We start from the raw sequence: 102,457 nt of genomic DNA, 5'->3' as shown, positions 1-102,457 counted from the left end.
AAAGATACTGACTTCGCGAAAGAAACGACTCAAATGACCAAGTCACAAATTCTATCGCAAGCGTCAAGCTCAATCCTTGCGCAAGCGAAACAAGCGCCAAACTCAGCGCTAAGTCTGCTAGGTTAATTTCAAACCTAAGACGAGAACCTCATTGGCTCGTGGTGAGAGATGAGCGAGTAAACCCAGCTTCGGCTGGGTTTTTTTCTATCTTTTGGAGACTCAGAATTTCTGCGAATCACGACATTAGAGCTTCATCACATTTCATTAAGCCAAAGAAAATAATCGCAAAAAATTGAAAATTTCTTCTAAAGGATATTCATCGGTCGCCGTTAAAGGGACTGAGAGAAATGAGATGTACCTAAGTGAGGTGAGAGACACGACGGTACATTCACTAAAGCCTTAAGGAGATCAATTATGGCGATTAACGTTAATACTAACGTTTCTGCGATGACTGCACAGCGTTACCTAAACCAGGCAGCTGACGGTCAACAAAAATCAATGGAGCGTTTGTCTTCGGGTTATAAAATCAATAGCGCGAAAGACGATGCTGCAGGTCTACAGATTTCAAACCGCTTGAATGCACAAAGCCGTGGCCTAGACATGGCGGTGAAAAACGCAAACGACGGTATTTCTATTGCACAGGTTGCTGAAGGTGCAATGAATGAATCTACCAACATCCTACAACGTATGCGTGACCTATCGCTTCAATCTGCGAACGGTTCTAACTCAAAAGCAGAACGTGTTGCGATCCAAGAAGAAGTAACAGCGCTAAATGACGAGCTAAACCGTATTGCTGAAACTACCTCTTTCGGTGGTAACAAGTTGCTGAACGGTACATACGGTACGCAATCTTTCCAAATTGGTGCAGACTCAGGTGAAGCAGTTATGCTTTCTATGGGTAGCTTGCGCTCAGACACTTCTGCAATGGGTGGCAAGAGCTACGCAGCAGAAGAGGGTAAAGATGCATCTTGGACTGTTGGTGAGAAAACTGAGTTCAAAATGAGCTACACCAACAAACAAGGTGAAGAGAAAGAGCTATCGATTAGCGCAAAACAAGGCGACGACATTGAGCAGCTAGCAACGTACATCAACGGTCAAAACGATGATGTAAAAGCGTCTGTTGGTGAAGATGGTAAACTACAAGTATTTGCTTCTTCTCAAAAAGTTCAAGGTGATGTTGAGTTCTCTGGCAACCTAGCGGACGAGATCGGCTTTGGCGGCCCGAAAGACGTAACAGTGAAAGACATCGACGTAACAACAGTAGCAGGCTCTCAAGAAGCCGTGGCTGTTATCGACGGTGCGCTTAAGTCAGTAGACAGCCAACGTGCGTCACTTGGTGCTTTCCAAAACCGCTTCAACCACGCAATCAGCAACCTAGACAACATTAACGAGAACGTTAATGCGTCTAACAGCCGTATTAAAGATACTGATTACGCGAAAGAAACCACTGCGATGACTAAGTCGCAAATTCTTCAGCAAGCAAGTACTTCAATCCTGGCTCAAGCGAAGCAGTCTCCATCTGCAGCGCTAAGCTTGTTGGGCTAAGTGGTTGACCCAGCCTGAGGTAAACACCTTAGTGCTGGGGCACCAAAGCGATAGATTCTATCGTTAGCCCATAAGGTGGAAGGGAGATTGTAATGGATATATCCTCCTACGCATCGAACATCCAGCCTTACGGCACGCCAAGTGGCACAAAGTTTGCAAGTAAAAATGGCAATGATATAGGCACGTCTAGCCCAGCAAATTCAAATGGTGAGGTTTCGCCGCAAAAAGCGAAAGACACCGAATACGACTTCTCTGTTCAAGCAGCGATCGAGATGGCAGAAAGCCGTCAAGAGCTGAACAAAGAAGAACGTGAAAAATTGGTCGCACAAATGAATGAGTTTGTGACGTCCATAAACAAAGGAGTCGCGTTTCGAGTGGATGAGGAATCCGGGAGAGATGTGGTGACGATTTACGAAGCCAAAACGGGCGACGTGATTCGTCAAATTCCTGATGAAGAAATGCTAGTGGTATTGCGTCGCCTAGCTGAGCACACAGCCAACAGCGGGTTGTTGACTGAAAAAGTGTAAGTCGTTTTTAGAGGTGATTTGATGAGTTTAGGCCCTTTGGGGATGTCTGGCGGCATGGATATCAATTCCATGGTCAGCAAAATTGTGGATGCCGAACGCGTACCAAAGCAGCAACGCATTGACAACGAGCGCACGACAATTAATGCCAGTATCAGTGCCTATGGGCGACTCAGAGAATCACTGGATACGATGAAAAATCTTATGGCGAACTTTCGTCAAGAGAAAGCGTTTGCCGTTCGTACTGTTGAAACGACAGACGACAATATCGTATCTGCTACGGCAACCACAGATGCTATCGCTGGCAAATATGCTATCGATGTGTTGCAGCTTGCCCAGAGCCACAAAGTCGCTTCTGACGTACTGCCAGAAGACGCAAAGTTTGGCCCTGGTAAGCTGCAGATTTCGCTTGGTGATGACACCTTCAACGTGAACGTTCGTTCGAGCTCCAAGCTCGCAGATGTCGTACGCGGCATCAACGGCTCAAAAGACAACCCCGGTGTTCGAGCATCTCTCATTAACGACGTTGAAGGACCACGCCTTATCCTTGCCTCAAATCTCTCTGGTAAGGATCATCAAATCAGAGTCAGTGTGGAGGCCGACAAAGGCAACCCTCTAAAATATTTCGAATATCAAACACTTGAAGACCGTGTTAACGCGCTTGAAGAAGCTCGTTCAGCGGCGGAAGAAGTGTTAGGTCCTCTTCAATTCCCCGAGCAACCAGTGGAACTGGATGCAAACGGCAATCCTCTACCTCCAGAAGAGCAAAAAGCGGCAGAAAATGGACAAGATGATGGCTCCCAAGAGCCAATCTCTGCTGCGGGTGCAGAAGCTGCTAAAGCTGGGCAGGAAGCGATTGATGAAGCCAACCGACGTGCGAGTTTGCGCCCTGAAGACCGAATTCCAGGGTGGACAGAAACTGCGTCAGGCACTTTGCTGGATTCTTATGAAGAGCCAGAGCTCGAACTCGACGAGAAAGCAATAGAGAAGGCACCAGATGTACCGGGTTGGAGTAATGCGGCATCAGGCACATTAACCGACTCTTACGTTACGACGAAAGAGGCCAAGCAGCTTCTTGAGCAAGAAAAAGCAGAAATTGAGCAAAAAATTGCGAGTGAAAAACAAGCGCTAGACGCAAAAGTTGAACGTGGTGAATTGACCGAAGAGCAAGCGAAACAAATTCATCGCGCTAAGCTGGATCCTCAAGAGCGTGAACGTTTAGAAAAAATTGATGAAGCAGAAGCGAAAATCGCAAAAGCGCAATCTGCTTTTGAAGAATACCTTGGTATGACAGAGGTACAAGCAGGGCAAGATTCAGAAGTTCTGCTTGATGGAGTAGCAAAGCTTTCTAGTCACAACAATGTGATTGAAGATGCCATAGAAGGTGTTGATTTAACACTTAAAGGCAAATCAGAACCGAACAAGCCACCTGCTGAAATTGGCGTCGAATACGACCGTCAGAGTGTGCGTAACGACATCGAAAACTTTGTTGCGGCGTACAACTCGTTTTATCAAACGTCTCAAGCGTTGGCGAGTGTGGATCCGGTCACTGGTCAAAAAGGACCGTTGTCGGGTGACAGTACCGTACGCAGCGCAGACTCACGATTAAAATCGGTATTTTCCACTCAAATTGATAAAGCGCCTGAAAACCTAAAGTCATTAACTGAATTTGGCATTACTACCACGCGTCAAGGTACCTTAGAAATCAACTATGACATGTTAGATCGTCAGTTGAACAACAACTTCAACGAGCTAGAAAAGTTCTTCGGTGGCAACACAGGTTTTGCTAAACGAGTCGAAGATGCGATTCATGGTATTACAGGCATTACAGGCAGCATTCGTACTCGAGAAAAAAGTCTCACAGAACAAAATTATCGTTTGAGTGATGATCAAGCGGCATTAGATCGCCGCATGGAAAGCCTAGAAAAACGCACTCACGCGAAGTTTACCGCCATGCAAGATGCGACTGGCAAAATGCAAGGTCAGTTAGGTGCCTTAATGAGTGCGTTGGGTTAATAAATGCAAAAAGAACTCATAGATATTAGTGATATAGATCAACTAATTACGCAAGAATTGGAAAAAGTCGACTTTAGTACTGAAGAAATTCTTCGCTTGGTCGATATCAGGGAACGGTTATTGCAAAACCTGTTACCAATTATTCATCAAAATCCTTTGGTTAAGCAGGATGCAGAGTGGCAAGCGTTGCTTACTCGTACCAAAAGAATTGTCGAGCTGATGCAATCGGAAACGTCAAAGGTCGGAAAAGAACTTCATAAGTTTCGTTATGGCCAGCGTTCGCTTCAGCAGTACAAAAAATTTATTTAAAAGAGGATTACTATGCGCGGTTCTTTGCAAGCATACAAAAAGGTATCAGTCGACAGCCAGCTAAGCGCGGCTTCTCCGCACAAAGTCATTCAAATGCTTATGGCTGGTGCGATTGAGCGCCTTATTCAAGGTAAAGCGGCCATGCAAGCAGGCAACATTCCAGCAAAAGGTGAGCGTTTAGGTAAAGCGCTAGACATCATCATTGCGCTACGTAGCTGTCTATCGATGGATGACGGTGGTGATATTGCTTCAAACTTAGATTCACTCTATGAGTTTATGATCACGCAAATTTCAGCTGCTAACCATCAAAATGATCCTCAACTGATCGACGACGTTATCGACATTATCCGTGAGATCAAATCCGCTTGGGACCAAATCCCTACAGAGTTTCATAATCTTACAGCAGCTGAAGTCGGTATTTAATAACCAAAACAACGCGTTAAGATATTAGAGGAATATATTTGTCAATTGCGCAACGAGTTGTGTAGCAAAGTTTCTATCAAGCTCACACCTCTTTATTGCTTGGTTGCCTTATTTTTATATTCAAATAAAATAGAAGCCATTAGTAGCCCTAATGGCTTTTTTTGTTGCTGATTTTCCTATTTTGTCTATCGTAAATTGAGTGTGGTGGTTCTGCCTTCTTTTAGCACCCAATTGCGCAAATCAAGGTTTGGCCGCAACGCACCTAAAATAAAGGCAATCATTCTTACTTATGCAAGGTTTGGCAAAGCTGCTTGTAATTGATGATGACGCATCAAGTCGTTTAAATTTAAGCAATATATTGGAATTTGTTGGAGAAAATTGCGAAGCGGTCAGTTCTGATCAGCTCAGCGATGTTGATTGGTCTAGCGTATGGTCGTGCTGTATTGTTGGTAACATTCCAGCAGGTCAAGCGGCGAATACGGTTATCTCTCATTTAAACAGCGCCTACCACATCCCACTTTTAGTCATGGGCCGATTTCCGTTGCCCGTGGATGATCTTCCAAATTTTGTAGGTGAGCTAGAACTACCTCTTAATTACCCACAGCTTAGTGAGGCGTTACGCCACTGCAAAGATTTTCTGGGTCGAAAAGGGGTCAATGTCGTTGCCAGTGCACGAAAAAACACACTTTTTCGCAGCTTAGTTGGTCAAAGTAGAGGTATTCAAGAAGTTCGTCACCTGATCGAGCAAGTCTCAGACACTGAGGCAAACGTGTTGATCTTGGGTGAATCTGGTACCGGTAAAGAAGTCGTTGCGCGTAACATTCACTATCATTCGTCGTACAGCAGTGGTGCCTTTGTGCCCATTAACTGTGGTGCCATTCCACCGGAGCTTCTAGAAAGTGAATTGTTTGGCCACGAAAAAGGCGCGTTTACTGGTGCGTTAACGGCACGTAAAGGTCGATTTGAGCTCGCAGACGGTGGCACGATCTTTCTTGATGAGATTGGCGATATGCCGATGTCGATGCAAGTGAAGTTACTTCGCGTATTGCAAGAGCGCTGCTTCGAACGCGTAGGTGGCAATAGCACCATCAAGGTCAATGTTCGAGTTGTCGCGGCCACACACCGTAATCTAGAAAGTATGATTGAAGAAGGCACGTTCCGAGAAGACTTGTTCTATCGTTTGAACGTGTTTCCAATCGAGATGCCTGCGCTGAAAGAGCGCAAACAAGATATTCCATTGCTGCTGCAAGAGTTGATGACGCGTCTGGAAGCGGAGGGTGGCCAGCCTATCTGTTTTACCCCTCGTGCGATCAATTCACTGATGGAGCACAACTGGCCGGGTAACGTGCGTGAGTTAGCCAACCTTGTTGAGCGAATGATCATTCTGTACCCAAATAGCTTGGTCGATGTAAACCACTTACCAACCAAATATCGCTACAGTGATATCCCGGAGTTCCAACCAGAAAGTAATCCGTTTATTTCGGTTGAAGAACAAGAGCGTGATGTGTTCCAAGACATCTTCTCAGAAGACTTTAGCTTTGATGATCAAGACGATCTTGACCACAGCATGAACGCTCCGCAAGCGCTGCCGCCTGAAGGTGTAAATCTGAAAGAGCTGTTGGCTGATTTAGAAGTTAATATGATCAGCCAAGCGTTAGAAGCACAAGGTGGAGTCGTGGCACGAGCCGCTGATATGCTGGGTATGCGACGCACAACGTTGGTGGAAAAAATGCGTAAGTACAACTTACAACGCTAGGCAACGTTGAGATTTAAGACGATATCTAAATCATTTGGGCTATTTAGCATCGTTTTTCTGACACCAAAAACCGTTATCTGAGGGTGTCAACTTATTGTCGATGACTTAACGTCATGATAAATATAAAAAATAGCTTGGTACGCTAATTGCTTACCAAGCTATTTTAGTTTTAGCGGCGATATTTCGACAGGCAGTAATGGATAACAACACCAACCAATCCCATTTAGATTCCGTAGAAAATCAGGTTGAGCGCTATAAGCAGGTGCTTGATGTGATGCCTGCCGGAGTGATTCTGCTCGACACGTTCGGCATAGTGCGTGAAGCAAACCCAGAGGCGCACCGAATTCTTGAGATTCCACTGGTTAATGAAAAATGGTTCAACATTATTCAGGCGGTGTTTGATCCTCGTGAGGATGATGGTCACGAAGTTTCCCTGCGGAATGGTCGTAAAGTTCGATTAGCCATTTCGGCTTCTACGACAGGTCAATTGATCCTGATTACCGATTTAACCGAAACTCGCTTACTTCAAGCTCGTGTGAGTGATTTACAACGCTTGTCGTCGTTAGGGCGTATGGTAGCGTCACTTGCTCATCAGGTAAGAACGCCGCTATCGAGCGCCATGCTATATGCATCCAATTTGGGAGCGCCAAACCTTCCACCAGCGACAAGGGATCGCTTTCAAACCAAATTAATGGATCGACTGCACGATTTGGAAAAGCAGGTTAATGATATGCTGCTTTTTGCTAAAGGTGGTGATAATAAAGTCATTAAGCCATTTACGATTGCTCAGTTGGTGGCGGAATATCAGCCGATGGTCGAAACCGCGCTAAAAAATAACGGTATTGATTACTGCCTAGAAGTGGAAGAAGAACAAACTGAGTTGCTAGGCAATGCGAATGCGATTGCATCCGCGTTGAGCAACCTTGTCATGAATGCGATTCAGATGTCTGGTAAAGAGTCGCAAGTCGATATATTTTTCCGCCCGGTAAATGGCGAGTTGCGCATTTCAGTGCAAGACAGCGGACCGGGTGTACCTGAAGAACTACAAGCCAAAATTATGGAGCCATTTTTTACCACGCGTTCTCAAGGAACCGGGTTAGGGCTGGCTGTTGTTCAAATGGTTTGCCGTGCCCATGACGGTCGATTGGAACTTATTTCAGAGCAGGGTGATGGAGCCTGCTTTACCATGTGCATTCCGCTAGAGCGAGTGCAACCAGAAGCGCAGTAAGCAGCTTCTGGTAATAACAATTACTGGAGAATCAGAATGGCGCAAAGCAAAGTGCTGATCGTAGAAGACGATGAAGGTCTTCGTGAAGCCCTAGTGGATACTCTGGCTCTGGCAGGGTATGAGTGGTTAGAAGCTGACTGTGCGGAAGACGCACTACTAAAACTCAAATCGAATACTGTCGATATCGTCGTTTCTGACGTGCAAATGGCAGGTATGGGCGGGTTGGCTCTGCTCAAAAACATCAAGCAGAATTGGCCTAACTTACCAGTACTGTTAATGACGGCGTACGCCAACATTGAGGATGCCGTGTCGGCAATGAAAGACGGCGCGATTGACTACATGGCGAAACCATTTGCACCAGAAGTATTGCTGAACATGGTCAGTCGATATGCACCGATCAAAAGCGATGACAATGGTGACGCGGTCGTGGCTGATGAAAAAAGTCTGCGACTACTTGCTTTGGCCGATAAAGTGGCACGTACAGATGCGAATGTTATGGTGCTAGGTCCGAGTGGCTCAGGTAAAGAAGTGATGTCGCGTTATATTCACAACGCATCAAACCGTAAAGATGGTCCATTCGTTGCGATCAACTGTGCGGCGATTCCAGACAACATGCTGGAAGCGACACTGTTTGGTTATGAGAAAGGCGCGTTCACTGGCGCGGTTCAAGCGTGTCCGGGTAAGTTTGAACAAGCGCAAGGCGGCACAATCTTGCTGGATGAAATCAGCGAAATGGACTTAAACCTGCAAGCGAAACTATTACGTGTTTTGCAAGAGCGTGAAGTGGAGCGCCTTGGCAGTCGTAAGAGCATCAAGCTGGATGTACGCGTGCTTGCGACCAGTAACCGTGATCTCAAGCAGTACGTCTCAGAAGGCAACTTCCGTGAAGATTTATACTACCGCCTGAATGTGTTCCCAATTGCGTGGCCAGCACTGAACGAACGCAAAGGCGATATTGCGCCACTTGCCAAGCATCTTGCTGAGCGTCATTGCAGCAAGATGGGGATGCCAGTGCCTCAATTTTCAGCCGTTGCGGTAGAAAAACTGCTGCAATACCCTTGGCCAGGTAACGTTCGTGAGCTGGATAACGTGGTGCAACGAGCTCTTATCTTAAGTGAGAATGGTGATATCGACGCTGAGCACATCTTACTAGAAGGGGTGGATTGGCAAGATGCCAACAGCTTGCAGCATGTGGTTCAAAATGCAGAGATGGTTGTACCTAATGTTAAGCCAGTCGCTCAACCTGAGAGTGTGAACCGTCCGGTATCTGGCGGGGAGGGCTTGGGCAGCGAGCTGCGTGACCAAGAATACGCCATTATTTTGGAAACCTTGGTGGAGTGTAACGGCCGACGCAAAGAAATGGCGGAGAAACTGGGCATAAGCCCACGAACCTTGCGCTACAAACTTGCCAAAATGCGTGATGCTGGTATAGATATCCCAAATTAACATGTGCAATCGCCATAAGACAAAAAGTGTAAGCAAACCGCTAACTAATGTCTTATGGCACGTTAATTGCTGTGTTAATAATCAGTTTTGTTAATAGTCAATCTTTTGGCTTAGAGGTGCTAATGAAAGTTGATGGTATTCAGGCAGAAATGCGCGCCATGATGGTAGAAGCAACCAATACTGCTCCTACTGCAAGTGGGGCGAAAGTTGGAGCAGATTTTAATGATCTCCTAACTAAAGCCATCAATAACGTGAACACACTTCAAAAAGCATCCGGTGATTTACAAACCCGTTTTGATCGTGGTGATGCCGATGTTTCCCTTTCTGACGTTATGATTGCTCGTAACAAGTCTAGTGTCGCTTTTGATGCGACGGTTCAAATTCGCAATAAACTCGTTGAGGCGTATAAAGACCTCATGAACATGCCAGTGTAATTTAGGTAATAAGTGTGGCAGACAAGTCTACAGATTTAACCGTCACTGAAGGCGGCTCAGATGGTGCACTGGTAGCAAGTTCCGACGTAGATGTGGAGAGTCAAAATCCAGATCTAGAGGAGCGCAGTGCGTCAAAATTTGATATGGCAGTGGGTGACCTTGATTTACTTCGTCAAGTTGTACTTGTGCTGTCAATCTCCATCTGTGTTGCATTGATCGTGATGCTGTTCTTTTGGGTCAAAGAGCCGGAGATGCGCCCGCTTGGAGCGTATGAGACCGAAGAGTTGATCCCCGTTTTGGATTATCTGGACCAGCAAAAAATCAATTACAAGCTTGATGGTAATACCATTTCTGTTGAATCGAGCGAATACAACTCGATCAAACTTGGCATGGTTCGCTCGGGCGTAAACCAAGCCACAGAGGCGGGCGATGATATTTTGCTGCAAGATATGGGCTTTGGCGTATCACAACGTTTAGAGCAAGAGCGCCTTAAACTCAGTCGAGAACGTCAATTGGCTCAAGCGATTGAGGAAATGAAGCAAGTTCGTAAAGCACGAGTCTTATTGGCGCTGCCAAAGCACAGTGTGTTTGTACGTCACAATCAAGAAGCATCTGCGTCCGTATTTTTGACACTGTCGACTGGCACGAACCTCAAACAGCAAGAAGTTGATTCTATCGTTGACATGGTGGCGAGTGCCGTTCCGGGAATGAAAACCTCCCGAATTACCGTCACAGATCAGCATGGCCGTTTGCTCAGTTCAGGCTCTCAAGACCCTGCTTCTGCAGCGCGACGCAAAGAGCAAGAATTAGAGCGTAGTCAGGAACAGGCGCTGCGTGAAAAAATTGATTCAGTGCTATTACCTATTTTAGGTTATGGCAACTACACGGCGCAGGTCGATATCCAAATGGATTTCAGCGCGGTTGAACAAACTCGCAAACGCTTTGATCCCAATACCCCTGCAACCCGCAGTGAGTACGCATTAGAAGATTACAATAACGGCAATATGGTAGCGGGTATTCCGGGGGCGTTAAGTAATCAGCCTCCAGCGGATGCCTCTATTCCGCAAGATGTGGCTCAGATGAAAGACGGTTCTGTCATGGGGCAGGGTTCGGTGCGTAAAGAATCCACGCGTAACTTTGAGCTTGATACCACCATCAGCCATGAGCGTAAGCAGACGGGGACGGTTGCTCGTCAGACAGTTTCTGTTGCGATTAAGGACCGTCGTCAGGTCAACCCAGATACGGGAGAAGTGACCTATACCCCGATGTCCGAATCTGAAATCAATGCTATTCGCCAAGTCTTAATTGGTACGGTCGGTTTTGACCAAGGCCGTGGTGATTTGTTGAATGTACTGAGTGTGAAGTTTGCAGAGCCTGAGGCTGAACAGCTGGAAGAACCACCAATTTGGGAGCACCCTAACTTCAGTGACTGGGTTCGTTGGTTCGCAAGTGCATTAGTGATCATCGTTGTTGTGTTGGTTCTGGTTCGCCCAGCAATGAAGAAATTGCTTAACCCTACCAGTGATGACGAAGACGAAATGTACGGACCAGACGGCTTGCCGATTGGCGCGGATGGTGAAACTAGCCTGATTGGCAGCGACATTGAAAGCAGCGAACTGTTTGAGTTTGGTTCAAGTATTGATTTGCCAAACCTTCATAAAGATGAAGATGTATTGAAAGCGGTTCGCGCTCTGGTTGCGAATGAACCTGAACTTGCTGCTCAAGTAGTGAAAAACTGGATGAATGACAATGGCTAACGATATCGTACCTCAAGATGACAACGCCGCGGGAATGCCAGTTGAGCTGGATGTCTCAACCATTACTGGCGAAGAAAAAGCAGCAATTTTGCTACTGAGCCTCAATGAACAAGATGCCGCTGGCATTATTCGTCACCTAGAGCCAAAACAGGTCCAGCGTGTGGGTAGTGCGATGGCTAAGGCGAAAGATCTCAGCCAAGACAAGGTGTCAGCCGTTCACCGTGCGTTTTTGGAGGACATCCAGAAATACACCAACATCGGCATGGGCAGCGAAGACTTCATGCGTAATGCGCTGGTGGCGGCTCTTGGTGAAGACAAAGCCAACAACTTGGTTGACCAGATCCTACTTGGTACGGGTTCAAAAGGCTTGGATTCGCTGAAATGGATGGACCCACGACAAGTGGCGAGCATCATTGTCAACGAACACCCGCAGATCCAAACCATCGTCTTGTCTTATTTAGAAGCAGACCAATCCGCAGAGATTTTGTCTCAGTTCCCTGAGCGCGTGCGTTTGGATCTGATGATGCGTATTGCCAACCTTGAAGAAGTTCAGCCATCGGCACTGGCAGAGCTGAACGAAATCATGGAGAAACAGTTCGCGGGTCAAGCTGGCGCTCAAGCAGCCAAGATTGGTGGCCTGAAAGCGGCAGCGGAGATCATGAACTATCTAGACAACAACGTCGAAGGTTTGTTGATGGAACAGATTCGCGATCAAGACGAAGACATGGCGACGCAAATTCAAGACTTGATGTTTGTCTTCGAAAACTTAGTCGAAGTGGACGATCAAGGTATTCAGAAATTGCTGCGTGATGTACCACAAGACGTGTTGCAAAAAGCACTTAAAGGTGCCGACGATTCTCTGCGTGAGAAGGTATTTAAGAACATGTCGAAACGAGCAGCTGAGATGATGCGTGATGACATCGAAGCGATGCCGCCAGTTCGCGTGGCGGATGTCGAAGCGGCACAGAAAGAAATCCTGGCGATCGCTCGTCGCATGGCCGATGCAGGCGAACTCATGTTGTCTGGCGGTGCGGACGAGTTCTTATAATCTCTATTGCTCCGCGATTATCCTATTGCGGAGCACCCTCACTTCTTAATCGAATACATAATAGGTAACCCATGGCTGGCGAAAGAAAACGTGGATTTATCCGTCCTGATGAAGATGATTCGATGATCGAACCACAACGTTGGGGGTTGCCTGATTACGGTGAGCCCAAAGCCAAGCAAGCAAAACAAACCGCGTTTAACTATGACCCGGGTTGGGTACCGAATCTTGAAGAACCAGAAGAAGAGCAAGCACTTGAGCTAACCGAAGAGCAGATAGAGCTGATCAAGCAAGGCGCTTATCAGGAAGGTTTGTATCAAGGTCAAGAAGCAGGCTTTAAGCAAGGTTACGACAAAGGCAAAGAAGAAGGCCTGCAAGCGGGCCATGCTGAAGGGCTGGAGCTTGGAAAAGCCGAAGGCGTGACCGCAGGTCAAGAATATATTCAGCAGCAAGTTGAAACCTTTATGAACTTAGCGAACCAGTTTGCTCAGCCGTTAGAGCTAATGAATGCTCAGGTTGAAAAGCAGCTGGTGGACATGGTGCTCTGTTTAGTTAAAGAAGTCGTGCATGTCGAAGTACAAACCAACCCTCAAATTATTTTAGACACGGTTAAGCAGTCGGTTGAAGCGCTGCCAATATCAGGTCACCCCATTACATTGCACCTGAATCCAGAAGACGTTGCGATTATTCGTTCAGCCTACGGCGAAGAAGACCTTGATTGCCGCAACTGGACGTTGGTTGCTGAGCCATCACTTAATCGGGGCGACGTCCAGATTGAAGCGGGTGAATCAAGCATTAACTACCGTATGGAAGAGCGCGTCAAAAGCGTGTTGCACAGTTTTTGTGGTGCAAACCGTCATCAAGAGGGTGAGTAATCCATGCAAGCATTGGCTGACCGTTTAAGAAACTACAAAGTTGAAGGCTTAACGACGCGCCCAGTTGCCTCTGGCAAACTGGTTCGAGTGGTTGGGTTAACGTTGGAAGCGACAGGCTGTCGCGCGCCAATTGGCAGTTTATGCTTAGTGGAAACCATGTCCGGTCAGATGGAAGCCGAGGTCGTCGGTTTTTCAGGTGATAACCTATTTTTGATGCCAAGCGAGCAAATTACGGGCATTTTGCCTGGCGCTAGAGTGACGCCATTAACCAGTGACGCTGGCTTGCCTGTTGGCATGGAGTTGCTTGGTCGAGTGATTGACGGGGTTGGTAATCCGCTTGATGGACTTGGCCCGTTGTATACCGATCATCGCGCCTCTTTTAATGCTGAGCCAATCAACCCGCTGGCTCGAAAGCCAATTTCAGAGCCACTTGATGTGGGCTTGAAAGCGATTAACGGATTATTGACGGTAGGTAAAGGTCAGCGTATCGGTCTGTTTGCCGGCTCTGGTGTGGGTAAATCGGTCACGCTTGGCATGATGACGCGAGGTACAACCGCACAAGTTGTTGTGGTCGGTCTGATAGGTGAGCGTGGACGCGAAGTTAAAGAGTTTATCGAAGAGATTTTAGGTGAGGATGGACGACGTCGCTCTGTCGTGGTGGCTGCGCCTGCCGATGCTTCACCATTGATGCGTTTGAAAGGCTGTCAAACCGCCTTAACCATTGCCGAGTACTTTCGCGATCAAGGTTTGGACGTTCTGTTATTGATGGATTCCTTGACGCGTTTTGCGCAAGCGCAGCGTGAAATCGCCCTTTCTGTTGGTGAGCCGCCAGCGACAAAAGGCTATCCGCCATCTGTGTTCGCTAAGCTACCTGCTTTGGTTGAGCGTGCGGGTAACGGAAGCGCCGAACAAGGCTCAATTACGGCGTTCTTTACCGTGTTGACCGAGGGCGATGATTTACAAGACCCGATTGCGGATGCATCGCGGGCAATTCTTGATGGTCACATTGTGCTGTCCCGTGAAATGGCGGATGCAGGTCATTATCCTGCGATTGACGTCGAAAAGTCGGTGAGCCGTGTTATGCCGCAAATCACCACTGAAGAACATGTTCTGATGTCGAAAGCCGTACGTCAGGTCTTGTCGATTTGCCGCAAGAACCAAGATTTGGTCTCGATTGGGGCGTACAAACCGGGCACCGATCCTGCTATCGATGGCGCGTTTACATTGAAGCCAAAGTTAGACGAATACTTACAGCAGAGCATGAAAGAATCGGTGCCATACGATATGTGCGTCAACATGCTTAGAAACATTTTGGGCGGGTGATAGCGCATGAACAATGCGATGGAGTTCCTACTTGAGCAGACTAAAGAGCGTGAAGATCAAGCCGTACTTGCGCTGAACAAAGCGCGCTCTGAATTTGAAGATTATTACCGTCAGGTTGAGCAAATCGAAAAGTATCGCCTTGATTATTGCCAACAGCTTATCGACCGTGGGCAGGCGGGCTTAACGGCAAGCGAATATGGGCATTTAAATCGCTTTCTCACCCAGCTAGACGAAACGTTATCTAAGCAGAAACAAGCGGAAAGTCATTTCAAAGAACAGGTAGAAAACTGTCAAGAATACTGGTTAACAGTACGCAAAGAACGCAAATCCTATGAGTGGATGATCGAAAAGCGAGAGAAAGAGAAGCAGCTTGCGGAAGCCAAACGGGAACAAAAGCAAATGGATGAGTTTTCAACGTTGCTTTACAGCCGTCGAGCGAAGCCTTTTTAATGTTTAAAAGTTGATGTTGCTTCCACTTATAGCGCTCGATTTGTCACTGCGGCAATGAGCTTGTTATTGGCGTAATTTTTGCAGATAACTTTGTAGATGATCATCCCAATAACCTAAATTTGCCACCGTGTGCAATTTAGCAGCGGCCTAGCGCTCGAAGCTGCTGATAATGAGAATTTCTATATGAATGTGAATTTGTCCAATGTTTCTGCGACGAGCAAGACGTCAGTTTCTGACTCTGCCGCACAAGCACCTACAGAAAACGCGGAGAACAAGGGATTTTTGGAAACCTTGACGGATGCATTTTCAGGTTCACAAAAGTCAGAAAAAGTAGCAACGAAATCACAAAACGGTGAAGAACAAAACAGTGCCGAGGTTAACAAGCTTTCGTCTGGCGACGCTGATAGCCAAGATACGGTCACAGACGTGGCTCAAGAGAGCAGTAACGACGCCGAAGAGTTTCTGGCGCAAGAAAGCCATCAAGAGCAAAACCGCTCTGGCGACATGCTGACAGAGCATGCGAACACCATTCAAAGTGATGAAGCAAGCCTACTGGAAGCCAAACTAGGCGAGCACTCGCAAAATGATGCTGATGTCACTGAGAAAGTCGGTTCACTCTCGAACGCCCCTTCAGCTGCTAATGGCGCAAAAAGCGCGATGGGTGAAGGACAACAGCTGCTTGGTCGTATTGAACAAGCGAATCAAACCTTGAAAGCGAATAATGCATCCATCGATAGTGGCAAAGTTTTGCCTCAACGAGCGGGTTTAGAACACTCGTTCAACGGGCAAACAACAGACATTGATGAACTTGCTTTGAATGACATGCCATTAGCTCAATCGCTTGAACAAGTGCAGGCAATGGCTGGGCAAGGCTTAGAGCCAATTTTAGATAAGAATGGTCAACCTATCGATGTCGATAAGCTCTCGTCTGAGTTTGCTACTTGGCAAGGTATGGCTAAACAAGTCAGTCACCCAACCGAGAAGGGCATGGTCAGTGGTGACGTTGCCAATGAACTATCGCCACTGGAGGTGGGTTTGGATGGCTCTAAAATTGATGCGCTTCAGCGTGTTTCCTTGGATGAACTCGAACTCATAGATACCAAACTGGCGCAGGGAAAACCACTGACTCAGCAAGAAACTGAGATCATAGAAGGGTTGAAAAAAGGGACGGTCATTGCCGATATTCCTGAGCAAGATCTTGCCCAGTTTGTTGCGCTTCCTACTGACGTTAAACAGGTTCTCGCCGAACAGCAAGGACAACAGCATTTGGCTCGCCAGGCTACACCTATGGGGATGTCTCAGCAAGCCCTTAATTTTGCGCCTCAATCAGCTCAGCCACAAGCTGTTCAGAGTACAGATAAAGTCGCATTGTCTCCGATGACAGATGCGTTGGCCGCAGCTCATTTTCCGACGGCGCTTCAAGGCGTAAAGGACGGAGAGGTTAACCAGAAAGTTGTGAATGCCGCATTGACTGCTGGTGCACTTAAAGCGACAGCGGATAAGCAAGATAAACCAGAACTTCAACATGGTTTAGCAGGGCAGCTTCAGGTGATGGCGGGTCAACAAGGAACAAACGTGCAGCAACAAGCGCGTATTGATGCCGCGCAGCAAGCTCAGCTTCCGTTGCAACTGACCAAAGAGTTGGCCAATGAGCAAGTGGCGGAAAAAGTGCAAATGATGATGTCGAAGAACCTAAAAAACCTCGATATTCGTCTTGATCCACCAGAATTAGGTCGTATGCAAATTCGTATGACGATGAACAACGATGTAGCTAATGTGCATTTTACGGTGAACAACCCGCAAGCGCGTGACATCATTGAACAGACGCTTCCTCGCTTGAGAGAGATGTTGGCGCAGCAGGGCATGCAATTGGCTGATTCTTCTGTTCAGCAACAAAACAGCGGGCAGCAGCAAGGTAGGTATACTGCTGAGCAACATGGTCAAAGCGCTCAAGGCAGCGGTTTTTCTGGACAATCAGAAGAGAGCTTTGATGCTGACGTCAATCTGGATTTGAATGTGGCTTCAAAGCGTGATGGAATTAGCTTTTACGCATAACAGGCCGTTTAAAGGCAATAATACAAGGTTACCAAACGACTTCCTTAAGCATCTCGGTAACCTAAAAGAACAATAAGAGACAACAATGGCAGAAGAACAGTTACAAGGGGCCGATGCGCCGAAAGGAAAAGGTAAGTTACTTATCATCATAATCGCTGTTGTGGTATTGCTACTTGGCGGTGGTGCAGCAGCATTCTTTCTCATGGGCTCTGATGAACCAGCTCAGGCTGAAGCGTCTCAACAGGTTCAAGCGAAGGCATCTGATGCCTCGCCCATTGCCTACGTGAATCTTCCTCAGGCATTTGTATTTAACGTTACTGGGGACCGTCGCGACAGACTGGTACAAATTAAAGCGCAGTTAATGGTTCGCGGCGCAGAGAATGAAGAGTTGGCGCGGTACCATTCGCCACTGATTGAGAGCTCTTTGTTATCAACGTTTGCTTCGGCGACGGTTGATCAGTTGCGTTCTCCAACGGGACGAGTGGAATTGCGCGATCGTGCTTCCGAAGATATCAAAGCAGCGCTAAACGCTGCGGTCGGTAAGCCAGTGATTGAAAAAGTACTGTTTACAGATTTTGTTATTCAATAGGTAAAACGTGACCGATCTATTAAGCCAAGACGAAATTGATGCGCTATTACACGGGGTTGACGATGTTGATGACGTCGATGAACCGATAGAAAACGACAACGAAGGTGCCGTCAATTTTGATTTCTCGTCGCAAGACAGGATTGTACGTGGTCGAATGCCGACGCTCGAACTTATCAACGAGCGCTTTGCACGACACATGCGTATTAGTCTGTTTAATATGCTGCGTAAAACGGCAGAAGTGTCGATCAATGGCGTGCAGATGATGAAGTTTGGCGAATACCAAAACACATTGTACGTGCCAACCAGTTTGAACATGGTGCGTTTTCGTCCGTTAAAAGGTACAGCGTTGATCACCATGGAGGCTCGCTTAGTCTTTATTCTAGTAGAAAACTTCTTTGGTGGGGATGGTCGATTCCATGCCAAAATCGAAGGACGCGAATTTACCCCAACGGAACGCCGCATTATTCAGCTGCTGCTGAAGATTGTATTTGAAGACTACAAAGAAGCGTGGTCGCCAGTGATGGGGGTGGAGTTCGAATATCTCGACTCTGAAGTAAACCCAAGTATGGCTAACATTGTCAGCCCGACAGAAGTGATTGTCGTGAGTTCTTTCCACATTGAGGTCGATGGTGGCGGCGGCGATTTTCATGTCGTTATGCCTTACTCCATGGTTGAGCCGATTCGTGAACTGTTGGATGCAGGTGTTCAGTCCGACAAGATGGAGACAGACGTCCGTTGGAGCTCAGCATTACGTGAAGAGATTATGGATTGTCCGGTTAACTTCCGCGTTAACTTGCTTGAAAAAGACATCTCTTTGCGTGACCTCATGGAATTGCAACCGGGTGACATCATCCCGATTGAAATGCCAGAACATGCGACAATGTTTGTGGAAGACCTGCCGACCTATCGCGTAAAAATGGGCCGTTCGGAAGACAAATTAGCGGTGCAAATTTCTGAGGAAATTGAGCGCCCACATGTAGTCAAAACAGATTTAGCTTTCTTGGGCAAAGACATCATGTCTGAGCTTGAGAATGAAGACGATATAGACGATTAAGATACCTTATTGAACATACATGCTTTGGCATTAAATAAGGCTTAACACAGGATAGAAAAAATGGAACCAAGTGACGATCAAAAGCTAGCAGATGAATGGGCAGCCGCTCTTGGCGAAGACCCGTCTGCACCTTCTGTTGACGTAGATGAAGTATTGGCCGCGCCACTGGAAGAGCTAAAAGACACTTCAAGCCCAATTACCGAAGATGAGCGCCGTAAACTCGACACCATCATGGATATTCCGGTGACGATTTCGATGGAAGTCGGTCGTTCACAAATCAGCATTCGGAACTTGTTGCAATTGAACCAAGGATCGGTTGTTGAGTTGGATCGTCTAGCGGGCGAGTCATTGGACGTATTAGTCAACGGTACACTGATTGCGCATGGCGAAGTCGTGGTCGTGAACGATAAGTTTGGTATCCGTTTGACGGATGTGATCAGCCAAACTGAACGAATTAAGAAGCTACGTTAAGATGAGCCGCTCAATCAAAACGCGATTGACGCAAATCACTGGAGCACTGAGCTTAATGCTGAGTGCTCCTTATGCATTTGCTGCCGCACCAAATAATCTGGATCTTGCGACGACACTGGGCTCGCTTGTGCTTGTGATCGGCGTGATTCTTTTGTTGGCTTGGCTACTTAAACGTATGCAAGTGCCTGCGATGGGACAACAAAAAGGCTTGCGTATTGTGAGTCAGTTGCCAGTGGGCACCAAAGAAAGAATCGCCGTAGTTCAAGTGGGTGAAGAGCAGTTTTTGGTTGGAATTACCAGCCAATCAATCCAAACGTTAGCCAAGTTAGATAAGCCACTGAAAGAGGAAGAGTTGGCGACCAATGCTTTTGCGACTCAATTTAGCCAACTGATCAAAAAACATGACAAAGGGTAACCCGATTCGTTTGCTCCTGAGCACGTTGTTGCTTTTCGTCGGCGTGCTGTTTTCTTCATTTTCGTTTGCTGAGGCAGAGGAGTCTGCTCTGCCTGACAACTTGGCTGATGGAAGTAGAGTCACTGTTCAGGCGATGCAAAGTGATACTGGCGCCAGTCGTGCTATGTCCGTTTCTAGTGGTGGTGGCATCCCTGCGTTTACCATGACCACAAACCCAGATGGCAGTGAAGATTACTCGGTTACACTGCAAATTTTAGCGTTAATGACCATGCTTGGCTTCTTGCCTGCTATGGTGATTCTAATGACGTCGTTTACTCGAATTGTTGTGGTGATGTCGATATTGCGTCAGGCAATGGGTTTGCAACAAACGCCGTCTAATCAGGTCATCATTGGTATAGCGCTGTTTTTGACCTTCTTTGTTATGTCTCCCGTCCTGAACGAAATCAACGATAAAGCCGTTCAGCCTTATTTGAATGAGCAAGTCACTGCGAGAGAAGCGTTTGATGCTGCACAAGCACCAATGAAAGCGTTCATGCTTAAACAAACCCGAATCAAAGATTTGGAGACGTTCGTAACCATGTCAGGAGAGCAAGTTGAGAATCCAGAAGATGTGTCGATGGCGGTGTTGATTCCGGCTTTCATCACCTCGGAGTTAAAAACTGCATTCCAAATTGGTTTTATGCTCTTCTTGCCGTTTTTGATTATTGACCTCGTGGTAGCGTCGGTACTGATGGCAATGGGTATGATGATGTTGTCACCAATGATTGTTTCGTTGCCGTTCAAGTTGATGCTGTTCGTATTGGTCGATGGTTGGAACTTGATACTTTCGACACTCGCGGGCAGTTTTGCCCTTTAGATAAGTGCAGATAGAGGATAAGACATGACACCAGAAATGTTTGTCGAGCTTTTCCGTGAAGCACTTTGGATGGTGCTTATCATGGTCTGCGCCATTATCATCCCAAGTTTGCTTATCGGCCTTATTGTTGCGATTTTCCAAGCTGCGACTTCCATCAACGAACAAACATTGAGCTTCTTGCCGCGTTTGATTGTCACGCTTTTGGCTCTAATGCTATTTGGTCACTGGATGACGCAAATGTTGATGGAATATTTCTATGGCTTGATTGAGCGCTTACCTCAGGTGCTTTATTAGAGGCGCCTATGGAGTACCCCACTAGCGTTGTCTTAGATTGGATCGCAAACTATTTCTGGCCCTACGTTCGTATCTCTTCCATGCTGATGGTGATGACGGTAACTGGGGCTCGATTTGTCTCACCACGAATCCGCCTTTACCTCGGGTTAGCCATCACTTTTGCAGTCATGCCAGCGATCCCTGCAGTGCCTCAAGAAATTGAGTTGCTCTCGTTTCGGGGTTTTATGACCATTGCCGAGCAAATGATCATCGGTATTGCGATGGGCATGGTCACTCAATTTATGATTCAAACCTTTGTCTTGTTGGGACAAATATTGGGTATGCAATCAAGTTTGGGTTTCGCTTCTATGGTTGATCCCGCAAATGGTCAGAACACGCCATTGCTTGGTCAGCTATTCATGTTTTTGACGACAATGTTTTTCCTTGCCACCGATGGGCACTTGAAAATGCTGCAACTGGTCGTGTTCAGCTTTAAAACACTGCCGATTGGCTCCGGCTCGCTCAACGCGGTTGATTTCCGTGAAATGGCAGGCTGGCTTGGTATTATGTTCCAAACGGCACTGAGTATGTCGCTATCTGGAATTATTGCACTACTTACCATTAACTTGTCGTTTGGTGTAATGACCCGTGCTGCACCACAGCTGAATATCTTTTCGCTTGGTTTTGCGTTTGCGTTGATGGTGGGTCTATTACTGTGTTGGTACATACTGGCTGGTCTATACAGTCATTATGAAATGTTCTGGACAGTGGGTGAGGCGCAGATTTGTCGGCTTATTCGCTTGGAGTGCTAAGATTTGGCAGAATCAGACGGTCAGGAACGCACCGAAGAAGCCACGCCCCGACGGTTACAACAAGCCAGAGAAAAGGGGCAGGTCGCTCGATCTAAAGAGCTTGCATCAGCATCTGTACTGATCGTTGGCGCCATTTCACTGATGTGGTTTGGCGAGGCGTTAGCACGCTCACTGTTTTCCATCATGAGCCGTTTATTTGATCTTCAACGAGAAGAGATTTTTGATACGGCAAAGCTATTTGACATTGCTTTAGGGGCGATGACCGATTTGTTGTTCCCTCTATTTTTGGTGCTAGCTACGTTGTTTACTGCCGCCATGATTGGTGCTGCGGGTGTGGGAGGAATCAGTTTTTCTGCTCAAGCGGCTATGCCAAAGCTGTCAAAAATGAATCCGCTTAGCGGTTTAAAGCGGATGGTCGGAATGCAAAGCTGGGTAGAGTTGATCAAATCAATTCTTAAAGTGGTTTTGGTTACTGGTGTCGCGATCTATTTGATCCAAGCATCACAGGCGGATCTGATTCAATTAAGTATGGATGTGTATCCGCAAAACATCTTCCATGCTTTAGATATTCTGCTGAACTTTATCTTGTTGATCAGCTGTTCGCTATTGATCGTGGTTGCTATCGATATTCCATTTCAAATCTGGCAGCACGCTGATCAGTTAAAAATGACCAAGCAAGAAGTCAAAGACGAATATAAAGAAACCGAGGGTAAGCCAGAGGTCAAAGGACGCATTCGTATGTTGCAAAGGGAAGCGGCTCAACGTCGAATGATGGCGGATGTTCCTCAAGCTGATGTTATTGTTACTAACCCAGAGCACTTCTCGGTAGCGCTTCGTTATAAACAGAAGACAGACCGTGCGCCGGTAGTGATCGCTAAAGGTACTGATCACATGGCAATGAAGATTCGAGAAGTCGCCCGAGAGCATGACATCACAATTGTACCAGCTCCGCCACTTGCTCGTGCGCTGTACCATACTACTGAGCTAGAACAAGAGATCCCCGATGGATTATTTACTGCGGTGGCTCAGGTTTTGGCATTTGTATTCCAGTTGAAGCAATACCGAAAACGAGGTGGACAGCGCCCCAAAATTCAGGATTACGATTTGCCAATCCCGCCAGAACACCGGCACTAATGCTAAAAGAAGCCTAATTCTAAAAAGATTAATTGAATCAGATATTAAACTCTACTTGAGTGTTTAGTCATTATTTTGGCGTTAATTATGGTACATAGCTTGCTTAAAACGCCTTAATTATCAACCATACCTAAACTTTTAGGCCAAAGCGGTCGCGTATTAATAGTAAGAGCTAACGTGACGCTTCAATCGATTGAGATCTCTCGTAGTATGAAGTTAAGCCTGCCATTTGCAGATAAATTGCCACGAATCCCTCAGCGTGAAATGCCAGCTATTGGCGCACCGGTGATGGTTTTGGCCACCTTAGCGATGGTGGTGCTGCCTATTCCAGCCTTTTTGCTGGATATGTTCTTCACCTTTAACATCGCGTTGTCGATGGTGGTGTTGTTAGTGACCGTTTACACACGTCGTCCGTTGGACTTCGCCGCTTTTCCGACGGTACTGCTGATCGCAACCTTGTTGCGCTTGGCTTTGAACGTTGCTTCGACACGTGTCGTCTTACTGCATGGTCATGAAGGCGGCAACGCGGCAGGTAACGTAATTGAAGCGTTTGGTAATGTCGTTATTGGTGGTAACTACGCGGTCGGCTTAGTGGTTTTCCTCATCTTAATGATCATCAACTTTATGGTGGTGACCAAAGGTGCAGGTCGTATCTCTGAGGTAAGTGCTCGCTTCACCCTTGATGCGTTGCCAGGTAAGCAGATGGCGATTGATGCGGACTTAAATGCCGGATTGATAGACCAAGAACAAGCAAGAGTTCGTCGTTTTGAAGTGACAAAAGAAGCGGATTTCTACGGTTCAATGGATGGTGCCTCGAAGTTCGTAAAAGGTGACGCGATTGCCGGTATTTTGATTCTGTTTATCAACATCATTGGCGGTCTGTCGATCGGTATGGCGCAGTATGGATTGGGTTTCGGTGAGGCAATTGAAATCTATACTTTGCTGACGATTGGTGACGGCCTAGTTGCACAGATTCCATCGCTATTGCTGTCGATTGCAGCGGCGATGATGGTGACACGTCAAAACACCGATGAAGACATGGGGGAACAGCTGGTCTTCCAGATGTTCGATAACCCAAAAGCACTGATGATTACCGCAGCTATTCTCGGTGTGATGGGCATCGTACCGGGCATGCCACACTTTGCGTTTTTGAGTCTGGCGGTAGCGGCTGGCGCGGCGGCGTATTTCATCGATAAACGCCAAAAGCAGAAAGCGAAAGAACCGGCTTTACCAGCGAAAGCCGACGAAGGTACAGAGCCTTCATCACAACGCGAGCTTTCTTGGGACGACGTCCAGCCAGTCGATATTATTGGCCTAGAAGTGGGTTACCGCTTGATTCCGCTAGTGGACCGAGACCAAGGTGGAGAACTGTTAGAGCGCGTAAAAGGTGTGCGTAAAAAGCTATCGCAAGATTTTGGGTTTTTAATCCCTGCGGTTCACATACGTGACAACCTTGAACTGACGCCAAACAGCTATCGAATCACATTAATGGGGGTTGCGGTCGGCGAAGCTGAGATTCGTCCGGATCAAGAGCTAGCGATTAACCCAGGTCAGGTGTATGGCATGATTGATGGCGAGCCAACCATTGACCCTGCATTTGGACTGGAAGCTGTATGGATTCGCGAAGATCAGCGTGAGCATGCTCAGGCGTTAGGTTATACGGTTGTTGACTCATCGACAGTATTAGCGACGCACCTGAGCCAGTTATTGACTAATAACGCATCGCAGTTGATTGGTCATGAAGAAGTAGAGAATTTATTAGAAATGTTAGGACGCAGCGCGCCTAAGTTGGTTGAGAACTTTGTTCCTGATCAGTTGCCTTTAGGTGTGGTGGTGAAAGTCCTACAAAACTTGTTAAACGAGGCCATTCCAATCCGCGATATTCGCACGATTGTTCAAACTTTGGCTGAGTACTCAAGTAAGAGTCAAGAAGCTGACATATTGACGGCAGCAGTTCGAATTAGTCTGAAACGTCTAATTGTTCAAGAAATCAATGGTATAGAGCCTGAGCTGCCAGTGATTACTTTGATACCTGAACTGGAACAAATATTGCATCAAACTATGCAAGCATCAGGAGGCGAATCTGCGGGGATTGAACCGGGGCTCGCTGAACGATTGCAGTCTTCACTAAGCCAAGCGACACAGGAACAAGAATTGAAAGGCGAACCTGCCGTTCTGCTTACTTCCGGTGTATTACGCTCGACGTTGGCGAAATTTGTGAAGAACACAATACCTAATCTCCGGGTACTGTCTTACCAAGAAATCCCGGATGAAAAACAGATCAGAATTGTGCAAGCCGTGGGTAACTGATCTCACGCATCATTAATGGATTCATAGTTTGAAAATAAAGCGATTTTTTGCCAAAGACATGAGAACGGCGCTGCTCCAAGTGAAAGAGGAGTTAGGCGCGGAAGCGGTGATCATGTCAAACAAGAAAGTGGCTGGTGGGGTGGCGATTGTTGCGGCGATAGATAGTGAATCTAACCCGTCTCAAGCAAGCGCAGCGTCACAACAAAATCGCGGTGCTTCTCAATCGAATCGCTATAACGAACATCGTCAAATGTCATCGTCTTCTGCTGATCGTTATCAAGATCGTCATTTAGATGAAGATAAAATTAGCCTGAACAGTAATAACAGTAACAACGAAAAAACAGGCTCGATGACGCAGCGATTCGCTAACATGCTTAAGCAATATAGTGGTGGTGCAGCAGATGCTGACGATCATGTAGCGGAAAATGAAGATTCGCTCTCTGCTTTATTGCAACGCCAGAATAAGCATCGCGACGGCTACAACCAAGAAAAGCCAGCGCCATATCAACCAGATTCACCTTTGGCGAAGTTAATCGCACAAGATAATCGATTTGAGCGTCCAACGCCGAAGTTGGATCCGACACGCTATGATCGCCGCCGTCCAAGTGATGAGCGAGAAGAGTCTGCTGATGAGCTGGAGAGTATGCGCGAAGAGATGACGTCAATTCGTCGTCTTCTAGAGCATCAAGTCTCTGGCCTAATGTGGCAGGAAGTGGAACGTCGTGAGCCGCTCAGAGCAATGCTGATTAAGCGCTTAGAGCGTATGGGCGTTTCTCCGGAGTTAGCAGACCAAATGGCTTGCTATATCCCGGAAGATACAAAACCAGCGCGAGCGTGGAAAGCGCTGTTGTCGCTGGTGGCGGATCAAATCAATATTCCTAAACAGGACATTTTAAAACGTGGTGGTGTGGTCGCACTGTTAGGTCCGACGGGGGTGGGAAAAACAACCACCGTTGCGAAGCTCGCAGCACGTGCCGCCATGGAATACGGTGCCGACAATGTGGCCCTTGTGACAACAGATACATATCGCATAGGTGCACATGAGCAGCTCTCAATTTACGGAAGAATCATGGGTTGTCCCGTGAGAGTTGCTAAAGATTCTAACGAGTTAGCCGATGTTATATATCAGCTAAGAAACAGAAGACTGATTTTGGTCGATACGGCAGGGATGGGGCAACGAGATGTCAGGCTTTCTGAGCAGCTCGATACTCTAATGCAAGAGAGCGGAGAAGTGATTCACAGCTACCTTGTTTTGCCAGCTACCGCACAACGTCGCGTTCTACAAGAAACGCTGGATCACTTCCGACGCATACCACTTTCGGGTTGTATTATGACGAAGCTTGATGAGTCATTAAGTCTAGGCGAATTCATCAGTGTAGTGATTCAAAACGCAATGCCAGTGGCTTACATCGCTAATGGTCAGCGCGTGCCAGAAGACATTGTGATAGCGCAACCAAAATATATGCTTGCGAAAGCAAATGAACTGTTAGAGAAGTCGACAGAGAACGAACCTCACTTTTGGAACAGTGACAGTGAAGGACTCTAAGGCGGCGGACTACTATGACTGAGAATATGATACACGATCAAGCAAGCGGCCTCCGTCGCTTAACACAACCATCGTTGACCAAAGTGATTGCTGTTACTGGCGGCAAAGGTGGTGTGGGGAAATCAAACGTAACACTGGGTCTGGCGATTTGTATGGCTCGCCAAGGCAAGAAGGTGATGGTTCTCGACGCTGATTTAGGTCTGGCCAATGTGGACGTGATGCTCGGAATTCGTGCAAAACGTAATCTAGGACATGTCTTAGCGGGTGAATGTGAGCTAAAAGATGCGATTGTCGAAGGGCCTTATGGTATAAAGATAATCCCTGCAACTTCTGGCACACAGAGCATGACTGAGCTTTCTCACGCTCAACATGCTGGACTCATTCGAGCATTTGGTAGTCTTGAAGACGAAATGGACGTCCTGCTGATAGATACCGCCGCAGGCATTTCTGACATGGTAATCAGTTTTTCGCGAGCAGCTCAAGATGTCGTTGTGGTTGTGTGTGATGAACCAACTTCAATCACAGATGCATATGCGTTAATTAAGCTGTTAAGTAAAGAACACCAGGTCCAACGCTTTAAAGTTGTAGCAAATATGGTCAGAAGCTACCGTGAAGGGCGAGAATTGTTTGCAAAGTTGACGCTAGTCACAGAGCGATTCTTGAATGTCAGCCTTGAACTCGTAGCATGTATTCCATTAGATGATAAAGTACGACAGGCTGTAAAAAGACAAAAAATTGTCGTTGATGCGTTCCCTCGCTCACCTGCCGCTTTAGCTATCAGCTCACTAGCAAACAAAGCGTTAACGTGGCCACTACCGAAAACACCAAGTGGACACTTGGAATTTTTTGTGGAAAGGTTGCTAAATCGTACCGAATTCGCAGAGGACCCTTTTGGTGAATAAAGCGATAACCTATGACCAACATGGCAAGTTTAATAGCCAGCAAGCGTTTATAGAGCGCTACTCAGTGTTGGTTAAGCGCATTGCTCACCACCTATTAGGCCGTTTACCGCCGAGTGTTCAGGTAGAGGATTTAATTCAGGCCGGCATGATCGGTCTTATCGAAGCTCAGCAGAATTATGATGGTTCTAAAGGTGCGAGCTTTGAAACTTATGCAGGTATCCGTATTCGCGGTGCAATGTTAGATGACATGCGCAAAGGCGATTGGGTACCGCGTTCTGTTCATAAAAATAATCGAGAGATTAACCAAGCGATTGCGGAACTGGAAGGCGAATTAAATAGAGATCCTACTGATTCTGAAGTAGCCACGCATCTCGGTATGACACTGGATCAATATCATAGTGCTCTGACCGATATCAACTGCTCAAAATTAGTCGGTATTGAAGATTTAGGCGTTTCTGATGATGTGATTTCGCCTGCAGATGAAACTGATGACAGTAACCCATTCAAAGGGGTTGCCGACGAATCATTTCGAAAAGCACTGGTTGAATCAATAAAACAGCTTCCAGAGCGTGAAGCTTTGGTACTTTCGCTTTATTATGATGAAGAACTCAATTTGAAAGAAATTGGCGATGTGTTAGGCGTAAGCGAATCTCGCGTAAGTCAAATACTGAGTCAAGCGATGCAACGTTTGCGCACCAAGCTCAGTGCGTGGACACAAAATGACTAAAAACACTGATTTTACGATTCAGTGGAGGCAATTTTGAATAAAAACATGAAGATCCTTATTGTTGATGATTTCTCAACAATGCGCCGTATTGTTAAAAACCTGCTTCGTGACTTGGGTTTCAATAACACTCAAGAAGCGGACGATGGTTTAACCGCATTACCAATGCTGAAAAAAGGTGACTTCGATTTTGTTGTAACTGACTGGAACATGCCAGGTATGCAAGGCATCGATTTGCTTAAACACATCCGCGCGGATGCAGAACTTAAGCATTTGCCAGTTCTAATGATCACGGCTGAAGCGAAGCGTGAGCAGATCATTGAAGCTGCTCAAGCAGGCGTAAACGGCTACATTGTTAAGCCATTTACTGCTGCAACATTAAAAGAAAAATTAGATAAAATTTTCGAGCGTTTATAACTCTCTCTTTTTCTCTTTGTTATTCGAGTCATTCATACCAATTATTAAATACCTATTAAATGACTCGTTTAGCGTTTTTAAAGTGATAAGAAGAACTAAACGTAAAAGGGTCTATTCAGAATGATCTCACTAGAGCAGGCGAAGTCACTCGTTCAAATGCTAGAAAACGGGGAACAAGACCAAGCCAATATGCTTGTTGCCTCGATCTACGAAGGTGCCGAGAATCCAATGCTGCAAGAAATTGGAGCCTTAACTCGAGACCTTCACGAATCACTCAAGCAGTTCAGTCTCGATCAGCGCATGACCGAAATTGCGAAAGACGAAATCCCTAACGCAAGGGATCGTCTTAATTATGTGATCGAGAAGACAGAGCTAGCAGCCAACAAAACGATGGATGCAGTCGACTGCTGCCTTCCTATCGCTGACAACCTGCATGATTGCCTTCAGAAAGTTCGTCCTCAATGGAATGAACTCATGCACGGGCGCATCGAATTAAGCGAATTCAAAGCACTTTGTCACCGAATCGACGAGCTATTAGTTCAAGTCGAAGGTGACAGCACTGAGTTGCGTGGTCAATTGACCGAAATTCTCATGGCGCAAGACTTCCAAGACCTAACTGGCCAAATTATTCGCCGCGTAATTACGTTGGTAAATGAAGTAGAAGGCCGCTTAGTGGAAATCCTAACCGTATTCTCTGGAAATAAACCTGAAGAACACATTCAAGTTTTGTCAGAACCGGCAGATAAAAAGAATACACAAACAAGCGAAGCCGAAGGCCCGATTCTTCATCCAGAACTGAGAGAAGATGCGGTTTCATCGCAGGACGAAGTCGATGACTTGTTGTCCAGTCTTGGATTTTAAAGGTAACGTATGAGCTACGATTTAGACGAAGATATTCTTCAGGACTTTCTCATTGAGGCTGGGGAAATTCTCGAACTGCTTTCTGAGCAGTTGGTTGAATTGGAAAATAACCCAGAAGACAAAGACTTACTTAATGCAATTTTCCGTGGGTTTCACACCGTAAAAGGCGGTGCTGGCTTCCTGTCTTTGGCAGAGCTAGTCGATACTTGTCATGGTGCGGAGAACGTGTTCGACGTTTTACGAAACGGCCAACGCACGGTCACGCAAAACTTAATGGATACGATGCTAAAAGCGTTGGATACGGTCAATACCCAGTTCCAAGCTGTTCAAGATCGTGAGCCATTGGAAGCTGCGGATCCTGCCCTTCTTGAAGAACTTCATCGTCTATGTAAACCTGAATCAGAAGATGAAGTCGCTGCAACCGTGGTTGAAGAACCAGTGGTTACTCCTGAACCTGTCATTCCTGAGCCTGTTATTGAAGAACCTGCCGCTCCAGCGTCAAGTGTCGGCTCTGTTGATGAAATTACCCAAGACGAATTCGAAAAGCTGCTGGATGAGCTTCATGGTAAAGGCTCAGCTCCAGGCGCTTCAGAACCTGCGACACCAACAACGCCATCAGAGCCCCCTCAATCAAGTGCGCCATCAGTTGAAAGTGGCGATATCACTGACGATGAATTTGAGCGTCTACTTGACGAACTTCACGGCGTTGGCAAAAGTCCATCAGCGGCAGAGGCTGCAGCATCTGCACCAGCAGAACCTCCTAAAGCGGCAGAACCAGCTGCGCCAGTTGCATCGTCAGCAAATCAAGATAGTGACTTAATGACGGACGAAGAGTTCGAAAAGTTACTCGATGAGCTACATGGTGCGGGCAAAGGTCCCACTCTGGAAGAACTGGATATGGCAACGAAGCCGGCATCAGCAAACGTAGAGGAAAGCCCTGCGAAACCTGAGCCTGCGGTTAAGCCAGCACCAGCAGCTCCAACTCCGGCTCCAGCACCAAAGCCAGAATCTAAACCTGTCGCGGTGAAAGAAGAGGCGAAAGCGCCAGCGGTTAAAAAGCCTCAGGCAGAGGCAACCGTTCGTGTCGATACCTCAACGCTTGATACCATCATGAACATGGTAGGTGAGCTTGTATTGGTCCGAAACCGTCTATTAAGCCTTGGTTTGAACAGCGACAATGAAGAAATGTCCAAAGCGGTCGCCAACCTTGATGTCGTAACGGCGGATCTGCAAGGCGCGGTAATGAAAACGCGTATGCAGCCAATCAAGAAAGTATTTGGCCGTTTCCCACGCGTTGTCCGTGACTTGGCGCGCAACCTAAATAAAGACATCGTGTTGGAAATGCGCGGTGAAGAAACCGATCTCGATAAAAACCTTGTAGAAGCATTGGCTGATCCATTGATTCACTTGGTTCGTAACTCGGTTGACCACGGTATTGAAATGCCAGACGACCGCGCGAAAGCAGGTAAATCACGCACAGGTAAAGTGATTTTGTCTGCATCACAAGAAGGGGATCACATTGAGCTATCCATCGTAGATGATGGCGGCGGTATGGACCCGAACAAACTGCGTGGTATCGCGGTTAAGCGCGGCATGATGGACGAAGATGCAGCGGCCCGTTTAACAGACAAAGAGTGCTTCAACCTTATCTTTGCGCCAGGTTTCTCAAGTAAAGATAAAATTTCTGACATCTCTGGCCGTGGCGTTGGCATGGATGTGGTTAAGACGGCTATCAACACCTTAAATGGTTCAATCGATATCGATTCTGAGCTAGGTAAAGGCACTAAGATCACCATCAAAGTACCACTGACGCTTGCGATCCTACCAACACTGATGGTTGGTGTTGGCGGTCATCCGTTTGCGCTGCCACTGGCATCGGTGAGCGAAATTTTCCACTTGGATCTGAGTCGCACAAACGTGGTAGATGGTCAGTTGACGATCATTGTGCGTGAAAAATCTATCCCGCTATTTTACTTACAGAACTGGTTAGCATCCAAATCACAAAACGTCGAAGAGCGTACTGGTCACGGTCATGTGGTTATTGTACAGATCGGTAACCAGCGCGTTGGTTTTGTTGTGGATACGCTTATTGGTCAAGAAGAAGTGGTTATTAAGCCACTCGATAATCTATTGCAAGGCACTCCGGGCATGGCTGGTGCAACAATCACTAGCGATGGCCATATTGCATTAATTCTAGATGTGCCTGATTTACTTAAGCGATATGCTGCGGCTTCACGCCTTTAAGCAAAGCTGACGTTATTAAAAGGAATAAGATGGCGATTAAAGTACTAGTCGTTGATGATTCGAGTTTTTTTCGACGTCGCGTGAGCGAAATCATCAACTCAGAATCGCGCCTAGAAGTGATTGACGTTGCGGTAAATGGCAGAGAGGCGGTTGAGAAAGCCAAATCTCTTAAACCGGACGTCATCACGATGGATATTGAAATGCCAGTGATGGATGGCATTACCGCTGTGCGTGAAATCATGGCAGCGGCTCCAACGCCAATCCTAATGTTTTCGTCCCTGACTCATGACGGGGCGAAAGCCACGCTTGATGCGCTAGATGCGGGCGCATTGGATTTCTTGCCGAAAAAGTTTGAAGACATCGCACGTAACCGCGAAGAAGCGGTGTCACTGCTTCAGCAACGTGTTATTCAGATTGCTTCGAAGCGCGCTTTTATGCGTCGACCAATCACTCGCGCTGCTGCGAGTACCAGTGCGGCAGCTCGTCCACTAGGTTCAAGAACGGCTTCGCCAGCGACTCCAGCTCCTGCTCGACCGGCTGCGGCAAAGTTCCGAGCCTCTGGTAAGAAGTATCAACTGACCGCAATTGGCACGTCGACTGGTGGTCCGGTTGCTTTGCAAAAAATTCTGACGCGTTTACCGATGAACTACCCGCATCCGATCGTATTGATCCAACATATGCCAGCAACCTTTACTGCTGCATTTGCCAGCCGTTTGAATACCTTGTGTAAGATTCAAGTGAAAGAAGCACAAGATGGCGACGTCTTGCAGCCAGGTGTGGCATACCTTGCTCCAGGTGGTAAGCAAATGATGGTGGATGGTCGAGCGGGGGCTGCTCGTCTTCGCATCATTGATGGCGGCGACCGCATGAACTACAAACCATGTGTGGATGTGACTTTTGGTTCTGCAGCCAAAGTATACGGTGACAAAGTACTCTCTTTAGTGCTGACTGGCATGGGTGCAGACGGTCGTGAAGGCGCTCGTATGTTGAAGTCTTCAGGCTCAACTATTTGGGCTCAAGATGAAGAAAGTTGTGTTGTTTATGGTATGCCCCAAGCTGTTGCTAAAGCAGGCATTTCTTCAGAAGATTTACCGCTTGACCGCATTGCAGAACGCATGTTGGTGGAAGTTGGCCTAGCGTAGGATTCATCATGATTGTTTGGAGTGTAGCTAACCAGAAAGGTGGCGTGGGTAAAACCACCTCAACAGTAACATTAGCGGGTTTGCTGAGTCAAAAAGGTCATCGCGTACTGATGGTCGATACTGACCCTCACGCATCACTGACTACCTATCTTGGTTATGATCCTGACGCAGTAACTTCGAGCCTATTTGATTTATTCCAGTTGAAGACATTCTCTCGTGAAACGGTGAGGCCGTTAATCCTAGAGACAAAACTGGAAGGGATGGATATCATTCCCGCGCATATGTCCCTTGCGACGCTTGATCGTGTCATGGGGAATCGCAGTGGGATGGGATTGATCTTAAAACGAGCTCTACAAGCGGTCTCACAAGACTATGATTATGTGTTGATTGACTGCCCGCCAATTCTTGGTGTGATGATGGTCAACGCACTGGCCGCCAGTGACCGAATTTTGATTCCCGTTCAAACCGAGTTTTTGGCGATGAAAGGCTTGGAACGCATGATGCGCACGTTAACCATTATGCAAAAGTCTCGTCCGGGTGGTTTCAAAGTGACTATCGTTCCAACGATGTATGACAAGCGCACCAAAGCGTCTTTGCAGACATTGATGCAACTGAAGAAAGATTACCCAAATCAAGTATGGACCTCTGCGGTGCCGATTGATACCAAGTTCCGTGATGCTAGTTTAAAGCATTTGCCAGCATCGCATTTTGCATCTGGTAGTCGCGGTGTGTTTGCGTATAAACAGTTATTGATTTACCTGGAGAGGTTAGCGTTCGATGAGCAGTAACGACGTGCTTTCCAGTGAACAAGCGCTTGATGACTACTTTAATGCGCTATTGGGTGATGAGGCTGAAGCAACGACTCTTGAGGAAGAGCTTGACTTGCTGGCTCAAGAAATATCATCTGCAGAGCCAGAGCCAGAGCCAGAGCCAGAGCCAGAGCCAGAGCCAGAGCCAGAGCCAGAGCCAGAGCCAGAGCCAGAGCCAGAATTGCAGTTTCAATACTCGGAGCCGGAAACTTACCAGTTTCAAGAAGCGTACCCGCCAGAATTGGAAGCCCCAAATCTGGAAGATGTGCAAAGGTTATTAAGTCAGCTTGAAGCAAGCAACCCTGTAGCCGAGTTAGATATTGATAGTATTCTTGAACAAAATACGATTGATATTGCAGCAGAAATAAAAGCGGCTGAGCCAGAAGTGCAAACCGTTAGTGAGGCGTCCGAGTTACAAACAGTTGAAGAGATACAAGACTGGGTGATTGATGCGCCAGTTTTTGAGGGAACTCAGCCAGAACTGGTTGAACCTCAATCGGTGATTGAGCATGATGTCAATATAGAATCGAACGTTGATACCGAGCTCGAGACACAAACAGGTTCCGAAATACCAACTGACTGGGAAAGCACGAAGCGAAGTGAAGATTTTCAAGTGCTTTACTTTGATGTGAATGATGTCACGTTTGCCGTACCGCTTGATGAGTTAGGTGGTATTCATCGCATCAGCGAACTTAACCATTTGATAGGAAAGCCCGCCTGGTATTTGGGGCTACAAACAAATCGTGAGCAACAGTTTGATGTCGTCGATACCGCGAAATGGGTGATGGCAGATAAGCTTCGCGATGACAGTTACAAAGATAATTACCAATACGTTGTCATGCTTGGAGAGAGCATGTGGGGGCTGGCCAGTAACCAACTAATGGGGACGGAAATGCTCAATATCGACAAGGTTCGCTGGCGTGAACAGGCGGGTAAACGCCCTTGGCTAGCGGGCATGGTAAAAGAAAAAATGTGCGCCTTAATTCATGTCCAGGCGCTCATTGACATGCTAAACGCCGGTTTAGATGTCAAATCACTGAATTAGATTTAAGTCGGGAACGACATTAACGAGGATTAACTATGTCTCAAGCTTTTGAAGTAGAAGTGAAGAAAGATGCATCGAATGACGAAGTTCTTCAGTGGGTGACGTTCCAGCTAGAAGAAGAAACGTACGGCATCAACGTAATGCAAGTTCGTGAAGTACTTCGTTATACTGAAATTGCACCCGTTCCAGGTGCGCCAGATTATGTTCTGGGTATCATCAACCTGCGTGGTAACGTGGTTACTGTTATCGACACGCGTTCACGTTTCGGCCTGATGGAAGGCGAAGTTACAGATAATACTCGTATTATTGTGATAGAGTCAGAGCGTCAAGTGATTGGTATTTTGGTAGATAGTGTGGCAGAAGTGGTTTACCTACGTTCTTCTGAAATTGACACGACGCCTTCTGTTGGTACTGATGAAAGCGCGAAGTTCATCCAAGGTGTGAGCAACCGTGACGGCAAGCTTCTTATCCTTGTGGATTTGAACAAGCTCCTAACGGATGACGAATGGGACGAGATGGCTCACCTATAATGGGCTGAATAATGATGGCTGAAGAGACTCTTTTATCTGTTCCATTCCTTGCGGGTGGCGTCGCTTTTATCGTGTTGGTGTTGGTTGTTTTGCAACTGCGCATTCGCTCGGGGTTGCAAAAGCAAGTAGACCAGCAACGAGCACAGTCTCGACATGTAGATAAAGAAGTACAAAAGTTGAGTAAGCAGTTACTCGAAGTGCGTTCGGTTGTCGTTGGTCTTGGACAAAAAGTAACGGAACAACAAGACATTATTCAGCACCTAAACGAGAGAATTCGTGAACTCGAACACGCTGATACTGATGGTCGCTTGTACAGTCGAGCTTCTAAAATGGTACAGCTTGGTGCAGATATCAATGAGCTCATTGAAGAGTGTGAACTGCCAAAAGCTGAAGCGGAATTGATGCTTTCACTACAGAAAAAACTGGCGGGAAAAGAGAAAATTCCACCACTAAGCGGTCAGCCATCAGATGATGCAGAATACCCGGCGCGTGGACGTCGTCGACGCTAAAGGTTTTAAAGCGATAAAAAGAGGCGATAAGCCTCTTTTTTTGTGTTCGGTTACTAATTATCTTTTTGCAATACAGCCCTAGATTACCTTAAGCTCTTTTCATTCTTAGCACTCGCTCCCCAAGTTACAATGAGAGCTTATAACTACTTATAGTTAATTTTATTAAAGTGTGACGATTAATTAACAAAAATACATGAACTTACATACATCCCAGCCCTCTTATCCTGTTTTGTCATAACTAAGCTGTGCTAATATAGCACTTCGTTCATTTTTTAGTTGAAGCTCTATGTTAGAAGTATCTAACCTGACAGCGATCCGTGATGAGAGGGTCCTGTTTGAAAACCTGCAGTTTGAAATTAAGCCTGGTGAATTGGTCCAGATAGAAGGGCGCAATGGTACTGGCAAAACTACGTTACTACGTATTGTGACAGGTTTAGGTGATAGAGAAGAAGGCATCATTAAGTGGAAAGGAGAAGAGGTTGAAAAATCTCGTGATGTTTTCCATCAAGATCTGCTGTTCTTAGGGCATCAAACTGGAGTGAAACGAGAGCTTACCGCACTAGAAAACTTACGTTTTTACCAATCTATTCAAAATAACCGCTCTTCTGACGAAGAAATCTTCACTGCTTTAACTCAAGTTGGTTTAGCCGGTCGAGAAGATGTGCCTGTAGCACAGCTTTCCGCAGGTCAGCAACGACGAGTGGCACTAGCAAGGTTATGGCTCAGTAAGCAAATTTTATGGATTTTAGATGAACCGTTGACCGCCATCGATAAGCAAGGCGTCAAAGTGCTTGAATCTTTGTTCGCAAGTCACGCTGATAATGGCGGTATTGTCGTGTTGACGACGCATCAAGATATGTTTTCGGACAGCCCGAAACTTAGAAAAATAAAGTTGGGTGATTGATATGATTCCATCTATGACCACCATCATTCGCCGCGAGCTACTGATAGCATTTCGCCGTCAGGCAGACATTCTGAACCCGCTTTGGTTCTTTATTATTGTTATTACTCTGTTTCCTCTTAGTATCGGCCCTGAACCAAATTTGTTAGCACGTATTGCAGCGGGCATTGTTTGGGTTGCCGCATTGCTATCCGCCTTATTATCATTAGAGCGTCTATTTCGTGATGATTTTCAAGACGGTGCATTGGAACAAATGATGCTAATGCCGATTCCATTGCAACTTGTAGTGGTTTCAAAGGTCATAGCTCATTGGTTGTTAACAGGGTTACCTCTGATCCTAATTAGCCCATTATTGGCGGTTTTACTTTCGCTTGATTTCAATACTTGGCTATCTGTTGTACTAACCTTGATGATCGGTACACCGACACTAAGTTTTATTGGAGCTATTGGTGTGGCTTTGACGGTTGGGTTGCAAAAGGGGGGCGTTCTTTTGAGTTTGCTTATTCTTCCGCTCTACATCCCAATTTTGATTTTCGCAACATCAGCAATTGATGCCGCCGCGCTTGGTATGGCGTATAACGGTCAACTAGCAATTTTAGGTGCGATGCTAATGGGAGCGATGACGTTAACGCCTTTTGCCATTAGTGCCGCATTGAGAGTTAGTGTTAACTAACTCAATAAAGTGCCAATGAAGCGGCGCTTGATCAAAGAATTATTATTAAAGCACTGCTACGGTCTCAGCCCTTTAGACAGTGTCCCTGAAGTAAGAGTGAGAACAAAACATGTGGAAATGGCTACATCCTTATGCCAAGCCAGAAACCGCTTACCGTTTGAGTGGTAAGTTTCTGCCTTGGTTTTCTGTATTGGCCCTCGTATGCTTATCGGTTGGTACGGTTTGGGGGCTTGCATTTGCGCCTTCAGATTACCAACAAGGTGACAGTTTCCGAATCATCTATATTCACGTCCCATCAGCTATTTGGTCTATGGGCGTTTATATGTCGATGGCGATTGCGGCATTTATTGGCTTAGTATGGCAAGTACGTCTATCTGATATGGCGGCGCTTGCGATGGCGCCGATTGGTGCGGTATTTACCTTCATTGCTCTACTTACTGGTGCCGTTTGGGGTAAGCCAATGTGGGGCACTTGGTGGGTATGGGACGCCCGTCTTACTTCAGAATTGATTCTTCTATTTCTCTACCTTGGTGTTATTGCGCTTTATCACGCGTTTGACGATCAGAAAACAGCTGCAAAAGCGGCGGGTATTTTAGCGATCGTAGGCGTCGTGAACCTACCTATCATTCACTTTTCCGTAGAATGGTGGAACACGCTTCACCAAGGCGCGACGATCACGAAATTTGAACAACCTTCTATTTCATCCGACATGCTTTGGCCGTTATTGCTAAACATCTTTGGCTTTGCGTTCTTCTTTGGTGCAGTGACGATGGTACGTTTTCGTAACGAAATCATCAGTAAAGAAAGTCACCGCCCTTGGGTGCGCAAACTCGCAACAGAACAAACTCAGTGAGGTAATTGATTATGCATTTTGAATCTCTGAGCGACTTTTTTGCCATGGGTGGCTACGCATCATACGTATGGAGTGCGTTTGGTATTACTTTCTTATCCATGCTGATTCTTCTGATCACTAGCCTTCGCCGCGGTGATGCATTATTGAAAGAAGTGAAAGCAAAAATTGACCGTCAAGCTCGTATCGACGCAGCGAAGAACATGGAGAACACCTTATGAACCCGAGACGTAAAAAGAGGCTAGGTATCGTACTAGCGATCTTTATCGGTATTAGTGCCACCATTGGTTTGATACTTTATGCGCTTAACCAAAATATGGACCTTTTCTACACTCCAACGGAATTGGTTAATGGTAAGCCAGATGGCACCAAGCCAGAAGTAGGCCAGCGTCTGCGTATTGGTGGTATGGTGGTTGTGGGCTCGGTTCGTCGAGATCCTAATTCTTTGAAAGTGAGTTTTGACCTGCACGATGTCGGTCCTAAAGTGACGATTACTTATGACGGTATTCTTCCTGACTTGTTCCGTGAAGGGCAGGGTATTGTGGCTCAAGGTGTACTGAAAGATGCCACGACAGTTGAGGCATTTGAGGTCCTAGCGAAGCACGATGAAGAATACATGCCACCAGAAATTGCGGAAGCGATGAAGAAAACGCATGAACCGCTTCAATACAGCACAGAACAGAAACAAGGAAGCGGCCAATGATTGCTGAAATCGGTCACTTTGCTCTCATTCTTTCGCTTGCAATGGCTGTGCTGCTGAGCGTATTGCCATTGTGGGGAGCATCGAATAATAACACCATGCTCATGAACACAGCGCGACCGCTATCTTGGTCTATGTTCCTAATGCTGTTGTTCTCTTTCGCCATTTTATGTTGGGGATTTTATACCAACGACTTCACGTTACAGTATGTAGCGAGCAACTCGAATAGTCAGCTTCCTTGGTACTACCGTTTAACCGCAGTATGGGGTGCACACGAAGGTTCACTGTTGCTATGGGTTTTAATCCAGGCTGCTTGGACTGTCGCTGTAGCGACATTCAGTCGTGGTATGCCGCAAGAGTCGGTTGCACGTGTACTTGCCGTAATGGGCATGATCTCAGTGGGTTTCCTACTGTTTATCATCTTAACGTCAAACCCATTCCTACGTACGTTACCTTTCTTCCCGGTTGACGGGCGTGACTTGAACCCTCTGCTTCAAGACCCTGGTTTGATTGTTCACCCGCCAATGCTTTACATGGGCTACGTTGGTTTCTCGGTTGCCTTCTCTTTTGCGATCGCATCCCTAATGACCGGACGCCTTGATACGGCTTGGGCCCGTTGGTCTCGTCCTTGGACTACCGCTGCATGGGTATTTTTAACACTCGGTATCGCACTAGGCTCTTGGTGGGCTTACTACGAACTTGGCTGGGGTGGTTGGTGGTTCTGGGATCCAGTAGAAAACGCATCATTCATGCCTTGGTTAGCGGGTACCGCATTAATGCACTCTCTTGCCGTGACAGAAAAACGCGGAACATTTAAAGCGTGGACGGTACTATTGGCAATCTCTGCATTTTCGTTGAGTTTGTTGGGCACATTCTTAGTCCGTTCCGGTATTTTAGTATCGGTGCACGCGTTCGCGTCTGACCCGTCGCGCGGTATGTTTATTCTAGGCTTCCTCGTTTTCGTTATCGGCGGCTCTTTATTGCTGTTTGCCGTGAAAGGGGCGGCAGTGCGTGTGCGAGGTAACTTCGACTTAGTCTCTCGTGAAAATGCGCTCTTAGCCAACAACGTATTACTTATCGCAGCACTTGTTGTGGTGTTAGTGGGGACATTATTGCCGCTCGTACATAAGCAGCTTGGTTTGGGGTCGGTTTCTATCGGTGCTCCATTCTTCGACATGCTGTTTGCGTGGTTGATGATGCCATTTGCTTTCCTACTTGGTATTGGTCCACTTATCCGTTGGAAGCGAGACAATTTATCTAAACTTGTGAAACCAATGCTCGTTTCAGGTGTGCTTGCTTTTGCTTTGGCCGCGGTATGCGTATACCTGTTTGCCGACTTCTTCTCAACTATGGCTTACATTGGCTGGGTAATGGCGATTTGGATTATTGCAATGCATGGCTTTGAACTATATGAGCGTGCAACGCACCGTCATAGCTTTAGTGAAGGTGTTCGTAAGCTGCAGCGTAGCCATTGGGCGATGATGTTGGGTCATGTTGGTCTGGCGGTATCTGTTATCGGTATTGCGATGGTACAGAACTACAGCATCGAGCGTGATGTACGTTTAGCACCTGGCGAACACTTCCAAATTCAAGGTTATGATTTCTACTTCTCAGGCCTGCGTGATAAAGATGGTCCAAACTACGATGGCTACATCGCGGATTTTGAGATCACACATGATGGCAAATACGTGAATACGCTTCACGCTGAGAAGCGCTTCTACCGTACGGCTAAGTCTATGATGACCGAAGCTGCCATTGACCGTGGAATTAGTCGTGACTTATACATTGCAATGGGTGAACGTTTAGACGACAACCGATCTTGGGCTGTTCGTATTTACTATAAACCGTTCGTTCGTTGGATTTGGGCTGGCTCTTTGATTATGGCGTTAGGCGGTGCATTAGCGATTTCAGATAAGCGTTATCGCTTCCGTAAATCTTCAAAGAAAAACGCGAAGTCAAAAGAGCAGGAGGCATAACATGAATAAGAAAATCTTATTTATTCCGCTCGTCGCTTTCATGATTTTGGCGGGCATTTTCGCAACCCAGTTAATGCGCAACCAAGAGGGCGATGATCCAACGAAATTGGAGTCGGTTTTGGTTGGTAAGCCAGTTCCTGAGTTTCACTTAGAAGACTTAGCTGAACCTGGAAAACAATACGACCAGTCAATTTTTAAAGGTGAGCCGTTGCTCTTGAACGTTTGGGCTACGTGGTGTCCAACGTGTTATGCAGAGCATAAATACCTAAACGAATTGGCGGGTAAGGGCGTTAAGATTATCGGTATGAATTACAAAGATGATCGTAACAAAGCGGTAGGCTGGTTGAATGATCTCGGCAACCCTTACTTAATTAGCCTATTTGATGGTAGCGGTATGCTTGGTCTTGACCTTGGCGTTTATGGTGCACCAGAAACATTCATTATTGATGCAAATGGTGTGATTCGCTATCGCCATGTGGGGGATGTTAACCCACGTAATTGGTCAGAAACACTGGAGCCGCTTTACAACAAATTGGTTGAGGAGGCGAAGCAATGAGAAAGCTGATCCTTGCAGTTTTTGCTGCCATGACATTATCTCTTGCTGCTCACGCTGCCATTGAAGTATACGAGTTCGATAACTTGGAACAAGAACAGCAGTTCAAAGAGCTAAGCCATACGCTCCGTTGCCCTAAATGTCAGAACAACACGATCTCGGATTCTAACGCTGAACTTGCTCAAGACTTACGCCATAAGGTGTACGAAATGACCAAAGAAGGTAAGTCCAAAGATGAGATTGTTGATTACATGATCGCTCGTTACGGTAACTTCGTGACTTACAACCCACCATTTACGGTTGCGACTGCGATTTTGTGGCTAGGGCCACTCGCTGTAGTACTGGGTGGTTTTGGTTTGATTGTACTGCGTAGCCGTAAATCTAAAGTTAAGGCAAAAGCGAGCAGTGACGAGCAATGGGATGAGCAAAAAGAGGCTCGTTTAAAAGCATTGCTTGAAGAAGAGAACAACGGAGATAAGAAGTAATGACACTATTTTGGATTTCCACCGTTGCTCTTACGCTTATTGCTTGTGCGCTGGTGGCTTTGCCGCTGCTTAAACAAAAAGCGAACAATGATGATGTGTTACGCGATGAGCTCAACAAGGCATTTTATAAAGACCGTCTATCTGAGCTTGCAGAAGAAACCGACGAAGGGCTGGTTGAAAGCGAAGACGAACTGATTTCTGATCTAAAGCAGTCTCTCCTTGACGATATTCCTGGTGATAAAGCGCAAAAAGAAACCAAGGTTTCACCAATCGCGGTTTTAGTCCCATCGGTAATTCTGACGGTGGCGTTGAGCTATGGCTTGTATTACAAATTTGGCGCGTCAGAAGATATTGTTCAGTGGCAAGAAGTGTCTGCAAATCTACCTGAGTTATCGAAAAAGCTGATGTCGGCTTCTTCTGAGCCGTTGAGTGACGATGAAATGGCGGATTTGACCCTTGCCCTTCGAACTCGCTTACATTACCAGCCGGAAGACTCGACAGGTTGGTTACTGCTAGGTCGTATTGCGTTAGCAAATCGTGATGTCACGACTGCTATCGATGCGATGGAAAAGTCATATCGCCTAGAGCCCCAAGATCCTGATGTGATGTTGGGTTATGCACAAGCTCTGATGCTGTCTCAAGAGGAAATGGATCAAGCGACGGCTCGCTCATTACTCGGCAAGCTGATGCAGCAAGACTATGTCGATCTGCGTGTGTTTTCTTTGTTAGCGTTCGATGCGTTTGAGCGTCAAGACTTCCCGGCAGCCATCAAGTACTGGGGAATCATGCAGCAAATGATTGGTCCAGAAGATAGCCGCTACGAGATGTTGTCACGCAGTATTGAGAGTGCTCGTAAGCAAATGGGCGAAGCGGTTTCACCGGATAAGAGTGTCGCTGTGACAATTAATGTGGCACCAAATGCTCAGTTGGATCCAAACGCAGTTCTGATTGTGTCGGTACATCGTGCAGATGGCTCACCAATGCCTGTTGCGGCAGCTCGCTATCCGCTGGGTACTTTCCCTCGTACAGTCGTATTAGATGATGGTAATGCCATGATGCAGGGTCAAAAACTATCTTCACTCGACAAGTTAATCGTCCGTGTGCGTGTGGACTCTGACGGTAACGTAGCAACGCGTGATCAAGATTGGCACGGAGAAAGTGACGTCGTTGAATTTGGCGCACCAGTAGAAGTGACCATTGATCAGCAGTATTAATTGTTAACATCTGTCTCTGAAACATGACAACGAGGTAGAGTCAGTTGCCTTTAGTGGTATGACTCTAAACGATCGAGTAGAATACCGAAGGCCAGCGACTGCTGGCCTTTATTTATTCCCATATCTGAGTCATCTTTACTACGTATACTGCTCAACATACGTACAACGGTTCATTGGGTGACTTAGGTAGATTAATAGTCGTTATGGAAAATAAAATGTATAACAAGGGTAAATCTACCTTCTTGTTACTGCTTGCAGTTGGACTGGTTGGCTGTTCAAGTGCGCCTGATGAAGCAGTAAAAGGACAAGAAACAAATCAAACGACTTCTGATGTGTATGACCCGTTGGAAGGCTTTAACCGAACCATGTGGGAAATCAACTACGAATATTTAGATCCGTATTTGGTTCGTCCTGTATCACTTGCGTATGTGGAATACACGCCAGTTCCTATTCGTTCCGGTATCGCTAACTTCTTATCGAACTTAGATGAGCCAGCCAGCATGGTTAATAACTTAGTCATGGGTAACGGCACGAAAGCCGTGGACCACTTTAACCGTTTTTGGATTAACTCGACGTTTGGTATTTTCGGTTTATTCGATATTGCAAGTGCCGCGGGTATTACGAAGTACGACGAGAAAGCGTTCAGTGATGCAGTAGGCCACTATGGTGTTGGAAATGGCCCTTACTTCATGATTCCAGGTTATGGCCCGTATACCTTACGTGAAGTGACAGATACCGTAGATAGTACGTATTTACCCCTCTCTTACCTCAACTTCTGGGCGAGTTTGGGTAAGTGGGCGTTTGAAGGCATGGAGAAGCGTGCTTTATTAGTACCGCAAGAAGCACAGTTAGACTCGTCGCCGGATCCATACATTCTTACTCGCGATGTTTATATTCAGCGTCAAAACTTTAAAGCAGAAGTTGAAACGGTGGAAGAAGTTAACATCGAAGAAGAAGAGTATTTAGACGAATACCTAGAAGACTTTTAAGCGCTGTTCTTTACAATATACAAATGAAAAAAGGCTTAGCTGATGCTAAGCCTTTTTTGTATTTTGCAGCTCGGTTAGAAGCGGTAGTTTGCTTGAACACCGATTAGCCAAACATTACCCGTAGTTTCGCCTACGAATTGGCCGCCGACTTGTTCTGCAGTGTCGTCTGACTTGTAACCACGAGACTCAACGATTGGTGCGTCTTTCGCAAAAATATAGGTGAAGCCAGCGTCTAGGCTGAAGTCTTTCGTCCAATCGTACGTTGCGCCAATACTTAGCCAAGTACGGTCAGTTTCTGGAATAGTGATCGTACGGTTTTTATCGCTTACCGCTGAAGTATCGTACGCAATACCAGTACGTAACGCTAGCTTAGGATCAAGCTGGTAAGTAGCACCAACAGCAAAGCGGTAGTTATCTTCCCAGTTTTCTACTTTAACCATATGCGTGCCAGCGGTATCTAGACGTGCTTCCAATTTCTCGAAAGAGCTCCAATCCGTCCAGTTAAAGCTTGCGTGTAACGCAAGTTGGTCTGTTACTTGGTGGAAGCTTGCCAACTCAGCCGTTGCAGGCAGGTTTAGGTACATGTAGCCGTTGTCACGTAGTTGTGAAAGCTTAGTACCGAAGCCAAAACCTAGACCTTCAGCATGGCCTTCAAGCTTCAGTTCAACTTCAGATTTGTACGCGAAGCCGATACGGTTATTTTCATTGATCTGCCATGCAGTACCAACTTGCCAGCCCCAAGCGGTATCGTCACCTTCCATGTATTTTAGAGCGGTACCTTGAGGAACACTGATAGGATCGCCAGTGACAGGGTGCTGTCCTACAACGTTATTCTTAGGTGCTGCTGCGCCAAAGCTGCCTTCGCCGATGATGTAACGGATACCACCACCAACGCTGATTGATTCATTGACTTTGTAAGCTGCGTTTAAGTTCGCTTCCATTGTCGTTACGCTTGCTTCGTTACCGAAGTGTGATGCACCAAAGCCTTTACCTAAATCGGTTTCCATGCCGTAGTTGGTGCCAAATGCCAAACCAATCGCGAATTTCTCATTGTATTGGTGTGATAGGTAGAAGTTTGGAATGATTGCATCATGTGCGAAATCATCTGAAGATGCAGAAGAAGTACTACCGTGGAAGTTTACATCACCTTCAATATCAATATTTGGGTTCACATAGATTGCACCAACGGACACTTGAGTGCCTTCCAAATAAGTTAGCATTGCTGGGTTACGCCATTGTGCACTTGCGTTGTCAGTCATTGCTGCTTCACCAGCATATGCTCGACCTAGGCCTGTTGCAGAATATTCAGCAAGTTGGAAACCTGCAGCGTTAGCCATGCCCGTTGTGCCAAGTAGGCTTAATGCCACTGCTGTTGATAGAAGAGTCTTGTTGGTTTTCATTCGAATGTTCGCTGATTTGTTTATAACGTGGGACGAAAGTTTAAAGGTAGAGTTTTTACTTTAGAAATGAAAATCCAACATAAGTAGTCATTTGGAGTATTATTCTTTCAAGTGTTGCTTGGGTGGTTTAATAATCTAACTGTGAAAGGCTTGTAAACGAAATTCAGCGAACAGCTGTGCGTCCTAATTGTGAGATTTAGATACACGTGTTCACTCAAATTGAGTGGGCAATAAATCGCAGATATGAAAAAAGGCTGGAAATCCAGCCTTTTATATAAAGTATTTTTCTACTAACTAACAGCGAAGCGTTTAGAAGCTACGGCTGTATTGTAAGCCGAATAGAATTGCATCAGCATGAGTTGTTGCTGTTACACCGGTAGAAAGACCAGGAGCTAATTGAGTATTCTCATTAACTTTTACATCTTCACCTAACAAGTATGTGAAGCCAAAATCGATGTTTGAGCTATTATCAATATGGTAAGAGAAACCTGTTGAGAACCACTGGCGATCTGAATCTGGTACCGAGATAGACGTTACTTTATCTTGAGCGCTTGTGTCGTACATGTAACCAGCACGAAGTGTCCAGTTGTTGTTTAGGTAGTAAGTACCACCAATTGCGTAGTGCCAGCCATCTTGCCATTGATAGTCTTTCGAGTAACCACCTTTAAGTAAACCCTGATTTAGGTTCTCAAAATCAATTTGGTCGAAATCTTTCCAGCCGATGTATTGAATGCTGTAGTGTACAGCAAACTTAGTGTCTTGGATTTTGTGGAAACCAGAAAACTCTGCCATATCTGGTAGAGGTAGCGTGATTTCCTGACCTTTGTCGTCTTTCGCCGTAAATTCAGGACTGTAACGATACGCTAGACCAAAACGGTTGTTTTCATCTAGTTCGTACACAGTACCAACGTTGAAACCAACAGCCCAACCATCAGCTTTATCTACGTCCAGAATTTTTTGACCGCCAACCCCTGGGACTGAAGAGCTAGTTGTACGCTTCATTGTGCCTTGGCCGTAGATTAAATCTAAACCAGCACCAAAGCTCCATTGTTCGTTTAAACGGTAAGAACCCGCAAAGCCAAAGTTGAGGCTTTTTACATCCGTAAGACCACCGTACTCGGTTGCGGTGTAGTTATCTGAAAATTCAGTTTTAGTGCCGAAATTAGAGTATGCGTTTACGCCCCATGCAAACTTGTCATTTACTGGAACGATTAGGTGAATGTTTGGAGCTATTGACGTATCACCCACATCATCAGTGTCAGCAACATTTACAGTACTGGAACCCAAAGGAGTATTAACGTTATATTTCGCATCTTTCACTTCAATCATTGAAGTAATGCTTTCGAAACCTAGCGAAAGTTCCATTTTATCAAATAGAGCCATTGCTGCTGGGTTACGAGCCATTACCGCGGCGTTATCTGCGATTACTGCATCACCAGCAAATGCACGGCCGATGCCAGTTGCTGATTGAGCGTTGATTTGGAAACCCGCTGCCATCGATTGACCTGAGGCAAAAGCTACCGTTACTGCTAGGAGAGTCTTTTTAAACAGACGCGTGTTCTGAGTCATTTGTTTTTCCTTATTAGATTCGTCTCTTTGGACGATAAATTGAGCTTTTGCTCAGTGGCGCAGATAGTAGTATCAATAGTTGCTTGGACAAATCCGACCATTGGATAAAATTGAATAAAAATTGCAGAAATGATGTCTAAAAGACGGGAAATTGCACTTAAAATGCATAATTTAGAGTTTAAGCTCTAAATGCTATAGCGATGGTGAATGTTTTGTGTTCTATTTATACAAAAATGCCGCTAAATAAGATCATTTAGCGGCATTTAACCTTTTGAAGGCTGGAAATCGTCGAAGTTATTACATCGGTTTAATCATTGATGCAAGAGTCGTAGCGATAGCATCAATATTTTCACCTTCTTCTCCGACTAAAATCAGGCTTGAACTCCCGACGGGCTGAACGATTCCGGTCATGCCATCCTTATTAAAGTCGGTACTTTGTTCGCTAGGAATACCAGTAATAAATAACGTTACTTTACCTTTTGGACCTTGGAATACCATATGCACCGCATTGGATTCGCCAAAACCGCAGTGGTTTAGGTAGTAAACGTGATATGGAAAGTTTTCACTAAACTGGTAATGAAATGGCGACATTTTCGCATTAATTTGCGAGCTCGGTACATCCTCATCAAGATGACGAACAAAAGGTTCTTCATGAATAACGTGTTTCATCGCGGTATCCGCTAAACTGGCTTGTGCTGGAGACACCAAAACATTTCCCCAGTTTACTTGACCAACTAATAATCCTGCGGTGAACGCAATAGAAGCGGCAAGTGCCATTGCTTTGCGAACAAAGTTTGGTTTGACGACCTTCTCTTCATCAAGTGCACTCGACGTCTGACTAAATAAAATCTTATCAGCGAGATCTTCAGGTACATCCACATTCATGGCTTGTTTAATTTTTACGTCGAGATCCAAAACGTCATCAACAAACTTATTGTTGGCGTCGCTACCAGCTAAAGCTTGCAGAATCTCTTCATCCTTTTGTTTTGGATCCGACAAAATACGACGACGAAATTCTAAATCATCCATTCTTTTGTCCTCTCTTAGTATCTTGAGAATCCAACATCTCTTTGAGTTGATTACGAGCGCGAAATAGTCGAGTCATCACTGTATTTTTATTTAAATCAAGAATGTCGCCAATTTCTTCTCCGCTGAAACCACCGACAACTTGGAGAAATAAAGGTTCGCGGTATTCAACATCGAGTTTCATGATCTGTGCTTGCAGCCATTCTTGCTGATGATGTGGGTCATCGCTGACTTTAGCATCATTGCCGTAATCATCGATATCAACTAAATCAAATTGTTTACGTTCGAAGCGGCGCGCATTTTCTCGTCTCAATATGGTGATGAGCCAAGACTTGGCTGCTTTTTCATCCTGGAGACTATCGAGTGACTTCCAGGCTCTAAGACAGGTTTCCTGAACTAGATCTTCCGCTATCGCTTTATCTTTGCACAACCAGTATGCGTAGCGATATAAGTCACGATGGTACCCTCGGACGAGCGCTTCGTATTTTCTTTGCTTGTCCATATCAGAGTTGACCGGACTGTTGGAATTTTTCTTTCCAAACATTTTTAATATGGCCACAGGAGCCTCCATCCTCGCTCTGTGAGTTTCTTATTTGTTCTGAGCATGACTTTACTTTTCAATAGCCTCGCGGTTTCGGTTGAGCGTGTGTCGTAGATAACCTCTGACACAATAAGCTATGTGGTTACTTAAAAGTGTATACGCAAATGCCAAATATCATCGAACATGAATTGGTAAAGATTGTTAACAATATCATCATTAGTAATCAATGGTTTGGATAAGTTCATTCGATGGGACATAAAAAGAGACTGCTAGCGGTGAATTTTTGAATCGGTTTGCATTGCTGAGCCTTTTAGATGTGCTTAAAGCTCGTAAAATCACTATAAAATTGATCTATTTCAAAATATCAAGCAGTGAAGGGGTTATAGTACATCTTGTCATCTCGTTAGTCATTGCGACTAACATGTTGAGCAAGATGACACTTCCTTTTGAAGGCTGACTTTACTTTCTCCTAATCAGGAAACTGATTAATTTTCAATTGGCGTAAGTTAATTGTTTTATAGATATTCCGACCACACAGTTATGTGTGGTTTTTTTTTGCTTCGATTTTACCTTCCATATACCTCTTACCGTTTTAACTCTCTATAGTTAATCATTATTAATCGCATAAGAATCAAAGAAGTAGAGTAATTGATCTACTTGCTTCACGTTTATTTAAACGCATGTTTGATAAATTTAACAAATTCATTACAATGCATCAGGTCAGACCTCTTGTATTTAAGGAGAAACAATGGGCAAGCAGGAAGTAAAAACACGCAATGGTGAGCGTGTCGCTATTGTCGCGGGGCTTCGAACTCCCTTTGCTCGTCAAAGCACGGAATTTAGCCAAGTGCCAGCGGTCGATTTAGGGAAAATGGTAGTAAGCGAAATGCTTGCTCGAACAGATATTGATCCGAAGTTAATCGAACAAGTGGTATTTGGACAAGTAGTACAAATGCCTGAAGCGCCAAACATCGCACGAGAAATTGTGTTAGGCACCGGTATGAACATCCATACTGATGCTTACAGTGTGACTCGTGCGTGTGCAACGAGTTTTCAAGCGGCGGTCAATGTCGCAGAAAGCATCATGGCGGGAACCATCGATATCGGTATTGCTGGTGGTGCAGACTCTTCTTCCGTCCTGCCTATTGGCGTATCTAAGAAACTGGCCGCTAATCTGCTTGCTCTAAGTAAGACAAAAACAATGGGTCAGAAGCTTAGCATCCTCAAAAACTTGAGCTTTAAAGACCTTATGCCAGTGCCTCCTGCAGTAGCCGAATACTCGACGGGCTTGTCGATGGGACAAACTGCGGAGCAAATGGCAAAGACGCATGGTATTTCTCGTGCAGAGCAGGATGCGCTTGCACATCGCTCTCATACGCTGGCTTCCCAAGCTTGGAAAGAAGGTAAGATCCAAGGTGAAGTGATGACGGCTTTTCCAGAACCATACAAAAAATGGATTTCGGAAGACAACAATGTCCGTCACGACTCAACCGTAGAAGGGTACGCGAAACTTCGACCTGCCTTTGATCGCCAGTATGGCAGTGTTACGGCAGCTAACAGTACGCCACTGACTGATGGTGGTGCGGCAGTGATGTTGATGCGCGAAGGTAAAGCGAAAGAGCTTGGCATGGAGATTCTTGGCTACATACGTGGCTACGCATTTTCAGCGATCGGTGTGGAAAAGGACATGCTGATGGGACCGACTTATGCCACAGCAAAAGTGCTAGAAAATACAGGCTTGGAATTGTCTGATCTGACGTTGATCGACATGCACGAAGCGTTTGCTGCGCAAGCATTGGCGAATGTGAAGATGTTTGCTTCAGATAAGTTTGCTCAAGAAAATCTAGGTCGTTCGAAAGCGATCGGTGAAATCGACATGGATAAGTTTAACGTGCTTGGTGGCTCAATCGCTTACGGTCACCCATTCGCGGCGACAGGTGCACGAATGATGACGCAAACCCTACGTGAACTGAAACGCCGTGGTGGCGGTATTGCATTGAATACCGCATGTGCAGCTGGCGGTCTTGGTGCAGCAATGATTCTGGAGGTTGAGTAATGAGCGAGCAAAAAGCATTTAGTCTAAAAGTTGATGAGCAGAATATTGCTTGGTTAGCGATTGACGTACCTAATGAAAAAATGAATACGCTACAGGCGGCTTTTGCTGATGAAATGAAAGAAATCTTTGCTCAGCTAAAAGACGCCAGTGGCATCAAAGGGATGATCATTCATTCCCTAAAACCGGACAACTTTGTCGCGGGGGCCGATGTTCGCATGCTAGAAGCGTGCACGACCGCAAGTGAAGCAGAAGCATTAGCGAGGCAAGGTCAAGAGCTATTCCAGCAGCTATCGGACTTACCATATCCTGTGGTTGCCGCTATTCACGGTCCATGTTTGGGCGGTGGTTTAGAGCTTGCTCTTGCATGTGATTATCGTGTTTGTACGGATTCAGATAAAACGCGTTTAGGCCTACCAGAAGTACAGCTTGGATTGCTGCCAGGTTCCGGCGGTACGCAGCGTCTGCCGCGTTTGATTGGCCTGTTACCTTCACTGGACTTGATCCTGACGGGTAAACAGCTTCGCGCAAAGAAAGCTAAAAAGCTGGGCGTTGTGGACGCCTGTGTCCCTGACACCATTTTGCTCGACGTAGCAAAACAGTTTATCGACAAAGGTAAAAACAAGGGTACGAAAAAGCTATCGACGAAAGAAAAAGTGATGTCGGGTAGCGGGTTAGGGCGCAAGTTTGTGTTTGAACAGGCAGCGAAGAAAACCAATCAGAAAACCCGTGGTAACTATCCTGCAACGGTCGCGATTTTAGACGTTATTCAGCATGGTTTAGAGAAAGGTTTCGCCCAAGGACAAGAGCTTGAAGCGAAACGCTTCGGTGAGCTTGTGATGAGCTCTGAATCAAAAGCGCTCCGTTCTATCTTCTTTGCGACAACGGAAATGAAGAAAGAAAATGGTACGGATGCGAAACCCGCGCCAGTTCATAAAGTTGGCGTGCTTGGCGGTGGCTTGATGGGCGCAGGAATCAGCCATGTGTCTGTTGCAAAAGCGAAGGTGCCTGTCCGCATCAAAGACGTCAGCAACGATGGCGTTCTAAACGCACTCAACTATAACTACAAGTTATTCGAGAAACAGCGTAAACGTCGCATTCTATCAAAAGCCGATCTGCAAGCGAAAATGTTGCAACTGTCTGGCGGTGTCGACTTTACCAGCTTTAATCATATTGATGTCGTAATTGAAGCCGTTTTTGAAGACTTAGATCTTAAACAAAAAATGGTGGCGGATATTGAAGCGAATGCCAAGCCGGAAACCATCTTTGCGACCAATACTTCTTCGTTACCAATCCACAAAATTGCAGAAAAAGCGGAGCGTCCAGAAAACGTAGTGGGTTTGCATTACTTCAGCCCGGTAGAAAAAATGCCGTTGGTGGAAGTGATTCCGCATGAAACGACCTCAGATGAAACCATTTCAACAGTCGTTGCACTTGCTAAAAAGCAAGGTAAAACCCCGATCGTAGTGAAAGACAAAGCGGGCTTTTACGTGAACCGCATTCTTGCGCCATACATGAACGAAGCGGCGCATATTCTGCTGGCTAACGAACCGATCGAAAAGATTGATACGGCGTTGCTTGATTTTGGTTTCCCTGTCGGCCCGATTACCTTACTGGATGAAGTCGGTGTCGACATTGGCGCGAAGATCATGCCGATTCTAGTCAACGAGTTAGGTGAGCGATTCAAAGGCCCTGACGTGTTCGATATCTTATTGAATGACGGTCGCAAAGGACGTAAGAGCGGGAAAGGTTTCTACACTTACAAAGGTAAGAAGAAAGAAGTCGATAAATCTATCTACAAGCTGCTTAAGCTCGATCCTGAATCTAAGCTGAGCGATAACGATATTGCGTTGCGCTGTGTACTACCAATGCTGAATGAAGCGGTACGTTGTTTGGATGACGGCATCATTCGCTCGCCACGTGATGGTGATATTGGTGCAATATTTGGCATTGGTTTCCCTCCATTCTTGGGCGGTCCATTCCGTTATATGGATCAGTTTGGCATTAAAGAACTGGTTGAGAAAATGAATGAGTTTGCATCGAAGTACGGCGATCGTTACGCACCGTGTGATGGTTTGCTTACTCGAGCTGGAGAAGGAACCACATTCTATTAAACGTTGCTTCGATAAAGAAAAAGGCTTGCCAGTGGCAAGCCTTTTTCATAAATAAGAAATAGTTACTTCTTCTTGTCTTTCTTATCTTTATTGTGGCCTTTACCTGGGTTGTCGTCCCCGTGAACGCTGCTGTTGCCTTTGTTGTCTTTATCTTTCCACTGTTTTGAAGAGCAATCATCTGATTTGATAGAAACATTGTCTCCGCTTAGGCGGACACAGTCGTTACTTAGCTCAAAGCCATCACCTTTCACCGAGATTTCAGCGTGTGCAGATGCCAGTGGCAGTAAAATAGCCGCAAGTAGTAGTGCTTTTTTCATGATTACCTCATTAATTTATTTTTAGTGTGGTAATTAGAGCATAAGCCGCAATGGCGTAATTTCAATTTTCTGCCAATTATGGTGTCGATTCTATTTATGAGACCCACAACCTCATTGGTTTGTAGGTATATACTTACTAATCGATAATTTTATTACTGCGCAATTAGATCATCCTAAGCCGCAATCTTTTGGCCTAAGTTGGAACTCTTCAATCGATCCAATTTCTTGCCCTAAGTGGATGCGCGGAGCGTCCGAATGCGATTGCCCTTGAGAGTGCATGACCAATCGGTTTGCCGTGCGAGGTTTCAACTCATTAACGACAAAGCGAATCATGTCTGCTCGGGTCAATTTCTTCAGTTCAGCAAGTACCTTGTCACGTTGGTTAAACTCGGTGTCTTTGTTTCCTATTGCAACCCAAAGACGCTGAGCACGACCTCGCAGTGTGGTGTCCGGCGTCGCTATTTGATTCCACAAGCCGCGCTTACTGCTATGCCACTGGTAATCGTTCAGTTCTAACAGCACCATATAAAAGGCATTTAAGAACTCATCGATTGAGGTAACCAGCTCGGCAGGCGCAGCATTGGGTGATTGCACATAAAGCACAATACCCGGATGACGATTAAGTGGCATATTGCCAGTGCCCACCATGTAACCTAATTGCTGTTTTGTGCGGATCTCGTGGAAAAAAGTTGCCGACATGAGATGGTTCGCCAATGAGTATAGAGCAATGCTACGAGGCTCAATATCCTCACACTGGTGATAAATAACGACCGCCGAATCTTGCTGGTTACAATGTACTTCACGTTGAAAACTGCCGTTTTTTCCCAGCATGATGAGTGGGCGGAGTGCCTCTTCATAACGCTGCTCTTTTACTCTTAGGGCATCCTTTAAGGTCGTCGCCATGTCATGCGCTTGTTGACGCTGCCAATCTCCGTAAACAAACATTTCAACGTGCAGCTCTGCAAGAATTGATTCAACGAATACCGAGAGTTCATCTACTTCGATTTCTTCTAGCGCTTCGACTAAGGTTGCGAAAGGCGGGTTATTGGGTTGAAGTAGCCCTGTAAGTGCGTTAAACAGCTGTGAAATAGGACGATCTTGTGAAGCATTTCTCCAGTTACGTAACAGTTGCTGCTTGATGGTTTCAAAGCGTGCAGGGCTGAAATCTCGAGAAGCAAAACGGTGCAGGATCATTTCCAACAATTGAGGCAGTTTTTGGCTGAACCCTGAGAGGGTTAAGGTAACCCCGCCTTGGTGAGCGTACATGTTGTAACCCATCCCTGCGATTTCCGCTTGATAGGTTTCTTTTGCTAGCGAGTCGAGGAACATCTCGACACATAGGCGAGTTTTGACAATGTTCTTCGGTGATGCAACAGCGTGAGAGCTGTCGATAGCGACATATACAACGCCTTTTGGCACGCGAAATTCATCATCTTGTAAATGCCAAAGTCGGAAGCCTTCGAGATCTTCAATTAACTCTGGTAGTGAACCACCATTTTCGAACGGCATGGGATCGAGATCGTAGCAAATATAAGGGTTCTTTTCTGGTAAGACGAACTGCCAGCTTGGATCGATTTGTTGATAGAAGCGGCGTTGCTCATCACTAAAAGGCGTGACGGAATATGGAGTAAAGTACCATTCGGCAGTACGGTTGTATTCCAGTCCTTTTGCAATCAGGGTTACGCGGACATTATCGATGGTTAAGTATTGCAGCAACGAACGCTGCAGTTGTTCATCATAGCCCGCCATTTTGTAGTCGCCATAAATGGTATCGTCTGGCTGATAATGCTGCATATTGATAACAAGATGGCTAACCAAATCCATTGGTCGAGATGGTTCCTGGAAACGAAACGCCGACTCAAGCACCGCTTGTTTTTCGAGATAGCGCCATTCATCTAGCCCGTCTTGTTTGATCATCGAGAGGTATTGAAAAACCGCTTGGATGATGTTGTCAACGTGGTTGAGACCCAGCGGGGTGAGTGTGCAGCTAACCGTAAAATCTCGATAGTTGCTACCACTAGCGCCGCCTCCTGCAGAAAGTGACGTAATCCAGCCTTCATTTTTTAGCTGGAGCATTAAGCTGCCTTCGCCTTCATAGCCGAGTAAATGCGCGAAGTAAGAGAGTGGTTTAACGCCGTAGTGCTTATCCATTCCCGGCATTGGGAAGGTGAGAATGAGTTTTCGAAATTCTTTGATTGGTTCAACTTGAACTAAAATTCCGGTACTTTCTTTGGTGCTAATGGGGACATCAATCGATTTTCCACGAAGGTGGTGGTTTGGGATATTGGCAAACATGGCTTCTACCCACGCTTGCTGAGCATCGAGCGACTGCGGCCCAAAGAGCGTCAACGTCATGAGATCGGCAGAGTATTGAGAGTGGTGAAACTCGACAATTTCGTCGCGGATGGATTTACCCTCTCGGTCACCTAATGTATCTAGGTTGCCGACTGAGAACTTAGAGAAAGGGTGATCTGGATTGATGACTTCTTTGTTGACTTGATACAGGCGGCGAGAATCGTCATTAAGTTTGAGTTTGTATTCGGAGTCGACAGCCTGGCGTTCTTTGTCTAAAGCTTCTTCGTTAAACAATGGTGCGGTAAAAAATTGGCTAAATCGATCTAAGGCATTTTCAAAGGCATTCGGAGTAACATCAAAAAAGAAACAAGTGTGCTCAGTACCCGTCCAAGCGTTATTTGTTCCTCCATGCTGGCTAATATAACTTTGAAACTCGCCCACTTTAGGGTATTTTTCCGTACCCAAAAAAAGCATATGTTCTAAATAGTGTGCCAGACCTTGGCGATCGTTTGGGTCGTCGAAGTGTCCAACGTTCACTGCTAGAGCAGCTGCTGACTGTTGAGCTGTCTCGGAATGAATCAGCAGTACACGCAGATCATTGCTCAAGGTAATGTAGCGGTATTGATTTGAATCGTTAGGACTTAGATGCACGATGCGTCTCCAGATTTCGCATTACAGTAATTATGAACCCCTAGCTAGGGGGCGCAAAGTTTGCGTTTCGACAAATACTGCTTGCCGTATTTTTGTTATTCGTAGACTTCTGCACAGGCCCATCGCGTTTGCGTATGGGGAAGAACTGTTTGAATGAATGCTCTGAACTCATAGCACAGTTAAATACTGTGATGAACTGAGTACATTCTTTTTAATAGATTGTTAAGAAAGTCGCTATCTTTAGCAAGCGAATTGGTATAATGAACAGATAATTATATCAGTATTTTTGTTTCGTCATTATTAAAGTTAGCCCCGTCTATCTAATAAAGATAGCAGTCAACCTTTTGGTAGCGTTAGCTATCCCTAGGAAATAACATGAAAATATTCATCATGCGTCACGGCGAAGCCGAGCATTTTGCAGATTCAGACGCAGCACGACAATTGACCCCAAGAGGCAGAGTCGAATCAGAAGCGGTTGCGAGAGCCTGTAAAGAACAAGGTTTTGCGCAATTCGATAAAGTGTTGGTGAGTCCGTACATTAGAGCTCAACAAACTTGGCAAGAGATCAGCGAGTATTTTGCTGCAAAAAGCATCGAAACTTGTGAAGATATTACACCTTACGGCCAATCTGAGCATGTATTTGATTTTGCAAGTGCATTGATTGAAGTGGAAAAACTAGACTCGCTTCTGCTTGTCTCTCACTTGCCTTTGGTTGGTTATCTCACTTCAGAGTTTGTAAAAGACATGGCACCACCGATGTTTCCTACATCAGGTCTAGTGTGTATTGAATACGATCTACAAACGCAAAACGGTGAAGTGCTGTGGCATATTACGCCATAAGCGTCGAAACCAAATAAGCATTTAAACATTAGATATAGAATGAAGAAAGGCAGGAAATTTCCTGCCTTTTTGTTTAATTGCTTCTACAGTGAGCTAGTTACTTTTCTGGAATCGAGAGCAAAACTAACAACGCACCATCACCGCCGAATTCTAGTGGCGCTTGGTGGAAAGCCATTACGTCTGGGTGTTGTGCTAACCAAAGTGGCGCTTTCTGTTTCAGGATGTGTTTACCAATGCCATGTTGCACACACGCACAGTGAATCTCGTTTTTGACGCAGTAGGCGATCATCGCACCAAGTTCGCGTTTAGCTTCTTGTTGTGTCATGCCGTGCATATCGAGGAATACGTCCGGTACATACACGCCGCGACGTAGACGTTTAACTTCATAAGTGGAGACGTCGTCACGTGCATAACGAGTTGGGCCATCTTCATTTAAGAGAGGGACAAACTCGTCGGAGAAGTAAAACTCAGAATCACGCGCTTCACGGTTGGAGCGCTTGATTTCTTTTTGCTTAGTATTTTTTTTTGGTTGCTGGATTATGGTATCCTGTCGCAACTTTTTTACGCCCTGTACTGCTTCCTGAAACAAGGCGAAATCGTCATCGTGTTCGGTGTCTTTTTTGCTCATTAGGTAAACAATTTCATTAATAAACTTTTATTGGCAGTATTGTAGCGCTTTTCGGAGGCAATTTTGGATAAGATTTTTGTAGAAGAAGCGGTATCGGAGCTGCATACCCTTCAAGATATGATTCGTTGGACGGTAAGCCGCTTTAACGCAGCGAACCTGTTTTACGGTCATGGTACTGATAATGCGTGGGATGAAGCGGTTCAGCTTATCCTGCCAACCTTATACTTGCCGATTGATGTGCCTCCGCACGTATTAAACTCTCGCCTAACGACCAGCGAGCGTCTGCGTATTGTTGAGCGTGTAGTAAAACGTATCAATGAACGTACACCAACTGCATATCTAACCAACAAAGCGTGGTTCTGCGGTCTTGAATTCTTCGTTGATGAGCGCGTACTCGTGCCACGCTCTCCAATTGGTGAGTTGATTCAAGCAGAATTCCAACCTTGGTTGGTGGAAGAGCCTACGCGCATCATGGACCTATGTACGGGTTCTGGTTGTATCGCGATTGCTTGTGCGCACGCTTTCCCTGAAGCTGAAGTGGATGCGATCGACATCTCTACAGATGCTCTACAAGTGGCTGAGCAAAACGTACAAGATCATGGCATGGAGCAGCAAGTGTTCCCAATTCGCTCTGACTTGTTCCGCGACTTACCAAAAGAGAAGTACAACTTGATCGTGTCTAACCCACCATATGTGGATGAAGAAGACATGAACAGCCTGCCAGACGAGTTCACACACGAACCTGAGCTTGGTTTAGCAGCGGGTACGGATGGCCTAAAACTTGTGCGTCGTATTCTTGCAAATGCACCAGACTACCTAACAGATAACGGTATTCTTATCTGTGAAGTTGGCAACTCAATGATTCACATGATGGAACAGTACCCAGAGATTCCTTTCACTTGGATTGAGTTCGAGAACGGCGGTCACGGCGTATTCATGCTAACGCGTGACCAGCTGGTTGAGTGTGCAGAAGAGTTTAAACTGTACAAAGACTAATAGGGTCTTGCACTAAATGTCAAAACACCGAGCTTTATGCTCGGTGTTTTTTTATGCATACCTCGCCGATATTAACTCTTTACATCAAAACGTAATAAAGCCACTATGAATCCACGAAGAATTGGAAAGCAGTTGCGCTCTGGTTTGAGAGGGCGTAGCGATAAAAACTTGAGGAAGTAATGGCAGGAAACAGTATCGGACAACATTTCCGAGTGACGACATTCGGGGAAAGTCACGGTATCGCACTGGGATGTATCGTAGACGGATGTCCTCCGGGGTTAGAAATTACAGAAGCAGATCTGCAAATCGATCTCGACCGCCGTCGTCCAGGCACATCACGTTACACCACACAACGTCGTGAACCGGATGAAGTTAAAATTCTTTCTGGTGTTTTTGAAGGCAAAACCACAGGCACATCGATCGGTTTGCTAATTGAAAACACCGATCAGCGCTCAAAAGATTACTCGGACATCAAAGATAAATTCCGTCCGGGTCATGCTGATTATACTTACCACCAAAAGTATGGCATCCGTGACTATCGAGGTGGCGGCCGCTCGTCTGCTCGTGAAACCGCAATGCGTGTGGCGGCGGGTGCAATCGCGAAGAAATACTTGAAAGATGAGTTTGGTGTTGAGATTCGCGCGTACTTGTCACAAATGGGTGATGTTTCTATCGACAAGGTAGATTGGAACGAAATCGAAAACAACGCGTTCTTTTGCCCAGATGTGGACAAAGTAGAAGCGTTTGACCAACTTATCCGTGACCTGAAAAAAGAAGGCGACTCAATTGGCGCGAAAATTCAGGTTGTGGCAACTAACGTGCCTGTTGGTCTTGGTGAACCTGTATTTGATCGTCTTGATGCCGACATTGCACACGCGCTAATGAGCATTAATGCGGTGAAAGGCGTTGAGATTGGTGATGGCTTTGATGTGGTAAACCAAAAAGGCAGTCAACACCGTGATACGCTTGCTCCTGAAGGTTTTGGCAGTAATCACGCGGGCGGTATTCTTGGCGGTATCTCAACTGGTCAAGACATTGTGGCTAACATTGCGCTTAAGCCAACATCAAGCATCACAGTTCCGGGTGAGACCATCACAAAAGAAGGTGAGCCAACTCAGTTGATCACCAAAGGCCGTCATGATCCTTGTGTGGGTATTCGTGCCGTACCAATAGCTGAAGCGATGCTAGCGATTGTGGTGATGGATCATTTGCTGCGTCATCGTGGTCAAAACCATGGCGTAACAACTGAAACACCGAAGATTTAAGCTTAAAAATAAGCTTGATAAAGAGACAAAAGGCTGCTCAATGGGCAGCCTTTTTAATGTGTTTTCATTACGCGTTTAGATAAGTTAATGGAGTGAGCCTTCCGTTTCCAAATTGAAAGAAGGGAGACGCCACTTAAAACGTACCGCAGCCATACGCAGCATATAACCGGTGATCAGCGTAATGATAGTGGCTGTTACATCGGGAATATTAAATTCTAATAGCGCTAAGTACATTCCTGATGCGATAAGAGCGACAGAAGCGTAAAGTTCTTCATGCAGTACCAACGGTGTTTGGCGACAGATTAAGTCGCGGAGTAGACCACCGAATACACCCGTTACTAGCGCTGAAACCATACAGATTCCAGGGTGTAAGCCCATGCCCATCGCAATCTTAGTTCCGATGATACTGAATACGATTAGACCTAACGCATCAAGGCGGATGAATAGACCTTTTAGCTTAATCACCCATTTCGCTAAGCCTGTGGTAAGTACACCCGCAACACACGTGATTGCTAGGAACTCTGGGTTTTTTACCCAACCAAGAGGGTAGTGTCCCAGTAAAATGTCACGTACGGTGCCACCACCAATGGCCGTTGCACTGGCCACCAACATAACACCAAACCAGTCCATTTTTCTTCTACCAGCACTCAACGCACCTGTCATGGCTTCAGCCGTGATACCAATGATATACAACACACTTAGCAACATAGGGAGACACTCAACGTAAAAAGTCACTACGTTCTACGTGAATCATCGTAGGCGCAGCAACAACACTTACAAAAGGTTTTATCATTCTTAAAAAGTGATTAAAACCAGCAACATGCCTGTAATCAAACCGCTTAAAAAACAGCAGTTTGAGCAGCATCAAAATAAGGCGAGAGTGTAGTAGCAAATGAGTACGCTGACGAATGAGAAATTATATGGAGAAAGCGATGTTCAGATAAATTCAACTAATAACCAAAACTGTGGGAGCACCTTTACCTTATAGATAAAAACAGCGACAATACGCATCGCATGTCAAACTGAAGTACAAACTCGACGATGACCCACGAATACCAAGACCTTATCACCATTTTCAATGACACCTTTTTAGACCAATTTAATACGAAATTGGAGTTAGGTGGTGATGAGCCTATTTATCTTCCTGCTGATGATGAGCATCCTCATCATCGGATTATTTTTGCTCGGGGTTTTTATGCCTCCGCATTACACGAAATCTCGCATTGGTGTGTGGCAGGGCCAGAGCGTCGTTTGCTGGAAGATTTTGGCTATTGGTATGAACCTGATGGGCGCACGGCAGAAGTTCAAGCGGAGTTTGAGAAAGTTGAAGTGCGTCCGCAAGCTTATGAATGGATTCTGGCACAAAGTGCTGGCTTCCCTTTTACGGTGAGTTGTGACAATCTACACGGCGATTTTGAACCAGATAGGCTCGGCTTTATGCAGAAAGTGCATAAAGAAGTGTTGGGTATTTTGGAAGCTGGCTTGCCTTTGCGAGTGAAAATGCTTTCGGATGCTCTGCGTGCGTTTTACCAAACCAAGCCGCTGGAAGCGTCAGACTTTTGCGTTAAATAACCTCAAATAACCTCAGAGATACACCATGATTATTGAATTTGAAGAAAAACTACTGGAACTGATTGATGCTCGAATTGAAACAGCATCTGACGATGAATTGTTTGCTGGTGGTTATCTACGTGGTCACATCTCTTTGTCTGCGGCATCTTGTGAAGAAGAAGGCATTAGCGATATTACTGAGCTGAAGTCACGCATTGAGAGCAGTTTGGAAGACGCTCGTACCGAGTTAAGCCCAGCTGATCGCGCGATCGTCAGTGACTTGTGGCAAGAACTGCAGGCTCAGGCTTAATCTCCGAACGTCGTTCTCCATTTATTAGTCCAAATCATTTACTACTTCGAAAAATTCGAACCTCTCCATAAAATTTTTGTGGTTGTAGCGAAACTGTTCAACTTTTATTCTGGTTAGCATAAAACGTGAACAAAGGATTACAACCATGAAAATTGTCGCATTTGGTGCTTCTACCAGCTCTACCTCAATCAACAAATTACTTGCTACATACGCAGCAAACCAAGTCGAAGACGCTCAAGTGAACGTTTTAGACTTAAACAATTATCAAGTACCGATGTTTAGCGAAGACAAAGAGAAAGAAATTGGTCAAGCTGAAGGTGCAGTCGCATTTTTACGTGATTTGGCTGAGGCTGACGCTATTGTTGTTTCCTTCGCAGAGCATAACGGCTCATACCCAGCAGCGTATAAAAACCTGTTTGATTGGGCGACGCGCATTGAGCGCAACGTATTTCAAAACAAGCCGGTCGTTTACTTAGCAACTTCTCCTGGCCCGGGTGGCGCACAGAGCGTTCTTGCGGCGGCAACAGGTTCCGCGCAATTTTTCGGAGCAGATGTGAAAGCATCGCTATCTGTGCCGAGCTTCTACGAGAACTTTGATGTGGAGTCTGGTGAGGCGGTAAATCCGGAAGTAGCAGAGCAAGTGAAACAGGCAATTGCACAGCTGAAGTAATTTCAACACGAGTGACTTAATGAGTTAGCGATTCCCGACACATACCTGCGTCGGGAATGTAAACGAGAGAATACTCTTACAGCTCAGTAATGGCTTTGCCTTTTCTTAGTTTACGAACCCACATTCGACTTGGATGAAGTTCGGTCAATACATCAACAGGTAATGGCAGCGGGTCTCCACAGATTTGCGAGGCCAACACTTCAGCTAACAATGGTGCAGAGCTCAGCCCACGAGATCCTAAACCTAAGAAGCAGAATAGGTTAGTGAACTGATGAACGGTTTCTACCTCTTCTGCTTTTTGATTTTGTAAGTTGGCGTATTGCGTTTTGATCGTCTCAAAGTCACCCACATTTCCGACAAATGGTAAGTGATCTCGGCTCACGCAGCGAATACCTTGGCGAGATCGATTGCCACTGATATCTACTTCTTTTGGCCATTCTTGGTTCGGTACGCACTTAACTAATTTTTCTGCGTTATCCTTCTGAGCGTTTTCATCAAATTCGTAGTCTAGGTGACAGCGATCGTAGCTTGCGCCTATGCACAGGTGCTGATTGTTTGGGTTAACAGGCGTCATGTAGCCGTCGTAACACAATACCGTTTTCAATTGACTCAGCGTTTCGGTTGCCGGAGCATGACTGACTTGCCCTTTCACCTGTCCCATCGGCAGGGAAGCGGTTTGGCTCAATGTTTGGAACTCATGGCCATTCGCAACCACAACGGTTGAGTGCTCAAATGTTTGACCATTGACCGTTAGTGTCCAAAGCTGATGCTCTTCATCCCAATTTAATGCTTCAACGTGATGTTCAAACTTCGTTGAGAGTAACGATGTCTGTTCTAATTGTTTGATTAACCCACGCGTTAGCTCGGCAGGGCACAACCACCCTCCCATAGGATAGTGCACAGACGACATATCGATAGGTAATCCGATAGTATTCGCAGTTTCCTCGGCGGACAGTTTTTGAATCAATTCAGAAGGAAAATTACCCGCAAGCATCTTTTCCAGCTTATCAGCAGATTTTTCATCCCACATTAGCTGAGTTACACCACACCAATCGTGATCGAATGTAACCGACTTCGCAGCTTGTTCAATAAATTGTCTTGCAAACAAAAATGCAGGCGCAAACACACGCGAAACACCAGTATGAGGGCCGTTCAACAAGGGATACACGGCCCCTTGACGATTACCCGACGCTCCTTCGGCTGGTTGAGTGTCTTTACAGTAAAGCGTGACGTTTTGGCCACGACGAACCAACGTTTTCGCTAACGCCGCGCTGGCTATACCACCACCAATGATAGCAATCGAATCAAGATTGCTAGATGCTGTGCGATTGAACCAAGGGAGATGGTTCGACTGCTTTTCACGTTGTTCCATCGAACCTGCGATCATTTCTCGCTTGGTGCCAAAGCCTTTGACTTTTTTCATTGCAAAGCCTGCTTCGTTCAATCCTCGACGCACAAAGCCCGCTGCGGTAAAAGTGGCAACTGTACAGTCTTGCTTGGCTAACTTAGCCATGTTGTTGAACAGATTTTGGTTCCACATTTCTGGGTTTTTACTTGGCGCGAATCCATCTAAAAACCAAGCGTCAATCAAACCTTGTTCGTTGTATGGGACTTGCGGCATGCAGTCTTTGATGTCGCCAAACCAAAGGTCGAGTGTAATTGCGCCATCTTCAAGCACAATGCGGTGACACTCAGGTACGGCGACAGGGTAGTGCTTTTGTAACTTTTCCGCGTACTCAGCTAGCTCAGGCCAAGCTTCATGCGCCTTCTTTAAATCTGCTTGGCTTAGCGGGTATTTTTCAAAGCTAATAAAATGCAGCTCTTTCAATGCTGCGTCTGGATGCTGACGACGAAACTCACTAAACCACTGGCATACTGCTAAGAAGTTTAATCCCGTGCCAAATCCTGTTTCACCAATGACAAAACGTCTTTGGTCAAATTCCTGCCATCTTTCTGGGAGATGATTTTGTTTTAAGAAAACGTAGCGTGTCTCTTCAAGACCGTTTACGTTAGAGAAGTAAACATCATCAAATTGGTCTGAAACCGGAGTACCAGCTTCGTTCCAACCAAGTTCTGCGTTTTTTATTGAAGTCATAATGGTGCAAATTTGTGATTTGGCGCGGTAAGAATGGGGCGATTGTACGAATTTATGGGAAAGCTGACCACTTTTGTTGACTATCTTAGTTATCATCTAGCGGATTTTTGAATTATAGGAATGTCATAATGAAACGAGTCGTAATCACCGGTATGGGTATTGTTTCAAGTATCGGTAACAACGTCGAAGAAGTTCTAGCGTCTCTTAAAGCGGGCAAATCTGGCATCACTGCATCTGAGCAGTTCAAAGAACACGGTCTTCGTTCGCAAGTATGGGGTGACCTAAAAATCAACCCGGCGGAACACATCGACCGTAAGCAGATGCGCTTTATGGGTGATGCGGCTGCTTATGCATACCTATCAATGGAGCAGGCAATCGCAGACGCTGGTCTTACAGAGGATCAGGTTTCAAACGATCGTACCGGTATCGTTGCGGGTTCTGGCGGTGCTTCTGCATATAACCAAACGGTAGCGACAGACACGATGCGCGCAAAAGGCGTAAAACGAGTTGGCCCTTACATGGTTCCTCGTACTATGTCTTCTACGGTTTCCGCTTGTCTTGCTACGCCATTTAAGATTCGTGGTGTGAACTACTCAATGAGCTCTGCATGTGCTACTTCTGCACACTGTATCGGTCACGCGATGGAGCTTATTCAACTTGGTAAACAAGACATTGTTTTTGCTGGTGGCGGTGAAGAGCTTGATTGGTCTCAAACCATGATGTTTGACGCCATGGGTGCGCTGTCAACGAAATACAACGATACTCCAGACAAAGCATCTCGTACGTATGATGCGGACCGTGATGGTTTCGTTATCTCTGGCGGTGGCGGCATGCTGGTTATCGAAGAGCTTGAGCACGCTCTAGCACGTGGCGCGAAAATCTACGGTGAGATCGTAGGTTACGGTGCGACTTCAGATGGCTACGACATGGTAGCACCATCAGGTGAAGGCGCGATCCGTTGTATGAAGATGGCGATGCAAGACGTTGACGGTGTGGATTACATCAACACGCACGGCACGTCGACACCAGTTGGTGACGTGAAAGAGCTTGGTGCGATCCAACAATTGTTTGGTGAGAACAGCCCTGCAATCTCTGCAACAAAAGCAATGACTGGTCACGCACTAGGCGCCGCTGGTGTGCACGAAGCGATTTACTCAACACTTATGCTAGACAAAAACTTCATTGCTCCAAGCATCAATATTGAAAACTTGGACGAAGCAGCTCAAGGTCTAGACATTGTGACAGAAGCACGTGATGCAGAGTTAACAACCGTAATGTCAAACAGCTTTGGCTTTGGCGGCACAAACGCAACTTTGGTTATTAAAAAGTACCAAGGTTAACTGAATTTGTTGGCGCGCCACGTGAGTGAGTACAGCGTCAACAATCCAGTTTCCAGAGCTTGATCAGTCACACTGATCGAACAGACGCAGACTCTATCCCATGGAGAGCGGGATAGGATCCTTTTGTTCTGGAACTTTGCCCGGCTATTTAGCCGGGCTTTTTCTTTTCTCAATTTCTGCTTTTTACATTGCTTCCCGTTAAACGATTTCTTTGGAACTAATCTCCTTGAGGTTTATTAGGGTTATTTCTTGAGATTTTTCGGGAAAAGGGCACAATCGTTTTAGTTTCGCATCTTGCGAATAAACGAACTCATACAAATGGATGTTAAAACGCTGGTGCTATGAAAATTATTGTTGATGAAAATATGCCGTACGCTGAAGAGCTATTCAGCCAACTCGGTGAAGTGATTCTAAAACCAGGTCGTACACTGACGGCTGATGATTTAGTGGATATCGATGCTCTAATGATTCGCTCGGTAACCAAAGTGAATGCCGATCTAATCAGCAAAGCAAACAAGCTAAAGTTTGTTGGTACCGCAACAGCAGGTATGGATCATGTCGACCAAGCGCTTTTAAAAGAGAAAGGTATATTCTTCACCGCTGCGCCGGGTTGTAACAAAGTGGGTGTGGCGGAGTATGCGTTCAGCGTGATGATGGTGCTCGCTCAGCAACAAGGCTTCTCGGTATTTGACAAGACGGTAGGTATTATTGGTGCAGGCCAAGTAGGTAGCTACCTAGAGAAATGTTTGAAAGGCATGGGGATTAAAGTTCTCATCAATGACCCATTCAAACAAGAGGCTGGTGATCCTCGTAGCTTTACTCCGTTGACAGAACTGATTGAAAGCTCAGACATCATTACACTACATACGCCAATCACCAAAGATGGCCCATATCCAACTTATCATTTAATTGATGAAACGGTTTTAAACTCGCTTCGTGGTGATCAGATTTTGATTAACGCCGCGCGAGGTCCAATCGTTGATAACGAGGCATTGAAGCAACGTCTTTTGAAAAACGACGGTTTTACCGCAGCGCTTGACGTATTTGAATTTGAACCAGAGGTTGATATGGAGCTTCTGCCTCTGCTAGCATTCGCAACCCCTCACGTTGCAGGCTACGGCTTGGAAGGGAAAGCTCGCGGTACGACGATGATTTTCAACAGCTACTGTGAGTTCTTAAATAACGAATTACGTGCGCATGCCAGCGATTTACTGCCAACCGCGCCTGTTCCTACTATGGTATTGGACAGAGCTTGGGATGAAGCAACACTGCATAACATCACGCAGTTAATCTATGATGTGCGTAGAGATGACGCTCTTTTCCGTCGTGAGATCAGTAAGCCAGGTGCTTTTGACCTGATGCGTAAAAACTACTGGGATCGCCGTGAATACAGCGCTGTCACGCTAGTGGGTAACAAAACATGTAACCTTGCTCCATTAGCAGAACTAGGTTTTCAGATTGAGGTAAGTCAATGAGCCAGCAATATAATGTTGCCATTTTAGGTGCGACCGGTGCGGTCGGTGAAACAATTTTAGAAGTGCTTCAAGAACGTAAATTCCCAGTGGGTGACATTCACTTATTGGCAAGTGAGCGTAGCGAAGGCAAGACTTATCGCTTTAATGGCAAAACGGTTCGTGTACAGAACGTTGAAGAGTTTGATTGGTCTCAAGCTCATATTGCGTTGTTCTCTGCTGGTGGTGAACTATCTGAAAAATGGGCCCCAATCGCGGCAGATGAAGGTGTTATCGTTATCGACAACACTTCACACTTCCGTTACGAGTACGACATTCCTCTTGTTGTGCCAGAAGTAAACCCAGAAGCGATTGCAGAGTTTCGTAACCGTAACATCATCGCGAACCCAAACTGTTCGACCATTCAAATGCTGGTGGCACTAAAACCAATTCACGATGCAGTGGGTATTGAGCGTATTAACGTATCTACATACCAATCCGTATCTGGTGCGGGTAAAGCGGGCATTGACGAACTAGCAGGTCAAACGGCTAAGCTTCTAAACGGTCTGCCTGCGGATAAGAAGCAATTCTCTCAACAGATTGCGTTTAACTGTATTCCGCAAATCGATCAGATGATGGAAAATGGCTACACCAAAGAAGAAATGAAAATGGTGTGGGAAACACAGAAGATCTTTAACGATCCATCAATCACAGTAAACCCAACGTGTGTGCGTGTGCCGGTATTCTATGGTCATGCTGAAGCGCTTCACATTGAGACTCGCTCTCCAATCGATGCACAAGAAGTCGTTAACTTGCTTGAGCAAACTGACGGTATCGAAGTCTTCCACGGTGATGACTTCCCGACACAAGTGCGTGATGCGGGTGGTAAAGATCATGTTATGGTTGGTCGTATCCGCAACGATATCAGCCACCACAGTGGGGTAAACTTGTGGGTTGTGGCGGATAACGTGCGTAAAGGCGCAGCAACTAACGCGGTACAAATCGCTGAAGTCCTGATCCGCGATTACTACTAAGTCACTTACAGTTCATTTCAAAGCCTCGCACTGTGCGAGGCTTTTTTGTACGAACGGAACAAAATAGTGTGAGATTAGTACGAATATGGCGAGAGCCACACATTTTTTATTCTCAACGCTATAGTTTTGCATGTGATATCCGATATATTTAACCGATCACCATTTCAAATTGTATTTAGCACAAAACTGAGCCTTCTATGCGTCAAAATTATAAGCGTTTGTTAGCAGCCCTTGTGTTGATGAGCGCGACTCAGACATCATCAGTGGTTCAAGCCGAAGGAATTCGTCTTGTTGGACCGTCTGGTGAAGTGCAATCATCTCCGAGCTATGCTGAAGATATTGAGCGAGCATTACCTGCTCCTCCTGCAAATACTCAGCCGTCACGTTTCTTTGGTCCGACTGGTGAAAATCAAACACTATGGTCGATCGCTTCAGAATTAAGACCTTCACGCGGTGTTACCGTTCAACAAACGCTTCTTGCCATTTATCGAATTAACCCTCAAGCGTTTGAGAACCAAAACATTCATGAGTTGATCCCAGGGAGTCGACTACGAGTACCGTCTCTAGAGCAAGTGCAAAGCGCGACTACAGAACAAGCTGTTGCGATCATGAAGGCGCACGAGGCTAAGTTAAAACAGCCGAAGCCGACAAATAGAGCCACGCCAGCGCAACGCGTCGCCGAGCAACCAAAGCCACAAATAAAAGTAGAACCCAAGCCTGTTGCTCCTAAACCAGAAACCACTGTAGCTGCGGAACCAAAACCGGTTCAAAAAACAATACCAGTTATTCCTGCGCCACCTGTGAACACCTCTCCGCAGGGTGAAAAGCAGGTCAGTGCGTTAAAAGACAAACTTCAAGGCTCACAAAGTGAATTAGAGTCATTGGAAGAGAAGAACCATCGTCTTCGCTTAATGTTGTCAGAAGTGCAAAGCGAAGTTGAAACCTTGAAAAATGAGCTGAATGACGAAGAACGCATTCGCTCGGAAGTCGAGAAACTGCTTGCTGAAGAGCGCCAGCGCCTTGCTGAGCAACAACGCATGCAGCCAAGTACGATTGACAAGATTTTGTCTAATGGTTGGCTTGTCGGCTTAGCGGCGCTTATTCCAGGTGCATTGCTAGCACTGTTGGTTGTGATGTTGCTTGGTCGCCGTTCTAAAAACAAAGAGGAAGAGCCTGCTGCGCAATCGCCGCAGGAAACCGATCCATTAGCTGCGCCAATTGGTTTAGCGGCGACGGACGAGCTGGATGAAGAACTCACACTTGATGATGAGTTGTTCGCAGATGAAGATATAAATACTCAGGCTACACAAGAAGAGAAGCCAGATTTAGAAGAAGACGTCTTTGCCAACCTTGACGATGAAGAACTGGATTTCAACCTAGAAGGGGACGATGACCCATTTGCGGGTATCGGTGATGACGGCGACCTGGATGTTGGTCTGGATGAGTTTGAGTCATCGAACAATGGTATCCAAGTTAACGGCGAAGAAAAAGCGCTTGGTTTAGAAGAGATGGAGCGAGCCTTAGATGAGGTTGCTCCAGAACTAGAAGTGCTCGATGACGATGAGGCTGGCTTCGATCTTTCAGATGATACGAACGAGAAAGCAGACTCGCTTTCAGACGACGCGTTTGCGGAACTACTTGCAGCAGATGAGCCGTCAGAAGAGTTACCAAGTGACACTGTCGATCAGGATATGCTTGATGACTTGTTTGCGGAACTTGGCAATGACGACTTCGACCTAGATACCGATGAACCTGAACTAAAACAGCCCGTATCGGATGATGATTTCAGCGCAGGAGAGGCATCTGATGACGATATCGATAAGCTATTAGCTCAATACGAGCAGCCTGTTACTGAGTCGACAGAAGTTGAAGGTGACGCCAGCGAAGACGTCGTTCTAGATGAAAACAGTACGGACTTACTCGATGAACTGATCGGTTTTGACGAAGATGAAACAGACGACGAGTTCGACCCACTGAATGAGCTAGAAGCACTCTCTGGTTTTGAAGGCGATGACTCGATTGAAGAGTTAGATGCAGATAGCACAGATTTACTAGATGAACTCATTGATGACGTTACATCCGAACTGGATGAAGAGACAGGAACTGAGACTGAGTTAGACCCGTTTGATGATCTGATTCGAGAGGACGAAAGCCCTGCACAGAATAAATCGCAAGAGGAAGAGTTACTCGCTTCACTTGGTTTTGGCGAACCAGACGGCGACGAAAAACCATCTTCAATAGCCGAGTCAGAGCCCGCTCATGAAGAGCCGGAAATTGAGTCTGGTTTGGACATCGACGCTTTATTAAGTGACAGTCAACCAGATCCGCAACAAACAGCGCCAGAGCAACCATTAACCGAGCCAGAAACTGCTTCAGAGCCATTTAGCAGCGATGAGTTTCTGGGTGATTTAGAGGACCTCTCACCAGAGAACGATCCTTTAATGAGCGAGCTAGACGACTTGTTTGAGTCAGACAGTGAAGAGCTTCAGCCTACAGAGCAAGAAAAAGCGGACTTTTCTGCTGAACTGGATGCACTATTTGATACTGAAGATGATTTAACGCAACAACAAGTTGAAGAGCCGCAAGCTGAGATAGAGGAATCTTCGCCACAACAAGAAGAGGATGCCAATTCTAAGTCAACGCAAGATGCATCAGTAGAGCCTGATGCTAAAGTGCCGCCTCAAGTTGATACAGAAGAAGACGCCCCAGCGTTCACTCCGACACCAAATACAGTAGAAAATGAATTTGGTGTTCCACAAGAAGAAGATTGGCTACTGGATGAGCCTGAACTAGAAAGTGAAACTCAACCAGAACAAGAACAAAACTCGGGTAACAAAAGTGAGCCAGAAAGTTCAGAACTAGCATCAGAAACTGATTCGGCCACCAATGCAGAAGAAGAGTTCGATTTTGATGAACTCGATCTACCAGAGTTCAGTGAAGAAGACGCACTGGCGTCCATGGCGGACGAACCTACGTTTGATGAACCAGAGCCTGTCGAGCCTGAGCGCTCTGAAGCTGATTCGGCCACTGAAGCAGAAGATGAATTCAATTTTGATGAACTCGATCTACCAGAGTTTAGCGAAGAGGACGCATTGGCGTCTATGGCGGGCGAACCTGCGTTAGATGACCCAGAATCTATCGAGCCTGAGCGCTCTGAAGCTGAGTCGGCGACTGAAGCAGAAGAAGAGTTCGATTTCGATGAACTCGAACTGCCAGAGTTTAGTGAAGAGGATGCATTGGCGTCCATGGCAGGCGAACCTACGTTAGATGAACCAGAATCTATCGAGCCTGAGCGCTCTGAAGCTGAGTCGGCGACTGAAGCAGAAGAAGAGTTCGATTTCGACGAACTCGAACTGCCAGAGTTCAGCGAAGAGGACGCATTGGCGTCCATGGCAGGCGAACCTACGTTAGATGAACCAGAATCTATCGAGCCTGAGCGCTCTGAAGCTGAGTCGGCGACTGAAGCAGAAGAAGAGTTCGATTTCGATGAACTCGAACTGCCAGAATTCAGTGAAGAAGACGCCTTGGCATCTATGGAAGAAGAGCCAGAATTACCGAGCTCTGAGACTGCAGATATAGAACCAATCTCCGGTGAGGATGAAGAGCTAAGTTTTGACGACCAAGATCTTCCTGAGTTCAATGAGGAAGATGTTCTCGCATCAATGAATGAGAGTGCGCCAGAGACTCCTAATGTTGAAACTGAGACATCGAGACCAACTCTTCAAGCCGATAACGATCATGATGCTTTGTTTGAAGTCTTTGCGCAGCAAAACGGTTTTGATACTGAACCAGAAGTGCAGCCAACAGCGACAGAGGGTGAGCCGCTAAGTGACTTAGATGATGAATCTTCAATGGCTAACCTTCTTGCTGAAGACGCAAGTTCAGAGGTGTTTGAAGGTCAGTTAGACAGTGACACCATCGCAAGCGCAGGTATGGATTTTGAAACCATGCTTGATGTTGGAGATGATTGGGATGGCTTTAAACCAGCTGCCGATAGTGTAAGTTCTACGGAAGATGTGCCTGAGGACCAGCGTGATGTTTGGAATTCGAGTGACGCACTAAGTCAGCCAGAGATCGCGCAAGAAAACTGGGCAGAGCAAAGCGACTTGGATGACTTCGACCCAAAGAAAAATCAATTTATGACGATTGATGAATTGATGGCTCAGGTCGATAAAGAAGGTGGTGAGTTCGAAGAGGAAGATCTGAAGCTTGATGTCGGATTGAACGAGTTTCCAGATGTTATCGGTGAGATCGGCGATGTTGACGTAGATAGCAACGCTGAAGCTGCTGGAAAACTGGACCTTGCTAAAATCTATCTCGAGATGAACGATTCTCAAGGGGCGATAAAACTACTAGAAGAGGCGATTGTTTACGGTGAAGATGATATTCGCCGCGAAGCAAAGAGCCTGATTGATGCCATTAATGGCCGATAAATTGAAAAGGGTAGCGTTAGCTACCCTTTTTGTGTCCCGCTAGTATGATGCTACCTTTACGTCATCCTTGTTGAAACTGGCAACTTGAGGTGACTTGAGTATATACTTCCCGCCCCATTTTAGAGTTCGAAGGTTAAGATGAGAATCGCATTAGGTATCGAGTACAACGGTACAAACTACTTTGGTTGGCAGCGTCAAAGAGAAGTGAAAAGTGTCCAAGAAGAGCTAGAGAAAGCATTGTCCGTTGTCGCTAATCACCCAGTTGAAGTGCAGTGTGCTGGTCGGACAGACGCTGGCGTACATGGCACAGGACAAGTTGTGCACTTTGATACCAACGTTACTCGAAAAATGGTAGCTTGGACCATGGGCGCAAACGCGAACATGCCGAGTGATATAGCGGTTCGTTGGGCTAAGGAAGTCCCAGATGATTTCCATGCACGATTCTCAGCGACAGCGCGCCGTTATCGTTACATTATTTTCAATCATGCTTTACGACCTGGCATCTTAAACTCTGGTGTGAGCCACTATCATGGTGAGCTCGACGAGAAAAAAATGCATGAGGCAGGGCAGTATCTGCTTGGAGAAAATGATTTTACGTCGTTTCGTGCGGCGCATTGTCAGTCTCGTAGCCCATTTCGAAACTTGATGCATCTGAACGTTACGCGCCATGGGAACTATGTGGTTATTGATATTAAAGCCAATGCGTTCGTGCATCATATGGTTCGTAACATCACGGGTAGCTTGATAAAGGTTGGACGTGGTGAAGAGAGCCCTGAATGGATCAAATGGTTGCTAGAGGCTAAAGATCGCAAACTAGCGGGTGCGACAGCGAAAGCGGAAGGTCTGTACCTGGTAGATGTAGACTATCCAGAAGAATTTGGGTTACCTGAAGTGCCGATCGGTCCACTGTTTTTGCCAGATAATTTGAACTAATTTTACAAACTTATTTCAAAATATCGGTAGTGTTTACATTGAATGTGAGCGGAAAACATACGCTATTTATGATATCAAAAATAGGTACAACCAGTTTTTTATCTACAGTAGCTGCAAGATATGGTTTAATCCGTCGGTATTATGTCGAATTTATATCTTTCGCAATGAAGCGGAAGAGTTGAGAGAAAAGGTCTTCCATGAGTTGGCTTGAAAAGATTTTAGAGAAAAGCAACCTAGTAAGTTCACGCAAAGCTTCTATCCCAGAAGGTGTGTGGACTAAATGTACCTCTTGTGAACAGGTTTTATACCATGCTGAACTAGAGCGTAACCTAGAAGTTTGTCCAAAGTGTAACCATCACATGCGCATGAAAGCGCGTCGTCGTTTGGAAACGTTTTTAGATGAAGGCAATCGAGTTGAATTAGGTACCGAACTTGAGCCACAGGATAAACTGAAATTTAAAGATTCTAAGCGATACAAAGAGCGTATCTCTGCAGCACAAAAAAACAGCGGAGAGAAAGATGCGCTAGTTGTGATGCAAGGTGAACTGCTTGGTCTACCCCTTGTGGCGTGTGCGTTTGAATTCTCCTTTATGGGCGGTTCAATGGGTTCAGTTGTTGGTGCTCGCTTCGTAAAAGCGGTGGATGCAGCAATTGAAAACAATTGTGCACTTGTTTGTTTCTCAGCAAGTGGTGGCGCTCGTATGCAAGAGGCATTGATGTCTCTTATGCAAATGGCAAAAACCAGTGCTGCGCTTGAGCGTCTATCAGAAAAAGGCCTGCCGTTTATTTCGGTTCTAACTGACCCTACAATGGGTGGTGTATCAGCAAGTTTGGCTATGTTGGGTGATATCAACATCGGTGAACCTAAGGCGCTGATTGGCTTTGCTGGTCGTCGTGTTATCGAGCAAACAGTGCGTGAAGATCTTCCTGAAGGTTTCCAGCGTAGTGAGTTCCTGCTTGATCACGGTGCGATTGATATGATCGTTGACCGTCGTGAAATGCGTCAGCGTGTGGGTGGTCTAATCGCTAAGATGACTAACCACAAGTCTCCTTTGGTGGTTTCGGTTAACGAATCTCCAAATGAAGAACCATATTCTGTACCAGAAGCGGACGAAAAAGGGTAAAGTATCAACTAACATAAAAACCAAAGAATTTAATGGTTAAAGTTAGATGACCCAAAACCCAATTCCTCAAGCCACATCTTCATTAGAGATGTGGCTTGATTATTTAGCAAATATTCATTCCTCAGCAATTGATCTAGGCTTAGACCGTGTCCAAGCGGTAGCAAACAAAGCCAATCTTACCAAACCAGCTCCAACCGTAATCACCGTTGCCGGAACCAATGGCAAAGGCTCAACGTGTGCGTTAATGGAAGCCATTTTACTCGATGCTGGCTATTCAGTCGGTGTTTACAGCTCTCCGCACCTGATTCGTTACAACGAGCGTGTACGCATTAATGGCGTCGACGTTGTAGATGCAAAGCACTGTGAAGCATTCGACTATGTAGAAAAGCAGCGTGGTGATATCAGCCTTAGTCTCTTTGAATTCGGTACGCTTGCTGCGCTACGTATTTTCCAAGCAGAGAAAGTCGACGTTGTGTTGCTTGAAGTAGGACTTGGCGGCCGTCTAGACGCCACCAACGTTGTTGACCATGATGTTTCTGTTATTACGAGCTTAGCGATCGATCATGTGGATTGGCTTGGTGATGACATCAATGTCATTGGTTTTGAAAAGGCAGGCATTTACCGTCCAGGGAAGCCAGCAATTTGTGGTCAACCAACGCCACCGGCGACCGTGGCAGCTCATGCTGACGATATTGGCTCTGAGTTCTTCCAAGTTGGTATTCAGTATGATTACCAACTAACTAATAATGGTTGGAAGTGGAGCAGTGGCGCATTTGCGTTAGAGGATTTACCTGTCCCATCGTTACCGCTACAAAACGCGGCAACAGCATTGATGGCGTTGGGAGCATCGGAATTGCAAATCACTGACATAAACATTGTCAATGGCTTGAATAATGCTCGCCTGGCAGGGCGTATGCAGATATTGCATCATGAGCCGGAGATAATCCTTGATGTCGCGCACAACCCGCACTCTGCTGAGTATTTGGTAGAGAAAGTGAAGCACCAATATTTGGGTAAGAATATCCATATTGTAGTCGCGATGCTGCATGACAAAGACATTAAAGCAACCATTGAAGCGCTAACTCCAATTGCAACACAATGGTATCCAGCGTCGCTAACCGGACCGAGAGCGGCGACTGCTGGAGAGTTGTGCCAATACTTACCCGATGGGCAAGTTCATTTTGAACACCCTGTTGACGCCTTTGAGAATGCAAGAAGCCACGCAAAGCAAGAAGACGTCATTCTGGTGGTTGGTTCATTCCATACTGTCGGAGAGGTATTGGAACATTGGCAATTAAAGAATAAATAAGCAAAGGTATTTTGATGGCAAGTAAATTCCAAAGTCGTTTAGTCGGCACCATCATTCTAGTCGCAGTCGGAGTGATTGTTCTTCCCGATGTGCTAGATGGTAAGAAACTGCACTACAAAGAAGAATTTGCCAGTATTCCTATCAAACCTGAACTTGATAGTGATGTGGAAAACTTCGAAATATTAGAGCCAGTGGAAGACGACATAGCGTTACCGGACTCTCCAGTTGAAGCGGTGGTGCAGGAGCAAGAGGGCGCCCAAGTGGCTGCTTCTGAGCCTGACCCAACGCCGACGCCTAAACCAGAGGTCATCAAACAGCCAGAGCAAGTTGAGGTGGCCACTCGTCCTGTGCAAGAAAAAAATCAATATGAAGATTCTGCTTGGATCATTCAGTTGATGGCGCTTAAGAATCACGAAAATGCGGTCGCGCTTGTCGCTGATTTGCAAAAGCGTGGCTATCAAGCTCATACAAAGAAAGAAAACGAGTTTACGAGAGTGATTGTTGGTCCTGATGTGTCAAAAAGTAAACTTGAACGACAAGTCAAGGAATTACAAAAAATTACAGGCTCAAAAGGTCAATTGCTTAAATTTAAGCCATTAAATCCATAAGAAAACGTTTGCGTCAGCATTTTTTCTGTTAAAATGCGCGCCAACTTAAGATGAAGAAAACATGAATTGGATAGATTTTATCATTTTAGGTGTGATCGGATTTTCAGCTCTGATCAGTTTAGTTCGCGGTTTTGCTAAAGAAGCTTTGTCTTTGGTGATTTGGTTTGGAGCGTTTTTTATCTCCAGCAACTACTACGCCAAATTGGCGGTGTACTTCACCAACATCGAAGATGACATGTTTCGTAACGGAGCGGCGATTGCGGCTTTATTTGTCGCGACCTTGGTAGTTGGTGCAGTGGTGAATTACGTCATTGGTCAACTGGTACAAAAAACAGGGCTATCAGGTACGGACCGAATTCTTGGGATTGTATTTGGTGGTCTACGCGGAGTCTTAATTGTTTCTGCGGTGCTGTTTTTTATGGATGCGTTTACTGCATTCCCAAGCTCGGATTGGTGGAAAGATTCACAGTTGATCCCTGAGTTCAGCCGTATCATCGCCCCATTCTTCGAGCATTTACAAGCAACATCAAGTTTTCTGTCTGGCACTATCTAGTAGTGCCAGCTACTGTCGCAAATCGAGGATTAGGACATGTGTGGTATTGTTGGAATCGTGGGCACAACGCCTGTAAACCAGTCTATTTATGACGCGTTAACGGTGTTACAGCATCGTGGCCAAGATGCCGCTGGTATTTGTACCATAGAAAGCAATCGTTTTCGTCTGCGCAAGGCGAACGGTTTAGTCAAGGATGTATTTGAAGCAAGACATATGCAGCGCCTGCAAGGCGAGGTCGGAATTGGTCATGTTCGTTACCCAACAGCAGGCAGTTCAAGCGCTTCAGAAGCTCAACCTTTCTACGTAAACTCTCCTTTCGGTATTACACTTGCCCACAATGGCAACTTGACTAACGCTAACGAAGTTCGTCAAAAGCTGTTTGAAAAAGATCGCCGCCATATCAATACCACTTCAGACTCCGAAGTATTACTAAATGTACTGGCACATGAAATTGACTCAGTAAAAGGAAATGTCACGACAGAAGACGTATTCCGCGCAGTCACCAATGTGCATCGCACAATTCGTGGTGCTTACGCTGTGACTGCCATGATCATTGGTCATGGTATGATTGCGTTTCGTGACCCACACGGTATTCGCCCTCTATGTTTAGGTAAGCGTGAAGTTAATGGCAGAGCGGAGTACATGGTTGCGTCTGAGTCGGTAGCATTGGATGCCGTCGGTTTTGATTTTGTTCGTGATGTTGCACCTGGTGAGGCAATCTACGCAACGTTTGACGGTGAACTGTACACGAAGCAGTGTGCAGACAATCCTAAGCTGAACCCTTGTATTTTCGAGTTCGTGTATTTTGCTCGCCCAGATTCGTTCATCGATAAAATTTCGGTATACAGTGCTCGCGTTGAAATGGGTAAAAAGCTAGGCGAACGTATTCGTGAAGACTACGCAAATCTTGATATTGATGTCGTTATTCCTATCCCTGAAACATCGTGCGACATCGCACTTCAAATCGCTCAAGCGATCGATATCCCTTATCGCCAAGGCTTCGTGAAAAACCGTTACGTGGGGCGTACGTTTATCATGCCTGGTCAGCAACAACGTAAGAAATCAGTACGTCGAAAGTTGAATGCAATTCGTTCGGAGTTCAAAGATAAGAATGTGTTGCTGGTGGATGACTCTATCGTTCGTGGTACTACGTCAGAACAAATCATCGAAATGGCACGTGATTCTGGTGCGAAGAAAGTGTACATGGTATCAGCAGCACCAGAAGTTCGATTCCCGAACGTGTACGGCATTGATATGCCAAGTGCTACCGAGCTTATTGCTCATGGCCGTGACAACGATACAATTTGTAAGCAGATTGGTGCTGATGCATTGATTTATCAACGTCTAGAAGATTTGGTTGAGGCTGTCGGCCTTGGAAACCAAGATATTACTCAGTTCGATACATCCGTGTTTAACGGCGAATACGTAACGGGTGATATTGACCAACAATACCTAGACTTCTTAGATGGTCTTCGTAACGATGATGCGAAAACACAACTTGAAATCCAACAGGATTTAGCCAACCTAGAGCTGCATAACGAAGGCGCATAATAGGCGTTTTCTTGAGGCGTAAAAAAACCAGAGCTCCGGCTCTGGTTTTTTGTATTCGCTATCGAATTAGTGGATGTTATAAGCGATCACAAAGTCGATAAAGAGACGAACTTTCTCTGGCAGGTGATCTTTGTGGTTGTAAAGCATATAAATGTCGCGCGGGTTTGCACTCCAATCTGGCAGTATGCGTACCAAATCGCCGCTTTCGATGTATTCTTTGATCATGACATCTGGCATTAGCGTGATGCCTAAACCTTCGGAACAAGCACTGCGTACTACATTTAGTGCATTCGCCTGAAAGCGACCACGATCAACGTTTACGACAGACTCGCCTTTGCTATTAATTAAGGTCCACTTGATAAGAGGGTAGCCTTTTAGCAATGAATGGTTAGAGAGCTCTTCTGCGTGGTTTGGTGCCGGATTCGAGGCAAGGTAGTCAGGACTTGCGACAAGAATATCCTTCACTTCGCCAATCTTGCGTGCGATCAGGCTAGAATCACGTTGGGGCCCCACTCGAAAAATGACATCCCATTCAGTCGGGTCAAGCTTGTCTGCATTATTTTCTGTTGTTAGTTCGATATTGATGTCCGGATACTGCTTCATAAAGCTGTTGAACATCGGCATCATCATGCGCTTAGTTAAGTTATAAGGCGCCGATATCTTAATCTTGCCTGATGCTCCTCGGCAGTCGTCAGTGATTTCCTCTGCTGCCGTGGTTAGCCTTTGTAGCAAAGGGGAGCACTCATGGTAAAAACGTTCCCCGGCTTCTGTAAGCGAGAGTTTGCGAGCGTGACGGTTCAATAGTCGAAGATTGACAGAGTCTTCTAGCGCTTGAATGCGTCGGGTGATGGTCGCAACCGGGATCATGGTTTTTCGCGAAGTTGCGGTGTAGCTCCCATTTTCGACAACCAGTCGAAACAGGTTTAAGTCATCTAATTTCATATTTCCAGACACATTAAATTACCGATTACGGCTAATTTATAATTAACTTTGTGATCAAAGCTTGCTTTAAGTCAACATGTTGCATCATTTGAACACAGCAACCCTGTTTGAGTAAATACTGTTATACCCCGTAATATTTGTATAAACGCCGTTTTCAAGCTACGTTTTATAACAAGGCGGAACGGCCTCAAGTCTTGCTGCGCAACGTTTCGCCGGATGTAAACACAACAAAAATAATGACTTAATAATAAATCTGTTTTTTGACTTAGCTTTGTGAGGTGTAAAGGTATGTTTAAGACTCACAGTCAAACGGCAATGGTCTCGGCACAGGAAGTGGTTAATCAAAAACTAATTATGTTGGTGGATGATGATCCAATATTTCGTAAAGTAACCAATGCTTATTTAGAAAGTCAGGGTTTTAAAGTAGTAGAAGCTGAAAACGGCCTAGAGGCGCTTCAACAACTCAGGGAATGCCAACCCGATCTTATCTTGTGTGATTTATCGATGCCGGTATTAGATGGCATTGAATTCGTCGAAGAAGTCAGTCTTGAATATCCATACTTGCCGCTTATCGTGGTGTCCGGCACGGATGAAATGTCCGATGTCGCGAAAGCGTTGCGATTTGGTATTAAAGACTTTCTTCCTAAACCGATAGGTAATTATGAGCACCTATCTCAGGCGATAGACAATACGCTCGAAGATACCGATAGCCATTTCTCAGAACAGCGAGACTTTTCGAGTCAGTGGTTCCGAGTCGATGACGGTGGCGAAATCCCAGATGAGCAAGAGCTTCACTGGCATCTAGAGTATTTGCAGCAGAACCCGAGTGCTGCAAGAGATTTACTGCATGCTCTATTGCCAGAGAAAGATGCTTCTCAAGGTGATTGGCGCTGCTCATACCGTTTATTGCAATCGACGGACGTTATGCCACTGGTGTTTGATTATCGTTGGTTAATGAACGGGCAATTTGCGTTCTATCTCGTTGACTCTGCTTCCCAGAGTAATGATGGTGTCGCGACGACATTGCTTGTTAGGGCTTTGTTTGACGATTACCTGCGTAATTTGAAGAGTTTCAGTGCTGATCTGAAGGATATGGTAGGGATCATTGAAAAAGGAATCGAGTGTTCAGAGTGCGCTGGTGCGGTTAATGCTGTATTTGGTGTCGCCGATCTGGCTTCGTCCTCCGTTTCTATCCTGCCTGCGGGTTTAGATAGTCATTGGTCTGACGGAAATACTAATCAACATATCGCGGCAGGTAACTGTTTAGGGGCAGGAAGTATGAAAAACTTCATAACCCGAGATTTACCGCTAGGTGTTGCTGGTCAGTTATCCATCGGTTGTTTAGGTTCTTCAAGTTTTAGCTTAAATATTGCCCGGAAATCACGACTGGTATAATTCTGACTTCATAACACAATAAGCAGCGTCGTGGCGCTGCTTATTGTCTTTTTAGAACCACAAAAAAACAACAAATGCTCGAACAATAACCTTACTTTTTACTGGTGTTTAGATTTGGCTGTTTAAGGTATAGTCAACGCCTAAAACAATAATGACCCATTTGTGCAACGATAATTTAACGCTGTACCTTGGGAGAAGCAAAGTCAACTAGTGAGAAGATACATCATGGCAGACAAAGATTTTAAAGAGCCTTATAATATTTTTTACTTTTTAGGTTTCATTGCAGTACTTTTAATTCCAACACTACCTGCAACGCTAACCTGGCTTCGTGTAATGAATGGTTACGCAGGCTTTTAATCTAGCTATTTTGTACCGGAGTTCACCATTCGTATTAAGCGTTACTTTTTCAATACCGTTGGTGGACTCTGTATTGTGCTCGGCATTGCCGGCATAGCCCTTCCGCTTTTACCCACCACTCCTTTCATTCTACTTGCTAGTGCATGTTTTATGCGTGGTAGCCCCGCATTTCATCATTGGCTACATAACCACAAAACGTTTGGGCCGATTCTCGATAATTGGCATAAGCACCGGGCTGTTACTTCAAAAGTAAAACAGCGTGGCGCCATTTTTATTGCACTTAGTTTCATGGTTTCAATCGTTGTTGTTCCCCTTGTTTGGGTGAAAATTGGTCTTTTAGTGATGCTAATCGTTTTACTCGGCTGGTTTATACGTCTGCCTGTGATTGAGTTGGTTGCTGACAGAGAAGAAAATCACTAAGATTGTAGAGAATAGTGTGCCCGCTCTTCGAGTGGGCGTTTGTATTTTCAGCGCCTGTGACTCTTACGAAAATAAGCACATAGTGGTGAAAACCTATTGTTCGTTGCCCTCGTGATACTGCGATTAGAGAGGGCGATGAGCCAATCTAAGTAAATCGGTATTATGACTACAGAAACAATTTCACTGATCAAATCTAGCATCAAAAGCATCCAAGACTACCCAAAGCCAGGCATTCTATTTCGTGATGTAACGAGCCTTCTTGAAGACGCAAAAGCATACCAAGCGACGATCAATCTTCTTGTTGAACGTTACAAAGATATGGGCTTTACCAAGGTTGTGGGTACGGAAGCTCGTGGCTTTTTATTTGGTGCGCCTTTAGCGCTTGAGCTAGGTGTTGGTTTTGTACCAGTGCGTAAACCAGGCAAGCTACCACGTCCTACTGTTGCTCAATCTTATGAGCTTGAATATGGCGTTGATACACTAGAAATCCATACAGATGCTATCGTTGAAGGCGACAAAGTACTGGTTGTCGACGATTTATTGGCAACGGGCGGTACTATTGAAGCGACGACTAAGCTGATTCGCCAACTGGGCGGTGAAGTTGAGCACGCTGCGTTCGTTATCAACCTACCAGAAATCGGTGGTGACAAACGTTTAGAAGCACTAGGTCTAAACGTATACAGCATTTGCGATTTTGAAGGACATTAATACATTCAATGAGTTATTTAGCTTTAGCGCGAAAATGGCGTCCTAATCAGTTTGACCAAGTTGTCGGACAAAAACATGTCCTGACGGCGTTGGAAAACGCACTGGCGCAAAACCGTTTACACCATGCTTATCTGTTCAGCGGGACTCGTGGTGTGGGTAAAACGAGTATCGGTAGGTTGTTTGCCAAAGGCTTGAACTGCGAAACCGGTATTACCGCGACACCTTGTGGTAAGTGCGATACTTGTCGTGAAATTGATGAAGGTCGCTTTGTCGATCTTCTTGAAATCGATGCGGCATCACGTACTAAAGTTGAAGACACTCGCGAACTGTTAGACAACGTTCAATACAAACCTGCTCGTGGACGTTTTAAAGTGTACCTCATCGATGAGGTACACATGCTATCGCGTCACTCTTTCAATGCGTTGTTGAAAACCCTGGAAGAGCCGCCAGAGTATGTGAAGTTCTTACTCGCGACAACCGATCCACAAAAGCTGCCAGTTACTATATTGTCGCGTTGTCTACAGTTCCATCTCAAACCGATCAGCGTTGATGATATTCATCAGCAACTTGACTACATTTTGGGTCAAGAGCAAGTATCGGCAGAACCAAAAGCACTGGGTATGATTTCACATGCTGCAGATGGCAGTATGCGTGATGCTCTCAGCTTGACCGATCAAGCAATTGCTTTAGGTAACGGTGCGGTGCAAACTGATATTGTCAGCCACATGTTGGGGACGATTGATACCGACCAAGCGATTTACTTACTAGAGTCAATCAGCAGCAAGCAACCTCAACAAGCCATAGATAAAATCCAGCAATTAGCGGCCAATGGTGTTGAGTGGGATGGCTTGTTGCAGCAAGTCGCAACACAGCTTCATCGAATTGCGATGTATCAAGCGTTGCCAGCGTCGCTAGACCGAGCGCAGCCAGATGCAGAAAAGATCGAATTATTGAGTAAAGCACTAAGCCCGCAAGATGTGCAGCTTTACTATCAAATTGCATTGAAAGGTCGTGAAGATTTGACTCTCTCGCCAAATGGGCGAGTCGGTTTGGAAATGATTGTGCTGCGTATGATGGCGTTCCGCCCATCAAATAACAGTGGGGCAAATGTTGTTTCTAGTAACTGCGAACCAGCTTCAGCCCCAGCTCAAAGTGCCAGTCAGCCAAAGACTGCACCACCTCAGACAGTAGCTGCTCCTCGAACTCAGCAGCCGAGTCCAGCGCAAAGCACACCACAAGTGGCGCCTCAACCTTCATCCAATTCACAACCTGAGTATCACGCGAGTGGATATGAGGCGGTTCCGCCACAGTATGATATGGCGCCGCCGATGAGCGAAAACCCTGCACCGCAGCATGAAACGCCACCTCAACAAGTGCAAGAGAGCGTTTCAACACCGGCGCGCGGCGGTCTAAGCGGTTTACGTCACCAATTACGTTCTCAGCGTCAAGGCCTACAACAGAACACTCCTCAAAATGGTGGCTCAAAAAAGCCTAAAGCGGCATCTGCACAACCAGAATCGGTTATCGACCGAGTAGCGCAATTGCATGGCAGTTCCGCGCAGGTGTCGCCAAACTCAGCTCCGAAGTCGACGGAGCCACAAGTTGAGGAAGCGTATCGCTGGCGTCCAAGCAAGCCTGTTGAGACAAAAGTGAATACAAAACTGACACCTACGCAGCTCAAGCAGGCACTTGAGCATGAGAAAACGCCTGAAATGGCACAAAAGCTCATCGATGAATCGTTAGAACATAATGAATGGGCGAAGCTAATCAGCTTAATGGAGATCCCTAAGCTGGTAGAGCAACTTGCGCTAAACTCTCATTATAGTAAGGAAGGAACAACCGTTTCGTTACTATTGAGGAGCAGCCAAGCTCATTTGAATACTGATAGAGCTCAAGCCGAATTGCTTAAAGCACTTAATACCGTGTTAGGTGAAGAGTGCCACATGAGCATCGAAATAGGGGAGAGTGGAGAAACACCACTTGAACTGAGAGATAGGCTCTATCAAGAGAAATTACAGCAAGCTCTGAATAGTTTAGAAAACGATCCAAATGTTCAATTTATTGAACGTCGTTTTGCTGCAGAGCTTGATAAAGATAGTGTGCGCCCTATCTAATAATCGAATGGAATGGGGTTGAAAACCCAAAGGTATAACCCCATTAATTGATGCAACACCTCATTAAACCAGAGAGATAAACATGTTTGGTAAAGGCGGTATGGGCAACCTAATGAAGCAAGCCCAGCAAATGCAAGATCGCATGCAAAAGCTTCAAGAAGAAATCGCGAATATGGAAGTAACTGGCGAGTCTGGTGCTGGCCTAGTTAAAGTTACTATCACTGGTAGTCACAGCGTACGTCGTGTTGACATCGATGAAAGTTTGATGGAAGACGACAAAGAAATGCTTGAAGATTTGATCGCTGCGGCGTTCAACGATGCGGCCCGTCGTGTTGAAGAAACTCAAAAAGAGAAAATGGCTTCTGTAACTGGCGGTATGCAACTACCACCAGGTATGAAAATGCCATTCTAATCTGCTGATATTTAATTAAGCGGACTTTTAATGCGTACCAGTCATATGCTGGAGCAATTGATGGAGGCCTTACGTTGTCTACCTGGGGTTGGCCCCAAGTCGGCGCAGCGTATGGCCTTTCATTTGTTACAGCGCGATAGAAAAGGCGGTTTGCAACTTGCAGATGCGCTTAGCCAGGCAATGACAGAAATCGGTCATTGTACTGAGTGTCGAACCTTCACCGAAGAAGAAGTCTGTCATATTTGTACTAACCCAAAACGCCAAGAAAATGGTCAAATTTGTGTGGTAGAAAGCCCGGCAGACATTGCTGCAGTCGAAGCAACGGGCCAGTATTCTGGTCGATACTTTGTTCTTATGGGACATTTGTCACCACTAGACGGTATTGGTCCAAGTGATATTGGACTGGATGTGCTTGATTACCGCTTACGTCGCGGTGATATAGCCGAAGTGATTTTAGCAACAAACCCGACGGTTGAAGGCGAAGCCACTGCACATTACATCGCAGAGCTATGTAAAGAACACCAAGTTGATGCCAGCCGCATCGCGCATGGTGTGCCTGTCGGTGGAGAACTTGAGCTTGTCGATGGCACGACGTTGTCACACTCGCTGTTAGGTCGACACAGAATTTAATAAATAGCCGCTGAATTCAGCGGCTTTTTTGACCTTGTGAGTTGGGAACGATTAATCGTTCGATTCTTTACCAAGAAGGTTTTTGTAGATGACTGCACCAAGTACACCACCCAAAATAGGCGCAATCCAGAACAGCCATAATTGAGAAACTGCCCAGTCACCCACATACATTGCGACTGCTGTACTACGAGCCGGGTTTACTGAGGTGTTTGTCACAGGAATGCTGATCAGGTGAATAAGAGTCAGACACAAACCAATCGCTATAGGTGCAAAACCTTGAGGTGCACGTTTGTCTGTCGCCCCCATGATCACGATAAGGAACATCATCGTCATCACGACTTCAGAAACTAGCGCAGCAAGCATGGAGTACTGACCCGGCGAGTGTTCACCATAACCGTTGGCGGCAAAGCCAGAACCCACAACATCGAATCCAGCTTGTCCTGTCGCGATGACATAAAGAATGCCACCAGCGATAAGCCCACCGAGCACTTGTGCGATGATGTAAGGCGCAACGTCTTTTGTCTCAAAACGACCGCCAGCCCAAAGACCAACCGTCACTGCCGGGTTCAAGTGGCAACCTGAAATATGACCGATTGCAAATGCCATGGTTAAAACGGTTAAACCAAAGGCCAGAGCAACGCCTAGCAGACCAATACCCACGTCTGGGAAACCTGCAGCCAACACTGCGCTACCGCAGCCGCCTAATACTAGCCAGAACGTACCAAAAGCCTCTGCCAAATACTTGTTCATGTTATTTCCTAATTTCTACTTAAATGACCCGCTGAACATAGTCGAGAATTGTCAATAAAGTGTGAGGGAGGTCTCGTAAAGACTGCAAATAGGACGGTATGTGGCAAGAGTTCTCAAGGATGAGAGAAAAGCAAGGAGAGGAGAGGTTGAATTTTAAGTTTGCCTTGGCCATCACTACCTGAGTAACAGCCAAGGCAAAGTAGGTTTTAGCTAAATGCGACGAAAGGTGATACGCACAACAAAATACCAGTCGCAATAATCAAGTAAAGCGACGCGCCTTTGTACTTGTGTAAAGAAGGCACTTGGTAGACAAGGTAAGCTGGAATCAAACAGCCAATCAAACCAAAGATAGGGCTACATACTGATGTGAAGCTCAGAACTGGTAGATTCAATACAATTGCACCCCACGCCATGAGAATCGCAAAGAGAATGATTCCCTTGGTGACTAAGTCTTTATTGATCTTATCTTCAGGCATGACCTTTTTTAGAGCCAGCATCGCTAGACCTTGGCAAGAATCGCGGAAACCTAAGTACACGCCAAAAAACGCAGTCATTACTGAGAAAATATTCAGCATCAAACTCATTAGTTTTAGCGTCGTGCCGTCCATACCTTGCGCAACCATCGCAAGAGCAGAGATGTTCTCTTCTGCTGCTTTAACCGCTTGTTCATGTGACATCGCAAGCGTAAAGGAAATCGCGTAGAAGAAGACGGTCACAAACAAGATACCGAAAGCAATTTTCATTGCGCGCATGGCTTTAAAGCGAGCAACCTCAATCGATTTTTCTTTTGAGCGGTATGAGATCACCATTGGGCTCAAGCTTTGAATGAAGAGAATAGACGTTAGAGTAAACGGCAGTAGCTCAATTGCATCTTTCAAACCAGCGCCTGTTTCTGGAATTGCACCGACATTCGCTACATCCCATTTCTCGATCATCATGACGCCAAGTAATGCAACGGTACAAAGTTTAATCAGTACAAGACCAGTACTGACCTTAAATAAAATCTTTTCACCACGAGATGCAATAGCGACCAGCGCGCACACTAAAGCCAGACCATATAGCGGGTTTTCAGACAATAAACCTTCCGTGATGCCAAAACTATGTAGGAAAGATGCCGAGTCATTGTTGATAGCTGTTGAGTAAACAAAGACCCAAATCACCAACATGATGAAGTAGAGCACACCTAATAACGCCCCCCATTTGTTACCAAGGTAACCAGAAATGACGCCAGCGTAATCTTGGCACTTTGGTGAACTTGAGAGAGTGTTGATGAAAAGGCGTTGGAACAAGTACATCGCTGGGTAGCCGATCACGGCAGAGGCCAAGAATACCCAAAGGCCCAATACGCCTACTTTTACTGGTAAAAAGACAATACCGGCACCGATTGCCATGCCGATACTCATGATCACCCATCCCCAGTCTGTGCTATCAAACTTGATCGCGGCTTTCCACTCGTCTAGGGCCATGCCTGCTTTTACGTGCGGTGGCTCTTTACCGATAGGTAAGGTTTGTGTAGGTGCTGTCACGCTCATTTTATTGTTTCTCTTGTTAGTATGAATTTTCTCAAATTTAATTGAGAAAATGCATATCACCAATTTTTTTGTGGAAAATTCAGATAAATTTGAGATCTTGGCGAAGAAGTTCAAATAAATTGGAGTTTTTAACGAGTTTTGTGATCTGATCTAGTTGTTTGATTCATATTTAATTGAAAAAATAACGCTAATACGGAAGTTGAATTAGAAACTTCTTAATAAAAAATAAAATTTATGTGAGGATTTAAAAATGAAAAAATTGATTTCATCTGAACACGCGCCTGCTGCTATCGGACCTTATTCACATGGCACTAGCTATGGTGATTTGATTTTTACTTCTGGCCAATTACCCGTTGATAAGGCAACAGGAAAAGTAGTTGAAGGCGGCATCAGTGCACAAAGTCATCAATCTCTTACTAACTTGAAGCACGTTTTAGAGGCTGGTGGTGGCAGTATCGATACTGTTTTAAAAACAACGTGTTACCTATCGAATATTAATGACTTTGCCGAGTTTAACAAGGTCTACGCAGAGTTTTTCCAACAAGATTGTCCGGCACGCAGTTGCTTCGCAGTGAAAGATTTGCCTCTTGGCGTGTTAATTGAAGTCGAAGCGATTGCTCATAAAAAGTAATACGGAGAACAGAGCATGAACCAGCAATGGACACAATATATCCAAATCATTAAGCAAGTTGTGAAACCTGCATTAGGATGTACAGAACCCATTGCTGCTGCGTACGCGGCAGCAGTTGCTAGAAAAGAGTTAGGCACATCCGATATTGATGCGATAGAGGTGCGTGTTTCAGACAACCTATTTAAAAACTCGATGGGTGTTTTCGTACCCGGAACGGGCAAGATAGGCCTCAAAATTGCCGCCTCAGTTGGTGCATTAGCCGGTGACCCAACAGCAGAACTGGAAGTGTTGGCTCGGATTAATGAGCAGGATGTAGCTGCTGCGCAACAATTGATAGATGAAGAGCGGGTAACTGTAGCGCGCATGAATACGCAAGAATTCATTTATTGCAGCGTAACGCTCACCTCTGGTGACGATGTTGTTTCGGTCACGATCAGTGGCGGTCACACCAACATTCTCCAGATCATGCGCAATGGCGACTTGATTTTTGATGCACCACCACAGCAACGCGTTGCAACCGCTTCCGTTTGTGAAGGTGTGGATATTTCGATCAAACAAATCTATGAGTTTGCCACTCAAGCGCCTTTTGAAGAGATCAAATTCATTCTCCAAGCTGCAGAGCTTAATACCTTGTTGGCTCAAGAGGGGATCGACCGAGGTTACGGCCTAGAAATTGGACGCACGCTAAAAGGCAACATCGAGCAAGGCTTATTAGGCAATGACTTAATGAGTCGCATACAAATGATGACATCCGCGGCGTCTGATGCTCGCATGGGAGGGGCGACGTTGCCAGCCATGAGCAATTTCGGCAGTGGGAACCAAGGTATTGCCGCTACAATGCCAGTTGTAGTTGCGGCAGAAGTATTCCAAAACGACGAAGAACAGTTGGCTCGTGCGTTGATCATGAGCCATTTAGGGGCTATTTACATCAAATCTTATTACCCACCGTTATCCGCATTTTGTGGCAACACTGTTACCAGTGCGGCAGCTTCTATGGCGCTGGTGTATTTAGCTGGTGGTACATTCGAGCAATCATGCTACGCCATTCAAAACGTCATCAGCGACAGTTCAGGCATGGTGTGCGATGGTGCGAAGTCCTCTTGTGCGATGAAAGTGTGTACTTCATCGACAACGGCGGTGCGCTCATATTTGATGGCGATGGGTAACCACAGTGTTAAGAATCAAGGTATAGTAGGCGAAGAAGTTGAGCAAACGATAAGAAATGTTGGCTCAATGGTTCGTTTCGGTATGCCGTATACTGACAAATCTATTATCGATATTATGTCGGCCTAACCTCCAGTTTTTGCTAAGGGAAGTAACATTGCTACTAAAGAAACTCACCAAGAGTGATCTCGATATTTTGAACTCTATGAAAAACGTCGTGGATGGCATTGCACGCATGTATGGTGAACACACTGAAGTGGTTCTCCACAGCTTAGATGCCGAAGCGCCGGAAATCATCAAAATCGCAAACGGGCACGTGACGGAACGCAGTGAAGGTGCCCCAATTACCAACTTAGCGAGAATGAAGTTAAGAGAGGGCAAGGACGTTTCTGATTCGTACTTGACGAAAACGTCGAACGGAAAGACCTTGCACTCCATTACGACCATTGTCAGAAATCCAAAAAACAAACCGATTGGTTTGCTGTGTATCAACGTGGATATGGATGCACCGATGCAGGCATTTTTAAAGGCAATGCTGCCTCAGCAACACACCGAGTGTTGTGTTGGTGGCGCTCGATCACCAGAAACGTTTGCGCGTAATATCGATGAAACCATCATCAGTACGATAGAAACCGTGCAAACAGAAGTGTGGGAAAATGAAGCCATTGCGCCTTCTAAACGTAACCGTGAACTGGTGACGCGACTGCACGGCTTAGGCATTTTTAAATACAAAGATGCTGTTTTAATGGTTGCAAACCATCTTGGCATTTCGCGCGATACCATCTACTTGTACTTACGAGAGCTTGGTAACGACTAAACGGGGGCTCTGAATAGATTAAGTAAGTTGCTCTAGCTCAGTGATGTTGTCGAGCGCTTCTTGGTTGGTTTTGCCACACACAACCGGACACGGTTTAAAATCGTGACAAACGTTAGGGCGCTCAGGCTTACCAAACAGCTTACACAAATTATCATCGTTGAGTTGTACGCAACGAACACCTGCTGGTTTGCCCTTGGGCATTCCAGGTATCGGTGAAGAGATACTTGGCGCAATACAGCAAGCTCCGCATCCTAGTCGACAATCCATAATGTAAACCTCTTAAAAATTGAGGGGCAATTATGGTCATTTTGACGTGGATTGGAAGAGTCGCCTAAGAAAAAAATAAAAAGGAGCACTCAATAGAGTGCTCCTTTTGGCTTCTAAACCGTTGTGATCATCTCAAGAAGCGGTTGTAAACAAACAGCAGAATAAATGCGCCTAGCGTTGCGGTGATTATGCTACCGATATTTACGCCAGTTGCCCCGCCGAAACCCAGAATACCGCCAAGAAAGCCGCCGACAAACGCCCCAGCAATACCGAGTAGCATTGTCGCAATCCAGCCACCCCCATCTTTTCCTGGCATGAGCCATTTTGCGAGTGCACCGGCGATTAAGCCCAAAATAATCCAAGAAATAATACCCATGAAAACTCCTTAATGCCTTCTTGATCAATTGAGTAATGGAAACTCGTTTAAGGATAGAACAGTAAAGCGAAAGTAGTTGAATATCTCTACTGTTATGTGTGAATGATTCGAGATCTTCTCAAAACTTGAACTTTTGCGTCGAGAGGGGTATAAATCGCCCCCTAAATTCCCTTGGTGAGACCTGAAGTATGAGCACTCCATTTTGGCAAAGTAAATCGTTAGAGCAGATGACAGAAGAGGAATGGGAATCTCTCTGTGATGGTTGTGGTAAATGTTGCCTGCATAAGCTAATGGACGAAGATACCGACGAAATCTATTACACCAATGTGGCCTGTAGCTGGCTAAATAGCAAAACGTGTTCTTGTAAGGATTACCCAAATCGTTTTACTTCGGGTGAAGAGTGCACCAAGCTGACGCGCGAAGACATCGACGATTTTACTTGGCTGCCGCATACGTGCGCTTACCGCCTGTTGGCTGAAAAGCAGCCTTTACCAGAATGGCATCCGTTGATTACGGGCTCGAAATCTGCGATGCACGCGGCGGGCGAAAGTGTCCGCAATAAAGTGGTATACGAGATTGATGTGGTGGATTGGGAAGACCACATTCTGAATCACCCCAATCGCCAGTAGTTAAATTTACACAAGCCTTTCATCTAATAATGAAAGGCTTGTTTGTTATTGGGTTTCTCAACTTTGACGCCCAACTAACGAAATGCTGCTCAGTTTATTATTTAGTGTTGTAAACTTAGGTATATAATTTCAAGGCTTTACACTTCTATTCTTGGTCGTTTTGATCAGAACTGTTCCCTAAGAGGTAAACATGACGTTTCATTTCCCCCAGAAAATACGCCTGACATCTTGGGTGGCATTATTCACGCTCATCCTCGGTATGATGGCCCCTATGGTCATCAATGCGAAAGATATTCAGGATACGCCAGAGCCCTCTGCTGCCGAAACTTCTATTGATAACTTGAATCGAGAAATTGTGGATTTATCCCAAGGTCTCTCGCAAGCGAGTGGTGATGAGCGCGACGCGCTTCAACTACAGCTGTTCCAAAAAAATGAAGAGTTAAGAAGTCAGTTAGCATCAGCGATTGAACGTGAAACTATCCCTCGCGACAAATTGATCTCCTTGGTTAAAAAGCAGGAAAAATACTCTGAGGACGCCACGAACTATCTGTCGGAAAAAATAAAGAAGGTCGTTGAAGATTTAAATAAAGCCAAGGATGAAGAGAAACTTGCTCTTGTTAATGATTACCGAGAGTTACAGCATTACCTCGATGTCAGCTTCGATTCAAGTTGGCAAAACCTTGCTTGGCTGAAAGAGTTAGGGGCTCAAAATGAGCGCGCAGAAGCGGAACTAAAGGATAAAGTTGATAAACGTATGCGTTTGCTGTCTGCCTCAATTGAGTACTTGAGCCAGCAAAGTGAAATCATCGGCTCTCAACTTTCGTCAAGCCCTGAATCGGAAAAAGCGTCACTGCAGCTAAGTCAGCTTATTACTAAGCAAAGACTTAATATTGCGACGGAAAGCCTACGCAATTTAATTTCGATTGGCGATAAAGTCGGTTTAGAAACGTCCGAATACAAACGCCAAATTTTCGAAGTGACAGGGAATATCACCCACGATTTACTGAATACCAAAGTAGTGTGGTCAATACTGAGCCATTGGTCCAACTCGGCACTAGACTGGTTTGCCGAAAATGCACCACAGCACATTTTCCAGTTGTTTGTATTTGCGCTGATTTTATTGATCGCTCGTGGGCTCGCGAAGTTAACGCGCAAAGTGGTCAGCAAGGCGGTTTCATCGAAAAACTTAAAGCTCTCACACTTGATGCAGGATTTCTTTATATCAATGTCCGGCAAATTCGTGTGGGTGATTGGTATCATGGTGGGCCTATCTCAGCTTGGATTGAACCTAGCACCGATCCTAACTGGTTTTGGTATTGCTGGTGTGATTATCGGCTTCGCTTTGCAAGACACCTTGTCCAACTTCGCGGCGGGTATGATGTTGCTTATTTACCGCCCATTTGATGTTGGTGACTTTGTGTATGCTGGTGGCGTGGATGGTAAGGTAAGCCATATGAGTTTGGTGAACACCACAATCCGTACGTTTGATAACCAAATTATTATTGTACCTAACAGTAAAATTTGGGGAGATGTCATTAAGAACGTCACACACGAGCGCATTCGCCGTGTGGATATGGTGTTTGGCATTGGCTATGCGGATGACTTGCTGAAAGCCGAGTCAGTGCTGTCTGATATCATTACTTCTCACCCTGCAGTACTTCGTACACCAGAGCCGATGATCAAAGTGCATACGTTAAACACATCATCTGTAGACTTTATTGTTCGTCCTTGGGTAAAAACTGATGATTATTGGGACGTGTATTGGGATGTGACAAAAGAAGTGAAACTGCGCTTTGACCGAGAAGGCATTTCGATTCCTTTCCCACAACAAGATGTGCATTTGCACATGGTAGAGAAGCAAGACGCGTAATCACAGCCACAACAGTACGAAAAGGCACTCTAGTAAAGAGTGCCTTTTTATTTGCATTAAGCGGTGTTTTTACAGTTCGTTAAAGAACGCCAGTTTCGGTTCGCATTCTAACAAGTTGTCGATTTGGCTAATCAAAAGAGAAAAGTGTTCTGTTTTACCATGAAGATCGAACGCTTGTTGGTCTTTAAATTGCTCTTGAAAAACGAAGTGGCACGCATTGTCTTTATCTTGGAATAACTGATAACGAACACAACCTTCCTCATTGCGAGTGGGTTCAAGTACTCGGGTGAGCACTGCTTTCAGTTCTTGTTCTTTTCCCGGTTGTGCGTGAAAGGTAGCCGTTAAGTGAATCATGATGTTTACTCTTTTTGTTATAGGTAACGCCCTTGGCGTTGTAAGAACTCAATTTTGTAACCATCAGGATCAGTCACAAAAAAGAACGTTGCCAAATGCTTTTGTTGGTGATCAAAAGCTTTGATGTCACCCGCTTCAATACCGAGAGATTTAATGCGTTTGTGAGTTTGTTCGATGTCCTCTACGCTGACAGCAAGGTGACCGTAGCCTGAGCCGTGAGTGTAAGGCTCCGTTTGATCGTGATTGTGTGTTAGCTCTAATTCAAAGCCAGTTTCTTCGTTAGCTAGATAGGTCAGAGAAAAACCATCAAAGATGTATTGGTCTTTGATTTCTAGCTCAAGTACGTCGCGGTAAAATTGTAGAGAACGGTCCAGATCGCTGACTCGGATCATGGTGTGAATCATTTTTGTCATGGGTACTCCTTGATAGTCCGCATAGGTTAGCGAGTTCAAAAGGAGTCTGGGTAGTACTCTAGTACGACAAATTAGAACATGCTCAATGGCTTACAACTCTGTTGCATAGCCTATGAGGGTTATTGGTAGGTTGGTCAGTGGTTGGTTGTTATTAAGTGTTTAGTTGTGTCAGTGCTTGACGAATCGTCTCTTTAGGCTGGCGAGCGTAAGTGAGACAGGCGCAGCGGAGTAGGGAGGCAAAGTTGTTTACTTCACCATTGTATTCGAGCGCTTCTTGATAGACCGTACTAATAAACTTAGGAACAGTCATGTTTTGAGCGTTAGCAATTTCCTCAAGAATCGTCCAAAAGCTCGCTTCAAGTTTTACACTTGTGGCGTGACCATCAATACGGATAGAGCGGGTGATGAACTGATAGTTGTCTTGGGGCTGCTTAGCAAATATTTCGCACATTTTCTTCATTCATATAATCAAAGACCTATAATTATTGAGGTTTATTGTTTAAAACGTCAACTATTTTCATGCATAAAAAAACGCTCCCTTACGAGAGCGTTTGAACATCACGAGTCGTGAAGTAAGTGCAAGCCGATTATTTGATTTGTTGCTTTAAGTACTCACCTAACTGAGAGTGGTGCATGATTTTTGATACCGGAAGGATAGTTTCTGCCGGCCCCCAAGCAAATACGTTGACTGGGGTATGCGTATGAGTACCCGTTCCCCATACTGTGTTTTGCTTTGTTGCATGCTCACGAGCTAGCAAGTTGCCACGGTCGTTGTAAGGAAAGAACGCATCAAAGTCATTGATTGTCGGAACGTTCTCTTCGCTTAAGTATTTGTGTCCAGCGAGTCGGTATGGATTTGGTTTACTTGCTAATACGCGTTCTGCTTGCTCAGGCGTAATCGAAAAAGCGCTATTTGCATTCACAATTTCTGCAAACTTCTCTGGTGTTTGAGCTTTCTTATCAAGCGCTTGGAATTCGCTGATCATACCGTAGTAGCTTTTCTTCTGGTTGTATAAACCATCGAGGATTTCGAACTGACCAAAGTTGAAGTTTGGCGCGTAATCTTGATTTTTGAATGCTTCGCCGTCGCGTTTTTGCGGTTTAGGCAAGTTTGCTGATGAGTAACTAAAGCCGAAAGAACCGGTCTCGTGGTCAGCGGTAACAATGATCAGTGTGTCATCACGGCCTTTTGCCCACTCATAAACCGAGTCTACCGCTTCGTCGAACTTGATCATTTCATGCAGCATCGTACCCGCATCGTTACTGTGGCCAGCCCAGTCAATTTGACCGCCTTCAACCATTAAGAAAAAGCCGTCTTTGTCTTTTGAAAGGATGTCGATTGCTTTGGTGGTCATTTCTTTCAGTGATGGCTGCGTACGTTTTGGATCGTTTTTGCTTTGACTGTAGGCAATACCATCGTTCATGCCCGAGTAAGCAAAAAGTCCAAGTAATTTGTCACCTTTAGCTTGTGTGAGCATATCGCGGCTGAAAGCCAGGTTGTAACCTTGGTCTTGCGCCTCAGTAAGCAAGTTGCGCTCATCTTTACGTTTCGACTTTAGGTAGACATTACCTTCAGTGAGCTTTTCAAGTTGCTCGTATGTCTCTCCCTTGTCGTTTGTCGACTTTGGAATCCAATGACGAAGTCCGCCAGACATCATCACGTCAACGCCAGTTTCTAGCATGTCCGCCGCAATACTGTTTTCTAGAGAACGGTGTGGTTGATGAGCGGCAAATGCGGCTGGCGTTGCATGAGTCATACGTGTATCAGAGACGAGACCCGTAGCCTTACCTTTGCTTTTGGCTTTTTCCAAAATGGTTTCAACGTGGTTGCCTTGGCTATCAATGCCAATGACTTCAGAAGCGGTAGGTATTCCTGTTGCTAGCATCGTTGCGGAGCACGCAGAGTCGACGACAATCGCGTCTTCTGGATTAGTCAGTGATGATCCAATCACACCTTCTTGAGCGAGTTTATACAAAGCGGTAGTTTCGCCTTGGTAAATCGAGTTAGGTGCGTGTTTGGCGTAGGTCTCTAGTAGACCAACTTGTTGAGGCCCCATGCCATCGCCGATCATCAAAATAACGTTTTTGATTTCGGCCGAGAGTGCATTAAAAGAGAGGGTTGATGCTGCCACTGCGGTAACGATTGGAGATACTAAGCGCTTCATTATATTTTCCTTGTTTATTAAAAGCGCTGGCATTAAAACAATGATTTATGACGATTTTGTGTCGGTAATAAAAGTTTAACTAAATTGTCGTCTTTGCTTGGGTTTGTAGAAAAAGTGAATCAACCTCTAACGTTTGTGAATTTAGAAAGAAGAAAGCCCACAAACGTGGGCTTGGATTACGCTTAGGAGTTGAAAGCATGGACTAAAGTTATCCATTCAGTGCCTTCACAAGAAACCTAGTTTAGGGAGCAATAAACGAGTATGCGTCTTAAGGTCATAAGAGCGGTCGAATTGAGGAGTATATAACCTACGTTTACGACATATCGTTCTTTGACGTATCAAATTATGGGCTGCAGTTAGTGATTTATTCAAATAGGATTTATTGTCGTAACGATTATTAGACCAACGCTAATATGATGCCACCGACAGTGAGGGCCGCAGAAAGGTATTGACCCGCAGAATATGAGCCGTCTTCTTCTTCCTCGATTTTGTCAGGGTGATCCATGCCAAGTGCGCCATGTGTAAAGGACTCCACTTTTTCACCAACAGATTTATCTTCTGCTTCTACTCTCTTACTGTCGTGTTCGATTTGCTGCAGAGCGGCGAGGAGCGCTTTGCCCTCCGTGGACAGTGTCACCTTATTGTGTTCGACTTTTAGCGGCGAAGCGTTGCCTTCCTCTTGTGCAATACTTGTTTGCTTAGAGGCGACAGATTGTTTGGCATAGCTATTAACAGAAGTGCTTCCTACTGGATTCATCGAATACTCCTTGGAACATCGACACTCGTTCACTGAGTGCGGGTAAAAAGCAGTTATATTACTATCGGCGGCAAATTCTATTTCTGAAGCTATTTGGATAAAAGCAGGTCTGCTTTTGCCGCTTCTGGTTTCTATTCGTGATCATTAGCAAAAAATAGACCAGCAGGAAGCAGACCGTTGTCACTCTATGAACTCGGAGCAGTGTGATGATGCAACGCAACGACAAGGTAGTAACTTAAATTGGAGACCAACTACTTACATTGAAGGTCGCTATTGCGCTTAGTGAGGTGTTGATATGCCGCCATGCGGTGAGCATCTTGTACATACCGTACTGGTGGTGCAAGAACCTCTAACTGATAGTCAGTATTATCGGCAAGCACATTATCTGTTGGGCTAATTACAACCACTTTTAAGCTCGGATTGCGGCTTAAGATGGATGTAGCCGTACCTAACCCTTGCTCGGTATGAAACTTACCCGCGACATGAACAACCTGAGCACCTGGTTTGGCGTTTAGGTAGTTAACAATAGACTCTGCCATGGTTTCATCCCAAGTTACTTGAGCTGCAAACTGTTTCTCGGTTTGTTCTGGCTTCCCATGATGCATGGATGCCATAAACTTCTCTTTGTATGGACTACTGGCCGTGTTGATGGATTCTGCAATAAACGTTCGCTGCTCATCATCGAGCTTGTTAACGTAGTCTATCCCCTGACGACCAATACATCGGACAATGCCCTTTGGTGCATTCGCTGCAATCACCGGGAGATTTTTCTGCTTAGCAAACTCAACGAGAGGGCGATAGTCGCTCTCATAATTGGGCCAAGCATTGGCTTGTTTCATCAAGTACTGTTCACCGATTTCCCCACGCAGGTAAGCGTCAACAACAGGTTGTTTGTCGCGGGTAAATTGTTCCATTGATAACGCGAGTGGGCGGTCATAAGATGAAAGTTGTTTGAGCATATCGGTTTGAAAGCGATGAACGCCGGCATGTGTGTGCCATTCACCAATAAGAATGACATCTGCTTGTTGCAGCTCTTTTGGTAGTTCGCTTAGAGCGATGTGCTCGCCAGAAGGAGTGTAAAGTTGGTAGTCGTAAAAAGTAGTGACTTCCGCAGAGGTAGGGTGAGAGTTGGTTGATGGAACAGAAGAACAACCAGTAAGTAAGCCAGCAAAGAGCAAGCTTAAAATAGAAAAGCGCATTGAAAAGCCTCCAAAAATGTCCGAATGATATTAATGGAGGCTGAACAATGAATCAATATAAATGATAACTATTTGCGTTTATTGTCTGCCACTATTATTACTGAGTGGACTTTTGCGATATACGCGTAGCATAAAATCAGCCTCACATTGATAGAGTGTAGCGGACTTCAACTCTTCACGAAGTGCATCGGTTGCTTTCCATGCGAATGGCGTCATTTGCAATAAATCGAATGCGGCCCCGTCCTTCAAATTCATAACATAGTTAAGATGTTGTTGATGCTCTAATTCATATCCTTCAATATGTTCTGGCTCTTCACTGTGAAGACGAACATCTTGATAAATGCGTTCACGTAGTTGGTATAAGTGACGGCTTGCAGGTGTCACTGTGATGACCACACCGTTCTCTTTTACAACGCGCTGAAGCTCTTCTGCCTTGCAAGGGGCATAAATGCGCAAAATAGCATCTAAGGATTCATTCGCGAAAGGAAGCCGATGGCTAGAAGCGACGCTAAAGTGACACTGTGTGTAGCGCTTCGCCGCATAACGAATCGCAACTTTTGAAATGTCCAATCCATATATCGTCGCATCGTCCGTTTGCGTTTGTATCGTTTTCTGCACTTGATCCGTGTAGTAACCCTCGCCGCAACCAATATCTAATAACTGATGATCGGTTCCCTCAGTGTATTTCGCGCACAGCTGCGCAACCTCTTGGCGCATTGGGTTGTAGTAATTCCCTTCAAGGAATCGACGACGAGCTTGCATCATCTCTTTATTGTCACCAGGATCTTTAGAACGTTTGTGGTGCGCTGGCATCAAGTTAACGTAACCTTCTTTTGCTAAGTCAAACTGATGGTTGTTTTTGCACTTAAACGTTTTTTCATTTAACGCTAGAGCTTGGTGGCATAAAGGGCATTGATAGTTCATGACGATCTCGAACAGAAAGTAGGGCGGCAAATTCTATCAAAAAGCGTGGTCTCAAGTGAAACAAAAAGAGCCGATGGAATCGGCTCTTATTAAGTATTAGTGGAAGAAGTCGACTTGCTCTTTCAAGTTCCGAGCTTGTTGTTGCAGTTCAATGGCACTTTGCGAGGTTTTCGCGCTGGTGTCGCGGCTTTCTCGGTTTAGCTCACTGATAGAATGGGCATTTGCAGCAATTTCTTGGGATACTTGCGCTTGCTCTTCTGAGGTCGCAGCAATGGCGTCGGCTTGAGACGCTATCGACTGGACTTGTACTGCGATAGCTTCTAATGCTGTACCCGCGTCTTGTGCTTTGTCTAAGACCTGATTGGCACTGCGTTGGCTGTCGGTCATCATATTAACTGCATTATGAGTAGAGCCTTTTAGCTTCTCAATAATTTCAACTACATCCTGAACTGAGCTTTGTGTACGGTGTGCAAGTGTACGCACTTCATCTGCTACAACTGCGAAGCCACGACCTTGCTCACCTGCTCGTGCGGCTTCAATGGCTGCATTCAACGCAAGTAGGTTGGTTTGCTCTGCAATCTCATCAATCATCTTCGTGACGGTTTGAATACTCTCACTATCGCGATTGACTTGCTCGATAGCCGCTGCTGATTGATCCAATTGATCGTTGAGTTGAGCAACATCGATACATACGCCTTCTACAATCGCGAGACCAGATTGACTATCGGTATTTGCGGAGCGTACGTTTTCCGCAATACTTTCGACTTGTTGGGCAACCGATTGAGCAGAAGAGGCCATCTCTTCGATTGCTGTTACCACTTGTTCTACTTCTTCTTGTTGGCGGTCAGCTTGGGTTAAATTGCTATGGGCATCATTGGCAACGCTGTTGGAGTTGCTCTCTACTAAGTCGCTTGTGGAACGGATCTTACCAACAAGTTCATTGAGTTGACTTGCCATACTGGCGACACCCGTATTCAGGTTCGTAATTTCATTTTTTGATGCCTTACGAGACGATGGGACGTTCAAGCTGACCTCGCCGCCCGCCAAGCGAGTCATATAGGAGTTTAGAACGGTCAGAGGTTTTAAGCTGCGATTCAAGAAAAGTGTCAGTACAACAAAAGTAATGATTGCTGCTACCGAAGAAATGATGGCGATAAGTTTGAGTAGTGTATCACTGCCTTTGGTCACTTCTTTGATGAACGTACCACCCAGTAGTTTCCAGTTCCAGCCTGGTACTTCGGTAAACACTAAGTACTTTTCGCCGACTGTTGAGCCGAATTGGTAAGGGTAGAGAATTAATCCGCTCTTTTGTTCAAAAATTTTATGGAAAGGCTTATTACCCTCGTAGTCACGAACTTCTGTGATTGAAGGGTCGGTTGCACTTTTGGTCGGATGGAGTAGGTACTTACCAAGATTGTTGTCGTCGTTGTCGACAATGATGGTATAGCCAGTATCGCCCCATTTAATCTCTTCTAGCGCATCGAATAGCGTTTGTGTTGCTTGATCTACGGGTAAACCAATAAACGATAACCCTGCAACTTTTCCTGTTGCATCTTTAATTGGAGAGTAATAGGTAATGTAGCGTTCGCCGTACAACTTTATTTGAGCGTAATATGGCTGACCAGCTTTTAGTTGCTGATAACCTGGGTGGTCGAGACCTAGTGTGGTTCCCACTGCTCGTTGACCTTGAGGATCTTTTAGTGAGGTAGATACACGGATAAAGTCATCTCCCAAAGGCGCGAATAAAGTCGCGATAGCACCGGTATCACGTGTGAAGCTATCGACCAGCTTTGTGTCGTTAATTAAGCTTTCACTGTATTGAGTGATGTTTGGTATTTCGTGACCCATGAAATCAACGGTATAGTTTTCGACATAAACACCGGCAAGGTAGCCATTACGAAAAGTGGACTCGAGCACTTTAGCGGTATGCAGATAAGCATCGAATTGGCCAGCAATGGTTTTAGCCATCGACTCTACTTTAGATTGGTGCTCTTTAAGGGTGCTTTTCAATAGAACATCGGAAGCGTTACGGTAAACAAGCGCAGCAATACTGCTGAAAGCAATGAATAGACACAAAGTGATAACCAGCTTTAACTGGAATCCGACACTTTGATTTCGGTATCTCTCTAACATAGATCAGTTCCTGATATTTTTATTATTTATGAGTTTTGTATCGGCATGCTATCGGTTTATATGATCGAATTTTTTGATATTTATTAATGAAATAGTCAAAAGTGACTGATAACCAATAAGTTAGTTGAGAGAGGACCATCTAAGTGGGGCTTTTATTACAAAAAAGGCCGGGTATCCCCGACCTTTGAGCTGGTTACAACTACTGCACTGAAATTACAGTGACAAGTTCATGAGTCTCACCTGGCTGGAGCGTTTTACCTTGCTCGATACTTGGAGCGTGAACAGTAGACTCAACACACAGCATGGTTTGGTAACCATCGTCAGCCATATCTGCCATACCTTGTGCACCTTCTGCCCAAGGGTTCCAAAGTACCGCGGAGTTATGACCATGGTTTTCCACGCTTAATGTACGATTCAGTTCCGGATCTTTTACCAAAATTTTCGCTTCTGGTTGCGTGTAAACGCGATCAATGGTGTCAGTGAGTTGCAGAACATCACCACCTTGGCATACCGCATCAGCTTTCAAGCTATCAATGTACTCGGCACCCATGCCTGTCGTTTGTGCTTGCTTAATGTCTCCAACGTTTAGGTAAGTATGTAACGCGCCAGAGAAGGTCCAAGCTTCGTCATCGATGTTCATGACTTTGAGTGTCACTTTTAGCTCATCGCCA

General features: G+C 45.6%; 99 protein-coding genes (1 of these 99 running past the window's edge). 76 read left to right on the top strand and 23 right to left on the bottom strand.

The window, feature by feature from the left end; genetic code table 11:
- The 46 genes from L3V27_RS17165 to L3V27_RS16940 form a co-directional block, all read left to right on the top strand.
- Nucleotides 1-126 (top strand): flagellin (locus L3V27_RS17165; protein WP_267135723.1); only part of this gene is annotated, 126 nt, incomplete at its 5' end.
- 288 nt (nucleotides 127-414) lie between these two features.
- Nucleotides 415-1,545, top strand: coding sequence for a flagellin (locus tag L3V27_RS17160; RefSeq protein ID WP_006741693.1), 1,131 nt, complete (start codon nucleotides 415-417; stop codon nucleotides 1,543-1,545).
- A gap of 92 nt (nucleotides 1,546-1,637) precedes the next feature.
- A complete protein-coding gene (gene flaG, locus L3V27_RS17155) occupies nucleotides 1,638-2,072 on the top strand; it encodes a flagellar protein FlaG (RefSeq protein ID WP_237312387.1) in 435 nt (144 codons plus the stop codon).
- Nucleotides 2,073-2,093: 21 nt separating this feature from the next.
- Nucleotides 2,094-4,085 carry a flagellar filament capping protein FliD gene (gene fliD, locus L3V27_RS17150; protein WP_006741694.1) on the top strand — a complete coding sequence of 664 codons (1,992 nt, stop codon included), beginning with the start codon at nucleotides 2,094-2,096 and terminating at the stop codon, nucleotides 4,083-4,085.
- Between the two features lie 3 nt (nucleotides 4,086-4,088).
- Nucleotides 4,089-4,394 carry a flagellar protein FliT gene (locus tag L3V27_RS17145; RefSeq protein ID WP_012841523.1) on the top strand — a complete coding sequence of 102 codons (306 nt, stop codon included), beginning with the start codon at nucleotides 4,089-4,091 and terminating at the stop codon, nucleotides 4,392-4,394.
- 12 nt (nucleotides 4,395-4,406) lie between these two features.
- The gene (gene fliS / locus L3V27_RS17140; RefSeq protein WP_012841524.1) at nucleotides 4,407-4,817 is read left to right on the top strand and encodes a flagellar export chaperone FliS; all 411 of its coding nucleotides are present in this window, start codon (nucleotides 4,407-4,409) and stop codon (nucleotides 4,815-4,817) included.
- 289 nt (nucleotides 4,818-5,106) lie between these two features.
- The gene (locus L3V27_RS17135) at nucleotides 5,107-6,573 is read left to right on the top strand and encodes a sigma-54 dependent transcriptional regulator (RefSeq protein ID WP_006741695.1); all 1,467 of its coding nucleotides are present in this window, start codon (nucleotides 5,107-5,109) and stop codon (nucleotides 6,571-6,573) included.
- 196 nt (nucleotides 6,574-6,769) lie between these two features.
- Nucleotides 6,770-7,801: an ATP-binding protein gene (locus L3V27_RS17130; protein WP_006741696.1), complete on the top strand. Its 1,032-nt coding sequence runs from the start codon at nucleotides 6,770-6,772 to the stop codon at nucleotides 7,799-7,801.
- A gap of 36 nt (nucleotides 7,802-7,837) precedes the next feature.
- Nucleotides 7,838-9,247, top strand: coding sequence for a sigma-54 dependent transcriptional regulator (locus L3V27_RS17125; protein ID WP_046875536.1), 1,410 nt, complete (start codon nucleotides 7,838-7,840; stop codon nucleotides 9,245-9,247).
- 122 nt (nucleotides 9,248-9,369) lie between these two features.
- Nucleotides 9,370-9,681, top strand: a complete 312-nt coding sequence (fliE, locus tag L3V27_RS17120) for a flagellar hook-basal body complex protein FliE (RefSeq protein WP_012841525.1) — start codon at nucleotides 9,370-9,372, stop codon at nucleotides 9,679-9,681.
- Between the two features lie 14 nt (nucleotides 9,682-9,695).
- Nucleotides 9,696-11,438, top strand: coding sequence for a flagellar basal-body MS-ring/collar protein FliF (fliF, locus tag L3V27_RS17115; protein WP_006741698.1), 1,743 nt, complete (start codon nucleotides 9,696-9,698; stop codon nucleotides 11,436-11,438).
- Nucleotides 11,431-12,486: a flagellar motor switch protein FliG gene (fliG, locus tag L3V27_RS17110; RefSeq protein WP_012841526.1), complete on the top strand. Its 1,056-nt coding sequence runs from the start codon at nucleotides 11,431-11,433 to the stop codon at nucleotides 12,484-12,486. Before fliF ends, fliG begins: the two co-directional genes overlap by 8 nt.
- A 71-nt stretch (nucleotides 12,487-12,557) precedes the next feature.
- Nucleotides 12,558-13,358 carry a flagellar assembly protein FliH gene (gene fliH / locus L3V27_RS17105; protein WP_006741700.1) on the top strand — a complete coding sequence of 267 codons (801 nt, stop codon included), beginning with the start codon at nucleotides 12,558-12,560 and terminating at the stop codon, nucleotides 13,356-13,358.
- Between the two features lie 3 nt (nucleotides 13,359-13,361).
- A complete protein-coding gene (gene fliI, locus L3V27_RS17100) occupies nucleotides 13,362-14,681 on the top strand; it encodes a flagellar protein export ATPase FliI (RefSeq protein ID WP_006741701.1) in 1,320 nt (439 codons plus the stop codon).
- A gap of 6 nt (nucleotides 14,682-14,687) precedes the next feature.
- Nucleotides 14,688-15,131, top strand: a complete 444-nt coding sequence (gene fliJ, locus L3V27_RS17095; RefSeq protein WP_237312386.1) for a flagellar export protein FliJ — start codon at nucleotides 14,688-14,690, stop codon at nucleotides 15,129-15,131.
- A gap of 183 nt (nucleotides 15,132-15,314) precedes the next feature.
- Nucleotides 15,315-17,186: a flagellar hook-length control protein FliK gene (locus L3V27_RS17090; protein ID WP_237312384.1), complete on the top strand. Its 1,872-nt coding sequence runs from the start codon at nucleotides 15,315-15,317 to the stop codon at nucleotides 17,184-17,186.
- An 85-nt stretch (nucleotides 17,187-17,271) separates the two neighbouring features.
- Nucleotides 17,272-17,775: a flagellar basal body-associated protein FliL gene (fliL, locus tag L3V27_RS17085; protein WP_012841529.1), complete on the top strand. Its 504-nt coding sequence runs from the start codon at nucleotides 17,272-17,274 to the stop codon at nucleotides 17,773-17,775.
- A gap of 7 nt (nucleotides 17,776-17,782) precedes the next feature.
- Nucleotides 17,783-18,829, top strand: a complete 1,047-nt coding sequence (gene fliM, locus L3V27_RS17080) for a flagellar motor switch protein FliM (protein ID WP_006741703.1) — start codon at nucleotides 17,783-17,785, stop codon at nucleotides 18,827-18,829.
- A 60-nt stretch (nucleotides 18,830-18,889) separates the two neighbouring features.
- Nucleotides 18,890-19,300, top strand: a complete 411-nt coding sequence (gene fliN, locus L3V27_RS17075) for a flagellar motor switch protein FliN (protein ID WP_012841530.1) — start codon at nucleotides 18,890-18,892, stop codon at nucleotides 19,298-19,300.
- Nucleotide 19,301: 1 nt separating this feature from the next.
- On the top strand, nucleotides 19,302-19,715 hold the full coding sequence (gene fliO / locus L3V27_RS17070; RefSeq protein ID WP_046875540.1) for a flagellar biosynthetic protein FliO: 414 nt from the start codon (nucleotides 19,302-19,304) through the stop codon (nucleotides 19,713-19,715).
- The gene (fliP, locus tag L3V27_RS17065) at nucleotides 19,702-20,571 is read left to right on the top strand and encodes a flagellar type III secretion system pore protein FliP (protein WP_237312382.1); all 870 of its coding nucleotides are present in this window, start codon (nucleotides 19,702-19,704) and stop codon (nucleotides 20,569-20,571) included. The genes fliO and fliP overlap by 14 nt, the downstream gene beginning before the upstream one ends.
- A gap of 24 nt (nucleotides 20,572-20,595) precedes the next feature.
- The gene (gene fliQ, locus L3V27_RS17060; RefSeq protein ID WP_012841532.1) at nucleotides 20,596-20,865 is read left to right on the top strand and encodes a flagellar biosynthesis protein FliQ; all 270 of its coding nucleotides are present in this window, start codon (nucleotides 20,596-20,598) and stop codon (nucleotides 20,863-20,865) included.
- Between the two features lie 8 nt (nucleotides 20,866-20,873).
- Nucleotides 20,874-21,656 carry a flagellar biosynthetic protein FliR gene (fliR, locus tag L3V27_RS17055; protein WP_145473588.1) on the top strand — a complete coding sequence of 261 codons (783 nt, stop codon included), beginning with the start codon at nucleotides 20,874-20,876 and terminating at the stop codon, nucleotides 21,654-21,656.
- A 3-nt stretch (nucleotides 21,657-21,659) separates the two neighbouring features.
- Nucleotides 21,660-22,790 carry a flagellar biosynthesis protein FlhB gene (gene flhB, locus L3V27_RS17050; RefSeq protein ID WP_006741705.1) on the top strand — a complete coding sequence of 377 codons (1,131 nt, stop codon included), beginning with the start codon at nucleotides 21,660-21,662 and terminating at the stop codon, nucleotides 22,788-22,790.
- A 210-nt stretch (nucleotides 22,791-23,000) separates the two neighbouring features.
- Nucleotides 23,001-25,100 carry a flagellar biosynthesis protein FlhA gene (gene flhA / locus L3V27_RS17045; RefSeq protein ID WP_046875562.1) on the top strand — a complete coding sequence of 700 codons (2,100 nt, stop codon included), beginning with the start codon at nucleotides 23,001-23,003 and terminating at the stop codon, nucleotides 25,098-25,100.
- A 28-nt stretch (nucleotides 25,101-25,128) separates the two neighbouring features.
- Nucleotides 25,129-26,646, top strand: coding sequence for a flagellar biosynthesis protein FlhF (gene flhF / locus L3V27_RS17040; RefSeq protein WP_012841533.1), 1,518 nt, complete (start codon nucleotides 25,129-25,131; stop codon nucleotides 26,644-26,646).
- Nucleotides 26,647-26,660: 14 nt separating this feature from the next.
- The gene (locus L3V27_RS17035; RefSeq protein ID WP_005380498.1) at nucleotides 26,661-27,548 is read left to right on the top strand and encodes a MinD/ParA family protein; all 888 of its coding nucleotides are present in this window, start codon (nucleotides 26,661-26,663) and stop codon (nucleotides 27,546-27,548) included.
- Nucleotides 27,541-28,275: an RNA polymerase sigma factor FliA gene (locus tag L3V27_RS17030; protein ID WP_048625854.1), complete on the top strand. Its 735-nt coding sequence runs from the start codon at nucleotides 27,541-27,543 to the stop codon at nucleotides 28,273-28,275. Before L3V27_RS17035 ends, L3V27_RS17030 begins: the two co-directional genes overlap by 8 nt.
- A gap of 45 nt (nucleotides 28,276-28,320) precedes the next feature.
- A complete protein-coding gene (cheY, locus tag L3V27_RS17025) occupies nucleotides 28,321-28,689 on the top strand; it encodes a chemotaxis response regulator CheY (protein ID WP_017635949.1) in 369 nt (122 codons plus the stop codon).
- Nucleotides 28,690-28,809: 120 nt separating this feature from the next.
- Nucleotides 28,810-29,550, top strand: coding sequence for a protein phosphatase CheZ (locus L3V27_RS17020; RefSeq protein WP_006741709.1), 741 nt, complete (start codon nucleotides 28,810-28,812; stop codon nucleotides 29,548-29,550).
- Between the two features lie 9 nt (nucleotides 29,551-29,559).
- On the top strand, nucleotides 29,560-31,794 hold the full coding sequence (locus L3V27_RS17015; protein WP_047008843.1) for a chemotaxis protein CheA: 2,235 nt from the start codon (nucleotides 29,560-29,562) through the stop codon (nucleotides 31,792-31,794).
- A 29-nt stretch (nucleotides 31,795-31,823) separates the two neighbouring features.
- Nucleotides 31,824-32,936, top strand: coding sequence for a chemotaxis response regulator protein-glutamate methylesterase (locus L3V27_RS17010; protein WP_237312380.1), 1,113 nt, complete (start codon nucleotides 31,824-31,826; stop codon nucleotides 32,934-32,936).
- Between the two features lie 8 nt (nucleotides 32,937-32,944).
- Entirely contained in the window at nucleotides 32,945-33,724 is a 780-nt protein-coding gene (locus L3V27_RS17005; protein ID WP_006741712.1) for a ParA family protein, read from the top strand.
- On the top strand, nucleotides 33,714-34,790 hold the full coding sequence (locus L3V27_RS17000) for a chemotaxis protein CheW (RefSeq protein ID WP_237312379.1): 1,077 nt from the start codon (nucleotides 33,714-33,716) through the stop codon (nucleotides 34,788-34,790). The genes L3V27_RS17005 and L3V27_RS17000 overlap by 11 nt, the downstream gene beginning before the upstream one ends.
- Before the next feature lie 35 nt (nucleotides 34,791-34,825).
- Complete coding sequence (locus L3V27_RS16995) at nucleotides 34,826-35,320, top strand: chemotaxis protein CheW (RefSeq protein WP_005380507.1); 495 nt, start codon at nucleotides 34,826-34,828, stop codon at nucleotides 35,318-35,320.
- Nucleotides 35,321-35,334: 14 nt separating this feature from the next.
- Nucleotides 35,335-35,829 carry a DUF2802 domain-containing protein gene (locus L3V27_RS16990; RefSeq protein WP_041853027.1) on the top strand — a complete coding sequence of 165 codons (495 nt, stop codon included), beginning with the start codon at nucleotides 35,335-35,337 and terminating at the stop codon, nucleotides 35,827-35,829.
- Nucleotides 35,830-36,115: 286 nt separating this feature from the next.
- Nucleotides 36,116-36,733: a cytochrome c biogenesis heme-transporting ATPase CcmA gene (ccmA, locus tag L3V27_RS16985; RefSeq protein ID WP_012841536.1), complete on the top strand. Its 618-nt coding sequence runs from the start codon at nucleotides 36,116-36,118 to the stop codon at nucleotides 36,731-36,733.
- 1 nt (nucleotide 36,734) lies between these two features.
- Nucleotides 36,735-37,403 carry a heme exporter protein CcmB gene (gene ccmB / locus L3V27_RS16980; RefSeq protein WP_006741714.1) on the top strand — a complete coding sequence of 223 codons (669 nt, stop codon included), beginning with the start codon at nucleotides 36,735-36,737 and terminating at the stop codon, nucleotides 37,401-37,403.
- A 109-nt stretch (nucleotides 37,404-37,512) separates the two neighbouring features.
- Nucleotides 37,513-38,256, top strand: a complete 744-nt coding sequence (locus L3V27_RS16975; protein ID WP_005394301.1) for a heme ABC transporter permease — start codon at nucleotides 37,513-37,515, stop codon at nucleotides 38,254-38,256.
- 11 nt (nucleotides 38,257-38,267) lie between these two features.
- Nucleotides 38,268-38,474, top strand: coding sequence for a heme exporter protein CcmD (ccmD, locus tag L3V27_RS16970; protein ID WP_005380515.1), 207 nt, complete (start codon nucleotides 38,268-38,270; stop codon nucleotides 38,472-38,474).
- The gene (gene ccmE / locus L3V27_RS16965) at nucleotides 38,471-38,956 is read left to right on the top strand and encodes a cytochrome c maturation protein CcmE (protein ID WP_005380516.1); all 486 of its coding nucleotides are present in this window, start codon (nucleotides 38,471-38,473) and stop codon (nucleotides 38,954-38,956) included. The genes ccmD and ccmE overlap by 4 nt, the downstream gene beginning before the upstream one ends.
- Nucleotides 38,953-40,929, top strand: coding sequence for a heme lyase CcmF/NrfE family subunit (locus L3V27_RS16960; protein WP_005394299.1), 1,977 nt, complete (start codon nucleotides 38,953-38,955; stop codon nucleotides 40,927-40,929). The genes ccmE and L3V27_RS16960 overlap by 4 nt, the downstream gene beginning before the upstream one ends.
- A 1-nt stretch (nucleotide 40,930) precedes the next feature.
- Complete coding sequence (locus tag L3V27_RS16955) at nucleotides 40,931-41,485, top strand: DsbE family thiol:disulfide interchange protein (RefSeq protein ID WP_012841537.1); 555 nt, start codon at nucleotides 40,931-40,933, stop codon at nucleotides 41,483-41,485.
- Nucleotides 41,482-41,967 carry a cytochrome c-type biogenesis protein gene (locus L3V27_RS16950; protein WP_005380519.1) on the top strand — a complete coding sequence of 162 codons (486 nt, stop codon included), beginning with the start codon at nucleotides 41,482-41,484 and terminating at the stop codon, nucleotides 41,965-41,967. The genes L3V27_RS16955 and L3V27_RS16950 overlap by 4 nt, the downstream gene beginning before the upstream one ends.
- Complete coding sequence (gene ccmI, locus L3V27_RS16945; RefSeq protein WP_237312377.1) at nucleotides 41,967-43,181, top strand: c-type cytochrome biogenesis protein CcmI; 1,215 nt, start codon at nucleotides 41,967-41,969, stop codon at nucleotides 43,179-43,181. Before L3V27_RS16950 ends, ccmI begins: the two co-directional genes overlap by 1 nt.
- A 215-nt stretch (nucleotides 43,182-43,396) precedes the next feature.
- On the top strand, nucleotides 43,397-44,170 hold the full coding sequence (locus L3V27_RS16940; protein WP_182034831.1) for an MlaA family lipoprotein: 774 nt from the start codon (nucleotides 43,397-43,399) through the stop codon (nucleotides 44,168-44,170).
- A gap of 74 nt (nucleotides 44,171-44,244) precedes the next feature.
- On the opposite strand, the gene L3V27_RS16935 is transcribed toward L3V27_RS16940, so the two are convergent.
- The 4 genes from L3V27_RS16935 to L3V27_RS16920 form a co-directional block, all read right to left on the bottom strand.
- On the bottom strand, nucleotides 44,245-45,570 hold the full coding sequence (locus tag L3V27_RS16935) for an outer membrane protein transport protein (protein ID WP_237312375.1): 1,326 nt from the start codon (nucleotides 45,568-45,570) through the stop codon (nucleotides 44,245-44,247).
- 309 nt (nucleotides 45,571-45,879) lie between these two features.
- Nucleotides 45,880-47,139, bottom strand: a complete 1,260-nt coding sequence (locus tag L3V27_RS16930) for an outer membrane protein transport protein (protein WP_124008391.1) — start codon at nucleotides 47,137-47,139, stop codon at nucleotides 45,880-45,882.
- A gap of 297 nt (nucleotides 47,140-47,436) precedes the next feature.
- Nucleotides 47,437-48,168, bottom strand: a complete 732-nt coding sequence (locus L3V27_RS16925) for a DUF3379 domain-containing protein (protein WP_182019774.1) — start codon at nucleotides 48,166-48,168, stop codon at nucleotides 47,437-47,439.
- Nucleotides 48,161-48,736, bottom strand: coding sequence for a sigma-70 family RNA polymerase sigma factor (locus L3V27_RS16920; RefSeq protein ID WP_029836529.1), 576 nt, complete (start codon nucleotides 48,734-48,736; stop codon nucleotides 48,161-48,163). The genes L3V27_RS16925 and L3V27_RS16920 overlap by 8 nt, the downstream gene beginning before the upstream one ends.
- Nucleotides 48,737-49,454: 718 nt before the next feature.
- Between L3V27_RS16920 and fadI the strand changes: the two genes are divergently transcribed.
- Together fadI and fadJ are read left to right on the top strand one after the other, a co-directional pair.
- The gene (fadI, locus tag L3V27_RS16915) at nucleotides 49,455-50,762 is read left to right on the top strand and encodes an acetyl-CoA C-acyltransferase FadI (RefSeq protein WP_005394284.1); all 1,308 of its coding nucleotides are present in this window, start codon (nucleotides 49,455-49,457) and stop codon (nucleotides 50,760-50,762) included.
- Nucleotides 50,762-52,873 carry a fatty acid oxidation complex subunit alpha FadJ gene (gene fadJ / locus L3V27_RS16910; protein ID WP_005394283.1) on the top strand — a complete coding sequence of 704 codons (2,112 nt, stop codon included), beginning with the start codon at nucleotides 50,762-50,764 and terminating at the stop codon, nucleotides 52,871-52,873. The genes fadI and fadJ overlap by 1 nt, the downstream gene beginning before the upstream one ends.
- A 62-nt stretch (nucleotides 52,874-52,935) precedes the next feature.
- Here fadJ and L3V27_RS16905 read toward each other — a convergent pair whose 3' ends face one another.
- Nucleotides 52,936-53,190: a hypothetical protein gene (locus L3V27_RS16905; protein WP_005397900.1), complete on the bottom strand. Its 255-nt coding sequence runs from the start codon at nucleotides 53,188-53,190 to the stop codon at nucleotides 52,936-52,938.
- Nucleotides 53,191-53,358: 168 nt separating this feature from the next.
- On the bottom strand, nucleotides 53,359-56,136 hold the full coding sequence (locus L3V27_RS16900) for an insulinase family protein (RefSeq protein ID WP_170902883.1): 2,778 nt from the start codon (nucleotides 56,134-56,136) through the stop codon (nucleotides 53,359-53,361).
- 375 nt (nucleotides 56,137-56,511) lie between these two features.
- Between L3V27_RS16900 and sixA the strand changes: the two genes are divergently transcribed.
- On the top strand, nucleotides 56,512-56,976 hold the full coding sequence (gene sixA, locus L3V27_RS16895) for a phosphohistidine phosphatase SixA (RefSeq protein ID WP_005397904.1): 465 nt from the start codon (nucleotides 56,512-56,514) through the stop codon (nucleotides 56,974-56,976).
- A 97-nt stretch (nucleotides 56,977-57,073) separates the two neighbouring features.
- Here sixA and smrB read toward each other — a convergent pair whose 3' ends face one another.
- Nucleotides 57,074-57,604, bottom strand: a complete 531-nt coding sequence (gene smrB, locus L3V27_RS16890) for an endonuclease SmrB (protein WP_170902884.1) — start codon at nucleotides 57,602-57,604, stop codon at nucleotides 57,074-57,076.
- A gap of 63 nt (nucleotides 57,605-57,667) precedes the next feature.
- Here smrB and prmB point away from each other — a divergent pair, with 63 nt between their 5' ends.
- A complete protein-coding gene (prmB, locus tag L3V27_RS16885) occupies nucleotides 57,668-58,600 on the top strand; it encodes a 50S ribosomal protein L3 N(5)-glutamine methyltransferase (protein ID WP_005380541.1) in 933 nt (310 codons plus the stop codon).
- Nucleotides 58,601-58,779: 179 nt separating this feature from the next.
- A complete protein-coding gene (aroC, locus tag L3V27_RS16880; protein WP_005397911.1) occupies nucleotides 58,780-59,865 on the top strand; it encodes a chorismate synthase in 1,086 nt (361 codons plus the stop codon).
- A gap of 84 nt (nucleotides 59,866-59,949) precedes the next feature.
- On the opposite strand, the gene L3V27_RS16875 is transcribed toward aroC, so the two are convergent.
- A complete protein-coding gene (locus L3V27_RS16875; protein WP_005397913.1) occupies nucleotides 59,950-60,573 on the bottom strand; it encodes a trimeric intracellular cation channel family protein in 624 nt (207 codons plus the stop codon).
- Nucleotides 60,574-60,906: 333 nt separating this feature from the next.
- Here L3V27_RS16875 and L3V27_RS16870 point away from each other — a divergent pair, with 333 nt between their 5' ends.
- The 3 genes from L3V27_RS16870 to L3V27_RS16860 all read left to right on the top strand — a co-directional run bounded on the left by L3V27_RS16870 (nucleotide 60,907) and on the right by L3V27_RS16860 (nucleotide 62,396).
- On the top strand, nucleotides 60,907-61,437 hold the full coding sequence (locus tag L3V27_RS16870; RefSeq protein WP_012841543.1) for an elongation factor P hydroxylase: 531 nt from the start codon (nucleotides 60,907-60,909) through the stop codon (nucleotides 61,435-61,437).
- 25 nt (nucleotides 61,438-61,462) lie between these two features.
- Nucleotides 61,463-61,726, top strand: a complete 264-nt coding sequence (locus L3V27_RS16865) for a YfcL family protein (RefSeq protein WP_005397926.1) — start codon at nucleotides 61,463-61,465, stop codon at nucleotides 61,724-61,726.
- A gap of 145 nt (nucleotides 61,727-61,871) precedes the next feature.
- The gene (locus tag L3V27_RS16860) at nucleotides 61,872-62,396 is read left to right on the top strand and encodes an NADPH-dependent FMN reductase (RefSeq protein ID WP_053808780.1); all 525 of its coding nucleotides are present in this window, start codon (nucleotides 61,872-61,874) and stop codon (nucleotides 62,394-62,396) included.
- Nucleotides 62,397-62,472: 76 nt separating this feature from the next.
- Here L3V27_RS16860 and mnmC read toward each other — a convergent pair whose 3' ends face one another.
- On the bottom strand, nucleotides 62,473-64,491 hold the full coding sequence (gene mnmC, locus L3V27_RS16855) for a bifunctional tRNA (5-methylaminomethyl-2-thiouridine)(34)-methyltransferase MnmD/FAD-dependent 5-carboxymethylaminomethyl-2-thiouridine(34) oxidoreductase MnmC (protein WP_237312373.1): 2,019 nt from the start codon (nucleotides 64,489-64,491) through the stop codon (nucleotides 62,473-62,475).
- A 128-nt stretch (nucleotides 64,492-64,619) separates the two neighbouring features.
- Between mnmC and fabB the strand changes: the two genes are divergently transcribed.
- The 10 genes from fabB (at nucleotide 64,620) to purF (ending at nucleotide 78,827) form a co-directional block, all read left to right on the top strand.
- The gene (fabB, locus tag L3V27_RS16850; RefSeq protein ID WP_006741726.1) at nucleotides 64,620-65,831 is read left to right on the top strand and encodes a beta-ketoacyl-ACP synthase I; all 1,212 of its coding nucleotides are present in this window, start codon (nucleotides 64,620-64,622) and stop codon (nucleotides 65,829-65,831) included.
- 341 nt (nucleotides 65,832-66,172) lie between these two features.
- Nucleotides 66,173-67,306, top strand: coding sequence for a 4-phosphoerythronate dehydrogenase (locus L3V27_RS16845; protein ID WP_237312371.1), 1,134 nt, complete (start codon nucleotides 66,173-66,175; stop codon nucleotides 67,304-67,306).
- Nucleotides 67,303-68,316: an aspartate-semialdehyde dehydrogenase gene (locus L3V27_RS16840; protein ID WP_005397941.1), complete on the top strand. Its 1,014-nt coding sequence runs from the start codon at nucleotides 67,303-67,305 to the stop codon at nucleotides 68,314-68,316. Before L3V27_RS16845 ends, L3V27_RS16840 begins: the two co-directional genes overlap by 4 nt.
- A 197-nt stretch (nucleotides 68,317-68,513) precedes the next feature.
- The gene (locus L3V27_RS16835) at nucleotides 68,514-72,749 is read left to right on the top strand and encodes a FimV/HubP family polar landmark protein (RefSeq protein WP_237312369.1); all 4,236 of its coding nucleotides are present in this window, start codon (nucleotides 68,514-68,516) and stop codon (nucleotides 72,747-72,749) included.
- A gap of 138 nt (nucleotides 72,750-72,887) precedes the next feature.
- Nucleotides 72,888-73,682, top strand: a complete 795-nt coding sequence (gene truA, locus L3V27_RS16830) for a tRNA pseudouridine(38-40) synthase TruA (protein WP_047010110.1) — start codon at nucleotides 72,888-72,890, stop codon at nucleotides 73,680-73,682.
- A gap of 197 nt (nucleotides 73,683-73,879) precedes the next feature.
- Nucleotides 73,880-74,806 carry an acetyl-CoA carboxylase, carboxyltransferase subunit beta gene (gene accD, locus L3V27_RS16825; RefSeq protein WP_005397203.1) on the top strand — a complete coding sequence of 309 codons (927 nt, stop codon included), beginning with the start codon at nucleotides 73,880-73,882 and terminating at the stop codon, nucleotides 74,804-74,806.
- 46 nt (nucleotides 74,807-74,852) lie between these two features.
- Entirely contained in the window at nucleotides 74,853-76,115 is a 1,263-nt protein-coding gene (gene folC, locus L3V27_RS16820; RefSeq protein WP_237312368.1) for a bifunctional tetrahydrofolate synthase/dihydrofolate synthase, read from the top strand.
- A 14-nt stretch (nucleotides 76,116-76,129) separates the two neighbouring features.
- A complete protein-coding gene (locus tag L3V27_RS16815) occupies nucleotides 76,130-76,723 on the top strand; it encodes an SPOR domain-containing protein (protein ID WP_005397207.1) in 594 nt (197 codons plus the stop codon).
- Between the two features lie 61 nt (nucleotides 76,724-76,784).
- Nucleotides 76,785-77,276 (top strand): CvpA family protein, encoded by a 492-nt coding sequence (locus tag L3V27_RS16810; protein WP_005380590.1) that lies wholly within the window; start codon nucleotides 76,785-76,787, stop codon nucleotides 77,274-77,276.
- Nucleotides 77,277-77,312: 36 nt separating this feature from the next.
- Nucleotides 77,313-78,827: an amidophosphoribosyltransferase gene (gene purF / locus L3V27_RS16805; RefSeq protein WP_005397209.1), complete on the top strand. Its 1,515-nt coding sequence runs from the start codon at nucleotides 77,313-77,315 to the stop codon at nucleotides 78,825-78,827.
- A gap of 66 nt (nucleotides 78,828-78,893) precedes the next feature.
- On the opposite strand, the gene L3V27_RS16800 is transcribed toward purF, so the two are convergent.
- Nucleotides 78,894-79,769, bottom strand: coding sequence for a LysR family transcriptional regulator (locus L3V27_RS16800; RefSeq protein WP_005397211.1), 876 nt, complete (start codon nucleotides 79,767-79,769; stop codon nucleotides 78,894-78,896).
- 288 nt (nucleotides 79,770-80,057) lie between these two features.
- Here L3V27_RS16800 and L3V27_RS16795 point away from each other — a divergent pair, with 288 nt between their 5' ends.
- From L3V27_RS16795 to recR, 7 genes are all read left to right on the top strand, one after another.
- On the top strand, nucleotides 80,058-81,164 hold the full coding sequence (locus tag L3V27_RS16795; protein ID WP_005397213.1) for a response regulator: 1,107 nt from the start codon (nucleotides 80,058-80,060) through the stop codon (nucleotides 81,162-81,164).
- Nucleotides 81,165-81,389: 225 nt separating this feature from the next.
- The gene (locus L3V27_RS23355; protein ID WP_005380608.1) at nucleotides 81,390-81,521 is read left to right on the top strand and encodes a hypothetical protein; all 132 of its coding nucleotides are present in this window, start codon (nucleotides 81,390-81,392) and stop codon (nucleotides 81,519-81,521) included.
- A 33-nt stretch (nucleotides 81,522-81,554) separates the two neighbouring features.
- A complete protein-coding gene (locus tag L3V27_RS16790) occupies nucleotides 81,555-81,941 on the top strand; it encodes a YbaN family protein (RefSeq protein ID WP_181869515.1) in 387 nt (128 codons plus the stop codon).
- A 162-nt stretch (nucleotides 81,942-82,103) separates the two neighbouring features.
- Nucleotides 82,104-82,649, top strand: coding sequence for an adenine phosphoribosyltransferase (gene apt, locus L3V27_RS16785; RefSeq protein ID WP_005380615.1), 546 nt, complete (start codon nucleotides 82,104-82,106; stop codon nucleotides 82,647-82,649).
- Between the two features lie 8 nt (nucleotides 82,650-82,657).
- Nucleotides 82,658-84,763, top strand: coding sequence for a DNA polymerase III subunit gamma/tau (gene dnaX / locus L3V27_RS16780; protein ID WP_237312366.1), 2,106 nt, complete (start codon nucleotides 82,658-82,660; stop codon nucleotides 84,761-84,763).
- Nucleotides 84,764-84,845: 82 nt separating this feature from the next.
- Complete coding sequence (locus L3V27_RS16775; RefSeq protein WP_005380618.1) at nucleotides 84,846-85,175, top strand: YbaB/EbfC family nucleoid-associated protein; 330 nt, start codon at nucleotides 84,846-84,848, stop codon at nucleotides 85,173-85,175.
- Nucleotides 85,176-85,205: 30 nt separating this feature from the next.
- Nucleotides 85,206-85,805, top strand: coding sequence for a recombination mediator RecR (gene recR, locus L3V27_RS16770; RefSeq protein ID WP_031780610.1), 600 nt, complete (start codon nucleotides 85,206-85,208; stop codon nucleotides 85,803-85,805).
- 51 nt (nucleotides 85,806-85,856) lie between these two features.
- Here the strand turns inward: recR and aqpZ are convergent, their stop codons facing one another.
- Nucleotides 85,857-86,555 carry an aquaporin Z gene (gene aqpZ / locus L3V27_RS16765; RefSeq protein ID WP_006741734.1) on the bottom strand — a complete coding sequence of 233 codons (699 nt, stop codon included), beginning with the start codon at nucleotides 86,553-86,555 and terminating at the stop codon, nucleotides 85,857-85,859.
- A gap of 206 nt (nucleotides 86,556-86,761) precedes the next feature.
- Nucleotides 86,762-88,021, bottom strand: a complete 1,260-nt coding sequence (locus L3V27_RS16760) for an amino acid permease (protein ID WP_031780611.1) — start codon at nucleotides 88,019-88,021, stop codon at nucleotides 86,762-86,764.
- Nucleotides 88,022-88,337: 316 nt separating this feature from the next.
- Between L3V27_RS16760 and L3V27_RS16755 the strand changes: the two genes are divergently transcribed.
- The 3 genes from L3V27_RS16755 to L3V27_RS16745 are packed head-to-tail and all read left to right on the top strand — an operon-like array spanning nucleotide 88,338 to nucleotide 90,699.
- Nucleotides 88,338-88,718, top strand: a complete 381-nt coding sequence (locus tag L3V27_RS16755; RefSeq protein WP_005397224.1) for a RidA family protein — start codon at nucleotides 88,338-88,340, stop codon at nucleotides 88,716-88,718.
- Nucleotides 88,719-88,733: 15 nt separating this feature from the next.
- On the top strand, nucleotides 88,734-90,011 hold the full coding sequence (locus L3V27_RS16750; protein ID WP_237312365.1) for an L-serine ammonia-lyase, iron-sulfur-dependent, subunit alpha: 1,278 nt from the start codon (nucleotides 88,734-88,736) through the stop codon (nucleotides 90,009-90,011).
- Between the two features lie 28 nt (nucleotides 90,012-90,039).
- Entirely contained in the window at nucleotides 90,040-90,699 is a 660-nt protein-coding gene (locus L3V27_RS16745) for a PAS domain-containing protein (protein WP_005397228.1), read from the top strand.
- 18 nt (nucleotides 90,700-90,717) lie between these two features.
- On the opposite strand, the gene L3V27_RS16740 is transcribed toward L3V27_RS16745, so the two are convergent.
- Both L3V27_RS16740 and L3V27_RS16735 read right to left on the bottom strand, forming a co-directional pair.
- Nucleotides 90,718-90,966 (bottom strand): YkgJ family cysteine cluster protein, encoded by a 249-nt coding sequence (locus tag L3V27_RS16740; RefSeq protein ID WP_025574470.1) that lies wholly within the window; start codon nucleotides 90,964-90,966, stop codon nucleotides 90,718-90,720.
- A gap of 127 nt (nucleotides 90,967-91,093) precedes the next feature.
- A complete protein-coding gene (locus L3V27_RS16735) occupies nucleotides 91,094-91,342 on the bottom strand; it encodes a GlsB/YeaQ/YmgE family stress response membrane protein (protein ID WP_005397239.1) in 249 nt (82 codons plus the stop codon).
- 188 nt (nucleotides 91,343-91,530) lie between these two features.
- On the opposite strand from L3V27_RS16735, the gene L3V27_RS16730 reads away from it, so the two are divergent.
- Nucleotides 91,531-91,971, top strand: coding sequence for a YcgN family cysteine cluster protein (locus L3V27_RS16730; protein ID WP_065645037.1), 441 nt, complete (start codon nucleotides 91,531-91,533; stop codon nucleotides 91,969-91,971).
- A 190-nt stretch (nucleotides 91,972-92,161) separates the two neighbouring features.
- Nucleotides 92,162-93,841, top strand: a complete 1,680-nt coding sequence (locus tag L3V27_RS16725; RefSeq protein WP_031780612.1) for a mechanosensitive ion channel family protein — start codon at nucleotides 92,162-92,164, stop codon at nucleotides 93,839-93,841.
- Between the two features lie 69 nt (nucleotides 93,842-93,910).
- Here the strand turns inward: L3V27_RS16725 and L3V27_RS16720 are convergent, their stop codons facing one another.
- The 9 genes from L3V27_RS16720 to L3V27_RS16680 form a co-directional block, all read right to left on the bottom strand.
- The gene (locus L3V27_RS16720) at nucleotides 93,911-94,195 is read right to left on the bottom strand and encodes a putative quinol monooxygenase (RefSeq protein ID WP_053808794.1); all 285 of its coding nucleotides are present in this window, start codon (nucleotides 94,193-94,195) and stop codon (nucleotides 93,911-93,913) included.
- A 17-nt stretch (nucleotides 94,196-94,212) separates the two neighbouring features.
- Nucleotides 94,213-94,608 (bottom strand): VOC family protein, encoded by a 396-nt coding sequence (locus L3V27_RS16715; RefSeq protein WP_005397245.1) that lies wholly within the window; start codon nucleotides 94,606-94,608, stop codon nucleotides 94,213-94,215.
- A 151-nt stretch (nucleotides 94,609-94,759) separates the two neighbouring features.
- Nucleotides 94,760-95,059 carry a ribbon-helix-helix domain-containing protein gene (locus L3V27_RS16710; protein ID WP_031780613.1) on the bottom strand — a complete coding sequence of 100 codons (300 nt, stop codon included), beginning with the start codon at nucleotides 95,057-95,059 and terminating at the stop codon, nucleotides 94,760-94,762.
- 136 nt (nucleotides 95,060-95,195) lie between these two features.
- Entirely contained in the window at nucleotides 95,196-96,773 is a 1,578-nt protein-coding gene (locus tag L3V27_RS16705; RefSeq protein WP_134647269.1) for an alkaline phosphatase, read from the bottom strand.
- Between the two features lie 397 nt (nucleotides 96,774-97,170).
- On the bottom strand, nucleotides 97,171-97,530 hold the full coding sequence (locus L3V27_RS16700) for a hypothetical protein (RefSeq protein ID WP_047010122.1): 360 nt from the start codon (nucleotides 97,528-97,530) through the stop codon (nucleotides 97,171-97,173).
- Nucleotides 97,531-97,781: 251 nt separating this feature from the next.
- Nucleotides 97,782-98,729 carry a ChaN family lipoprotein gene (locus tag L3V27_RS16695; RefSeq protein WP_237312363.1) on the bottom strand — a complete coding sequence of 316 codons (948 nt, stop codon included), beginning with the start codon at nucleotides 98,727-98,729 and terminating at the stop codon, nucleotides 97,782-97,784.
- A 78-nt stretch (nucleotides 98,730-98,807) separates the two neighbouring features.
- The gene (gene rlmA, locus L3V27_RS16690; RefSeq protein WP_237312361.1) at nucleotides 98,808-99,653 is read right to left on the bottom strand and encodes a 23S rRNA (guanine(745)-N(1))-methyltransferase; all 846 of its coding nucleotides are present in this window, start codon (nucleotides 99,651-99,653) and stop codon (nucleotides 98,808-98,810) included.
- 96 nt (nucleotides 99,654-99,749) lie between these two features.
- The gene (locus L3V27_RS16685) at nucleotides 99,750-101,786 is read right to left on the bottom strand and encodes a methyl-accepting chemotaxis protein (RefSeq protein ID WP_237312359.1); all 2,037 of its coding nucleotides are present in this window, start codon (nucleotides 101,784-101,786) and stop codon (nucleotides 99,750-99,752) included.
- Nucleotides 101,787-101,985: 199 nt separating this feature from the next.
- Nucleotides 101,986-102,457 carry the 3' portion of a D-hexose-6-phosphate mutarotase gene (locus L3V27_RS16680; RefSeq protein WP_012841555.1) on the bottom strand. Its footprint extends 413 nt past the window's final position, so the window shows 472 of its 885 coding nt (coding positions 414-885); its start codon lies off the right edge, out of view — the gene reads right to left on this strand; it ends in the stop codon at nucleotides 101,986-101,988.

The organism is Vibrio sp. J2-3(2022), assembly GCF_021725735.1.
Lineage (GTDB): Bacteria > Pseudomonadota > Gammaproteobacteria > Enterobacterales > Vibrionaceae > Vibrio > Vibrio diabolicus.
The sequence above is the reverse complement of the archived record's forward strand: the minus strand, read 5'-3'. Positions and strand labels throughout refer to the sequence as shown.

Excerpts from the sequence above, each read along its gene's own strand:
- L3V27_RS17160 (WP_006741693.1), top strand. The coding sequence starts at position 415 with ATGGCGATTAACGTTAATACTAACGTTTCTGCGATGACTGCACAGCGT.
- flaG (WP_237312387.1), top strand. The coding sequence starts at position 1,638 with ATGGATATATCCTCCTACGCATCGAACATCCAGCCTTACGGCACGCCA.
- fliD (WP_006741694.1), top strand. The coding sequence starts at position 2,094 with ATGAGTTTAGGCCCTTTGGGGATGTCTGGCGGCATGGATATCAATTCC.
- L3V27_RS17145 (WP_012841523.1), top strand. The coding sequence starts at position 4,089 with ATGCAAAAAGAACTCATAGATATTAGTGATATAGATCAACTAATTACG.
- fliS (WP_012841524.1), top strand. The coding sequence starts at position 4,407 with ATGCGCGGTTCTTTGCAAGCATACAAAAAGGTATCAGTCGACAGCCAG.
- L3V27_RS17135 (WP_006741695.1), top strand. The coding sequence starts at position 5,107 with ATGCAAGGTTTGGCAAAGCTGCTTGTAATTGATGATGACGCATCAAGT.
- L3V27_RS17130 (WP_006741696.1), top strand. The coding sequence starts at position 6,770 with ATGGATAACAACACCAACCAATCCCATTTAGATTCCGTAGAAAATCAG.
- L3V27_RS17125 (WP_046875536.1), top strand. The coding sequence starts at position 7,838 with ATGGCGCAAAGCAAAGTGCTGATCGTAGAAGACGATGAAGGTCTTCGT.
- fliE (WP_012841525.1), top strand. The coding sequence starts at position 9,370 with ATGAAAGTTGATGGTATTCAGGCAGAAATGCGCGCCATGATGGTAGAA.
- fliG (WP_012841526.1), top strand. The coding sequence starts at position 11,431 with ATGGCTAACGATATCGTACCTCAAGATGACAACGCCGCGGGAATGCCA.
- fliH (WP_006741700.1), top strand. The coding sequence starts at position 12,558 with ATGGCTGGCGAAAGAAAACGTGGATTTATCCGTCCTGATGAAGATGAT.
- fliI (WP_006741701.1), top strand. The coding sequence starts at position 13,362 with ATGCAAGCATTGGCTGACCGTTTAAGAAACTACAAAGTTGAAGGCTTA.
- fliJ (WP_237312386.1), top strand. The coding sequence starts at position 14,688 with ATGAACAATGCGATGGAGTTCCTACTTGAGCAGACTAAAGAGCGTGAA.
- L3V27_RS17090 (WP_237312384.1), top strand. The coding sequence starts at position 15,315 with ATGAATGTGAATTTGTCCAATGTTTCTGCGACGAGCAAGACGTCAGTT.
- fliL (WP_012841529.1), top strand. The coding sequence starts at position 17,272 with ATGGCAGAAGAACAGTTACAAGGGGCCGATGCGCCGAAAGGAAAAGGT.
- fliN (WP_012841530.1), top strand. The coding sequence starts at position 18,890 with ATGGAACCAAGTGACGATCAAAAGCTAGCAGATGAATGGGCAGCCGCT.
- fliO (WP_046875540.1), top strand. The coding sequence starts at position 19,302 with ATGAGCCGCTCAATCAAAACGCGATTGACGCAAATCACTGGAGCACTG.
- fliP (WP_237312382.1), top strand. The coding sequence starts at position 19,702 with ATGACAAAGGGTAACCCGATTCGTTTGCTCCTGAGCACGTTGTTGCTT.
- fliQ (WP_012841532.1), top strand. The coding sequence starts at position 20,596 with ATGACACCAGAAATGTTTGTCGAGCTTTTCCGTGAAGCACTTTGGATG.
- fliR (WP_145473588.1), top strand. The coding sequence starts at position 20,874 with ATGGAGTACCCCACTAGCGTTGTCTTAGATTGGATCGCAAACTATTTC.
- flhA (WP_046875562.1), top strand. The coding sequence starts at position 23,001 with ATGAAGTTAAGCCTGCCATTTGCAGATAAATTGCCACGAATCCCTCAG.
- L3V27_RS17035 (WP_005380498.1), top strand. The coding sequence starts at position 26,661 with ATGACTGAGAATATGATACACGATCAAGCAAGCGGCCTCCGTCGCTTA.
- cheY (WP_017635949.1), top strand. The coding sequence starts at position 28,321 with ATGAAGATCCTTATTGTTGATGATTTCTCAACAATGCGCCGTATTGTT.
- L3V27_RS17020 (WP_006741709.1), top strand. The coding sequence starts at position 28,810 with ATGATCTCACTAGAGCAGGCGAAGTCACTCGTTCAAATGCTAGAAAAC.
- L3V27_RS17015 (WP_047008843.1), top strand. The coding sequence starts at position 29,560 with ATGAGCTACGATTTAGACGAAGATATTCTTCAGGACTTTCTCATTGAG.
- L3V27_RS17010 (WP_237312380.1), top strand. The coding sequence starts at position 31,824 with ATGGCGATTAAAGTACTAGTCGTTGATGATTCGAGTTTTTTTCGACGT.
- L3V27_RS17005 (WP_006741712.1), top strand. The coding sequence starts at position 32,945 with ATGATTGTTTGGAGTGTAGCTAACCAGAAAGGTGGCGTGGGTAAAACC.
- L3V27_RS17000 (WP_237312379.1), top strand. The coding sequence starts at position 33,714 with ATGAGCAGTAACGACGTGCTTTCCAGTGAACAAGCGCTTGATGACTAC.
- L3V27_RS16995 (WP_005380507.1), top strand. The coding sequence starts at position 34,826 with ATGTCTCAAGCTTTTGAAGTAGAAGTGAAGAAAGATGCATCGAATGAC.
- L3V27_RS16990 (WP_041853027.1), top strand. The coding sequence starts at position 35,335 with ATGGCTGAAGAGACTCTTTTATCTGTTCCATTCCTTGCGGGTGGCGTC.
- ccmA (WP_012841536.1), top strand. The coding sequence starts at position 36,116 with ATGTTAGAAGTATCTAACCTGACAGCGATCCGTGATGAGAGGGTCCTG.
- ccmB (WP_006741714.1), top strand. The coding sequence starts at position 36,735 with ATGATTCCATCTATGACCACCATCATTCGCCGCGAGCTACTGATAGCA.
- L3V27_RS16975 (WP_005394301.1), top strand. The coding sequence starts at position 37,513 with ATGTGGAAATGGCTACATCCTTATGCCAAGCCAGAAACCGCTTACCGT.
- ccmD (WP_005380515.1), top strand. The coding sequence starts at position 38,268 with ATGCATTTTGAATCTCTGAGCGACTTTTTTGCCATGGGTGGCTACGCA.
- ccmE (WP_005380516.1), top strand. The coding sequence starts at position 38,471 with ATGAACCCGAGACGTAAAAAGAGGCTAGGTATCGTACTAGCGATCTTT.
- L3V27_RS16960 (WP_005394299.1), top strand. The coding sequence starts at position 38,953 with ATGATTGCTGAAATCGGTCACTTTGCTCTCATTCTTTCGCTTGCAATG.
- L3V27_RS16955 (WP_012841537.1), top strand. The coding sequence starts at position 40,931 with ATGAATAAGAAAATCTTATTTATTCCGCTCGTCGCTTTCATGATTTTG.
- L3V27_RS16950 (WP_005380519.1), top strand. The coding sequence starts at position 41,482 with ATGAGAAAGCTGATCCTTGCAGTTTTTGCTGCCATGACATTATCTCTT.
- ccmI (WP_237312377.1), top strand. The coding sequence starts at position 41,967 with ATGACACTATTTTGGATTTCCACCGTTGCTCTTACGCTTATTGCTTGT.
- L3V27_RS16940 (WP_182034831.1), top strand. The coding sequence starts at position 43,397 with ATGTATAACAAGGGTAAATCTACCTTCTTGTTACTGCTTGCAGTTGGA.
- L3V27_RS16935 (WP_237312375.1), bottom strand. The coding sequence starts at position 45,570 with ATGAAAACCAACAAGACTCTTCTATCAACAGCAGTGGCATTAAGCCTA.
- L3V27_RS16930 (WP_124008391.1), bottom strand. The coding sequence starts at position 47,139 with ATGACTCAGAACACGCGTCTGTTTAAAAAGACTCTCCTAGCAGTAACG.
- L3V27_RS16925 (WP_182019774.1), bottom strand. The coding sequence starts at position 48,168 with ATGGATGATTTAGAATTTCGTCGTCGTATTTTGTCGGATCCAAAACAA.
- L3V27_RS16920 (WP_029836529.1), bottom strand. The coding sequence starts at position 48,736 with ATGGAGGCTCCTGTGGCCATATTAAAAATGTTTGGAAAGAAAAATTCC.
- fadI (WP_005394284.1), top strand. The coding sequence starts at position 49,455 with ATGGGCAAGCAGGAAGTAAAAACACGCAATGGTGAGCGTGTCGCTATT.
- fadJ (WP_005394283.1), top strand. The coding sequence starts at position 50,762 with ATGAGCGAGCAAAAAGCATTTAGTCTAAAAGTTGATGAGCAGAATATT.
- L3V27_RS16905 (WP_005397900.1), bottom strand. The coding sequence starts at position 53,190 with ATGAAAAAAGCACTACTACTTGCGGCTATTTTACTGCCACTGGCATCT.
- sixA (WP_005397904.1), top strand. The coding sequence starts at position 56,512 with ATGAAAATATTCATCATGCGTCACGGCGAAGCCGAGCATTTTGCAGAT.
- smrB (WP_170902884.1), bottom strand. The coding sequence starts at position 57,604 with ATGAGCAAAAAAGACACCGAACACGATGACGATTTCGCCTTGTTTCAG.
- aroC (WP_005397911.1), top strand. The coding sequence starts at position 58,780 with ATGGCAGGAAACAGTATCGGACAACATTTCCGAGTGACGACATTCGGG.
- L3V27_RS16875 (WP_005397913.1), bottom strand. The coding sequence starts at position 60,573 with ATGTTGCTAAGTGTGTTGTATATCATTGGTATCACGGCTGAAGCCATG.
- L3V27_RS16870 (WP_012841543.1), top strand. The coding sequence starts at position 60,907 with ATGACCCACGAATACCAAGACCTTATCACCATTTTCAATGACACCTTT.
- L3V27_RS16865 (WP_005397926.1), top strand. The coding sequence starts at position 61,463 with ATGATTATTGAATTTGAAGAAAAACTACTGGAACTGATTGATGCTCGA.
- L3V27_RS16860 (WP_053808780.1), top strand. The coding sequence starts at position 61,872 with ATGAAAATTGTCGCATTTGGTGCTTCTACCAGCTCTACCTCAATCAAC.
- mnmC (WP_237312373.1), bottom strand. The coding sequence starts at position 64,491 with ATGACTTCAATAAAAAACGCAGAACTTGGTTGGAACGAAGCTGGTACT.
- fabB (WP_006741726.1), top strand. The coding sequence starts at position 64,620 with ATGAAACGAGTCGTAATCACCGGTATGGGTATTGTTTCAAGTATCGGT.
- L3V27_RS16845 (WP_237312371.1), top strand. The coding sequence starts at position 66,173 with ATGAAAATTATTGTTGATGAAAATATGCCGTACGCTGAAGAGCTATTC.
- L3V27_RS16840 (WP_005397941.1), top strand. The coding sequence starts at position 67,303 with ATGAGCCAGCAATATAATGTTGCCATTTTAGGTGCGACCGGTGCGGTC.
- L3V27_RS16835 (WP_237312369.1), top strand. The coding sequence starts at position 68,514 with ATGCGTCAAAATTATAAGCGTTTGTTAGCAGCCCTTGTGTTGATGAGC.
- truA (WP_047010110.1), top strand. The coding sequence starts at position 72,888 with ATGAGAATCGCATTAGGTATCGAGTACAACGGTACAAACTACTTTGGT.
- accD (WP_005397203.1), top strand. The coding sequence starts at position 73,880 with ATGAGTTGGCTTGAAAAGATTTTAGAGAAAAGCAACCTAGTAAGTTCA.
- folC (WP_237312368.1), top strand. The coding sequence starts at position 74,853 with ATGACCCAAAACCCAATTCCTCAAGCCACATCTTCATTAGAGATGTGG.
- L3V27_RS16815 (WP_005397207.1), top strand. The coding sequence starts at position 76,130 with ATGGCAAGTAAATTCCAAAGTCGTTTAGTCGGCACCATCATTCTAGTC.
- L3V27_RS16810 (WP_005380590.1), top strand. The coding sequence starts at position 76,785 with ATGAATTGGATAGATTTTATCATTTTAGGTGTGATCGGATTTTCAGCT.
- purF (WP_005397209.1), top strand. The coding sequence starts at position 77,313 with ATGTGTGGTATTGTTGGAATCGTGGGCACAACGCCTGTAAACCAGTCT.
- L3V27_RS16800 (WP_005397211.1), bottom strand. The coding sequence starts at position 79,769 with ATGAAATTAGATGACTTAAACCTGTTTCGACTGGTTGTCGAAAATGGG.
- L3V27_RS16795 (WP_005397213.1), top strand. The coding sequence starts at position 80,058 with ATGTTTAAGACTCACAGTCAAACGGCAATGGTCTCGGCACAGGAAGTG.
- L3V27_RS23355 (WP_005380608.1), top strand. The coding sequence starts at position 81,390 with ATGGCAGACAAAGATTTTAAAGAGCCTTATAATATTTTTTACTTTTTA.
- apt (WP_005380615.1), top strand. The coding sequence starts at position 82,104 with ATGACTACAGAAACAATTTCACTGATCAAATCTAGCATCAAAAGCATC.
- dnaX (WP_237312366.1), top strand. The coding sequence starts at position 82,658 with ATGAGTTATTTAGCTTTAGCGCGAAAATGGCGTCCTAATCAGTTTGAC.
- L3V27_RS16775 (WP_005380618.1), top strand. The coding sequence starts at position 84,846 with ATGTTTGGTAAAGGCGGTATGGGCAACCTAATGAAGCAAGCCCAGCAA.
- recR (WP_031780610.1), top strand. The coding sequence starts at position 85,206 with ATGCGTACCAGTCATATGCTGGAGCAATTGATGGAGGCCTTACGTTGT.
- aqpZ (WP_006741734.1), bottom strand. The coding sequence starts at position 86,555 with ATGAACAAGTATTTGGCAGAGGCTTTTGGTACGTTCTGGCTAGTATTA.
- L3V27_RS16760 (WP_031780611.1), bottom strand. The coding sequence starts at position 88,021 with ATGGCCCTAGACGAGTGGAAAGCCGCGATCAAGTTTGATAGCACAGAC.
- L3V27_RS16755 (WP_005397224.1), top strand. The coding sequence starts at position 88,338 with ATGAAAAAATTGATTTCATCTGAACACGCGCCTGCTGCTATCGGACCT.
- L3V27_RS16750 (WP_237312365.1), top strand. The coding sequence starts at position 88,734 with ATGAACCAGCAATGGACACAATATATCCAAATCATTAAGCAAGTTGTG.
- L3V27_RS16740 (WP_025574470.1), bottom strand. The coding sequence starts at position 90,966 with ATGGATTGTCGACTAGGATGCGGAGCTTGCTGTATTGCGCCAAGTATC.
- L3V27_RS16735 (WP_005397239.1), bottom strand. The coding sequence starts at position 91,342 with ATGGGTATTATTTCTTGGATTATTTTGGGCTTAATCGCCGGTGCACTC.
- L3V27_RS16730 (WP_065645037.1), top strand. The coding sequence starts at position 91,531 with ATGAGCACTCCATTTTGGCAAAGTAAATCGTTAGAGCAGATGACAGAA.
- L3V27_RS16725 (WP_031780612.1), top strand. The coding sequence starts at position 92,162 with ATGACGTTTCATTTCCCCCAGAAAATACGCCTGACATCTTGGGTGGCA.
- L3V27_RS16720 (WP_053808794.1), bottom strand. The coding sequence starts at position 94,195 with ATGATTCACTTAACGGCTACCTTTCACGCACAACCGGGAAAAGAACAA.
- L3V27_RS16715 (WP_005397245.1), bottom strand. The coding sequence starts at position 94,608 with ATGACAAAAATGATTCACACCATGATCCGAGTCAGCGATCTGGACCGT.
- L3V27_RS16710 (WP_031780613.1), bottom strand. The coding sequence starts at position 95,059 with ATGTGCGAAATATTTGCTAAGCAGCCCCAAGACAACTATCAGTTCATC.
- L3V27_RS16705 (WP_134647269.1), bottom strand. The coding sequence starts at position 96,773 with ATGAAGCGCTTAGTATCTCCAATCGTTACCGCAGTGGCAGCATCAACC.
- L3V27_RS16700 (WP_047010122.1), bottom strand. The coding sequence starts at position 97,530 with ATGAATCCAGTAGGAAGCACTTCTGTTAATAGCTATGCCAAACAATCT.
- L3V27_RS16695 (WP_237312363.1), bottom strand. The coding sequence starts at position 98,729 with ATGCGCTTTTCTATTTTAAGCTTGCTCTTTGCTGGCTTACTTACTGGT.
- rlmA (WP_237312361.1), bottom strand. The coding sequence starts at position 99,653 with ATGAACTATCAATGCCCTTTATGCCACCAAGCTCTAGCGTTAAATGAA.
- L3V27_RS16685 (WP_237312359.1), bottom strand. The coding sequence starts at position 101,786 with ATGTTAGAGAGATACCGAAATCAAAGTGTCGGATTCCAGTTAAAGCTG.